Origin of the sequence: Candidatus Poriferisocius sp. (assembly GCF_965208475.1) — a bacterium.
Taxonomy (GTDB): Bacteria; Actinomycetota; Acidimicrobiia; order Acidimicrobiales; family Bin134; genus Poriferisocius.
The window spans coordinates 458,600-573,942 of the sequence record NZ_OZ242338.1 but is presented as its reverse complement, the minus strand read 5'-3'; the positions used below and the strand labels follow the sequence as shown (position 1 = coordinate 573,942).

Below are 115,343 nucleotides of genomic sequence, written 5' to 3'. Positions count from 1 at the left end.
TCGCCTCCCACAACTGGCGGGCCGCGGCCGCCGGGAACCTGGGCGGCTGGCAGACGGCCCGGTGCCTGTTCTTCCTCAACGTGCTCACCGGCTCGGTGGGCACCGTGGGGGGCACCACCGGCAACGGCTGGAACAAGTACAAGGCGCCCCATCCGCCGGGCGCCCCGCCCTTCGAGCAGTGGAACGAGCTGAGCTGGCCGCGGGAGTACCCGCTGGCCCACCACGAGATGTCGATCCTCTTGCCCCATTTCCTGGCCGAGGGCCGGGGCCGACTCGAGGTGTACTTCAGCCGGGTGTACAACCCGGTGTGGACCAACCCCGACGGCTTCAGCTGGCTGGAGGCCCTGAAGGACCCAGACAAGGTGGGCTGCCATGTGGCCCTCACCCCCACCTGGTCGGAGACGGCCGTCTTCGCCGACTACGTGCTGCCCATGGGGGTGGGGGCCGAGCGCCACGATGTGGCCAGCTTCGAGACCCACGCCGGGCGCTGGATCGGTTTCCGCCAGCCGGTGCTGCGCCGCTACGCCGAGATCCGGGGCGACGCGGTGACCAGCGAGTCGCGCACCCACGAGTTCAACCCGGGCGAGGTGTGGGAGGAGAACGAGTTCTTGATCGAGTTGTCGTGGCACATCGACCCCGACGGCGCCATGGGCATCCGCCGCTGGTTCGAGAGCGCCCAGCGCCCCGGCGCGCCGATGAGCGTGGACGAGTACTACGGGGCCATGTTCGCGGCGGTGCCCGGCCTGGCCGAAGACGCCGAAGCAGCCGGCCAAACCCCGTTGGAGTTCATGCGCGACCGGGGCGCCTATGCGCTGGACGGCGACATGTACCTGCCATATGAGCGCGAGGTCGACCCCGCCGAGCTTCAGGACTGCCGCCTCGACGAATCCGGTATCTTCCGCCGCCCAGGCACCCCGGGCTCGTGGTCGGGCTCTGCGGATGACCTGGCCGGCCTGGCCCTGGCCGGCCTCGGGGACGGCTCACCGGCGGTGCAGGTGGATGGCACGCCCAAGGAGGGCTTCCCCACCCCGTCGCGCAAGCTGGAGCTTTATTCTGAGACGCTGGCCGACTGGGGCTGGCCCGAGTACGCCACGCCCACCTGGATTCCGTCCCACGTACACTGGGAGAACCTAGACCTCTCGGGCAACGAGCGCATCTTGTTGCCGACGTTTCGCATCCCGACGCTGATCCACACCCGCTCGGCCAACAGCAAATGGCTGTCCGAGCTCAGCCATCGCCACCCCCTGTGGATCCACCCCTCCGACGCCGAGGCTCTGGGCATCGAGGTGGACGGCCTGGTGCGCATCACCACCCGGATCGGCCACTTCGTGATCGGCGCTTGGCGTACCGAGGGCATCCGCCCCGGGGTGGTGGCGGCCTCGCATCACATGGGCCGCTGGCGGCTTGATTCGCACAGCGGCGGTTCGTGGGCGGGCGGAGATGCCGACATAACCAACGAGGGCACGTTGTGGCGGCTCAGCCGCCGAGGCCGTCCGCACCGCCATGCCAGCGCCGACGACGACACCGAGCGCATCTGGTGGGGCGACACCGGCGTCCACCAGAACCTGGCCTTCTGCGTGCAGCCCGACCCGGTGTCGGGAATGCAGTGCTGGCACCAGCAGGTGCAGGTGGCGCCCGCCCGGCCCGGCGACTCCTACGGCGATGTGGTGGTGGACACCGCCGAGGCCCGCACGGCCTACCAGGAGTGGCTGACCATGACCCGCCCGGCCCCCGGCCCCGGCGGCCTGCGCCGCCCCCTGTGGTACTCCCGCCCGCTCAAGCCCCGCCCGGGCGCTTATGCGCTCTGATGATTTATTTTCGCTGATTCTCATTCATTGGAGGATTGAGGCATGACCCGCATGACCCCCAGCGAAGCCTTCTTGGACAGGAACTGGTAGATCGAAAAATGTATAGGTAGCTAGCACTTTTCGTCTATTTTTGTAGGGATGGTGTACACAAGGTTATTGCCAGTTCCCGAGCGGAGCTTCTTTCTGTTCGGAGTGCGAGGGGTTGGCAAGAGCACCTGGGTGCGTATGATGCTTCCCGACGCAAAGCGCTTCGACCTGCTTGACGAGGCGCTGTTCACCGATCTATTGGGCAATCCAGCGTTGTTCGGGAACCTCTTGTCGGGCGTTGAGCCTGGAGAGTGGATCGTGGTGGACGAAATGCAGCGCATTCCTGCGCTCCTCAATGAGGTCCACCGCCAGATCGAAGAGCGGGGAGTGCGGTTCGCCCTTCTGGGTTCCAGTGCTCGCAAGCTCAAGACTGCCGGCACGAACCTGCTCGCCGGACGGGCAGTTCACAAGGCCATGTACCCGCTTACCCCGACCGAGTTGGGCCGCGATTTCGATTTAGACGCCGCACTCCGCTTCGGCACGATTCCGCTGGTGTGGGCGGCCGGTGATCGCCGGGAAGTCCTGGAGAGCTATACCCAGCTCTATCTTCGCGAGGAGATCAGAGCTGAGGCCGCGGTGCGGAACCTGCCCGGCTTTATTCGGTTCTTACCGGTGGCTGCGATGATGCATGCCCAGGCGGTCAACGTGTCCAGCCTGGCCCGAGACACGGGAGTCGCCCGTCCCACCGTGGCCGGATATCTGGAGGTGTTGGAGGACACTCTGCTCGTAACCCGCTTGGAGGCATTCGAGGCCAAACTCCGGGTGCGAGAACGGAAGCGCCCCAAGCTCTACTGGGTCGACCCGGGGTTGGTGCGGGCGGCTAAGCGTCAGCTCGGCCCGGTCGCCGCCGAAGAGCGAGGCGCTCTGTTGGAGGGATGGGTCTATGGGCTGCTGAGGGCCCACAACGAGAATCAGGAGGTCTTCGATGCAGTCGCCTACTGGTCGCCCACCGAGTCCAACGCCGAAGTCGATTTCGTACTTACCCGCGACGGCGAGCACCTGGCCATCGAAATCAAAGCCGCAGCCCGCTACAACGCCGCGATGCTCAAGGGCCTGCGAGCCATAGCCGCCCTCCCCGGCTTGGCCCGCCGCATCCTCATCTACAACGGCCCCCACGAATTCCAAACCGAAGACGGCATCCATGTCTGGCCCCTCGACCACTTCCACGATGCCCTGGCCTCGGACCGGCTTTGGCCTTAAACTGCCGGTAGCCGTTCAACACGCAACGTTCTACCATTATGGTAGACTTTCTGCCATGGATCTGAATATCAAAGACCTTGACGACAAAGTCGGTCAGAGGTTGCGAGAGCAAGCGGAAGCCGCTGGCCTCTCGGTTCAACAGTATCTGCGGAATGAGCTGACTCGGATTGCAGCACGGCTTTCGCCCGCGGAGTTCACCCGCGGTCGCAAGCCGATGAGCCGGTCGGAGTTCGAGGCGATTCGCGAGCAACTTCGCAGCATCGATGCCTCATAGCATCGTCTGCGACGCTGGAGGAGTGCTGGCCGCGTCTGGAGCGCTTGGAGGAACTGTGCCAGCGAATGCGGAGTTTCTTGCCTTGGATTGGTCAGCAGTAACCGTTGGCCGTTTCCTGTCCACCCGCTTCGAGGGCAATCCCGAGAGAATCCAAGTGGAGATCGGACTCGCTCTATCTGCTGTTCAAGAATGGTTCCCCGTTCGTTCTCTCGTAGCTGAAACCATCTCTCGTGCCGGCCTGGATGCAGTTGATGCCCTGGATTCTTGGTCAGCGCTCATCCTGGCTGAAAACCTTGGTCTCCCTCTGCTCACCGCCTCTGATGAGATGGCCAGCAACCGGATCGAGGTACATCGACCCTGGTAGAAGACGCATGTTGTTGGCTTATACCCGGACATCCAGACCGTAGGCATCACGTCCACCGAGATACTCGCGGTATCGCTCGCCATGGGTTGAAATGAGGTCGTCAAGTTCCGCAAGAGTGGAGTCAGGCACAAGCATCGAACCGGTTCTGAGGGCGTGACGGGCTTCCAGCAGGCCAGCGAGCCCGTAGCTGGTATCCGGCATGAATGTTGCGGACCCAGTGAACCGGCCCACTTGCCGGGTTGTTGAGAGCACGATTTCAGCAATTTCAGCGCTGATCGGCTTGTACCCCTGTTCGTTTGCATCCCGGTACGCTGTGGCTAGCAGCGCAAGGCTCATCTTCTCCAGGGTGTCAGGAGTGAACCAGATTATCGCAGTGCACTTGGCACCCTCGGTCGTGTCCATTGTCGACTGTCCTGCGACTTGGACTCCCTTGAATTCGCCTGACCGTGAGAAGAGAGCTGTTGCGTCTTTCTCGGTGGGGTACCAGTTGCCGGGTTCCACCGACTCAAGCCGGAGCCTGGCTGCTAGCTGGGCGAGCTCCTCGACATTGTCGGGATCGGCGTAGTCTAAGGCTCGCTGAAATGTGTACTCGGGTAGGTTTTCGATCACCGTCATCCAGAAAAAGAAGTGCTCCGACTCGTACATGCGCTCCCCTGAGACACGCCCGACGGGCACGCGGGTGATCCCGGACTCCATCACCGTCACTGCGGGGAGCCGGACTGCTACTTCGGGCATTACCAGGGCTCGTGAGTAGCGGGTCGCCAGTGAAGACGTGGTAGTCGCTGGTGTGAAGGCAGGAGCGGGCATCGGCTGATCCTACGGTTCTCTAGGGGTAACGCGCCGGCTGAGCAGGGGTTTTCCTTGCAATCTGTTCTGCACGTCCAAGCTGGTGACTGGGTGGTTGGAGAGAGGCTCAGATCCAGACAATTGGCTCAAAGGTCAAACAGCACCGTCTGGAACTCAGACTGCGTCAGCCACTCTGCGGTTTTGTCAGATCAAATGGCTGATTTCCATGGACGCAACTTGACGATGCCATGCCCCAGTGATCCCCCGTCAGTTGGGCGGGCGGATAGGGGCAACAAGTTGTGGGCGACGCGTTTCACCGTTGAAGCCAGGATCGGTAGCCCGTCACGTCGTAGCGAGCCTTGGCTAGCAACTCTTGTGTCTCTCCTATTAGTTCATCATGCAATTTCCGGTCGTCATACAGGACCTCGTCGACGTTTATTCGGTTCGTTGAGCGCCTGAGAATGGATTTGGCAATTTCACATTCGTCTAATGGATCCGGCGGGGCTGGCGACAGTGGATCCGGTGATGCTTTGATGACTGGCTGGAAACGTAGAGCAAGCGAGACCAGATCCTCGCATGGGGAATCGGGATTGACCTGGTACCCGTGCACGCTTGCGAGCTCTAGGCGGCTCGTACCCTGAACTTGCATCATCGCCGATAACCACTTCCCGATGGCAACGGTCATGAGATGGAGGAGGTCAGTCGGGCTGCACGTCGCGGGATCAATGGAACTTGCATCCGATTGCAGGATTCGATTGCACGCATCAGCGAATCCTTCGCATTCGGATACGTTCTTGCGGAACCTCCTGATGAGCGTCTCTTCGGCATCGGCATCGAACTCTCCTCGTCCTATTCGCGTTGCAATGAACAGGAGCCACGGAGTGTGGTTTCGAGCTTGAAGGGCCATCACGCGTGACAGCGCATGGTATATCGATGCGTCGTTTTGCGGCGGGTCGGACGCGAGGCCATCGCAGAGGTCGATGTTGATCACGTCGAACGGGCCGAGTTTCTGCACTCGTGACCATGCAATGGATTCCTCGTTACCGATCTGGCGAAAGTCAGTGTGAATCACTTCTGACAAAGGATCGACATCTGGTAGCCGACGTACTTCGTCAAGCGAGACACTCAGTTCGATGTGAGCTGGGTTTCCTGGCTGGGCTTCAGTGTTGAATCCAAGAAAGCGCAGGGGTCGATTGTCAGCACGGCATAGCTCTTCGTGCAAGTATCGCAGGTCGATCAGATCTGTTCCTGGCAGGCCCAGGTAACGAAGCGGAGCCGACGGTTCTCGTTGGCGGTAGATGCGTCGAAGCAACTTTGACAATTGTTTGCGGCGGACAAACTGCTTTCGCGGCTTGTGCCAGGGCTTGAACTCCTTGAGTTCCGGCTGTGTGGGTGAGTATTCGACATCAGAAAATATCTCTGAGGCAAGGTCTTCCTGACCTCCCGACGGGTCGCTCATTGTGCGGAGGCCTCGAGGATTTCTAGTATACCGGCAAGGAGTCGTTCTTGCTGCTGGTCGGTCAATCTTTCCAGGATTCCATATGCGGCCAGAAGCTGGACAATTGCCCGTATTTTCTGCTCGGTTGAATTATCCTGGCGGGTTTTCCGCCTTTCGCTTTCACCGAAGACGGGTTTACGCCTAAATCGGTACGCCCCTGGTTGAGCAGGGATCAGTTTGTCTTCCATGTCGTCGAATTCGACCGGCGGCGGTTCCGCACCCAGGTCGTCAGACTCTTCTCGCCACGCGCGAACGGCCACATCTCTTAGGGCATCCTCCTGCCCGGCTGCGGCGGTCTCCCGGACAGCTTGCCGGATATCAGCCGCTATTCGCTTCTGAATCGTGGCGACACGCCGAAGCGCTGTGTGAAGCCACTTCGTGATGTAGATCACATGTGGATGCGCGTAGTTGAACGACTCACGATCGATGTTCAGAGCAGCTTCAAAGCCTTCTGAGACAAAAATCTCACATGTGATCTGTCTCAGCCGTGTCTGCTCAGATATCTGGTATCGCATAAACGTTGGGTCGAACAGCGTCCCACTCGATCCGTGAACCCGGACTAGAACGCCTTGGTGTTCTGTGGGCGCGATCTTCGGTGCCCACATGAGGTAGACCTCGAACTCAAGCGGGCCGCCGCTGAACTCCTCTAGTACCCCATCGAACTCCTCTCGCACCTGCCCAATAGCGAGAATTGGTTTCTTGACAGCGTGGCTCGTTTCTGGCAGGTCGGTGAAGATCAGAGGACGGGCGAGCTGGAGATCGTCAACAAGAACGTGGAAGTCGCCACCGATTTCGACTGAAGAGCCAATTGACTTTGCCGAAGCCACAGTCTCTTTGTCAGCGAGCGTGAACTCGACCGGAGCCTCTTTGACGGCCTTCGGCAATTCGAAAAGTGAAAGCTGGTCCTGTAAGGGAAGTTCAAAGGGGTTGCCGAAGACGTACGGCGCAGGTATAGCGAGACTGAGTTGCCACACCATGCGCAGGTAATAGTCAAAGATGCGTTCAAGCTGGGGATTAGGGATTCCTTGGTCAACCTGTTGCCACACCGCTTTGACTAGTTTCCCGAAGGCGTCGTCCGGCCCATCATCGCGAGACCACGGAAGACAATCGTAGGCACCACCCTCGCCTTGGAGGGCATCGGCGTCGTCCGGTCGCACCCGTCCAATATGGAATGCCGGTGGCTCGAGATCCCGAGACTCTTCAGGAGCCAGGGCACGGTCAGAATCGATAGCCGCCCAAATGTCGCGGCTCTGGAGTGTGCCGCGGGTCTGATGCCGAATATCAGTCAAGATGATCGTTGTGCCGTGTGATTCGACATCCGCAGCTGGCTCTCGCCAGATGGTCACCCTTCCTGCCTCGTACTCTCCATGTTCGTCTGTTTGCGGTGCGCCCTCATCGGAATATCGTCGCAGCACGACCGATGCGACTGTTCGCCAAGGGTCGCTGGCAGTCTTTGTGATGATCTGGAAGCGGTAGGTTAACTGGGCGACAGAAAATAGGCCGATACCGATCTTGCCGATCAGTCGGCGTCCAGACGGGCTGCATGCGAGGTCGGCGTGATCTGTGACCCCGAGTTCAGCCCCCTCGTGCGTCCGCTTTGCACTGCCACCAATATGATGGAGTAGATGTGCCAGGGCAGCAGGTGTCATGCCTATGCCGTCGTCTTCTACGGTGATTGTCTGAAACCTAGGACGATCAGTTTTGATGACCACTTGTCGCGCGTCGGCGTCGTAGGCGTTGGACACGAGTTCTCGTATCGCTGATCCCGGCTGCCTGTAGATGCCATCGGTCACGCGTGCGAGGACCCGCTCGTCGGTGCGGAGGACGGTGCTTACCGGGGATTCATCAGTACTGCCCTCGATCTCGGCAGCTAGATCGGCGTCGGTCGCCCGCTCTGGGTTCAGTGCCGGACTCACTGCTCTCTCCAGCAGTTGCCATATCCAGCAGCTTCAAGTGATGCCCTCATCTCTTTGGCCATCGCAAGCGCGAGTGGGGGCGGGACGGCGTTAGCCACTTGAAGCGGCTGGCTGGCGCGTGGCCCGCAGAAGAAGTATGAGTCGGGAAATCCTTGTATCCGCGCCGCCTCTCGCACGGTGATCGCCCTGTCCTCTGTGGGATGCACCGGGAGGGCGCGGTGGCCTGCTACGAGCGTCCGTGCAACATCGCTGTCAAGCCGACGGTACGAGATCGGGCCACCCCCTTGAGGAATTGCTTTGATCTTCGCTACGACTTTCGGCGAGTGCTTCATCGCAGTTGAATTCAGTACAACACATCCGTCGGGCAGTTGGAGTCGTTCCGACCCTTCGCCAGAACCAAGACTGGGGAGATCTTTCAACCGTTCGGCCAACGACACCGTCTGCGGCAGACAGTGACCGGAAGCGGCATCACCGGGTGGTGCATGCGTTGGTGGGGGTACCGCCGGCAGAGCGACACCAGGACCCACACCAACGAAGAAGAGACGTCGGCGATTCTGAGGCACCCCGAAATCAGACGCACGCAGGGTGGCCGGCTGCTTCCAGGTGGAATACCCCGCTTTGCGAAGCGACGCCGTAACCCGCTCCGTGTAGGTGACCCCGTTCACGCGGCGGACGCCGGGGACATTCTCGATGAGGACGGACCGCGCTCCAAATTCCCGCGCCAGCCTGCTTACATGCCTGAATAGGAGATTGCGTCGGTCTCCTACAGTTCGTGCACCAGCGGCAGAGTATCCCTGGCAGGGAGGACCGGCAATGACAGCCAGGGGGGTATCCAAGCCTGGCAGCCATTCACGCAGGACCTCCGCGCTGACGTCCTCAACAGCGGCCTCAAGTACGGGAACACCAGGATGGTTCAGCCGGTACGTCTGTGCAGGATGCCGCTCGATCTCGACTGCGACTGCGATGCGAAAACCGGCCTCCTCGAACCCCAACCCCATCGCACCTGCACCTCCGAAGAGATCCAAAACCGCTGTACCTCCAGCCGTCGCGGCAACGGTGGAACGCCCTGTCTCGCAGAATGATATGAGAGGGCAATTCCCGCATTGCGGTGCCGACTCTCGGCACACTGCATGTCCGTGACACACCAGGTTCGCATGCAACCGGTTACTGATTGTCATGGGAGTGGCGGGACCTAGCTCTCGGTGGCCATACCTCTCCAAGGTGTCCTCGGCGACGCCGAGCCGCATAAGCACCCGGAGTGCATCCCTGTCCGCTGCCAAGGGATATGCAGCCGTCAGGCCATCAAGGCAGATGTGCTCATAAAGTACCTCCAGAATCTCATCCACCCGGTCGATGACCGCCTTGGGCGTGGCTGCTCGCTCTATTAGGTCCGACTGTCGATTATCCCGGTGGGCAGGGGTGGCGCATATTTCGAAAGAGAATGTGCCATCCATGCTACGGATGGCAGCGAATCGGGTAGTGCCCATCGCCTCGAATTCTGTCATGCCATGCACATATAATGCACTCATATGAGATTTTACTCCTTTCTACCCATTCCATACCCAGACAAGGGATTCCGATAAGCGACAGAGACGCTGGAGGCACCTAGACGTTCCGACGCGGAGAATGCACCCAAGGCCATGGTATATCAGGCTTCAGTGACAGATTGCCCGCTTCACCAATGGCTATTCGTCGATTTTCCTCTGCACTCGGTACTGGGCTTACAGCATCGTGTGATCACAGAACAACGGCCGGCTACGTTGGCAGCGTGCGATCGCTGAGCGACTACCTCGACCTCACCGTCGAGCAAGCTCGCTCGCAGTGGGGCCAGATTCTGCGCCGCCAGCCAAGACCTCGTCAGGAACTGTTCACGCCGGTTGAGGCGATCTTGTGCTACGGGCTCTTCTTCGTAATGGACCCGCACCGGTATGGGGGTGGTTCCATGCACCGGGCGCCGAAGATCCTGCATGATCTGGCTGGGTTATTTGTCCGACCTCCGGGGTCGATCAACAACAAGATGATGAACCTAGACGGGTCTCGCAAGAACGCTGGTGCGCATGAGTGGAGGTTCTTCATCGAGATGGCCGCCGACCCCGATCAGTTTCCCCACCTTTACAACCGAGTGTTGCGCTCTGCCCGAGACATGGGAGTGGACGAAGACCGTCTACCTGATTTTCTTGCGTTGGAAAACGTTACGAGCTTTGACCTGCTGGGTCAGGAGGAGCTTGCTCGCCAGGAATCGTTGGATGCCGTCTTGGAGGTGAAGGCTGCTAAGAGAAGGCTGCGGTTGCTTGCAGACGAAGAAGAGACAACCCGGATAGCAGAACACGAGATCCGCATTGGCCAACACAGATTCGCTGGTCAGGTTCTAGAGAACTTTGCCCACAGTTGTGGTTTCTGCGGATTCGCCCCACGGTCACTTCCCGGCAACAAGCTTTTGGTGGCCTCACACATCAAGCCCTGGGCAGCATGCGACGACAAAGAGCGGTTGGACTTTCGTAACGGCGTAGCAGCGTGCCCGACGCATGATGCCGCTTTTGACACGGGGCTGATTACCGTGAACGGGGGCCTCAGAGTCCACCGAGCCCTCAAGCTGGAGGCAAGCAGTCGTGACGATCCCGGAGTCGACCAGTACTTCGGCCAGGTCCTCAAGCCCAAGCTGGTTGTTCCCAAGCAAGGGGAGCGTCCTGGGAACTCGTACTTGGAATGGCATCAAGAACATGTCTTCCAGGGGGTCGTCAGAGTCTGACGCCGAGCCGTTAGTGCTCAACTACGTTTCGAGGAGCGCGTCGTAGCCGGTGAGGGTGGGGTTGGTGGGGGCTAGGCGGCGGGTCATGGTTTGGATGGCTTCGGGGTTGTTGTCGATGAGGAGGTAGTCGCGGCCGTGTTTGGCGGCGGCTTCGCCGAGGGTGCCGCTGCCGGCGAAGAAGTCGAGCAGGAGGTCGCCTGGGCGGGAGTGGACTTTGACTAGGCGCTCGAGCACGCCGAGGGGTTTTTGGGTGGCGTAGCCGGTTTTCTCTTTGCCGTTGGGGCTCACGATGGTGTGCCACCACACGTCGGTGGGCGTTTTGCCTCGGGCTGCTTTCTCCTTGCCCACTAGGCCGGGGGCCATATAAGGGATCCGGTCCATCTCCTCGAAGCAGAACGTGTAGTCGGCAGGGTCTTTGGCGTACCACAGGATGCTGTCGTGCTTGGCCGACCACTTCTTCTTGGATCGGGCACCGTAGTCGTAGGCCCAGATGATCTCGTTCATGAACGAGTCCCGGCCGAAGATCTGGTCGAGAAGCACCTTGCAGTAGTGGACTTCCCGGTAGTCGATGTGGAGGAAGAAGCTGCCGGTGTCGGCCAGCACTCGGTGGGCCTCCTCGAACCGGGGGGCGAGAAAGGCCATGTAGTCGTCGAAGGCGTCGTCGTAGCCGGATTTGCCGAGGCGGATGGTCTGGTAGCGGCGCCCGGCGAAGCCGGTCCTGTCGCCGTTGGCCTCGTCGTGCACCGTCTTGATCCGCTCACGCTCCTGGCGCTTGCCGGTATTGAACGGCGGGTCGATGTAGACGAGGTCAACGCTGGCGTCGGGCAAGCCCTGCAACACCGGCAGGTTGTCGTCAAAGATGATCTTCCCCATCAGGACCAAGCTTAGGCAGCGGCCAGTTGAGCCTTGCGCTCTTCAGCCTGCGGGGGATGGCGAGCAACCCGAAAACCCTTTCGAATGACACTGGTCACTTGATACACTAAAAAATATTGAAAATAGCTCTATCCACAGATATTTCCACATATCCACAGGAGCAGGCATGAACAACGACAACAAGCCGGTAGCAAGGGGTATCGGAAACGCGAGAATGGTCTCGGCAAGCGAGTATTTGCGCCGCTGACGCCATGCCCATCCCGTCGTCCCATTTTCCTGCGCTGAAGGCGCGTTCGGTGCTGAGAATGCTCTGGAGCATCGGATATCGGATTGAGCGGCAAAGGGGATCGCATCGCAAACTGGTTGCGGAGGGGCGCTTGCCGATTGGGTTCGCGTTCCATGACCGGTCTGAAGTTCCCCCTTGGGCGCTTCGGCATATGCTGGTGGAGCGGGCTGGATTGACCGACGACGAGATACGGCAGTTGCTGTAGACGGTAAGGAGTGCTCGAAGGAATGAAGCACCAAGTGCGAATACACCTCAACCAAGATGATGGCGTCCGTTGGTGGGCTGAGGACGACATTGGATTCACTGGTGGCTCAGACGACCTGGAAGAGCTCTTGGCCGTGATCACGGAGTGGGCGGAATGCGAAGGCGTGCTTGCCGACCTGTCAGTGTCATTCTCTCAAGATGCACTGGTGGCCAGCTTGACCAAGCCAGCAGAATCTCTAGGTGTTCCAGAGCGGCTTTGAGACTGATGAGCAGTAGATGCACAAGTTCCTTGTCCACGTCGAAACTGACGGGGAAGGATCGAGTTGGTGGTGTGAGGACGGACTTGGCTTTGTGGCGGTGGCAAGTACTCTGCCGCGGGACACGCTAGCTGGCTGCTGCGATGCCGGCGGCGCGGGCGGCCACTAGCAGGGGGCCGATGGTGCCGCCGGCGCCGGGGTATGCGGCGCCCAGCGGGCTGGCGGCGGCGTTGCCCGCGGCGTAGAGGCCCTTGATTGGGCCGCCGTCTTGATGGCGGACCTGGCCGTTGACGTGGGTGTGGGGGCCGCCTTTGGTGCCCAGGCAGCCGGGGTGGAGGCGGACGGCGTAGAACGGGGGCTCGTCTACCGGTCCGAGCGTGGGGTGGGGGGCGGCGGAGTCGCCGACGAAGCGGTCGTAGATGGAGCGACCCCGGCCGAAGTCGGGGTCGTCGCCTGCGGCGGCCAGTTGGTTGAACCGGGCCACCGTGGCGGCTAGCTCTTCGCTGTCCACGTCGATGGCGGTGGCCAGCTCTGCCAAGCTGTCAGCCCGGTGCAGCCACTCTGGATCTGACCCTCCCCGACGTAACGGCCCCAGGTGGTACCGGCGGCGATAGCCGGCGTCGAACACCAGCCAAGAAGTAGAGGCTGGGTGTTGGAAGCCAGTGGGGTCGAAGGCGTGCATGGCCCGGCCCACGTCGTTGTAGTTGCGGGCCTCGTTGGTAAATCTCCGCCCTCGGGAGTCCACCATCAGCGATCGGGGCCGGGCCCGCTCGGTGAGCACCAGCCGGTGGAACGGCTGGCCGTCGATTTCTTCGCCGGGCACGGTCATGGCGGGACACCACCAGGCCTCGGCCATATTGCCCAGTTCGGCGCCCATGGCCAGCGCCAGCCGCAGCGCGGTGCCGTCCATGCCGGGGGCGCCCACCGGGCCGGTCATCGGTCCCCGCAGGAATGCCTGCACTAGGGCGAGATCACGCTCGAATCCGCCGGAAGCCAGGATCACCCGTCCAGGCAATACCTCATCGCCGATTCTCACTCCATTGACGGTGCCGCCGGACTGGGCCAGGCCATCTACTCCTGTTCCAACATGGATCATCGCGCCGGCAGCTTCGGCCGCCTCTACCAGAGAGGCGATCATCGACCGGCCCATGGTGATCATTCCCTGGCGGGATCGCGCTGTTATCTCATTGCGATCGAATTCACCAGTGGCCAGCTCCCGATAGGTAATGGGCGCAGACACATTCGGGGCGGTGCGAATCCGTTGATCCAGTTCAGGGGAGACTTCTCGGGGCTGGGGCTCCAGGGGGCGATGTCCGGGCTTTCCTCCGGGCAATTCGGGGTGGTAGTCGGGGTAGGGGACCGTCTGCCATCTGAGCTTGGTGGCCGATTCCATCCAGTCGGCGACTGCCGGTGCCTGCTCAGCGAAGTAGTCCACGAGTTCGTCGTCAACGTCGCCCAGCCGCAGGGCCCGCAAGTATTTCCCGGCCTCGGCGGGGGAGTCGTCCACTCCCTCGGCGGCCATCAGCCGGTTGGCCGGCATCCAGGCCAGCCCGCCCGACAGCGCTGTGGTCCCGCCCAGCACCGGCGCTCGCTCCACAACCGTCACCTCGACCCCTGCCTGCGCCGCTGCCACCGCCGCGGTCATCCCGGCAGCCCCCGACCCGACAACGACTACCGAGGTCATATGTTGGGATGGCTCCCGTGAGGGCTGTGGGTGGCGTCGGGGCTAGGCCTCGGCGCCACCGCGCGCCGAGCCGCCCCGGCGACAGGACCCGCAGCCCGGACAAATGCCGCGGACCAGATTAAGGCGGTCACGCCTGCAACACGGCAGCCAGCGCGGCAGTGTCGAACCACTGGGAGAGGCGGCGGATGCGGCCGTCTTCGACGTCGAAGATGTCCACCGCGTCGAAAGACAGTTCCCGTCCGTCAGCGGTGGCACCGTTGAAGGTGATCTCCACCACCACGGTGCTGTCATCGCAGATGAACCGATTGGGGTTGTCTTGGTGGACTGGGAAGCGCTCGAAGATCTTCTGGAACATGGCGATGGCCTTGTCCGATCCGGTGCGGGGGCGCGATCCGCTCGGCACCAGGTCGATCGCGGGATCAAGGACCGACGCCATCAGCTCCCAGTCCTCGGTGTTGAGCGCGGTGAAGTAGCTCTGGACTATTTCCAGCGGGCTTCTTGCTTGTTCATGATGGCTCATCCCTGGCTCCTCAATATGTCTTTGACCTCCCGCATGGCCCTAAACGACCACCCGGCCAACTCGGGGTCGCCGAAGGCGGTCACGTTCCACATGATCAGATGGCGCAGCCCGGCGTCGTAGTAGGTGCGGACTTCCTCGGCGATCTGCTCTGGAGTGCCGCAGAAGCAGTAGTAGTCCACCACCTTGGGGGGGATGCCGGCGATGATGGCCTCGGCCTGCTGGCGGGGCACCGAAGCGGGGATCAGGTCGTGGAAGCCCTCGGGCGGTTCCACCCCGAGTTGGCGGAAGATCTGCGGGGGCAGCATCACCATGATGGCCCGCAGCAGGGGCGCTTCCTGCATACGGCGCAGCGTGGCCTCATCGGGTGCGGCCAGCACGTAGGCCAACAGGCCGGGGGTGACCGCGTCGGCACTCCGTCCCACATCCACCGACGCCTGGCGGATGGTGGCCAGCGAATCGGCGTAGACCTCGGGGGCCAGCTTGGTGGGCAGCCAGCCGTCGGCCAACCGCCCGGTGATGTTCAGCATCCTGGGGCCGTGGGCCGCGGTCCAGATTGGCGGGGGAGTGTCCCCATATGGGGACAGGCCCAGCACGGCGTCGGTTAGCTGATGGAACTTTCCCTTGTAGTTGATGGGGCCGTCGGCCGCCCACAGCGCTCGGATGATCTCGATGCCCTCTTCGAGGCGGCCGACCGGGCGGTCGAAGCCCAGGCCGTAAGGGGTCACGTTCATCCGCTCGCCCGAGCCCAGTCCCAAAATCGACCGGCCTTGGGTGAGGTGGTCGACGGTGAGGGCCATGTTGGCCACCATGGCCGGGTGGCGGCGGATCAGGTCGGTCACCACCGATCCCACCTTGATGGTCTCGGTTTGCGCTCCCACCGCGCCCATCATCACCAGCGGGTCGAAGTACACGTGGCCGCTGGGCTGCGCCGCGGCCAGCGGGCTCATGTCCGGGGTCCAGACCGAGTCGGGGTGCCAGCCCATCAGGTGGCACGGCCACCACAGGGCGTCGAAGCCGTCGGCCTCGGCCCGCTGGCCCAGGGTGACCGCCCGGTGGGCCGGGGGCATGATCTGGCCGGGAACGCCGATCTCCAGGTCTTTCATCGGCTGGACCTGACGGGAGGAAGGGCCGTGTCGCGGCACGCAGTTCGGTTGCTCATCCGCCGAACTCCCGGCGGCGCATGTTGTCGGGGTCGATCACCTCGCGGATCAATCGCACTTGCTCGCCGGTGGGCACCGCGGTGGTGGGCAACTGCCCCTCTGGGGCGGGCAGCTCGAAGCCGGTGGCCTCCTGCACCTGCTCGAAGGTGACCCCGGGATGCAGCGATGCCACCTGCATGTGGCGGGTTTCGGGGTGGAAGTCCATAACGCACAGGTTGGTGATCACCAACTCGGGTCCGCCGTCGAGACCGGCGTCGGCCCGCTCCGACCCGCCGCCCAGATAGCCGGCGCAGGAGATGAAGTCCACCTTCTCCACCAGGGAGCGGGGGTTGTGGTTGGGGTTCCAGTAGTACAGCGCTTTGCCTATGGAACCCATGTCGCCCAGCCCCGCGGTGCCCGGTAGCCGCACTCTGGGAGTGTGATAGTCGGCGCCGATAACCGAGTTGTTGCCGTTGCCGAAGCGGTCGAGTTGGGCGGCGCCCACACAGAACTTGGTGAGCCACCGGCCGTTGAGGGCGAAGTTCCAGAAGTCGCCGTACTGTTCCACATACATTATGGAGTCCCGCCACAGCGGGGCTTCCAGGGTGGAGGCGGGCACCCGGTCGGGGCGGGGCTCGAGCCCCACCGCTCCGGCCAGCCACACCAGGTCGGGGGCGTGGGTGAGCCGGGCCAGCCAAAAGGCGCTGACCGGCACGAACGAGGCCATGCCGTTGCAGGCCTGGTCGCCGTCGGCGAAGCACGCGGCCAGCCGGGCGATCATCAGCTCGTCGATGGTCCAGTCGTCCGCCGGGGGGCTGTTCTGCCAGTCGCTCATGGCTGTCCTCCCGATGAGTTCTCTCCGGACCTGCTCCCGCCAACGAACGCCATCACGTCTGCTCCCAGGCTTCCAGGGCGGCCTGCCGCTCGGCGCCGCCCACCGCCTCCAAGTAGGCCGTGTGATCGGACGGGCCGATCACGTACTTCTCCATGAACGCAGCCACCGCCTCGTCGTCACGGGCTGCGCCGATCCACTCCAAGTGGATGGCTGTGTCGTAGCCGTAGCGGGGGAAGAACGAGGTGGGATGGGCGCCGAAGGGAGCCTCCACCACCGCGTCCACCATGAAGCCGGGCAGCACGGTGCGGTCGGGGTTGGCCCGCAGCACCTCGGAGTCGACGATCTCCTCGGCGCTGACGATCACCGTGGTGGCCGCCTTGGGCATGATGCCGAGGTCGGGCCACAGGGCGGTGGGCTCATAGCCGATGTTGCCGAAACGGTCGGCCTTGTGGGCGTGTACCAGGGCCACATCGGGCACCAGCGCCTTGCAGGCCACCACCGACGGACCGCCGAAGGGGTCGTCGAGCATCACCAGGCTGTCGTTCACATCGATCAGGTCGGTGCCGATCAGCCCTCGGGTGGGCAAGAACGGCAGATTGCGGGCACCGGCGCCCAAGCGGGCATTCAGCGCGGTCTCCGACAGCTCCTCCACCCGGATTGCGCCGGCTTCCACTGCTTTGCGGTAGCGCTGGCACAGGCCGAACTGCTCCATCGACACCGCCGCGCCGATCAGGCGGTTCATGGCCCCGGATGCGGCCAGCCAGTCCACCGGGATGCCGCCCACCAAACACACCACTCCGAGCTCTTGTCGGCCCTGGCGGATGAGTTCCCGCACCAGCGCCATGGGCGCGGCTTGGGTGGCCATGTTCTGGATGGCCACGGTGTCGCCGTTGCGCACGAGTGCGGCGGCCTCAGTCAGCGTGGTCAGTTTTTCTGTGCTCATAAGAGCTCGCCGACGTTGGGGTCAGTCCGCTGCGTTTTCATAAGAGCTCAACCATCTCTCGGCCTCCGTGGAGTTCGATCACTTGCCCGGTTGCATAGTCGGAGTCAGGCGACGCCAGCCAAGCAACGGCCCCGGCCACGTCCTCGGGGGTGCCAGCCCGCCCGATGGGGATCTGGGCCTCGATGCGCTCAATGATCTCTTGGGGGATGCCTAGCCCGGTGTCATCGTCGCGTGCGCCGGTCAGGCGGGTGCCGGCGATGTAGCCCGGCGCCGCCGCGTTGACGTTGATCCGGTGGCGGGCCCACTCCCGGGCCAGCGACTTGGTGAGGGCGATCACCCCGCCCTTGGCCGCCGAGTAGTTGACATTGCCGGCGATCCCGTAGATCCCGTTGATCGAGGCCATGTTGACCACCTTGCGATGGTGGGCCGGTGGATTGTCCCGGCTGCCCCGCAACATCGGAAAAGCAGCCCGGCACAGGTTGAACGTGCCCTTCAGCGCCACGTCGCACACTAGGTCCCACTGCTCATCGGTCATGTTGTGGGCCATGGCGTCGGCGGTGATCCCCGCGTTGTTCACCAGGATGTCCAGGCCGCCGAATGACTCGACTGCCCCGCCCAGCATGGCGGCCACGTCATCAAGGTTTACCACCGATCCCGGAGCGGCTACGGCCCGTCCGCCAGCGGCGGCAATTGTCTCCACTGCCTCGCTGGCCACGTCGGCGTCGACGTCGTTCACCACCACCGCGGCCCCGTCTCGGGCCAGTCGGGCGGCCACCGCCAACCCGATGCCCCGACCGGCCCCGGTGACCAGCGCGACGCGCCCCTCTAAAGCGTTGCCCACTAGAAGCTTCGGGGCAGTCCGAAGGTCTCGGCGATGCTGTTCCGTGCCATCTCGTTGGTGATGGGGCCGATGCGGTACAGACGGCTGTCTCTCCAGTAGCGCTGGGGATGGGTTTCGAGCGCATAGCCCATTCCACCCAGCACCTGGATGGCGATGTCGGAGCACTTGCCGGCGTACTCGGAGGCCACCACCTTGGCCATGTTGGCCTCGCGGCCGCAGTCCTCGCCCGACTCCGACTTCCACGCCGCGTAGTAGGTCATCAGCTCGGCCTGCTTCTGCATCATGGCCATGTCGGCCAGATTCTGGTGCCACACCTGGAACGAGCCGATCTTCTTGCCGAAGGCCTCCCGCTCCATCAGGTAGCTGAGGGCCTCCTCGATGCAGCCGTCGATGATGCCGGTACACAGCGCTGCCACCATGATGCGCTCGTTGTTGAGGGTGGACAGCATTTGGTAGAAGCCCTGGCCGGGCTGGCCCACCACGTACTCGTCGGGCACGAACACGTCGTCGAGGAACACCTCGCACGACCCCACCGACTTCATGCCCACCTTGGGGATCTGGCGGCATTCCAGGCCCTCGGCGGGGTTCTTCACCAAGAACAGGGTGACCCCCCGGGCCGGCTTGTCCACGATGTCCTCGGTGCGGGCCATCAAGAACAGGTAGTCGGACACATGGGCCGCGGTCGACCAGATCTTCTGGCCGGTGATGCTCCAGCCTCCGTCCACCTTGGCGGCCCGAGTCTTCATGGCACCCATCAGATCGGTGCCCCCTGACGGCTCGGTGACCGCGATGGCCACCCGGAGCTTGCCCTCAGCGAGCTGGGGGATCAGCTCCTCGCGGGCCACGTCGGAGGCGAACTTGTTGATCGACTTGGCGCAGAACGAGGAGATGCCGAATATCCAGGTGAGCCCGGCGAGAGAGCGGGCCAGCTCCCGTGTGAGGATCATCTGGGTGACCACGTCGCCGCCCTGTCCACCCAGCTCGGGGGGCAGGCCGATGGCGTGGAAACCGGCCTCGGACATCTTGTCCCACAGCTCGAAGGGATACTCGAACTCCTGGGCTTCGTAGTCGCGGGCCGCGTCCTTGGGACATTCCTTCTCGACCCAGTTGCGGACCATCTCTTGGAACATCTCTTGTTCTTCGGTGAGGGTGAACTCCATGTGCTTGGTTGCTCCTTGTGTCAGAAGATCTCTCGGGGTCGGTCAGTAGCGCCAGCCGTCGCCGAAGGTGGGGATTCGGCGGGCCAAAATGTCCTCCACGCAGGTGAGGGCGGCCCGGGCGGCCCGGTCGGTGCCGATGCCGCGGCTGCGGAACGTTTCGCTGGCGAAGTACAGGCCGTCCACGGTGGGCGCTCGCCAGTGGGGCCGGAACTTGCCCACCAGCATGGGCTTTTGCGCGACACCGAATGCCGGGTCGAATGCCAGCAGCCGCCTCTTCCACACATGCTTGGCCAAGCCGGGATACATCACGTAGAGACCCTGTTCGAGGCGGTCGTACATGTCCTCGATGAATCGCCGGTCGCGCCCACGCGAGCCGGGGACTATGCCGCCGGTGCAGTACAGGTGGAGTCCGTCGGGAACTCCTGTGGGGTCCATGGCCGTCTGGTCGTACATGTAGCCCGGCGTGGGGCTGTGGGGGGTGGCCAGCCAGGTGGCCAGCTCCCGGGGGTCGAACATGGTCACCGGCTCTTCGGTGGCAAAGTAGAGGTTGAGCATGGTCACCCGGTACTGGTCCTGAGCCAGGTAGCGGACCTGTTGGGTGTACCAGTCGGGCAGCTCCCACTCGGGCACCACGTTGAACACGTTCCACACCGGCAGGGTGGAGATGACCGCGTCGCACTCGATCACCTCGCCGATGTCCCAGTCGTTGGGCACGTTGGGGGTGTGGGGGATGGACACGCCGACCACGGCCCCGTTCTCGATCAGCACCCGGCCGGCCGGGGTCTGCATGCGGAGCTCGCCGCCGTGCTCGGTGAAGCCGTCGGCCAGGTCTTGCCACATGCCGTCCCAACCCTGGCCGGGCCAGCAGGAGTAGGCGGCCATGTGCCGCTCCTCGTAGTGCATCTTGCGCACCCACAAGTTGTCGCTGGCCGAGTGGTCGTACCATTCGTCGGTCATGCACTCCAGCACGGCGATGAACTCGTAGAGATCATAAACACCCTGGTCAGTGGTGTGCTGGGCCAGCCACTCCCGCATCGGGCGGTCATCCCACTCCTCCAGTTCGTCCCAGGAGGTCTCGGTGAGAGCCTTGATGACCTTCTTCACCTCGGTCTTGTCGGGGTAGCGGTCTCGGATCGACCCCCACTTGCCGGCGTCGTTGTCCCAGATGGGCATGTCGTGGGACACCTCGCCATGGATCAGCTCTTTGCCGACGTGCTCGAACACCTTGGTCAGCCCCGAGCCCGGGTCTTCGATGAGGTGCCCGCCGAGGTTCACCTTGAACCCCTCGTCGTCCACCGCCAGCGCCCGGCCCCCCAGGAATGGGGACCGCTCGAGAATGGTCACCGAGCGGCCTTCGGCGGCTAGCAGGGCTCCAGCGCTCAGCCCCGCCGCCCCGGCACCGATGACGACAACGTCGCGTTTGGTCATGGGGGGATACTAAGAGCGCGAGCCTATGGGCGGCACTTTATGAAGGCAGCCCCACAAAGTCGACTGGGCTCAGGGCGCGGCAATCCGACTCAGGGCATCCACGGTGGCTTGTGGGCCGATGTCGTCTCCGACGTGGGCACCGGTCAAGAGCACGATGGGCAGGTCAGCGCCCGCGGCCCGATAGGTAGCAATGCGGTCGGCCAGCATGTCGGGCCCAAGGGCGCATTGGGCCAAAACGGCCTCATCGGGCACCAGCGACAGTGCCTTGGCTCGATCGCCGTCCTGCCAAGCTGCGGCCACCTCAGGCAGATTGTCGAAGGTGTCGACGAACGCGGGCTGATGGGTGGGGACCATGGCGTAGGCCAGCACTTGACGGCGCATCCGCTCCAGCGCCTGTTCGGGATCGGGGCCAGCGTAGGCCCAGAACGACAGAACGGTGGAGACATCGGCGGGGTCGCGCCCTGAATTGGCGGCGGCCGCTTCGACGATCTCTCGCTTGGGTGCGACTTCAGCCGGCGGACACCAAGTCAGGAACACGGCGTCGGCGATCTCGCCGGCCAGGCCCAGCATCCGGGGATTGATAGCCCCCAGCCAGATGGGGACATCGGTGGCAGGCAAGTCAAGCCGGAAACCGTGGGACCGGAACCGTGGTCCGTCGTGGTTCAGCTTCTCGCCGGCCAGCGCAGCCCGTAGTAGGGCGATGAACTCTCGCACCGTGGCCAAAGGCTGCTCGAAGTCGCCGCCGTGCCAGCGGTCCACCACGATGGGGCTGCTGGCGCCGATGCCGGCCACCACTCGGCCAGGCGCCAGCGAGGCCAGGGTGGCGAACCCCATGGCGGTAAGCGCGGGGGAGCGGGTGTAGGCGGCCACGATGCCCGACCCCAGCCGGATGCGCTCGGTTCGGGCGGCCATGACCCCCAATGTTGCGAACACCTCGGGGCCGGCCACCTCGCCCACCAGCGCGGTGTCGATCCCGGCCTGCTCGGCGTGTACAACGAGGTCGGACAGCCAGCCGATGGAGAGCCCGTCCTCCACCGGCATGGTGATAGCCACCGGGGGACTGGTCATGTGCTTGGTCGACTAGCGGGTTGGGTGAGTCGCGGCCGGCATTAGCCGACGAAGCGATCGCGGAGCTCTTCGGCCAGGGGCTGGTTCTCGGCGTTGTCGGGGTGGGGCAGCCACTCCTCGCCCACCGACAGATAGCGGGTGGCCAGCTCGATCAGTGGTCCGTGGGCCTTGTCGGGGGGGATGAAGTTCCACTTCAGCCACGGCTGGGTGTCGGGGTTGCTGGGCTCGTTCAGCACCAACGGGATGTCGGCATCGCGCACGCCGTCGATCATGGTGTCGAAGTCGTCGGAGCAAAAGGCTATGTGGTGTACGTACTCGCCCTTTTTGGCCAGCACCTTGTCGGGCCAGTGCCCCGGCTCAGATGGCGACCACAGCTGAATGGAAACACCGGTGGGATCGGGGTTCTGGAATGTGACCCAGCTCATGGGGGTGCCGTCCATGTCGTCGGCGCCCGAGCCCCGGGTGACCTTCATGGTGTGGCCGGGGGCCAGCACTTCGAGGATCTGCTGCCAGTCGGCCTCAGCCTGGTCCAGATCCTTCACCAGCAGTGAGATGTGGTCGATGTGGATGCCCATTGTCTTCGGTGTCTCCTCGGGTGTCTTTGTGGCTACGCAGCCAGGTTCTCGATGATGGTGGCGTTGGCCAGCCCGCCGCCCTCGCACATGGTCTGGAGCCCGTAGCGGCCGCCGGAGCGCTCCAGTTCGTTGAGCAGGGTGGTCATGATCCGGGCGCCGCTGGCCCCCAGGGGGTGGCCCAGGGCGATGGCCCCGCCGTTCACATTCACCTTGTCCATGTCTGCGCCGGTTTCTTTGGCCCAGGCCAGCACCACCGAGGCGAAGGCCTCGTTGCACTCGAACAGGTCGATGTCGTCCAGTTCCATGCCGGCACGGTCCAGCACCTTGGCGGTGGCCGGGATGGGGCCGGTGAGGATTAGCACCGGATCGCTTCCCACCACGGCCATGGTGTGGATCCGGGCCCGGGGCTCGAGGCCGTGGTCGGCCACCGCCCTCTCGGAGGCGATTAGCAGGGCGGCTGATCCGTCGGTGATCTGGCTGGAGTTGGCCGCGGTCAAAGGCCCGTGCTCGGAAAAGGGCCGCAATCTGGCCATCTTCTCCATGGATGTGTCGGGCCGGATGCCCTCGTCGCGGGCACAGTCGCCTACCGCCTGCACTTCCCGCTCGAAGCGGCCTTCCTCCCAGGCCCGGGCCGCGTTCTGGTGGCTGCGCAGCGCCAGGCCGTTCATGTCCTCCAGGGTCACGTCCCACCGCTCGGCGATCAGGTTGCCGCCCCGGAACTGGTGGACCTCCTCGTCGCCGAAGCGGTCGGCCCAGCCCTCGCCGTCAAACGGGTAGCGCATGCCCAGATCGGGTCCCACGTCGCCCTGGCTGTTGAGGGTGATGAGGCTCATCACCTCCACCCCGCCGGCCACTACCAGGTCTTGGGTGCCCGACATGATGCCTTGAGCGGCGAAGTGCACCGCCTGCTGCGACGAGCCGCACTGGCGGTCGATGGTCACCGCCGGCACATGCTCGGGCAACCCGGCCGACAGCCAGGCGTTGCGGGCCACGTTGAACGCCTGGGCGCCGATCTGGCCGACGCAGCCCATGATGCAGTCGTCCACCGCGGCGGGGTCCACGCCGGTGCGCTCGATGAGGCCACCCAAGATGTTGGCGCCGAGGTCGGCGGGGTGCAGGTGGCTCAGCCCTCCGCCGTAGCGGCCCATGGGGGAGCGGACTGCGTCGATGATGTAGGCGTCGGCCATGTCGGTGCTTTCTGGTTGGTGTTGCTGTTCTGATCGTCCGGTTGCGCCATGGCGGACCGAGGCCTCTCAGCCCACCGCCCGCTCAGCAGCGGCCACTGTGTTTGCCATCAGCATGGTACGGGTCATCGGCCCCACCCCGCCGATTCGGGGCGAGAGCCAGCCCGCCACCTCGGCCACATCGTCGTCCACGTCCGACACCAGCTTGCCGTCGGCAAAGCTCACACCGGCAGCCACCACCGCCGCGCCAGGCTTCACCATGTCGGCCTTCACCATCCGGGGTGCCCCGGCGGCGGCGATCAAGATGTCGGCGTTCTTGGTGTAGCGGGAGATGTCGCCCGCCCCGGTGTGGACCACGGTGACGGCGGCGTTGGCGTTAGGCCGCTTGAGCGATAAGAGGTTGGCCAACGGGCGGCCAATGGTGAGCCCTCGGCCGATGATCACCACATGCTGGCCAGCAATGGGAATCTCGTAGCGCTCCAGCATCAGCTGGATGCCCCGGGGGGTACAGGCCAGCGGAGCATCCACCCCCTGCACCAGCCGCCCCAGGTTCACTGGGTGGAGGCCATCGGCGTCTTTGTCGGGCAACACCCGCAGCAGCGCGGTCTCGTAGTCGAGGTCGCCAGGGAACGGGTACTGCATGATGTAGGCGTCCACCGCCGGGTCGGCGTTGAAATCATCCACCACAGCGTCGACCTCTTCTTGGGTGGCATCGGCGGGCAGGTGGACCTCCCGAGAGCCCATCCCCAGTTCCTCGCTGTCGCGGTGCTTCATGGCCACGTAATTGGATGAAGGCCCGTCGTCGCCCACCAACAGCGTGCCCAACCCCGGGGTCTTGCCCTTGGCGGCCAGAGCGGTGATCCGCTCCCGCAGTCCTTCTTTGATCTCGGCTGACAGCATTTCGCCGTCCAGTTTGGTTGCAGTCATCGCCCCGCATTCTTGCCGGTAGACCGAGTGAGCACAACGGCCAGCCCGCAAGAGGCATGAAATCCCCGAAACGGCGTGTGACGTCGATGAGACACCAGTCTGGGCAGCGAGGTCTCAGCGACGAGAAAATCTGGAAAACCCTCCACGCTCTGACGAAAAAATCTGGAAAACTCTCCACACTCTGGAGAAATAACCAAGAAAATTCTCCATCTCTGGGGAAATGCACCATACACAGCCCCAGCGCAGAGATGGGTCGGGATGGCGACTGAGCCTTGAGCACACCCGTCCAGCCCTCCCCTAAGGAAGTGCGGGGGTCCATTGCCGTTCGGCCTGACCAGCCCGCTCCGTACTCGACCTCGAAGACCTCGACCTCCCAGCCGTCCCTGCCGCATTTCTTGCGTGGCTAATCGACACCTGAGGAACAGTCCACCCATGATGGGTAAGCCACTTGGGGGCGTACCGAGAAGAGCCGAAGTTCCTATCAACCGAGCATGATCAATGTAGATCCACCCCTCCTTGTCCGCTTCCAGCATGGTTGGCCAGGTATCGCCTACAAAGTCGAATCTTGCCGCCAACCTCGTCCGCTAGGCGAGCCCGCCTATGGCATCAGGCGAAGATGGTTCTGACAGAGCAGGTGAAGCCGGGGAGGACGTCGTGGCCATTGAGGGAGTCGTTTTCGCCCAAGGTCATGGCGTCTTTGCCGGGGCGGTACACGTCGATGGTGCGGGTGTCGGGGTGGACTATCCAGACCAGTGGGGCACCGTGGTCGAGCCACATCTGTGCTCGGTCGCGGGCCCAGCGGCGGCTGTCGTTAGGCGAGACGATCTCCGCCACTAAATCGGGGACGACTTCGGCGTAGCCATCGATCTCCGCGTCCAGTGGGATCTTCGCTGCTGAGGTGAATGCCACGTCGGGCTCACGCACGGTGTCGGGGTCGCGCTCCAGCCAGACGCCCGAATCGGAGGCCACAACCGTGCCGATTCTCTTGGCCTTCGCAAAGATGTTCAATTCGGTGGCGAGATTGACTGCGATCTTGCCGTGCCGGTGTCCTGATGCCATCGTCTCGCGGAGCACTCCTCGCACCAGTTCGCCGCGCACGCCTTGGTCGCTCAAGCGCAGCAGGTCGGCTGCGGTCAGCAGCTTCGTGTCGGCTAATCCGATGTCAGTAGTAGTCATATACTTTAGATAACTTTCAGTCTAGTCTCATCATGTCCAAATTGGCAAGGGCGTCCTGTTGTAGGACGAGCAGCTGGACCATGGCTAAATCCTACGCTGTCCTACACGTAGTTCCAGCCGAAGCGGCCTTTGATGCAGAGGTTGCCCTGGGTTACGTCGTGGTCGTCGGGGGAGGTGCATTTGACGATTTGGTTGTCTTGCACGTGGAGTTCGAGGTTGCAGCCGACGCCGCAGTAGGAGCACACGGTTTGGGTGACGGTTTGGTCTTCGGAGCGCCAGTCGTCGGCTTGGCGGAGGTCGAACTCGGTCTTGAATTGGAGGGCGTTGGTGGGGCACACGGCCACGCAGTTGCCGCAGTACACGCAGGCCGATTCGGGCAGGGTCACGTCGAACTCGGTGGAGATGCGGGCCCCGAAGCCCCGGCCGGCCACCGAGATGGCGTAGGTGTGCTGGGCGTCGTCGCCACAGGCCTCCACGCAGCGGTAGCACAGCACGCACTTGTCGTAGTCGCGGATGTAGAGGTTGTCCTGCACCCGCACCGGCTCGTCCATGGTCTCGCCGCCGGGGACGTAGCGGTCGGGGTCGGCGCCGTAGTGCTCGGCCCACCGGCCCATCTCGTCGGCCTGGGTCAGGTCTACCCCGGTGGCCAGAAACTCCAGCACCATCTTGCGGCTGTGGCGGACCCGCTCGCTGTCGGTGTGTACCACCATGCCCTCCTCGGCGGGGCGGGAGCAGGAGGGAACCAGGGCCCGGCTGCCGTCTAGTTCCACCACGCACACCCGGCACACGTTCACCGGGGTGAGGGTGGGGCCATAGCAGATGGTGGGAGTGTCCACCCCGGCGGCGTTGCAGGCATCGAGGATGGTGGCCCCCTCGGGCACAGCGACCTCTTGGTCGTCGACCCGGATGGTGACCGCGGTTTCGGTGGCCACGCCGCTCACGAGCTACTTCCTATCAGGCCCAGCGCCAGAGCGGAGCGCACCGCGGAGGCCGCGGTGTGGCCCAGGCCGCAGATGGAGGCGTCGACCATGGCCAGAGCCATGTCGTCGATCAGCTCGGCCCGCTGAGGGGCCAGAGGCTGGCCGGAGCTTTGCAACTCCACCAGCACCTCGTGTTGGCGCTGGGTGCCCACTCGGCAGGGCACGCACTGACCGCACGACTCATCTCGGAAGAACTCGGCGATGCGGACCACCACGGCCTGCATGTCAACAGTGTCATCGAACACGGTCACGACCCCCGAACCCAAGGTCGCACCAGCCTCCCGTGTGTCCTCCAGAGTGAGGGGCATGTCTAATGCGTCGGGGCCGACAAACACCCCGGCGGCCCCGCCCAACAGCACCGCGGCCAGCGACCCGACGGGCCCTCCGGCCAACTCGATCAGCTCGCCCAAGGAGGTGCCGAACGGCACTTCGTACAGGCCAGGAACCGCCACCCGGCCCGACAGGCAGAACAGCCGGGTGCCGGGGGAGCGCGCCGTGCCAACCGCGCGGTAGGCCTCAGGGCCGTCGGTCACAATATCGAGCACGTTGATGAGCGTCTCGGGGTTGTTGATGGCGGTGGGCTGGGAGAAGAGGCCGTGGGTGGTGGGGAAGGGGGGCTTGTTGCGGGGCTCGCCCCGGAAGCCCTCGATGGAGTTGAACAGAGCCGTCTCTTCGCCGCATATGTAGGCCCCCGCCCCCCGGCGCAGCTCGATGTCGAAGCGCTGCCCGGCGCCGGCAGCGTTTTCGCCCAACAGCCCGGCGTCTCGGGCCTGGGAGATGGCGCCCTCTAGGCGCGCGGTGGCCCGGGGATACTCGCCCCGGATGTAGATCCAGCCGTGGGGCGAACCGGTGGCCAAACCAGCGATGGTCATCGACTCGATGACCGAGAACGGATCGTGCTCGCAGACCATGCGGTCTTTGAACGTGCCGGGTTCGGACTCGTCGCAGTTGGCCACCACGTGTTTGTCCGGTCCGGGCTCGTCGGCCACGGCCCGCCATTTGACGCCGGTGGGGAAGGCGGCACCGCCCCGGCCCGACAGTCCCGAGTCCGACACGGCAGCGATGACCGCGTCCGGCCCCAAGTCGATGGCTTGGGTCAGTGCCCGGTAGCCGCCGTGTTCCCGGTAGGAGTCCAGGGAAGTGGGATCGACTTCGCCAACCCGGCGCAGCACCCGCAGACCGGGATCGCCGGCCTGCGGCAAGCGGAATTGCTCTTCGTCGTCGGCCGGCACCCGGTCGGGTCGGCCAACTCCCTGTATGAACAGAGCCGGTGCCCGTTCGCACTGCCCCAGACATGGACTGGCGTGGACTCTGGCCCCGCCGGCCTCCAACGACGCCCGAAGCTCGCCGTTTCCGGCCAGGGCGCAGGCGGGGTCGACGCACACATGGACCACGTCTTGTTTGTGACCGGGATCAGTGGTGCGGAGCAGCTCGTAGAAGGTGGCCACACCATAAGCCTCAGCGGGGGGAACCCCCAGCCGCTCAGCGGCACAGTTCAACCCGCCTGGACTGATCCAGCCGATCTCGTGTTGAAGCGAGTGCAGCACCGGCAGCAGCAGGTGGCGGAGTCCCTGTCGCCGGGAGCGGCCCCCGCGCACCAACCGCTCGGTCTCGGTCACGGTAGCGGCATTGCTGTCGGGCACTACAGCATCGACAGCGGCCCGTTCGGCGTCGGTGGGCTGGTCGTCGCCAAAGTGCAGATCAGCCAACGGACGCCCCCGCAGTCTCGGGGGCTTCGACCGGCTCAACCCTCACGGCCGCCGCTTTGAACTCGGCGGTGCCGGATTTGGGATCCCAGTCTGGGTTGGTGAGCACGTTCACGTCGATCAACTCGGGATGATGCAGGGTGGTGAAGGCCAGGCCGGCGGGCAGGCTCGACACAAGACGGGCGTTCATCTCCACCGAACCGCGGGGTGAGCAGACCCGCACGAGGTCGCCGCCGGCGATGCCCAGCGCAGCCGCATCGGACGGATTCAGGTCGAGGCCGGCGAACCGCAGCGGCGAGTCATAGTTACCGCTCTGAACACCGGTGTTGTATGAGTCCAGCGCCCGACCGGTGGTGAGCCGCAGGGGGAACTCCTCGCTCAACGCCTCGGTCGGTCCCTCGTGTTCCAGCACCGAGAACGGGGCCGGGTCGTGGCCCTCCAAATCGTCGGCCCACAGCCAGCCGTGGAGGAAGGCGCTGCCGGGATGGTCTTCGTCGGGGCACGGCCACTGCAACCCGCCGGCGGCTTCCAGGCGCTCCCAGGTCATCCCCCCATGCATGGCCGACAACCCGCGCACCTCGTCCCAGGCGGCATGCGGGTCGCGGGGGCCGAGTGCCGCGCCCATGGCTTCAGCCATGTCGCACAAGATGTCGATGTCGTGGCGGGCCTGTCCGGGCGGCGTGACAGCGGGGCGCACCCGCTGCACCCGGCGCTCGCTGGAGGTGACGGTGCCGTTGCTCTCGGCCCAGGCCACCGAGGCGGGCAGCACCACGTCGGCCATCTCCGCGGTGCGGGTCATCAAGATGTCCTGCACCACCAGGATGTCGAGGCTCTCGAGCTGGGCCCGGGCGTGGAGCACGTCGGCCTCGGAGTCGGCCGGGTTCTCGCCGATCACATAGAGCGCTCGCAGATCGCCCCGCTCCATGGCCTCGAACATCAGCGTCAGGTGCCACCCGGGATCCGGGTTGAGCGGGCGGCCGTAGGCGGTCTCGAACCGGGCCCGATGATCGGGGTCGTCCACGCTGGCAAAGCCGAGGAACTTGTTGGGGATGGCCCCCATGTCGCCGCCGCCCTGCACGTTGTTCTGCCCCCGCAGCGGCACCAGGCCCGAGCCCCACCGCCCAACATGGCCGGTGAGCAGGGCCAGGTTGCACAGCGACAGCACGTTGTCGACCGCGTTGTGGTGCTCGGTGATGCCCAGGGTCCACAGGATCTGGGCCTTTCCCGCGGTGGCGTAGGCATGGGCCATCTCCACCACAGCCTCGGCGGGTATGCCGCAGATGGCGGCCACCGCGTCGGGGGTGAACGGCTCCACCGAGGCGGCGTAGGCCTCGAAGCCCACTGTGGCATGGGCGATGAACTCCTGGTTGGCCAGCCCGGCCCGGATTATCTCCCGGCCGATGCCGCTGGCCAGGGCTATGTCGGTGCCCACGTCTATGCCCACCCATACGTCGGCGAAGCGGGCCGATGAGGTGTAGCGGGGGTCCACGCAGTACATGCGGGCGCCGTTGTCGATGCCCTTGAGCAGGTGGTGGAAGTAAATGGGATGGGCCTCGCGGGCGTTGGAGCCCCACAGGAAGACCAAGTCGGTCTCCTCGATCTCCTGGTAGGAGCAAGTGCCCCCTCCCGCTCCGAACACTGTCGCCAGACCGACGACCGAAGGAGCGTGTCAAGTTCGATTGCAGGAGTCGATGTTGTTGGAGCCCACCACGGTGCGGATGAACTTCTGGGCGATGTAGTTCATCTCGTTGGTGGCCTTGGAGCAGCTGAACATCCCGAATGCCTGCGGGCCATGGGTGTCGAGCACCCGATTGAACCCATTCGCGGCTCGCGACAGGGCCTCGTCCCACGTCGCTTCCCGCAGTTGCCCGCCGTCGCGCACCATCGGCGCCGTTAGCCGGTCCCGCCTTGCCATGTACACCCCCTTCCCCCAGAGGCACCCTGAGGCTGGTAAAGACTATCTGCCAAGCAACCGGGTGGCCGTTGCTGGGAATCGTGAACGCAGAGCACCGGCAAGAGTCCCAAGCTCAGCTCAGCCCGACGATCTCGCCGCTCTCGTCGAGGTCTATGCCCATGGCGGCTGGTTGGCGGCCGAGGCCCGGCATGGTGCGCATGTCGCCGCAGATGGGGTAGACGAAGCCGGCACCCACTGAGGCCCGCACCTCTCGCACCGGCAGGGTCCAGCCGGTGGGCGCCCCCTTGAGGGAGGGGTCCGACGAGATTGACAGGTGGGTTTTGGCGATGCACACCGGGAGGTGGCTGAACCCGGCGGCCTCGTAGGTGTCGAGCTGGCGGTTGGCCGCAGCCGAGTATTCCACGCCGTCGGCGCCGTACACGGTGGTGGCCACCGCGGCGATCTTGTCCTTGAGCGACAAGTCGTCCTCGTACAGCACCTTGAACGAGCTGGGCTCCTCGCAGGCCTCGGCCACCGCCTCGGCGAGGGTGGCCGCCCCCGCGCCGCCGTCGGAGAAGTGGGTGGTCACCGCGCAGCGGGCGCCGTACTCGTCGGCGATCTCGGCGATGGCGGCCAGATCGGCATCGTGGTCGCCGGGGAAGGCGTTGATGGCCACCACCGGAGTCACCCCGTGGGCCTTCATGTTGGACAACTGCTTGCGGAGGTTGTCGCCCCCGGCGTGGACCTCGTCGGGGTTCTCGGCCAGCAGCGCCTCGGGCAGGGGTCGCCCGGCCACGATCCGGTGGTTGCCGGAGTGGGCCTTGAGCCCACGCACGGTGGCCACCATCACCGCGGCGTCGGGATCGATGCCCGAGTAGCGGCACTTGATGTTGAAGAACCGCTCGGCGCCCATGTCGGCGCCGAACCCGGCCTCGGTGACCAAAAAATCGCCGGTGCGGATGGCGATGCGGTCGGCCACGATGGAGGAGTTGCCGGTGGCGATGTTGCCGAACGGCCCGGTGTGTACCAGGGCGGGGCCGCCCTCCAGGGTCTGCATCAGGTTGGGCTTGAGGGCGTCCTTCAACAGCACGGCCATTGCCCCGGCAGCCTTCAGATCCTCGGCGGTGACCGGCGTCCCGGCCTTGGTGTAGCCCACCACGATCCGGCCCAGGCGGGCCCGCAGGTCTGACAGCGACGTGGCCAAGGCCAGGGTGGCCATCACCTCAGAGGCGGCGGTGATGTCGAACCCGCTCTCCCGAGGGATGCCGTCGAGCCGTCCGCCCAGGCCCACCACGATGTTGCGCAAGGCCCGGTCGTTGATGTCCACCACCCGGCGCCAGGTGATGTTGTGCAGATCCAACTCCAGTTCGTTGCCGTGGAACAAGTGGGCGTCGAGCATGGCCGAGCACATGTTGTGGGCCGCGGTCACCGCGTGCATGTCGCCGGTGAGGTGGAGGTTGAACAGCTCCATGGGCACCACCTGGCTGTAGCCCCCGCCAGCCGCGCCGCCCTTGATCCCGAAAGTCGGCCCCAGCGAGGGCTGGCGGATGGCGATGGTGGCTCGCTTGTTGATGTGGCCGAAGCCCTGCCCCAGCCCCACGGTGGTGGTGGTCTTGCCCTCGCCCAGCGGAGTGGGGGTGATGGCGGTCACCACCACATATCGGGCCCTGGGCCGGTCGGCCAGCGCCTCGATGGCGTCCAGGCTGATCTTGGCCGCGCCGGCCCCGTAGGGCTCCAGCATCTCGGTCGGGATGCCGGCATCTTGGGCTATTTCGGTGAGCGGGCGCAGATTCGCCCCGCGGGCGATCTCAAGATCGGATGGAAAAGACATAGACCCGCCTCTCATGCTTGTCGCTTGTTTTCAACCCCGCCAGCGTAGGCGCAACCAAGCGGCTTCGTGCGGCGAACCTTAGTATCAGGCGGCATCTTCCTCATCTTCCTCGTTGCGACGGAGGCCCATGATGACTCAATTCTTCGACACCGTTCCCGAGCCGGTGGCCTTTGCCGGGCGCAGCGCCGGCCTCGGGCAGTTGGCCTATCGGGTGTACAACCCCGACCGACAGGTGCTGGGACGGCGCATGGAGGACCACCTCCGAATTGCGGTGTGCTATTGGCACAGCTTCAACTGGCCGGGCAGCGACATCTTCGGCCACGGCACGTTCGACCGCCCCTGGCTGGCGCCCGATCAAGATCCGATGGACGCCGCTCGGGCCAAACAAGACGCCGCCTTCGAGTTCTTCGAGAAGCTGGGCACCCCGTTCTTTTGCTTCCACGACGTGGACATGGCCCCCGAGGGCGGCAGTCTGGCCGAGAGCCGGGCCAACCTCGACGCCATGGTGGATCGGGCTGCCGCCAAGATGGAGGCCACCGGGGTGCGGCTGCTGTGGGGCACCGCCAATCTGTTCAGCCATCCCCGCTACGCCGCAGGGGCGGCCACCAACCCCGATCCCGAGGTTTTCGCCCACGCCGCAGCCCAAGTGCGCCACATGCTCGAGGCCACCCACCGCCTCGACGGTGCCAACTACGTGCTGTGGGGCGGGAGAGAGGGCTACGAGACGCTGCTCAACACCCGACTGCGCCAGGAGGCCGACCAGTTGGCCCGATTCCTGACCCTGGTGGCCGAGCACAAGCACAAGATCGGTTTCACCGGCACGCTGCTGCTCGAGCCCAAGCCCCAGGAGCCCACCAAACACCAGTACGACTACGACTGCGCCGCAGTCCACGGCTTCTTGGAGCGCTACGGCCTTGTCGATGAGTTCAAGGTGAACATCGAGGTGAACCACGCCACCTTGTCGGGCCACTCCTTTCACCACGAGGTGGCCTACGCGGTGGACAACGGCATCTTCGGCAGCGTGGACGCCAACCGGGGCGACCCCCAGAACGGGTGGGACACCGACCAGTTTCCCAACTCGGTGGACGAGCTGTCGCCGGCCCTGTACGAGATAGTGCGGGGCGGGGGGTTCTCCACCGGCGGGTTCAACTTCGACACCAAGCTCCGGCGCCAGAGCATGGCCCGAGACGACCTGTTCTGGGGTCACATCGGGGGCATCGACACACTGGCCCGCTCCTTGCTGGTGGCCGAGGCCATGGTGGCCGACGGCACCGTTGAGCACGCCCGGGAGCAGCGCTACGCCCAATGGGGGTCGGATCTGGGGGTCGACATCATGAAGGGCGGCGTGGATCTGGCCTCGTTGGCCGACAAGGCAGTGGCCGACAGGCTCAGCCCCCTGCCGGTGTCGGGTCGCCAAGAGCGCCTCGAGAACGAGGTGAACCGCATCATCTGGACCACCCCGAGCTGATGTGCGGTCGGGACTTCCAGACCGCGGTGAAGTGTTGATGGCGAACCGGGCACTGGTGGCCGGGGTCGACTCGTCCACCCAGTCGTCCAAAGTAGAGCTGAGAGAGCGCGATTCAGGCTCGCTGGTGGACCGGGCCAGTGCGCCCCACGCCCACACCCGCTGGGACCCACCGGTGAGCGAGCAGGATCCTGAGACCTGGTGGGAGGCGCTGGCGGCCTGCTTCGCCCAGTTCTCCGAGGCCGACCGGGCCCGGGTGGCGGCCATCAGCGTGGCGGGCCAGCAGCACGGCCTGGTGCTGCTGGGCGAAGCCGGTGAGGTGCTGCGCCCGGCCAAGCTGTGGAACGACACCACTTCGGCGGCCCAAGCCCACGACTTGGTGGCCCGCCTGAGCCCCCGGGAATGGGCCGGGCGCTGCGGGTCGGTGCCGCTGGCGTCGTTCACCATCGCCAAACTGGCCTGGGTGCTGGACAACGAGCCGCATCTGGCCGACCAGATAGCCCAGGTGATGCTTCCCCACGACTGGCTCACATGGCGGCTGTCCGGCGAACACGTTACCGACCGGGGCGACGCTTCGGGCACCGGCTGGTTCGACCCCGTCCGCAACGAGTTGGCCCCCGACTTGCTGGGTTTGGCCGTGGGCGATCCGGCTAGCTGGTTGTGGCGATTGCCCCGCGTGTTGGGGCCCGCAGAGGCTGCCGGGCCAATTGCAGGAGAGGCTGCGGCGGCGCTGGGCCTGCCGGACACGCTGCTGGTCGGCCCCGGCACCGGCGACAACATGGGCGCGGCGCTGGGCCTGGGGCTGAAACCGGGCGACACGGTGATCTCGCTGGGCACCTCAGGCACGGCCTACTCGGTGTCTCGCACCCCGGCCAACGACGCTTCAGGGGCGGTGGCCGGATTCGCCGACGCCACCGGCGTCTACCTTCCCCTGGTCTGCACCCTCAACGCCACCCGGGTCACCGACTCCATGGCCCGCTGGCTGGACGTGGACCCCGCGGGCCTGGCCGAATTGGCGCTGGCCGCCGCCGACGGCCCCGTCGCGCCGGTGGTGGTGCCCTACTTCGACGGCGAGCGCACCCCCGACCTGCCCGATGCCACCGGAACCATCTCGGGGCTGCGGACCGACACCTCCCGAGAGCAGTTGGCCTTGGCCGCCCACGACGGCGTGCTCTGCGGCCTGCTCGACGGCCTTGACGCCCTCCGCTCGGCTGGCGTGGACACCGGTGGCCGACTGCACCTGATCGGCGGCGGTGCCCGCTCGCCGGCCTATCGGATTCGGGCTGCGGGCCTCAGCGGCGTCCCGGTAGTCGTTCCCCACGACGACGAGACCGTCGCTCTCGGTGCGGCCGTCCAAGCTGCCGCCATCGCCACCAGCACTACGCCGGCCGAGGTCGCGGCTGCCTGGCCCCTGGGCGAAGGCCAGACGGCAAACCCGCCTCCCGGCGTTGACGGCGCCCGAATCCGCTCCCGATACGCCGAGGCCGCGGCTATCGCACTCGGGCCGTGAACCATCGCTCTGATGCGGCCGCGACGCGGTGCCATACCGGGGTGCTGATCGGTTGGGGGGTGGTGATGTGAACCATTGCTCTGATGCGGCCGCGACGCGGTGGGCGAAGGCGCAGTGCTGTGGCAGAGTAGGCCTATGAGCAGCGATCAGGCGATGCGCGACATCATGGCCAATCTTCCCGTTCCGGAGTTTGAGACCACACCATGGGCCGCTCCCCCGCCGCTGGCCGAGGCGACGGTGGCCGTCGTGACCAGCGCTGCGCTGCACCGGTCCGACCAGGAGCTGTTCTCACCCTCCGATGCCGGCTACCGGATGCTCGATCGAGGCGACCGGGAGTTGATCTTGGGCCATTGGAGCTCCAACTTCGACCGATCGGCGTTCTTGGTAGACCACAACGTGGTGTATCCCATCGACCGGCTGGAGGAGCTGGCGGCCAACGGGGCAATCGGGGCCGTGGCGCCCCGGCATGTGGCGTTTGCCGGGAACCAGCCCGATACGGTAGCGGAGATTCGGCTCGACACCGGCCCGGCCGCAGCCGCCGAGCTGCAAGCCGATGGGGTGGACGTGGCCATCTTGACGCCGGTTTGACCGCTGTGCACGCGCACCGTGTGTGTGCTGGCCCACGTTCTGGAAGATGCCGGGATCGCCACAGTGGTGCTGGCCTCGATGCGACCGGTAGCCGAGCGGATGAACGTGCCCCGGGTGCTGTATTGCGAGTTCCCCCTGGGCCGCCCGCTGGGCATGCCCGACAACGCCGAGTTCCAACACAGCGTGCTGAGAACGGCGTTCGAGCTGCTCAACGCCCCCTCAGGCCCGGCGCTGGTCGACTATCCCACGGTGGTGGAGGCCGACGAGACTCCGCTTGCTTGTGCTCTGCCGCCCCGCTACGACCCTGAAATCGCTCCGTCGGTTGACGAGGCTCAGGGATTGCGCGCCGCCTACGGCCGGGCGGTGGCCCGCCGGGGTGCCACCGAGGTGGGGCGGTCCATCGGCGCCGACGCCGTGCCCGGAGCGCTGGCCGACCTCGAGCGGGTGGTCGCCGGAGAGCACTGGAAAGAGGTGTACGGCCCCAGGCTCGACACCATCGCCATCGCCCACGACATCAGGGCCTACTACCAGGAGGCCGCATTGGAGCTGGTCGAGGGCCCAGCCCCCGGTGCCCGCCAGGCCGAGGCCTGGTTCTACGAGCAGACCGAGGCAGGCAAGACGCTGGCCGCAGCCCGCGACGCCCTCACCGAGCAAGAGGCGCCCAGCGGCATCACGTTCTACATGCAGCCCGTGGGGCGCTGAACTCGGAGAGCGGTTAGGCCACCGCAGGCAGGGGATCGCCGATGCGGGCGAAACAGTCCGCAGCAGTCGCTCCCATGAATGCGATCCTCACTTCGTCGTCGACCTCGTCAAGAGCCGGGCGGTACAGCTCGATGGGGTCGGCGTTGCCCTCCTGGTGGGGGTAGTCGGAGGAGAACACCACCATGTCGGGCAGCGCAGCCAACACGTCGAGGGCGTCGGTGTCGCCGAATCCGGGCAGGGGGGTGAGCCGCAGGTTGCGGTGCAGCATTTCCTCACCGCTCACCGGCCAAGGCCAGTCGCCCAGCGACGGCGACGGGAGGCACTGGCGGGCCAGGGTGGCCACATACCAGGGCAGCCATCCGGCCCTCATCTCCTCGATCAGCACGGTGAGGTCGGGGAAGCGGTGGAATACCCCGCCGAACAGCACGCTGGCCACCAGGTTCTGGGCCGCGTGCAGCCGCTGCGTGTTGGCCAGCCGTATCAGCCCGCCGACGCCGGCCCCGCCGGGCAGGTCCCAGCCGATGTCGGCCCACTTCGAGAAGTCGGCCTCGGTGTTGCCCACATGGATCACCGCCACCATGCCCAGCGAGGTGGCCGCGGCCCACACCTTGTCCCAGTCGGGATGGCCAGGCGGGCCGCCAGCGGGCGCCCCGCGCAAGGTGTAGAGAAAGAAGGCCCGGGCGCCCCTCTCCCGACAGCGCTCCAGTTCGGCCACCGCATCGCCGAGATCGGAGAAGTCGACGGTGGCCACCGAATGCAGCCGGTGCTGTTGGTCCCAAAGCTGTTCGGTGAGAAAGTCGTTGCACCGTTGAGCAGCGGTGGGGCGATCCTCGGGCCGCAGATAGTCGAGCTTCTGCCAGTAACCGCCAGGGTTCACCAGGCAGTGGTCGATGCCCACCGTGTCCATCCAGGCCACCCGCTCGGCGGCGGTGGAGTCGTGGCGGGGATGAAGGACCACCGGTCCTCCCGACTCCTCGGCCCGCTCGAACAGCTTGGGCAATAGCTCCGCCGGGCTGGGCCGCCGCTCCTCAGGCAGCACTTGGAGCAGGTCGCCGGCGATGGCGTTGGCCAGATGCGTCCGGTTGTCGGGAATCTGATCAGCCCACGGCTTCAGGGGATCTGTGCCCGCTGAGTCCCCCGTGATCTCCCAGTGGGTGTCCACATCGATGATCATGGGCCGAGTCTAAGTGGCTGCTGGCACCCTCGCTGTCAGTCGACCCTGGCAATGAACCAGCGGATGGGAGAGGGGGAGATGGGGTCGGTGAGGTAGGCAGAGGTTGAATCGGATGGGCCGACGCCGACGCCGACTTCGATGTCCTCGTACAAGTTGGTTTGGGGAAACTCGAAGGTCTGAACCTGGGCGAGCACGAAATCAGGCCCCACGGCCACCTGGACTTCGGTGAATGAGCCGCCCTCTGCGCTGCGCTCGGGAAGCCCGAAAGCCTCCTGAAGGGTCTGCCACTGCCAGTTGGTGCCATCTGGCGACGAGCCGATCAAGAATTCGATGGGGTCGTAGGCGCTTTGTTCGGCCGATTCCGCTTCCAAGGCTCCTACCCCGGCCACACCCGCAGGTCCGACGGCCAGGTCGACCATCCGGCTCACCACTTCGGGCAATGTCAAGATCTGGTCTGACCCGTAGACACCCTCGAATCGCTCGACTCTGAACTTTCCGTCGGTCTCATCAGCGGTCCACAGTTTGTTCTGGACGCCGTCGGCGTTCTCGACGTGAATGGTGGTGCTAGTCCAAAGACGGCCATCGGGCGACTCCAACATTGAGAGCCCATCCGGGCCAGACATGATCAGGTGGAAACCGTCGAACGCTCCATAGCCGCCCGAAAAAACCCAACCCGGGAATTCGGCCACCAACTCGGCCGGTCCGCCATCGCTTGAGAAAATACGGAGACTGCTCACGCTGGGCCCATAGTCCATGTCCGCATCAGCACCCTCTTCGAGCACTGGTGGCCCTGAGTCATATAGAGCGGCGACCACGATGCGCTCCCCGGCAATAATGGCGTCGGCTAACCAAGCGGTGCCATCGAATAAGCCCAGGTCAACCACGAGCTCAGCCCAGCTCACTCCTTGGTCGTCGGAGAACAGAATCTGAGTGCCCGGAGATTCGACGGTTGAGTCCCATCCCTGAATCAACCAGCGGTCGCCGATGATGTCGACCTCCCAAGGCAGGAAACCAGCGGGAACTGGGATTGGTGTCCATTCCGTGCTGTCGTCAGTGACCAATATCTTGTCTATGCCTCGGTCGACGAAGCTCAGGGCCAGCACTCGCCCGTCGCCTACCGACTCGAGGCGGATGGTCGAGTGCTCATCTGCGCCTAGAGCGTCGGCGAGATCCACTTCGGTCCAAACCAGCTCAGTGGCATCGGGAGCCTCGGTGGGATTGACGGTTGGCTCGCTGGCGGGCTCTGGCGTTGGAGAAGCCCCTCCTGGAGTGGCGACCAGTGGAGTCGGTGTCTGCGCTGGTTCGGCAAGCTCGCTGGACGCGGTCACCTCGGTGCCGCCTGACGAGGAGCAGGCCGCGGCCGTGCCTATTGCCAAGGCAATCGCGGCAGCCAACAGAGCCGCTGGCCGTTTCAACAGCATGTCGGTCAGCCCACTTTGGCGATGAACCAGCGTGGGGGTTGGGGAGAAAAGCCCATGCTGGTCGACTGGCCGTCTTCACCGGGCGGTGCGTCGGAGTATTCGGCAGGGTAGGTTCGGACGTCACCGGTTCCAACTGTCTCGACCCGAGCGATAACGAAGTCGCCGCCGACGGCCAGATTGACCCTGGTAAGGGCGCTCTCCATCTCGGTCAGGCCGGTGAGGCCGAAGGCATCGGGAATGGTCTGCCATTCCCAGTCGCTGCCGGCGGCCGACCAGCCAACCTCAGGTCCCGGCCGCTCAAATCGGTTGACCATGTTGGTAGCGGGGCTGGCGAAAGCATTCGTTATCTGCAAGAACAGCTCCTCGCGGCTGAATGCCACGAGATCGTGACCGGTGTCGGGGTCTTCAAATACCAGCAGGTCGAGGCCGTCGGGGCCGTTGTCGCCGACTTCGACCTCCCGGACGCCTTCGGGCGCTGGCATCCCCTCATCGAAATCACCGAGGTCGAATATGTAGACCGCGGCGTCTTGCGACAAGTCCCACAGAGTGATACCCCCCTCAGGCTCGTTGTACCGCAGCTCGTAGCCGTCTTTTTCGATCCGCGATTCGGTGAGGAACTGGGACCCGAAGGGCGTTCCCGGCTGGGCTATGACGGCTATGCCTGCGGAGCCGACGGATAGGTCGATAATCCAGCTGATGCCGTCGGGGAGCACGGCCACTGGGGCCAGGCCGTAGACGCCGGGGAAGCGCTCGATCCGGGACTCGCCGCCGATCGGGCCGGTAGTCCAGATCGTGGCCATGGTACCCGTGCTGAATGCGGGGCCCTCGATGTCCTCATAGCCAGTGGAGACCTCACCCCACTGGCGGCCGTCGGGCGAGAACAGTCGAATGTTCTCTTCCTCGCTGAAAAGGGTTAAGTGAAAGCCATCGGCGGTGGCATAACCGGTCGCATTCCAGCTCGGATACTCAACCACCAGATCAGCAGGGCCACCGTCGCTGAAGAAGATTCCGAGGCGGAGAAAGACCACGTTGTCAGGACGCGAGGGTTGGTCTTGCGCCTCGGCGGCGGCGGTCGCCGAGGGATACCACGCGGCCACCACCATGCGCTCTCCGGCTGCCATGGCGGCGACCACCCCTGAAATGCCGTCGGGGGCATCATCGGAGCTGAAGGCCAACTCGGTCCAAGTGGCCCCTTGGTTGTCGGAGAAGAAGACTTGGTCGGAGGGGATGCCGAAAGGCTCAGCGTCGTTCGGGTTCAGGATAGGTCCCGTGATCACCCAACGGTTGCCGGCTAGGTCGAGGTGCTGGGGAATGATGTTGTCAGCCGGCAGGGGCAGCTCCACCCAGTCCCTGCCGTTCTCGGTAACCATGACCCGGTTGTCGCTGGGGCCGGCAGTCAAAAAGAGCACCCGGCCGTCGCCAACCGACTCGATCCCGTTGAATTCATTCAAGATAGGGCCGAAAGCCTCGTCAGGGTCGAATTCAGTCCACTCGAGCACCGACCCGGTGGATTTTTCCTCCGGGGTGAAAGCGGCAGCGTCGCTGGGTTCATCCGGTTCGGGTGACGGGGTGGGCTCAGTTGGCGTCCCTGCGTCGATCGTGGCAGCAGGGGAGGGTGCCGGGCCGCTGGAAACGACAACCTCGGCGGGTCCCGACGAACCGCACGCCGTGATTCCGAAACCCGTTATGGCAGCCAGAGCAGCAATGGCAGCAACTGTTGGCCGGCAACTGCGGGGCGACATCACGACTACTGGGCACTGGCCACAGACATGTCTATCACAAAGCGCTCAAACAGCACTGCGGGTGGTTGGTGTGGAGGGGGTCTCACCAACCACCCGCATGAGTCCCGCCTTCTAGCCATAACCGTTGGCTATATCACCACCGCTCAGCTCATTCTACGGTGGCGATGAACCAGCGAAGGGGTTGGGGAGCGAGTTCGACGGCGCCATCGCCCTCCCCATCGCCGGCTACTTCGTAGGATTCGACTTCGTAGGTTCGAACCCGGGCGATTGCGAAGTCCTCGCCAACGGCCAGAGAGACCTCGGTGAACTCTTTCTGCTCTTCGGTGAGGTCGGAGAGGCCGAAGGCAGCAGAGAGGGATTGCCAACCCCACTTGCCGCCGCCGGCCGACCAGCCCACCCACTGCTCGGTCGGGCTGTACGCAAAGGTGCTGTTTGGCACCGCGGGGTAGGCGCCCGCGACCAAGGATTCCAGCTCGTCAACGGTGAAGATCACCAATTCGGCCCCGGTGTCGGGGTCGTCGAATGCGAGCGGCTCGGGGCCATCGTTGTCGCCCCCGACCCTTCGGACTCCTGCGGGCAGGGCGTCGCCCCCGAGATCATCAAAGTCAAACACGTAGACGGCGGCGTCTGCCGTCAAATCCCACAGGGTTAGGCCGCCCGCAGGCTCGTTGTACCGCAGTTCGTAGCCGTCTTTGGCCAACCGCAATTCAGGGATATCACCGAACCCGGGGAGGCTCCCCGCCTCGGCTGTGACGGCGATGCCCGCAGGTCCCACCGCCAGCAGATCGACCCGGCGAATGCCTGCGGGTAACTCGGCGACCAGCGGAGGGGCGTAGACTCCGTCGGAGCGCTCAACCCGGTAGTCGCTGCCCGTCTGGCCGGCAGTCCATACTGTTTCCTGGTGCATTCCGGTGTATGTGTAAGTGCGCCCAACAGGAACGCCATTCCCATCGACCAGAGGTGACCGGAGCCATTGGCGGCCGTCGGGCGAGGTGAGCAGCCATTCTCCCTCGGAGTCGTTAAGCCAGAGTCGGAAGCCGTCGTCGGCGCCATAGCCCGCGGTATCCCAGCACGGGTATTCGGCCACCAACTCGGCGGGGCCGCCATCGCTGAAATACAGGCGGACATGTCTCTGGATCCCCCCGAAGAGAAACTCCTCTTCTTCGGAGGTCAACTCGAATGACTCGGGGGACGACGACTCGTCCCGGGTGAAGCTCACCGTGTCGCCCTCAACGCTGGTCCATCCCCTTATGGACTCCTTGTCGGGTGCTAGGCCGCGGGCCACGATCACCGAGGCGACATCGGGGCGGGTGCGGCTGACGACCGCCACCACCATGTTCTCGCCGGACACCAGCGCCGCGGCCACCGATGCCGTCTCGGTCTCGTCGGCGAGATCATGCGGGATGGCCAGATCGGTCCAGGTGGCGCCGCGGTCGTCGGAGAACATTGCTTGGCTCATGGATCTGGACAGCCTGGCTGTGGGCCATCCGGTGACCAGCCAGCGGTCGCCGGCGATGTCGACGCTCTCGACGTCGAAGTCCGGCGGCATGGGGACCACGGTCCAATCCGCGCCGTTGGCAGAAATCATCACTTGGTGGACATCGGAGTTGCCGGCCTGCACCATCACCCGGCCGTCGCCCACCGACTCGAGGCTGCCGATGTAGGACAGCTCAGCGCCGAACACGGTGGCCGGGTCGAACTCAGTCCATTCGAGCACCGGCCCGGTGGACAGGCTCTCCGGTGTGGCCGGGTCGGCGCCGGCCGCGGGCGGGGCCTGGGGTGTGTCGGGCGAATCGTCACCGGGTGCCGCAGTGGGCCCGGGCTCGACGGTGGACCCGGGCTGATCGACCACGACGACCTCGGTGACCGTGCTGTCATCGTAGGCATTCCAAACAGCGACGCCGCCTGCCACCAGGGCGACCGACGCCGCAATGCCTGCCACCGCCCGTCGGGTGTTGCGGGCCTTGGCCCGGGCGGCGGCCCTTTCGGCGATGTGCGCCACCGGCGGCCGCGCTGCGGGAGCGCCGACGCTCTCGCCGATGGCGGCGCCCAGGGCCGCGCCCAGGGCCTGATCGTCAGGTCTGGTCAGATCTTCAGGGGTTCGTCGCTCGTCGCTCATCGCTCTATCACCTTTCTCAGTTCGGCCAAGCCTCGGGAGGTGGCGCTTTTCACCGTGCCGGGGCGCACCCCCATGGCCCGGGCGATCTCCTTTTCGGTCATTCCCTCGTAGAACCGCAGCACCAGGGCGGTCTTTTGCCGGGGCGAGAGTCGGTTGAGCGCGTCGAGCAGGTAGTCGCGCTCTCCAGGGCTCGGCTGATACATCGGGCGCAGGCCGACGCGCCGCCGCACCTCCCGCTTTCGCAGCTCGCTGCGGGCGCCGTTCACCACTGCGGTGCGCAAGTAGCCGCCGGGTTGGTCAAGGCGGCTCCAGCGCTCGTACACCTTGGCGAAGGCGTCCTGCACTACCTCCTCGGCTATCTCCAAACCGTCTACCAGTCCTCGGGCCAGCCGGACCATCGGCTCGTACTCGTCCCGGTACAGGCCGTCGAACCCGGCCAGCACGATGGCTTCGTCCGCCAACTCGGCCTCCGAAGGAGCCGACAGCTCGCCTTCAGGGATTTCTGCCACCATCCAAGAGATAGTCTCCATCACCCCGCAACGACGCCCGGTGATGCTGATCGGTTCCCTTCGCCCCGCCAAAGGGCTCGGGCGGCTCGGGATGGCTCAGGGGGAAGCTCGAATTGTGGCCCGCCTGGTCAGGCCGCGACGGCGTTCTTGAGCAGGGCCTCGTTGGGCTCGGCGGGAAGCTCGTCGAGGGGAACGGCGATCTCGTCGTGGGTCGGGCCGTGCTGGGCGGCCAGCGGGGCCAGCGCGTCGAGGTCGAAGCCGTAGAGCTCGGCGGCGTTGCCGGCCAGGATCTGCTGGAGCTCAACGGGGTCGGTGCGGCAGAACACCTGGCGCAGGTGCTCGCGGGTGTAGGGGCCGGTGCCCTCGTTGTGGGGGTAGTCGGATCCCCACATCACCTTGTCCACCCCCAGCACCTCGCGGGCGGCGGCGTCGTCATGGCCGGGCTGGCTGATGCCCACCCAGCAGTTCTGCTGGAAGTACTCGGTGGCGCTGCGGGGCAGGATGTGGCTCTCGTCATAGCGCATCTCGCCCATGCGGCCGGTGTCGCGGATCTTGGCCAGGGTCTCATCCATCTGGGACAAGGCGCCCACCAGCCAGGCGCAGCCCTGCTCGGTCATCACGAACTTGAGCTTGGGGAACCTCTCGAACACCCCCGACAGCAAAAGCTGGTAGAAGGGCCGGTGGGAGTAGAAGCTCACCTCGGTGATGAACAGCAGGTCTGCCACCGAGTACTTGCCGTAGTTGGGGACGCCGGTGCCGCCGTGGCTGTTGACGATCACCCCGAGGTCCTGGCAGGCGGCCCAGAACGGGTCGTACGCCGGGTCGTACAGGGGGGCCAGATCCTTGCAGTCGGGCGGGATGGCCGAGATGAGCACGCCGCCCCGCAGGTTGTTGGCCGCGATGAACTCCACGTCCTTGATGGCCTCGTCCACGTCGTTCAAGAAGGTCTGGCCGATGCCGGCCCGCTGGTCGGGGTGCTGGGCGCACCAGTCGGCCAGCCAGCGGTTGTGGGCCCGGATCCCGGCCAGGCGGTGCTCGAGTTGGTCGGCACGGGGTGGGCGGGCGAACAGGATGAAGCTGGGGAAGAAGGGGGGCACGGTGTTGGGGAACACCACCTCGGCCACCTGGCCGTCGGCGTACAAGTCGCCGAGGCGGCGCTCGTTGTCCCAGTTGCGCACCCGGCCGCCGTCTTGGAGGTCGCGGAACGGGTTGCGGTACTTCTCCCGCCAGGCGTCGAAGTCATCGCGGTACTTGGATTCCAGGAACCCGCGGTAGGTCTCGTGGTTGGCCCCGGCGTGGCAGTCGGCCGAGATGATGGTGTATCGGTCGCTCATTCCACTAGTTTGCCAACTGTGAGCAACTCGCCGGGCATCGTGGAGGGGGAGTGGGACGACCAGCCCCACAATCAGCGCAAGACCTGGCGGGCCTACTTCAAGCGCTGGCGCCGCAGCAAGGAGCTGTTCCGCTTCGAGGCGGTCCGCACCGAGGCCATGTCGGCCGACGATTTCTTCGTGATCGGCCGGGCCACCGAGGGACGGGTCCAAGAGGGCGACGCCGTGATTGTCGATGTCGGCGAGCAGTCAATCTCCACCCGGGTCACCTCCATCGACCACGCCGTGCAGAACGACGAAGAGTTCCACATGCTCATGGCCCTCAAACTCGAAGGCATCGGCCCCGACTCCGGCATAGTCCCCGGCACAGTAATCCGCCAGCCTGGCTAAGAAGGGCTTTGCTGCCCTGAAGCTCCTTGGATTTCAGCGAGGGCGGTAGGCGCTGCGCCGGTGCTCGACCCGGTGAACTAGTACGGCGTTGCGGGTCTCGAGTATCTCGTAGATGACGCGGTAATCGCCCCGGCGGGCGACGTAGAGCCCTTGGAATTCTCCGTCTAGGCGCTTGCCGGCACGTTGCGGGTTTTCGTCAATCGGCCCGTAAATGGCCTCCAGAACTGCTTGGTGCACCTTCTTCGGCAGGCGATTGAAATGCCCGAGTCCCCCTCGGGTGATGTTGATCTCATACACCGTTTGGCTTACAAGTGGTCGCGCAACCGGACGTAGTGGCCCGCCTCAGCCTCAGCGCGGGAAGCGCGTAACGCCTCGACGAGATCAGGATCACTCATAATCTCGAGGGTCTCCTCCAGGGACTCTAGGTCGTCACAGTTGACCAGCATGAACGACGGCCGACCATTGCGGGTGACCATGATCCGGTCGCGCTCCTTCTCGACGCGGTCAGCAAGTTCCGATAGATGGCTCTTGACTTCAGAAAAAGGCAGTATCGACTCCATTGGTCATTATTCTGACCTATTCAATGCGAATTGACAAGCAACATGGTCATGGCGTGAGCAACTGGCCGAGGCGGCGGCTGGCGATGGCGGCTCCGGCGGCGGCTAGGGCTAGGAGGTAGGCGATGTGGACCACCAGGTCCACGCTGATATCGCCTGCAATGAAAGATCGCTCCATGGCCACACCGTGGTACAGGGGGGTGGCTTGCACCAGGAACTGCACGGCGCGGGGATAGGTGTCGAGCGGGAAGAAGGTGGCCGAGAATAAGAACTGCACGATGAGGGGCACGGTTACCAGGTCGAGGTCGTTCCAGCTTCGCATGTAGCTGGTGGCGGCCATGCCCAAAGCGGCGAAGGTGAAACCGATCAGCGTCGCTCCCGGCAGGGCGGCGATGGCCCAAAACGAGTCCACCAGGCCCAGTCCGGCCATGATGCCCAAGAAGCCTCCGGAGTACAGGGTGGCTCGCAGAACCGACCAGCCCATCTCGCCGAGGGCCAGGTCCACCACGCCCACCGGAGTGGCCAGAACGGCGTCGTAGATCTTGGCCCAGGTGAGCTTGTAGTACATGTTCATGGTGCTGTCGTAGAAGGTGCCGTTCATGGCCGAGGTGGCCAGAAGCCCCGGTGTCACAAACGTGCGATAGTCGACTGTGCGCCCCCCGAAGGTCACGTCTCCCACCAGCTCGCCGATGCCGATCCCGATGGACAGCAGGTAGAACACCGGCTCGAAGAACCCCGACAACAGGGTGACCCAGGTGCGCCGGTACACGGTGATGTTCCGCTCCACGACGCGGGTGAATCGCCGCGACGGCAAGAGGTGGGCAAGCGATGCAACCCCCGTCCGCATCGAGCGCCGGTTCTGCCCGACCAGGCTCATTCGTACAGCCTCTTGGTGAAAGTCCGGCTAGCGACCAGCGTGCCGGCAAGGATGAGCGCCACCAGATAGGCCAGGTGCCCGGCCAGTTCCCAGTTCACCCCGCTGCCGGTGCTCAGCGCCCGGCACAGCCTCACCCCGTGCCACACCGGGGTGAGCCAGGCGATCTGCTCGAGGACGATCGGGAGTTGCGATACCGGGTAGAAGATGCCCGAGAACAAGAACATGGGCATGATCACGAACCGCGTGTAGGTGCTGAAGTTGTCGGCATTGATCCGGGTGGCGACAAAGGCCGCGGTGGGGGTGGCGAAGGCCATGCCGCACAGGGCAGCGCATATCGGGGCCAGTACCGCCAGAGGCGACGACACCGACCCGAAGGCGACCATAACCCCCAAGAACACGAAGCTGGCCAGGCTCACCCGAAAGGCCATGTAGGTGAAATGGCCCAGCAGGATGTCGCGACCCCGCAGCGGGGAAGAAGCCATGGCCATATAGGTGCGATACCACTTGAAGCCGCCCAACACCGGGTAGGTGGATTCGTTGACGGCCAGCATCATGGCGTTGCCGGCAAGAAGGCCGGGGGCCAGGAAGTCCAAATAGTCGAGCCCGCCCAGATCCCGGCCGGAACCGACCTCGGCATCGACCAGCGAGCCCAGACCCAATCCCATGGCAGCTAGGAACAGGATCGGACTCAAGAAGCTGGTCAGCAGCGAGCCCTTCCAGTTCCTCCGATAGGTCAGCAGCCAGTATTCCACCGCTAATTTGGTGCTGGGGACCACTGCGACGCGGGCCATCAGTCCACCAGCGAGCGCCCGGTCAGGTGCAAGAACACGTCTTCGAGGGTGCTGCGGCGCACCAGCACGCTCTCTGGCTTGACCTCGCCGAGCTGGGCCACCACCCGCTCGCCGTGGTCGGTGTACAGCAACACCCGGTCGGGCAGCTCTTCAGCCCGCTCATACAGAGCCTCGCCTGAACAGCCGTCGCCCCGCTCTCCCAGGCTCCGCAAGGCGTCGGCGAGGACCGACACCTGGTCGTGGGTTCGGAGCTCTACCACCTCTCGGGTGGAGTAGCGCTCGATGAGCTGGCGGGGCGACCCCTCGGCCACGATCTTGCCCCGGTCCATGACCACGAGGCGGTCGCAGAGCTGCTCGGCCTCGTCCATGTAGTGGGTTGTCAGCACCTGGGTCACCCCTTGGCGCTTGAGCGTCCACAGGCGCTCCCACACCACATGGCGGGCCTGGGGGTCGAGGCCGGTGGTGGGCTCATCCAGCAGCAGCACCTCGGGTTCGCTGATCAGGGCTCGAGCGATGGTCAATCGGCGCTTCATCCCTCCCGAAAGCGGCTCCACGTGGTTGTTGGCCCGCTCGGTGAGCTGCACGAACTCCAGCAGCTCGGCGATGCGGGGGCGCAGCACCGACCGGGGCAGGTCGAAGTAGCGGCCATACACGTAAAGGTTCTCAGCCACCGAGAGCTCTTCGTCCAAGTTGTCCTGCTGGGGCACCACACCGAGTCGGGCCCGGATCTTGGTGCCCTCCCGGGAAGGGTCCATGCCCAAGATGCGCAGGGCACCCCCGGTGGGGTCGGAAACACAGCCGATCATCCGCATGGTGGACGACTTGCCCGCGCCGTTGGGTCCCAGAAAGCCGAACACCTCGCCCCGCTCGACCTCGAAGTCGATGCCGTCGACCGCGGTGAAGTCGCCGAACCGCTTGGTCAGGCCCCAGGCCGCGATCAAAGACACTCAGGCAGGTTACGGCTATGAGGATGTCGGGAAGCAGTCAGAAACCAACCAGCGACAGTCGCCAACCACCCTCGGGGCCGCTGCGTTCTACCCCGGTTGCTGTCGGTGGGCCATGATGGGGCCATGAGCTACGAGCATCTGCTTTCACCGGGGCGCATCGGCGCCATGGAGCTGCGCAACCGGCTGATCATGGCCCCGATGGGCGAGGAGCTGGGCGACGAGAACGGCGAGGTTTCCGACGATCAGGCCGCCTACCTAGAGGCCCGGGCCAAAGGCGGCATGGCGGTGGTCATGCTGGGGTCGGTGGGGGTGGCCCATCCGGTGGGCTGCTCCAACAAGCGCCAAACCGCCATCTCCGAAGACCGGTTCATCCCGTCGTGGCGCCGGGCCGCCGACCGAGTCCACGCCCAGGGCGCCAAGATCGCCATGCAGCTCACCCACGCCGGCAAGATGGGCCTCCAGGACACCATGGCCGGGCGCCCCATGTGGGTGCCGTCGGCGCCGGGGCCGACGACCATTGACCCGCTGTACGGGATGGTCACCGCCGAGGAGGGCGCCATGATGGCCGAGCCGTTCATGGCCCCCACATCCAACCCCCACTATCGGGTGATGGACCATGACGACATCGCCACGGTCATCGACCAGTTCGCGGCGGCCGCCGTGCGGGCCCGGGAGGCCGGGGTGGACGCGGTGGAGTTGCACAGCGGCCACGGCTACCTGATCGATGCCTTCTTGTCGCCCACCGTCAACAGCCGCTACGACGAGTACGGCGGATCGGTGGAGAACCGGGCCCGGTTCCTGGAGGAGATCCTCACCGAGATCCGCCGACGGGTGGGCAACGACTATCCGGTGTGGGTGCGGCTCAACAGCACCGAGGTGGGCATCGACGGCATCGTCCTCGACGACGCCCTCTACAACGCCCGTGTGGCAGCCGCCGCCGGAGCCGATGCCATCCACGTGTCGGCCTATCACGACCCGGGCATCGCCACCGGCCCTACCGACTCCTACGGACCCCATGTGCCCGAGCTGCTGGTGCCCAACGCGGCCGCGGTCAAAGCCGCGGTGGATGTGCCCGTCATCGCGGTGGGACGGATCAGCCCCGAAGCGGCCGACCGTCACATCGCCGAGGGCAGGTACGACTTCGTGGCCATGGGCCGCAAGATCCTGGCCGACCCCGACCTGCCCAACAAGCTGGCCGCGGGCCGAGCAGAGGACGTGCGGCCCTGCGTCTACCACTACCGCTGCATCGGCAACATCTTCCTGCGGGTGGGCACCCGGTGCGCGGGCAACGGCTTTTTGGGCCGGGAGGATGAGCTCACCGCCGAGGCCGCACCAGCGGCGAGAAAGGTGCTGGTGATCGGCGCCGGGCCGTCGGGCATGGAAACAGCCCGGGTGGCCGCTCTGCGGGGCCACGAGGTGATCTTGGCCGAGGCATCCGACCGGCTCGGAGGCCGGTGGGCGCTGGCCTCGGCCACAAGCGACGTGAACGCCGAGCTCATGGAGTGGTTCGAGCGCCAGCTCGACCAACTCGGGGTAGACGTGCGGCTCGACGCCCGCCTGGACGCCTCCGGGGTGAGCGCCCTGTCGCCCGATGCGGTGGTGGTCGCGGTGGGCGGGCGGTGGGGCCGTCCCCCCGTCGAAGGCATCGACGGGCCCAACGTGTGGGGAGTGGACGACCTGGCCCCGTGGCTGCTCGACGGGGACTCGCTGGACGCGGCTCGGGTAACGGTGCTGGGCGGCGACTTGCCCGGTCTCGGGGTGACCGAGACCGCCCACCATCAGGGCGCCGAGGTCACGGTGATCGAGTCCGGCCCCGCGTTCGGCTTCTCCCTCGGATTGCCGGGGCGCTGGCGGGTGGTCGACGACCTCGGCCAAGCGGGGGTGAACCTGGTTGCTGGCGCCGAAGTTGTGGCTGTCACCGACGACGGGGTGGTGTGGCGCGCCAACGGCGCCGACCAAACCACCCCGGCCGATCTGGTGGTGGTGACATCCGAGCTGGCTGCCGACACGTCGCTGGCCGACGAGCTCCGGTCGGGCGGCATCGAGGTCCACGCAGTGGGCGACTGCGCCCAGCCCGGCTTCTTGGAAGGGGCCATGCGCTCCGCGGTCGAGCTGGCTGCTGGGCTGTAGCCCACACTCAAATGAGGAGATCGCCATGAGCTTTCGACTGGCCAACCGCGCCGGGCAGGCGGTGTTGCTGGACGGGGAGAACTATTGGTCGTTGGGGATCTCCTCGATGGAGGCCCTATTCCGCCTAGATGAGCTGCATCACCGCTGGGCCAAAAGGGGCGCTCCCGACGGGCAGGCGAGCCCGGCCGAGTTGGGACCGCCAGTGCCCGATCCCAAGCAGGTGTTCGCCTATGGGCTCAACTACCGCGACCACATTGACGAGATGGACGAGGTGGATTATCTGGGCCGGACCGCCAATGAGGCGCCGGTGGTGTTCACCAAGTTCCCCGACTGCCTGGCCGGCCCCGCTTCCCCGGTCAAGCTGGTGGGCGGCCAATGCGACTACGAGTGCGAAATGGTGGCGGTGATTGGGGCGGTGTCCAGAGACGTCGTCCAGGCCCAAGCCTGGGACCGGGTGGCCGGGCTGATGATCGGTCAGGACATATCCGACCGGGCCCTCCAGGTAGCGGCCACCCCGCCCCAGTTCAACCTGGGCAAATCCCGGGAGTCCTTCGGCCCCACCGGGCCCGCTCTGGTGAGCCCCGACCTAGTGGACGACCCCGACGATCTGGCCATCTCCTGTCGCATCAACGGCGAACTCCGCCAAAACAGCCGCACCAGCTATCTGATGCGCCCTGTGGCCGAGATTGTCTCCTACCTGTCGTCGGTCCTCACCCTGCACCCCGGCGACCTCATCTTCACCGGCACCCCGGGCGGCGTCGGCCACGCCCAAGGTCTCTACCTGAAACCCGGCGATGTGATCCGCTCCGAGATAGAGGGCCTCGGCGCACTGGAGAACACCTGTGTGTAGGGAACTAGGGCAGCCCCAGCATTTCCGCAGCCTGCGTGCAGCTCGCTATGGGCCGGCCTGCCTCGTTGCACAGGGCCACGGCCTCGGCCAGCAGCTCTTGGTTGGTGGGGGAGCGGTCGGGGTCGTAGAACTCCTCGATACCCACGTGGAGGTGACCGCCCAGCTCTAGGGCCAGACGGGGCAGGGGGGTGGCCATTAGGTCGCCGCCCCACACCGACACCGACCAGGGGATGTCGGTGCCCTCGAGCATGTCCAGATAGGCCAGCAGGGCGTTCTTGGTGGGGGAGAGGCCGAAGGTCACGCCCTTGGAGCGGCGGGTGAGTCCCCATTCGGCCCCGAAATAGAGCTTGGCCATCGACCCCGCAGGTAGTTGCCCGGCCCGGTGGTAGGAGAGCACGCACTGCAAGAAGCCGGGCTCGTAGATGGCCAGCGCCGGGCCCCAGCCATTGTCCCGGCACAGATTGAAGCTGGCCCGGATGTCGGCGTAGTCGTTCTTGTAGGTGCCGCCCATCGGCAGGCCGTCGGGACCGGCCGCGCCGATGTTGGTGGAGCCGGGGTCGACCACCCCCATCCGCAGGGGCAGCTCGGCGGCGATCATGGCCATGTGGGCGTTCTTGGCCTGGTGGTCGGCGCCTGAGGTGAGGGTGGGGTACCACAGGGCGTCGGGTCGGGCGGCCAGCACCGGGGTCATGGCCTCGATGTAGGGGCCGGCGGCGGCCTCGCCGGTGAGGCTGATGTCGAAATTGTGGGTGTGGATGATGGCCGCTCCCTGGTTGAGGCAAGCCAGGGAGTCGTCCCGGATGGCCTCTGATGTGAGCGGCACATTGGGGTTGATGTCGGGGCTGGTGATGCCGTTGATGGCCACCTCGATGATGACCGGGATTTCTCCGCTAGAAACTGCTGCCATGGGCTGAGACTAATGCCGGTTCCGGTGGCCAACGGTTGGCGTGGTTTACTGCGGGGCGTGGTTGCACCGGCAGGGGACGGCCCCTGGTTCGAGGATTTCACCGTTGGCGAGCAGCTCGACCCTGCCCCGGCGATCACAATCGGACCGGGTGAGGTGGCCGCTTACCAGGCAATTTGCGGCGATCCCTTGGCCATCAGCCTGAGCCGACCGCTGGCCGAGGCCATCACCGGCCAGCCCGGCGCGGTGGTCAACCCTGCACTGGTATTGCAGGTGGCCATCGGGCAGTCCACCGTGGCCACCCGCAAGGTGGTGGCCAACTTGTTCTATCGCGGGGTGCGCCAGCTCCGCACCGTGCGGGTGGGTGACACGCTCACCACGGTGGTCACCGTGCGAGGCCTCAGGGAGTCCTCGGCCCGACCCGACCGCCCCCCTCGGGGCCTGGTGCTGCTCGGCATTGAGGCCCGAGATGATCGGGGCCGCCCCGTGCTCGACTTTGAGCGCTGCGCGCTGGTCCGCCGCCGCTTTGATAATCCCACCGGCCAACACGATGACCTAGGCGGCACCCCCGAAGAACTGGATATGGCCCCCTTTGCGGAGGCCGCTCCGACCGACTGGAATCTGGCCCCGCTCGGCCACCCCCAGGAGTGGCCGATCGGCGAGACCCGGAGCGATCCCCTGCGCGACACGGTCACCGACGCCCCCGCGTTGGTGCGGCTCACCCAGAACCTGGCCCCGCCCCACCGGGATGCGTCGCTGGGCCAGGGGGGCAAGCGGCTGGTGTACGGCGGCCACACCGTGGGGCTGGCCCAAGCCGGGCTGGTGCGCCTGCTGCCCACCGCGGCCACCGTGGTGGGCTGGCTCATGTGCGACCACACCGGCCCGGTCTTCGAGGACGACGTGATAGACGTGGCCGCCACCCTCGACGCCGTGCAACCGGTAGCCAATGGCCGTCTGCTGGCGTTCACCGTTGTTGTGCGGGCAGAGCGAAGCGGCGCCGATCCGGTGCCGGTGCTCGACTGGCAGCCGATCGTGCTGGCTCCGTGAGCAACCCTCCAGAGCCCACAGACCACGAGCTGGCCCATTGGTTGGCCCAGCAGGCCGGGGAGCAGCTCCAGGCCCTGTCAGATGAGATGGAGGAATCCCGGGCCGGTTACCTCCACCGAGAGCTGGCCGGCGATCAGCTCAGCCACCGCTATCTCACCGCGGCGCTGGCTCAACTGAGGCCCGACGACACCGTGCTTTCGGAGGAGGGGCGAGACGACGGCTCTCGCTTGGAATCCGAGCGGGTGTGGATTGTCGACCCGTTGGACGGCTCCTCGGACTACGCCGACCAGTGGAGCGACACCTGGGCGGTTCACGTCGGGCTATCGGTGAGCGGCGAGCCGGCGGCCGGGGCGGTTTCGGTGCCTCCCTGGGGCCGCACGTTCAGCACGATCAACCCCGATGGTCCGCCGGCCGACAATGGCCGAAAGCGGCCGCTGGTGGTGATGTCCCGCACCCGGGTGCGATGGGACGGCCACCGCCTGGCCCGCCATCTGGATGCCGACGTCTATGGCGTGGGCTCGGCCGGGGTCAAGGCCATGGCAGTGGTGACCGGAGAGGCCGATGCTTGGGTCCACGCCGGCGGGCTCTACGAGTGGGACACCTGCGCTCCCGCCGCCGTTGCCCTGGCCGCGGGCCTGCACGCCTCCCACCTCGACGGCTCTCCGCTCCGGTACAACCGCAAGGACCCGGCCCAGTGGGGCATCCTCATATGCCGCCCCGAAATGGCCCCAGACCTCCAAGCCGCATTCGCAGCCTGATCTCCCTAGTCTCATACCATGCGGATCGGGATGTTGGGGGCGGCGTGGATCGGGCCGATGGGGCTCATCGAGCCGGCCAAGGAGGTCGACGGGGTTGAGGTGGCCGCGGTGGCGGCCCGTGACCCGCGGCGGGCTCAGGCTTATGCCGCCGAGCACGGCATCCCCCAGGTGTTCGACAGCTACGACGCCCTGCTGGCTTCCGACGAAATCGACGCGGTGTACAACCCGCTGCCCAACTCCCACCATGCCCGCTGGACCGTCGCCGCGCTGGAGGCGGGCAAGCCGGTGCTATTAGAGAAGCCGTTCACCGCTAACGCCGATGAGGCCCGCCAGGTGGCCGCGGCTGCCGAGCGAACTGGTTTGGCGGTGATGGAGGCGTATCACTGGCGCTTCCACCCCCAGGCTGGTCGGGCCATCGAACTGGTGGCTGAGGGCGCGGTGGGGGAGGTGAGCCATGTAGAGGCGGTCATGGTGTTCCCCTCGATGCACGGACCCGACGACATCCGCTTTCGCTACGACCTAGCCGGCGGTGCGCTGATGGACACTGGCTCCTACGCGCTGAGCAACTTGCGGGCCTTCGGCGAGCTCGATGTGGTTTGGGCCGAGGCCGAGGAGATGGCCCCCGATGTGGATGTACGGACGACCGCCGAGCTGCGCTACCGCCACAGCGGGGCCACCGCGACCATCACCTCGGCGTTCACCGGAACCGGCCAGAAGGCCGAACTGGGCGACCCCGATGCCATCGACCCCGACACCTTCGAATTCGAGTTTCAGGCCGAAGTAGTGGTGACTGGTTCTGAAGGGCGGCTGCTCATCGACAACCCGCTGGCGCCCATGTGGGGCCGCGGGCTTACTGTCACCGACCGCGGTGGCCACACCGTCAACCATGAACCGGCTGAGCAGGTGGCCACCTACACCTGCCAGCTTCAGGCCTTTCGGGATTGCGTCGAAGAAGACGGCCCTAACCTGTATCCGCCGTCGGAGTCGATCAAGACCATGGAGCTGATCGACGCGGTATACCGAGCCGCGGGCCTGCCGGTTCGCGTCGGGGTCTAGCTAGCCGCGGGCCTGCCGGTTCGCGTCGGGGTCTAGCTAGCCGAGGGCCTCGTCGAGCACCCGGCGGGCGGCGTCGCCCAACAGACAGGCGAAGCCCACCGGACCCAGTGCCTCCAGGCGTCCCGAGTCGAACACCTCCAGGGTGATGGGCGCCTGACAGCCGGCCCCCCGAATGGTTCGCAGTGCTCCGGCCAAGTCCATCGCCCCCTCGCCGGGCACGCGGCGGAGATGCCGAGTAGCCCATGCCAAGTCATCAGGAGGTGCCGCGGGGGCGTCGTTGAGCTGGATCGCCCCGATCAGATAACCGGGGATCGAGGCGAAATCGGCGAAGTCGCCGGGGCCGTAGAAAACGTGCCAGAAGTCCACGGTGAGCCCGCAGTTGGCCCGACCGGTGGCTGTCACCACCTCAGCACTGGCCAGCGGGTCGGGGATGGGCCGGTTGCGGCTGAACTCCATGTACACGTCCACACCGACAGAAGCCCCCTGGTCGGCGAGGTTGGCCAAGGCCTCCACCGCCTGCTCCCTGTTCGCAGAACCGGGGCACACCAAGAGGGTGTTCACCCCGGTGGCCCCCAACGCGGCGGCCGCCTCGAACACCGCCTCCCGAGGGGCTTCCTCGTAATAGGGCCCACCGGGGTCGTCGGGGCCGACCCAAACGATGGCCGCGTCCATGTCCACCACGGCCAGCCCGGCGTCGCGGATCCGCTCGCCGACGAGCGGATCGGGCGGGTACACCGCCGGCCAAAGGGTCAAACCGGCGAAACCGCCGGCAACAGCAGCTTCAACCAATGTCTCAATCGACGGATTGTCCAGCGAACCCGAGCTGAGCACTAGATCGTCAGGTCCGAGAGTCATGGAGCGGCCAATCCCATCACCGCGGCTGCCCCCGACATCAGTGTCGCTGTCATCGGCATGTCCCATAGCATGGCACCCCATGTCCTTTGGCCACGCCACTCATCCCGACGACGAGTTCCATCCCCCGACCTCCGACGACCCCTATTGGACCGAGACCTGCTGGTTCACCTTTGCCGCCCCCGAGCACAAGCTGTCGGGCCAGCTCTACCCGTTCTTCCGGCCCAACCAGGGGGTCACCTCCGGTGGGGCGTTCTTCTGGGACACCGGGGGCGACCAGATATGGAACTGCCGCTACGCCAAGAACTTCTGGCACCTGCCGCTGCCCGATCAGCCGCTTAGCGACATCGAGCTGCCCAACGGCATTCGCTACCAGGTGATCGAGCCCCAAGAGCAGTACCGGGTCGGGTTCCTGTGCCAAGACGACGGGGAGGCCGAGGTCGACTTGACGTTCACGGCGGTGGGCCCGCCCAACTATCTGGGCGACGGCCATTTGGACCAGCCAGGCCGCTACCAGGGCACCATCCGGTTGGGCGACGACACCTACGAGGTGGACGCCTACGGGATGCGGGATCGGTCGTGGGGGCCGCGCAGCCAGTTCGGCGCCACCCTGCACGGGGCCGTGCGGGGCGGCTACAGCTACGCCACCGCGTCGGACGCCGACGGCTTCCACGCCCTGACCATGGCCTACGGCGAGGGCGACGATCCTGACTGCACGGTGATCCACGGCTACTACCGGCGCGACGGCGAATATTCCCGGTTGGTTCCCGGCCGGGGACGACGCGACGTGCTGGAGCGCGACCCAACCACCGGCGCCCCCACCGTGGTGCGCATCGAGGCGGTAGACGAGTCAGGCCGCGAGCTGGTGGCCACCAGTCGGGCGGTCAACCGGATCGGCGTACACCTCAACCCCAACCTGTGGACTTGGAACTGTCTCAGCGAGTGGACCTTCGGCGACGCGGTCGGCTGGGGCGAGGACCACGACAACTGGAGCGCAGCCGGCTATCGCCGCTTCGTGCGCGGTCACCTCGGCTTGGACTGATCCCGGCTGGTTCCCCTCAACCGCCCTCTCGGTAATCGGCCAGGTCGACACCCTCGATGAGGTCGGCGAATCCGGCGTCGACCCCCACGTCGGACCGACCGCTCAGATTCGCCAGGAAAAAGGATGAGGCCAGGTGCTTGAGCGCGGCCTGCACGGCCAGCGGATCGGCGTTTTCCGGGGTGCATCCGTCCTCGGCCCGGGCCACCTGCTCAGCGCCGAGGAGGGGTTCGAGCATGTCCAGCCCGCCGCCGGCAAGGATGACGGGGCAGCTATCGGTGAAGCTGTTGTGGCCCGCCTGGGCCAGGTTCACAAACGTGCGAGGACCGGGGGCCGAGTCATAGCTGGCCAGGCTGTTCTCGGTGGGCACGGTGAGATCCAATTCGGCCACGATCACCAAGATCGGCTTGTCGGCCGCCTCAGGTGGGGCGGAACCTCCGCCGGCCAGCGGTATGGCGGCCAAAACCGATTCGTTGGCCAGCGCATCGAGCGCCGTCCTGGCCCCGGCCGAGTGTCCGATCACCCCCACCCTGGCGGTGTCGGCTATGCCGCCGAGGGCGGCGTCGAGGGCGGCCAGGGTGTTGGCCACATCGGCCTGGTCCTTGTCGGGACTGGACTCTGCGGTTCCGAATGCCTGGGCGGGCAGATTCCTGTGGATGTGCTCGGGGGATGCCACCACGAAGCCGTGCGAAGCCAAATGGGTGGTCAAGAAGATGGCGACGTCCCGGTACCCGCCGAACCCGTGGCTGTAGATGACCACGGGATAGGCGTTCCCGTCGGCCAGAGGCGCATCGCGGTAGGAGTTGGTCTCAACCGCGCTCTGCATGCTCTCGGGGAGCAGGGATCGAAAAGCGGCCGGTATGACCTGGGAGGAGTCGAAGATCTCGGTTTCCATGCCGGAAACCGCATCGGCATCGGCGGGATACCAAACCGAGAGCGGCTGCTGGCCGGGTTCTGCTCCCAGCTCCAGGGTGGTGACCCCCACCGGGAATCGGCCGAATTCAGCGAGCACCAGCGGCGGCGCGGGAGTGGGCTCGGACGTCGGGTCTGGAGGGGGGGCAGGGGTTGGCGCGGGAGTGGGCTCAGGCGCCTCGGTTGCCGCCGGTGTGGGCTCGGGTGCCGGAGCCTCGGCAGGCGCAGGCGTCTCAGCAGCAGCGGGTGTGGGCTCGGACGTCAGGGCCTCGGCGGGGGCCGAGGCCGGAGCGCTGTCGTCGTCGGAGGAGGAGCAACCCGCTGCCACCAGCGCCAAGGCCAGCAGCACAGCGAGCACCGTACCGGCGATCCGATTCCCCCGGCGGGTCTGCTCCGCTTTTCTTGGCCCTGCGTTATCCGAATAAGCTCCGTCCATGGGCCGAAAGTACAAGGTAATCAGCGCTGACGGGCATGTGGAGACGCCACCCGATGTCTTCGTCAAGTACGTCCCCGAGAAATACAAGGATCGGGCGCCCCGCCTGATCCACCTCCCCGAAGGGGGAGAGGGGTGGCTGATCGAGGGCCAGCCCCTGCTCCGAAACGGCCAGAACATAGCCGGGCGGGACAAGGTCAAGTTCTCCGGCGGCACCTACTTCAACGCCGACGGAAGCCCAGCCGAGGGAGCCGGCCCCGCCGAGCAGCGCCTTCGGGAGCAAGACCTCGACGGAATCGATGCCGAGGTGCTGTTCCCACCGGTGTTCGCCAGCCGGTTCCTCGAGGGCATCAAAGACCCCGATGTGTATCGCTCCATGATCCGGGCCTACAACACGTTCTTGGCCCAGGACTACTGCTCGGTGGCCCCTGATCGGCTCATCGGCAACGCGGTGACCCCCATCACCAACATCGACCACGCGGTGGAGGAGCTGGAGTTCGTCGCCGAGGCGGGCTTGCCTTCGGTGGCCTTCTACAACTTCCCCAACGGCACGCCGTATGCCGATCCAGTAGACGACCGGTTCTGGGAGAAGAGCTTGGAGCTGGGCCTCAAGCTGGCCCCCCACTTCGGCTTCGGCGCTGGGCAGGCCCCGCTCCAATCAGCGGCCAAGGGCACGTCCGACAGCCCGTGGGCCAGCGCGCTGGTGCAGCGGGCCGGCAGCCACTCGCCGGTGTACTGCATGGCCCAGCTCATCGCGGCGGGTGTGCTGGAGCGGTTCCCGGATATCAAGTTCTACTTTGCCGAGACCAACGCCAGCTGGCTGCCGGGCACGCTCTACTTCATGGACGATAACTACGAGCTGTTCGGCGACTGGTTCGAGGTCAAGTATGAGCGCAAGCCCAGCGAGCAGATACTCGACCACTTCCACTTCAGCGTCATCCGCGACCCGGTGGTATTCGACATGGCCGACATCATCCCGTGGGACAACATCATGTGGGGCACCGACTTCCCCCACTCGGTGGGATCGTTCCCCGACTCCCAGGAGTTCATTGAAGAGAACTTCCCCAAGGTTGACGAGACGATTTCCCGCAAAGTGCTGCTCGAGAACCCGGCGAAGTACTTCGATCTGGATCTCGAAGCCGACATTACCGAGACGCCGGCGGCCTAAGCTAAGGCTCAGCCCATCGTCAGCACACCCCGGGCCAGCTTCCCGGCCTCTAAGTCCTCGAATGCCCTGTCGAGTTCGGCCAGGTCGTAGGTGGCGGAAACCAGCTCGTCCAGCAGCAGCCTGCCGTCGAGGTACAGATCCACCAGGGCGGGAATGTCGAATGCCGGCCGGGACGACCCGTAGCGGCAGCCCATGATCGACTTGTCCTGATAGAGCTGGAACGGGGCGATGGCCATCTCGGCCTCCATCCCGGCCACCCCCAAGATCACCATGTTTCCGCCGGGTCGCAGCATCTCCACCGCCTCCCGCATCAACGCGGTGTGGCCCACGCACTCCACCGAGCAGTCGACTCCGCCGGGCGATATCTCCTGCACCGAGGCCACTGCTGGATACTTGCCGGAGTCCACGAAGTGGGTGGCGCCGAACTGGCGGGCGAAGTTCTCCTTGGCCGGGTTGTTGTCCACCGCGATGATCTTGGTGGCGCCGGCGATGCGGGCGGCTTGGATGACGTTGAGGCCGATGCCCCCCACGCCGACCACCGCCACGCTCTCGCCCCGGTACACCTTGGCCCGGTTGAAGATCGCCCCGGTGCCGGTCAGCACCCCGCAGCCGATGAGGCAGGCGCTGGTGAAGGGCACCCGCTTGTCGATGGCCACCACCTGGCCCTGGCTCACCACCACCTCCTCGGCGAACACGCCGGTGTTGGCGAAGCCCAGTATGCGCTCGCCCCGGTAGGTGAAATAGGCGGGGAGGTCGCCGGGGCCGGGCTCTTCGCCTGTCTCGTTGCGCCGGGCGATGGCCGCCCCGAGCTTGGAGGTTTGGCACAGCGTGGGATGGCCGGTGGCGCAAACCGGGCAGCGCCCGCAGTTGTCGATGGTGGCGATCACCACATGGTCGCCCGGCGCCACGGTGGTCACGTCGGCGCCGACGGACAGCACCTGTCCGGCCCCCTCGTGGCCCATGACAAACGGCGGGGGGAACATGGCGCCGAATGTTCCGTTTATCACCGACACGTCGGAGTGGCACACCCCGGCGGCGCCGATCCGCACCCGCACTTGGGCAGGCTCCAGATCGGTGACACCGAGCCCTTCGGCCACCAACGCCGCCTCGCCGTCGAAAAGGATGCCTCGCATGGCTGTTGCTCCTATCCCGGCTAGGCCCGGTCGATGTAGGTGTCGTCTTCGTAGGCCGCGGGGCCGGTGAGGGTGCCGGGGGCCGGGGTCATCAACTCCTCCCGAAAGCGGGTGGTGTACTGCTGGGCTGTGGCCCGCCACGCCACCAACCGGTCGTCGCCTTCGGCGCCCTCGTCGAACCCGCTGGCGGCATCCGCGGCCTTGTTCAGCCGAATGTAGGCCTCGGGAGAAGCAGCCCACACCGTGCAAACCTCGTAGTTGTGGTGCAGCACTTCCCACAAGCCCATGCAGGTGTAGCCGTAGTCGGCCGCGGCGGGCAGATAATCGGCGGCCATGGCGGCCAGATAGTCTCGGGCCGACCCTGGGCGCACTTCGGTCAACTCGTGAATGTAGAGCGTGCCCCGCACTTCGCCGGCGAACACCGATGCCACCGAGGGCGACTCGGGCACCGATCCCAGCACCCGGTCGTAGCCGCCGGTGCGGAGCTTGTAGGCCTCCTCCCACCAGTCGTCGAGCAGGTTGTTGGACTTCCGCTTGAGGTTGAGGCGGTCCACCCGCTCCAGCCAGCCGTCCCAGCCCCCGGAGTCCCACAGATTCACCACCTGAGGCCAGCGGGCGGTGATCCCCATGGTGTACCAGGTGCCGAGCAACTCGAAGCCCACTCGGGCATCCCGGTTCTGGATCTTGATGTGCTCCATATAGGGCCACGCCGCCTGGCCCGTGATGTCTACGTATTCGTGCAGGATGATCTCTCGCTTGGCCACGGGCAGGACACTATGGCAAGAGATATCGGCAGAGATATTCAGAGGGCCATGAAGACGGCTAGATCGCCACAGCCACGACGACCACCAGCACGATTACCGCGGCCAGGGCCACCGAGGCCAACAGCATTGCGCCGGGCAGGTGCTTTCCGAACAGGCGGATCGACCGCCGACCGGGGATGGGAGAGGCGGGCTCGTTGAGGGGGATCCCCTGAGGGGCCACCGCGATGCCCGGCGGGTCTATCCCGGTCAGATCTCCGTCGCGGACTTTCTCCGTCCATTTTGTGCCGTTCCACCAACGGGCCTCATGCCGCCCGAATGGGTCGGTGTGCCATGAGGCCTCGGGCTCGGGGTTCGGGTTCGCAGCCAACTCGCCATGGATTCTAATCAGACGGAGAACTAGGTCGCGGGGCACAATGGCAGGCGTGGACAAGCAGGCCCAAATCGCCGAGCTCTTGGCCAAACAGGAGATCACCGAGTTGCTCTACCGGTACTGCCGGGGGGTGGACCGCCTCGACAGGGATCTGGTTCGATCCTGCTACCACCCCGACGCCACCGATTCCCACGGCACCTTCGAGGGCACAGTGGAGGAATACCTGGTGTGGAGCGAGCGACTGCTGCGCCGCTATACCGGCTCGACCCACACGGTATTGAACGTCCTAATCGAGATCGATCAGGAGCCGGTGGTGAAAGCAAGCGGGGAGGCGGTGCAATGGGCCCGGTCTGAAGCCCACGGCATCGCCCGACATTGGACCGAGGGAGGGCCGCAGGAGTTGAACATGTCAGTGGGGTTCCGCTTCATCGACGACGTGTCTCGGCGCAACGGGGGTCCGTGGCTCATCTCGCGTCGAGTGGCTACCACCGAATGGGTGCGAGAGGAGCAGTTCCGGCCGTTCGATGAGCGATTCCTGCGGGGCAGCCGGGACAGGTCTGATCCGCTGTACGCTCCCCGTCCCGGCCAATAGGCCACCAGTCGAACCGAGAACTACCATCGGCAGCCATGCAAACCGAGAACGTGGAACTCACTACCGGCGACGGCCCGATGAGGCTGTACGTGGCCCGACCCGATGGCCAACCGCAGGCTGCGGTGATCGTCATCATGGAGGCCTTCGGGCTGAACGGCCATATCGAAGACGTAACCCGGCGGGTGGCCGCCGAGGGATATCTGGCGGTGGCCCCCGACCTGTATCACCGCTACGAGACCAACGTGGCCGGCTACGACGAGATGGACAAGATCTTCGAGATGATGGGCAACCTCCTCGACCAGCACTCCCTAATGGACGTCGACGCCACCCTCGACTATCTGGCCGGCCAGGGGATTCCCTCTGGCAAGGTGGGGATCACCGGTTTCTGCATGGGTGGCCGGGTGACCTTTCTGACCGCCATCAGCCGCCCGGTGGGTGCGGCGGTCACCTACTACGGCGGGGCCATCGTCACCGACGGGTTCACCCCCGGCCAGCCCAAGCTGGCCGACCGCCACGGGGATCTCCATTGCCCGTGGCTGGGCCTGTTCGGCGATCTCGACGGCATGATCCCAGTCGAGGGGGTAGAGCAGCTTCGGGCCGACCTGGAGGGCAACGCCCAGCCCACCGATATTGTGCGCTATGGCGAGGCCGATCACGGGTTCTTGTGCGACGAGCGCCCGTCGTACAACGCCGAGGCCGCGGCCGACGGCTGGTCTCGCATGGCGGCGTGGTTCAGCACCCACCTGACATGACCGGCGGTTCAGAGAAGATCGGGGTTTTCGGCTCGGGGGTGATGGGCTCGGGCATCGCCCAGGTGATGGCCATCGCCGGGCACCCGGTGGTGGCCTACGACCTCGACCCCGAGGTAGTGGCGGCGGCACCCGAGTTGGTGTCCGGGGGCCGGTTCGGCATCGGGGGGGCGGTGGCCCGGGGCAAACTGAGCGAAGCCGAAGGCGAGGCCGCGCTGGCCCGCATCGATTTCACCGCCGACCGGGATGCCGCGGCGGCGGTCGATGTGATCATCGAGGCGGTTCCCGAGCGCTTGGATCTCAAGATCCGGCTATTCCGGGACCTCGACCAGCAGTGCCCCGAGCACACGATATTGGCGTCTAACTCCAGCGGGTATCCGGTGCAGGCCCTGGCAGTGGCCACCGACCGGCCCGACCGGGTGATCGGCTGGCACTGGGCATCGCCGCCGCCGGTGATGAAGCTGGCCGAGATCGTGCGGGCCCCGCAGACCTCTGATGAGACCACCGAAACCATCTGCCGGCTGGCCGCCGCCGCGGGCAAGAACCCTGTGGTCATCAAAGACTCCGCCATGAGCTGGGGCTACGTCACCAACCGGGTGTACGGCGCCATGATCCGCGAGGCCAACGCGGTGGTGGCCGAGGGGGTGGCCAGCCAGGCTGAGGTCGATCAGCTCATGGTGGACTGCTTCCGATGGCCGTCTGGCCCCTACGGGATGGTGTCGGGTGCCACCACCGGCTGGAAAGCCGACAAGAGGTAAATCCAAAGGAGAGGTTTCCATGAGAGCAGCACTGCTGGCATCGCCGGCCTCGCCATTGGTGATGGCCGACGTCCAATGCGTTGATCCCGGACCGGGGCAGGTGCGGGTGCGGGTCACCCACTGCGGTCTGTGCCACTCCGACCTCACCATGATCGACGCCCCCGAGAGCCTCACCCCGATCATCTTGGGCCACGAGGCCGCCGGGATCGTCGATGCAGTGGGCCCAGGCGTGGGCACCCTGGCCGAGGGCGACCACGTGATGCTGTCGCCGTTCGGCCCGTGCGGGGTGTGCTACTGGTGCGTGCGGGGTGAGACAACCCTCTGCGCGTCGGCGGCGACGATGTTCATGGGCACCATGCCCGACGGCTCGGTGCCGTTCTCGGTGGACGGCCAGCCCGTGTACCGAGGGCTGGGGGTGGCCGGTTTCGGCGAGCTGACCATGGTGGCTGCCTCCGCCGCGGTGAAGATCGACCCGGATGTGCCCCTGGAGGTGGCCGCGGTAATCGGCTGCGCAATTCAAACCGGGGTGGGCGCGGTGCTCAATACCGCCAAAGTGGAGGAAGGCGCCACCGTGTTGGTGATGGGCCTGGGGGGTGTGGGCATGTCGGTGGTGCAAGGCGCCCGGCTGGCCGGCGCGTCCCGCATCTTCGCATCCGACCCGGTGGCCGACCGCCGCAATGCCTCAGCGGCGTTCGGGGCCACCGATCTGGTTGATCCGGCCGACACCGACGTGGTGGCCCATGTGCAGGAGGCCACCAACGGCATCGGAGTGGACTACGCCTTCGACGCCGCCGGGGCCGGCCCACTGGTGGAGGCCGGCCTGGCCGCCACCCGCAATGGCGGCACCACGGTGATGGTGGGCGCTCCCGCCCTGGAGCACTCCGTGACCATCAACCCGGCAGTCGTGCATCTGATAACCGAGAAGAAGCTGCTCGGCTGCATGTTCGGCGGCTGCAACTCCCAACGCGAGGTTCCCCGCCTGCTGTCCCTGTGGCAGAACGGCCGCCTCGACCTCGAGCCCATGATCACCGCTCGCCGCCCCATCCACGAGATAAACGCCGGCCTAGACGACCTCCGCTCCAGCATCGGCATCAGGACTGTTTTCGATCTGAGCTGACAATCTCAAACCCCGGTCTCAGGCGTCTATGCCGAGTTCCTGGGAAATGGGAGCTGTGCCTCTTCTGGGATCGAGGCTTGATCCACAGTCAGGCTCGGATCGCTTTGAGCGTCAATGAGCAAGGTCTCGAGGTCGCTTAGCGAGTCGATGGGCCTCGCCCCCAATTGCTCTAGGCCTGCATTACCCGGCCCTTCACCTAGACCTCTCCAAACGGCGACCGGGCCAAAGCCATGCCTGAGCGCTTCGACCGCTCCAACCCAAGTGCCGCCTGACTTCTTGTCGCTAGCCACGACCAGCGTGACCAGGGATCCGGCGTAGATGAGTTTGTTCCTACCCATGGCCCGGCCCGCGGTGAAGTGGGCATCTGGTCCATAGGGGGTGCACAACAGGACATGCTCGCCGAGTATGGCGCGCCGGGTATCTGGGCGCTTGATCTGTCGTTCCATCGAATCGGCCAAAAAACCGACCACAGTGCCGTCTGTACCTGTCTCACCAAGGGCCGCGTTCATGGCAAGGCGATCAACCCCGCGGGCACCTCCTGACACCACGGGATATCCCAGCCGGGAGGCCAGTTGGGCAGCGCCTTTAGCCACTTCGGCACCTTCATCATTGACATCCCTGCTTCCCACCACACCCAGACCCGGGCGGTTCAGCAGTTCAAGCCGACCTACGGCGTGCATTACCACAGGTGCCTTATCTCTTAGCCGGTACCGAAATTGGCACGGGTACTCCTCATCATATGGAGTGAGGGTTTGGATGCCCGACTGCTTCAAGCGGTCGACCTCAAAGGCCAGCGCGATAGCTCGATCAAAGAGGGCAGTGATCCGGCAAGCCATTTCGTTGGCAATTCCGTGCTTCTTGCATAGTGTCTCTGGAGGTGCTTCTAGGAGAGCGCTCGGTGAGCCGGCCAGTACGGGGTGCTGCCAGTACTCGGCGGAGGTAAGCGGCTTGATGCCTTCTGAAGCCAGTCTGCTGGAGAGCAGCAGCGCAGCGAGGGAGTCCTGGCTTGCTGTGCTGCCGCACTCGATTCGTCCAAGCTCAGTCACGTGCAGACCTTCCTGACGTATCGGCCATGGCGAACGGAAACACCGGTCCGATTCCGGCGCTTCGCAGCAGAGATGTGATCACGGTGAAGGTCCATCGGGAATCCACAATGTCGTCCACAAGCAGCACGGGACCAAGAGGGGTCTCTGGGACGACCCTGAAAGCATCTTTGATGTTTACGTATTGCTGGGCGCTGTTCTGCATGTGCTTCTGCGGCTGAGTGTCGTGGATCTTGACAACCGCATCATGGCACGGAATGGCCAGCTTCTGGGCGATGCGTCGGGCGAAACCTCGGACAAGTTCGGGATGTCTGAGGGAGGGAACATAGGTCACCCAGGTGGGTGCGGGATCAGGTCTCCAGCGTTCGCTGATCAGGCCTGCTGAAGCCTCGACCAGTTCTTCGTCAAAGTGTCCTTCGGCTTTGCCGCTTTGAATGAGCTCTCCCCACCCACCATCACCCCAAAGGGCAAGCACGCGCCCAGGTTCGCAGAGGTGGTCTTTCGGAATCCTGCCATCGCCAGGGATCTGCTTTCGGGGCTCAAGCGTAAGTTCTGTCCCTCGAAGAAAGTCCACTGCGGCCTGAACTGCATGGGTGCTCACCGAGAGCTCTCTGTGGTCTGCAAGACAGTTGTCGCAGATTCCACAGGGATGAGCCTGTGAGTCGTCCAAATACGACCTAAGCAGCTCCATTCGGCACTGGTCAGCCCTCGCGTATTCCGCCATCTGTGCCTGTTCTTCCCGCCGCAGTGCAGTTACCGCCTCTACCCGCTCGCTGTCGTAGCTCCAAGGTTGAAGCGTCCGCTGCCAGCCAGAGTCGACACGCTCAATGGCACTGTCGACTTCAAGGATCTTCAGGAGCCGTTCAAGCCGCGAACGCCGAATGTTCACCTCCCGCTCGATATCAGAGAGCTTCATGGGCACTGCCGTTTGCTCGAGCAGGCCGACAATCTTGTGAGCCTGGTCAGCGGTAGGGAACGCCGTGTTAACAAAAAAGCTTTGAATATCAGCATCCTCGTAACCCTGGAGAAGGATGCCCCACGACTCGGCTAGCGCCCGCCCGGCCCGCCCTACCTGCTGGTAGTAGGCGATGGGGGAGCCCGGTGCCTGATAGTGGATGACGAATGATAGGTCGGGTTTGTCGAATCCCATCCCTAGCGCGGAAGTCGCCGCGACGACCTTCTTCTGGTTGCTCAGGAGCTGCTGTTCGGCTTCCAATCGGTGGTCATTGTCTGAACCTCCTGTGTAGGCGACCGCGTTAATCCCCTGGGAGATAAGCCAGGAAGCGACTCGCTCGGCATCTCGGACCGTGAGGCAATAGACGATGCCAGTTCCGGGGAGCCTGGGGATCGTCTCCGCCAGCCACGCCAGTCGCTTCTGCTGGGGGGCTGGTGCAAAGACACGCAGTTGCAACCCATCACGACCAAGGGGCCCTCGAATGGGCACCAATTCGGTTCCAAGCTGTTCGGCAACGTCGTCCACGACCCGGTTATTGGCCGTCGCGGTGCAGCCCAACACGGGAATTCCATGGGGGAGCAGGTCTAAGACTCCCTTGATCCGCCGGTAGTCGGGACGAAAGTCGTGTCCCCAGTCGGAAATGCAGTGGACTTCGTCGACCACCAGCAGGCCGCCACGCTGGGTTAGCGATGGTAGGTGGGCACTTCGGAATTCCCGGTTGGCCAGCCGTTCTGGCGAGATCAAAAGAACATCGATCTGGTCAGAAGCGATTTTGGCGTAGACCCCATCCCATTCCTCTTGGTTTGAACTATTGATGGTTGCCGCCCGCACTCCCATGCGCCGTGCGGCCTCGATCTGGTTCCGCATCAGCGCCAGCAGGGGAGATACCAACAGAGTGGGGCCAGCGCCGCGGTCTCGCAGGAGGCGAGTGGCAATGAAATAGACCGCGCTCTTTCCCCAACCAGTTCGCTGAACCAAGAGCACCCTTTTCCGCCGCAAGACCAGTTGTTCAATGGCTTCCAACTGTCCGGGGCGAAAGGCAGACGACTGATTGGCCGTCAGCGCTCGCAGGCAAAGTTGGGCTTCAGCGGCAAAATTCTCTGCTTGCTGGTTGGACATTTTCGGAGACTCCCTCTGTCAGTCGTCGTGGCGGAAGGTGAGGCTTAGGCGGGGAGCAGTGGGACGGGAGAGCATGGGGACGGCGTGCTCAAAGCGGTGCTGGCAGGTGCCACCCATCACCTGGAGGTCGCCGGAGCCGAGTACGAAGGCGATGCCATCGCAGGGCCGGGGTGACACGAGTGCATCCGACATGGGCCAATTACCCTATGAACGGTCAGTGACAGTTTGGCTGGAGTTGATTGGGCTCAGATCGACGTCTCGCGGACCAGGCGGACCAAGCTGGCGACGACTCGCCCAATGGGGGGTGCTTGCCCGCTGGCCAGCGGGTCGAGGGTGAACTCCACCTGGGTGTCGAATTGGCGCGAGCCGGGTACTGAGGTCGACTGCACGGTGGCGGCCAATTGGCACACCACTCCATTGTCAGCGGTGAACGTGACTTGGACCATGCCTGCGGCGGGGTCGATGTAGCTGACCTCGCCCAAGTCGTGGCCTGCTTCGACCAACCGGGCAAATACATCTCCGGCTGGCAAGTGAAGAACCAGGCTATCGTCGGTATTCGCTTCGGCAGGCGTATCCGGCTTGGGTGGCGACGACTTGGACGGGCCCGGCGGAGGTGTGCCAGCCCGCTGGAGCCAGTGGTAGGCCTCGGTGATGCGGGCGGCCGCCGTGGTGCTGCCCCCGGCATCGGGGTGGGCCTGGCGGATCAGCGCCCGGTAGGCCCGGTTGATGTCGTCGGGGTGAGCGCCCTTTTCCAGCCCCAGCGTCTTGAGCGCCCGATCCCGGTCCACGCCACCACGGTAGAGCGAAACGAAGCTCTCAGTCTTCGGTGAGGAAATCCAAGATGGCGGGGTAGGCGGTGGGGTCTTGCACCATGAAGATGTGGCCGCCGTCGAAAGCGGCGAGGCGGGCGTTGGGGATGCGGTCGCGCAGGAGCTCGCTGTTGCGCATAGGGGCGATGCCGTCGTGGATGCCGGCGCACACCAGCGTGGGCACGTCTATCTCGCCGAGGCGGTCGACCACGTCGTGGCCTCGGCGGGCCTCGAGCTGGCCGAGCGCGCCGGGGGTGTTGAGCGGCAGGGCGGGGCCGTCGGGGCGGGCGGTGGTCACGAACGCCTCCACGCCGGGGGGCAGCGGTCCGCCCCGCTCATAGCGGGTGTCCATGACCTCCAGCGCCACCTCGGCTCGCTCGTCGGGTTCGAGATCGGCCAGGGTGTGCAGCGGCCATGAGCTGTAGTCGGGGCCGCCCGGCGAGGTGCAGTTGAGCACCAGTTTGCTGATACGGCCCGGATGGAGCACGGCCATGTTCATGCCCACCATCCCGCCGAAGCTGGTGCCCACCACCGGCGCCGAGTCCCAGCCCAGAAAGTCCATAAAGCCAACCGCGTCGGCGGCGTAGTCGGCCATGGTCCACGGCAGCGGCGGCGTGGAGGTCTGGCCCAGGCCCCGCTGGTCGTAGTGGGCCACGGTGAAGGCCCCATTGAGAGGGTTCAGGTCGGGGGCGGTCATGCGCAGGTCGCCCCCGCTGCCGCTGATGTTGAGCAACGGCGACCCCGAACCGTGCAGTTCGAAGTACAGGTCGAGGTCGCGGACTTTGGCTATAGGCATCGTCTTATGTTGCCACGGCCCTCGGCCAGCAGGAGGATCAGACGAAAGCCGAGGCAAACACCATCTGCGACCTAGTGGTGGCAATGGCGAAGCGCCGCGGGGTCTAGACGAATGCCGAGGCGAACACCAGCGACACGATGGTCATGACTTTGATGAGGATGTTCATGGACGGCCCGGAGGTGTCCTTGAACGGGTCGCCCACGGTGTCGCCCACCACGGCAGCTTTGTGGGGCTCCGAGCCCTTGCCGCCGTGGGCGCCGGCCTCGATGTACTTCTTGGCGTTGTCCCACGCGCCGCCGGCGTTGGCCATGAAGATGGCCAGGGCGAAACCAGTCACCAGAGCACCGGCCAAAAAGCCGCCCAGCGTGTCCACGTCGATGAAACCGATAACGAGCGGCACAGCCACGGCCAAGGCGCCGGGCACCAACATCTCCCTCAGGGAGGCCTGGGTGGAGATGGCCACACAACGGGCCGAGTCGGGGTTGACCCCTTCAGCGCCCTCTCTCAGGCCGGGAATCTCCCGGAACTGGCGGCGTACCTCTTCGATCATCTTGTTGGCCGCCCGGCCCACCGCGTCGATGGTCAGGGCCGCGAACAAGAACGGAAGCATCGCCCCCAGGAACAGGCCGATGAATACGTCCACCTGACCCACATCCAGCGAAAGAACGAAATTGGGATCCTCTAGCCGAAGGGCCACTTCGAAGGTCTTGAACAGGGCCAGAGCGGTCAGGGCCGCAGAGCCCACCGCGAATCCCTTGGCGATGGCGGCGGTGGTGTTGCCCAGCGAGTCGAGGGCGTCGGTCACCTCCCGCACCTTGGGGTCGAGCTCGGCCATTTCGGCAATGCCGCCAGCATTGTCGGCTATGGGGCCGTAAGCGTCCACCGAAACGACCACGCCGGTGGTGGCCAGCATGCCGATGGCGGCCACCGCGATGCCGTAGATGCCCGCGGCAGAGGTGTCGCCCAGCGTCTGCTGGCCGCCCCAGTAGGCCACCAGCACCCCGGCGCCGATGAGGATCACCGAAGCGGCCACCGACACCATGCCCGCGCTGATGCCCGACAGCACCGTGGTGGCCGGGCCGGTCTCGGATTGCTGGGCGATCTTCTTGACCGGGGCGTAGTGATCGCTGGTCCAGATCTCGGCCACCTTGCCGATGGCCCAGCCCACCGCCAGTCCCCCGATTACGGAAATGGGCAGGCCCCACCAGCCGTCGAAATCATCTCCGGTGAAGAACCACAGCCCGATCAAGATGGTGCCGACGACGGTGAGGCCCATGGCCACGTTGGTGCCCATGTGGAGCTGGCGCGACAGGCTCTTCACGTCGGCGCGGGCGCTGCCCCGCACCGCGAAGGAGCCGATTATGGCGGCAAGCATCCCCACAAACGCCACCGCCAGCGGGAACATGAGCTGGGCCAGGCCGATATCGCTGCCGGTGGCCTCGCCCCCGGCCACCGCGAAAGAAAAGGCAGTAAGGGCGATGGGGGCGATGATCGAGCCGCTGTAGCTCTCGAACAGGTCGGCGCCCATCCCGGCCACGTCGCCCACGTTGTCGCCCACGTTGTCGGCGATGGTCGCCGGGTTGCGGGGGTCGTCCTCGGGGATGCCGGCCTCGACCTTGCCCACCAGGTCGGCGCCCACGTCGGCGGCCTTGGTGTAGATGCCGCCGCCCACTCGGGAGAACAGGGCAATGGAACTGGCCCCCAGTCCGAAGGCGGTGAATATCTCAAACGGGTCGTCCACGCTGAGCCACTCCACAAACAACAGGTAGGTGAAGGCCAGGCCCAGAAGGCTCAGCCCGGCCACGGAGAAGCCCATGACCGCGCCGCCCCGGAAGGCCAGCGGCAGGGCTTTGGCCGGCCCCTCGGTAGCGGCTTGGGTGGTGCGGGCGTTGGCCATGGTGGCCACCGTCATGCCCACGTACCCGGCGCCGGCCGAGAGCACCGCGCCCAGGATGTAGCTGATGAAGGTGAGCTCCACCCCGGTGAGCACGGGAATGAGGATTGCCATTATCACCACAAACCCGGCCACCCAGGTGTACTCCTGCTTGAGAAAGGCCCGGGCCCCGGCCTGGATCTCATTCATGAGATAGACCATCCGGTCGTTGCCCGGCGGGGCGGACTTCACGAGCCTGTAGAAGAGATAAGCGAGTGCGAGCGCCAAGATCGCGCTCAGTCCGGCAAGATACGGAACGGCGTCCACATTGACCCCCTGTGTGTCTGGTGAGGTGGAACCTTCACCGTGTTGAGACGGCGCGATCGGCGCCGCCCCGGTATGAGCTGACTAGGCGAAGTTAGCCATCGGCAATATGCCCTGCCAAGGTTGCCATTTGGGATGACAGATTTCGCGGCACTGGCGGTAATCTGGATCGGTGGTCAGCCTCAGCCGGTTGCGGACTGAAGCCCGGGAGGCCCGGCGCTCGTTTCCCGATCCCCAGGGTGCGGCGCGAGCGGTGTGCAACGCGGTGACGTCGCTTGGCTGGCTGGACGGTGTGCAGCGGGTGGCGGCCTCGGTGACCGACGACGGCGAACTCGACCCGGCGCCGCTGGTAACCGCCTGCCGCGTTCGGGGAATAGACGTGTACTTGCCGGTTCTGCGCGACCCCGCTCCCATGCAGTTCGCCCCCGCGGGCCCCGACACCCCCATGGTGCACAATCGCTATGGGATTCCCGAGCCCGCCCTCGGCGCCCATGAGCTGGTCTCGGCCCGGGAGTTGGATGTGGTGCTGGCCCCGCTTGTGGTGTTCGACGCCGCCGGCCGCCGGGCCGGCCGGGGCCAGGGGTATTACGACCGAGCGCTGGCCTTCTTGCTGAACGGCCCCCGTCCGGCGAAACCGCTGGTAGTGGGGCTGGCCTTCGAGTCTCAGATGGTGGATGCGGTGCCTTCCCATCCCGGCGACGTGACCATGGACGCGGTGGTCACCGAGCAACGGGTGAGGGTGTTCAGCTCTGCTCTGTCTCGCCGATCCCGGATTTGATGGTCGGCGAAGCACAAGTGGAGTCAGCAACACTGCTCCTGATGCCCCGCCAGTCCCGGATTTAATGGTCGGCGAAGCCCTCGACCGTCGGGATTGCTCGCACCCACCCGGATTTTCAGCAAGGATGAAGCAGTGCGCATAGTGGTAGTGGGTGCCGGCGAAGTGGGCTCCTACGTCGCTCAGATACTGAGCGAGGCGGGAAACACGGTGTCGGTGGTGGAGGTAAACGCCAAGAAACTGCACAACTTGGCTGAAGAACTGGACGTGTTGGCTGTCGAGGGGAGCGGCACCCACCCCCACATTCTCCGCGAGGCGGGCATCCGCAAGGCCGACCTGCTGGTGGCCGTCACCGCCCACGACGAGGTGAACCTGGTGGCCTGCTTGCTGGCCAAGCAGCACGGGGTGGAGCGCACCATCGCCCGCATCCAGGCCCGCAACCTGCGGGAGAAGGATGCCCAGGAGCTGCGGGAGGCAATGCAGGCCGACACCATCATCGACCCCGACGAGGAGACTGCCCACGAGATTTTGGACCTGTTGTCGTATCCGGGGGCTACCGACGTGACCGTGATGGCCGAGGGCGAGGTGGTGGTGGTGGGGGCCAAGCTCACCGCCGACGCGCCCTGGGCCAACCGCCGGCTGGCCGACATCGCCGAGGAATACGAGCCTGACTGGAATTTCCTGGTGGCGGTGCTCACCCGCAAGGGCGAGACCCAGATACCCCGGGCCGACACCACCTTGACGCCCGGCGACCTTCTGCGGGTGGTTTGCAAGCGGCGAGCCCGGCGCACACTGCTCCCGCTGCTGGGCCTGGCGCCGGGCACCCACCGCCGGGTGATGCTTCTGGGCGGGGGTCGGACGGCGGAGATCGTGGGCCGTCGCCTGGCGGAGCGCCACGCCGAGGTGGTTCTCATCGAGCGCAGTCTGGAGCGGGCCCAAGAGCTCAGCGAAGACTTGGACGGCGTCCTGGTTATCCACGGCGACATCACCGACGCCGAGCTCCTGGAGTCTGAGGGCGTCGGCAGCTTCGACGCGGTTATCGCCCTCACCGGCAAGGACGACGCCAATATCTTGGCCTGCCTGTACGCCAAGTCGATGGGGGCCAGCGAAACCATCGCCGTGCTCCACAACCTGGCACTGCGCACGCTGTTGCGGGATGTGGGGATCGACGTGGCCCTATCGCCCCGCACGGCCAGCGCCAACGGCGTGCTGCGCTATGTGCGGGGCGAGGTGGCCCAGGTGGCCACCTACCTGTCGGGCGACTTCGAGATCATCGAAGCAGAAGTGAAGCAGGGCTCCCCGGCCGACGGCGCGGAGGTCAAGGAAATGGGCTTGCCCAAAGACGTACTCATCGGCGCATACGTGCGCGACGGCAAGGCCCAGATCGGCCGAGGCCGCAGCGAGCTCCGAGGCCGCGACCACATAGTGGTTTTCGCCCGCCCGGACACCGTCGACGAAGTGAAGCGCTTCTTCGGGTGAGATCCATGACCCTTGCCCGTCCCGACACGGTGGACGAAGTGAAGCGCCTGTTCGGGTGAGCCCCCCATGAGCGACCCGTTGCGGGTTCGCTTCCCCTGGCATCGCTCCGCGGTCAGGGTCCTGACCACCGTGGTGGCCACTGCGGCCGCCTTGGTGGTGGTCTCAGCCATTGTCTATCTGGCCTCCGGAGAGGTGGGCCGCGCCGACGATGCCCTCTTCGAGTCTGTGGCCGGGTTCACCACCACATCGCTCACCGTGTTAGACCCCGAGGCGCTGCCTGCCTGGCTTTTGTCGTGGCGGGCCACCACCCAGTGGCTGGGGGGCGCAGGCGCTTTGGCGTTCGCGCTGGTGGTGGTGCCCACATTCGGAGGCCAGCGGCGGCTGAGCGAGGTGGCTGAGGGGCGGGGGAGACGGGCGGTGCTGTCGAGCACATGGTCGCACACCACCCGCCGGGTGGCGCTGGCCTATGTGGGGTTCACCGCGGCGGTGATCGCGGCCTACGCCGCAGCCGGCATGGGCCCGTTCGATGCCGCAACCTTCGGGCTGGCCACCGCCTCTACCGGCGGGTTCGCCAACTACCGGGACTCGTTCGCCCACTTCGACTCGGCGGCTGTCGAGTGGGTGGGAGCTTGGGCGATGGGGCTGGCCGGCATGTCGGTGGCCGCGCTGGTGTGGTTGGCGCGGGGACAGGTCAGGGCGCTGTGGCGATCGACGGAGTTGAAGGTCTATGCCGCATTGACGCTGGTGTCGACAACGCTTGTGGCCGCCTGGACCTGGCGAGACGCCGGCGGGGGCGCCGACACCATCCGACAGTCGTTCTTCACCGTCACGTCGGCCATGAGCACCACCGGTTTCCGGGTTACCGACTGGGGCGGCTGGGTGACGGCGCCCCAGACCCTGCTGCTTCTGCTCATCGGGGTGGGGTCGATGGCCGGCTCGGCCGGGGGCGGTTTCCGGCTGCTCCGAGTCATCCAGATCTTGGGCATCGTGCGGCGGGAGTTGGTGTTGCAACTGCATCCTCGGGCGGTGGTGCCGGTGAAGGTGTCGGGGGCGGTGGTGTCGGCAGGGTCGCTCACCCGGGTACACAACTTCCAGATTCTGTGGGTGCTGGCCGCGGCGGTGGGGGTTTTCGGCATCGCCTCGCTGGGAGGCGATCTGCCCACCGCGATGTCGGGTTCGATCTCCGCGCTGGCCACCGCAGGGCCCGGGCTGGGCGAACTGTCGGGGTTTGCCGACGCCACCGCGCTGGCCGCCCCGGCCCGGGCGGTGCTGATGGCGCTGATGTTCCTCGGACGGCTGTCGATCTACCCGGTAGTGGTGGTGGTCGGCTGGGGCGTGGGCGGGGTTCAGCGGATGAGGCTGAGACAATGAGTGCTCGGCTATGACCTCTGCGCTGGCCAGGACCCGGCGAGCGAGGATGACCGCCAAGCGGGCTGTACACCGGCTGCTAGCGGATCGGCCTTGGACCGTCACCAGTCGGGTGGGGTTCGTGGTGGGGCTAGGCCTGTTATTCCTGGTGCCGGGGATGCTCTTCTCCACCCTGGTGGAGTGGGGGTCGTCGACGTCGGACAACGAGGTGGCCCTGGGTTTGGGGGCGCTGGTGACGCTGGCCGCGGGAATGCTGTTGGTGGCCTTTACCCGTCTCGACCAGGACATGCCTCCGGCCTCGGTGTTCGCGGCGGTGGCATGGACGTGGATCGGCTCGTCGTTTTTCGCCGCTTTGCCGCTGTGGTTCTCCGGGGAGCTGGGCAGCTTCGACAACGCCCTTTTCGAAGCGGTGTCGGGCATCACTGCCACCGGCGCCACGGTACTGAGTCCCATTGAGGGGACGGGCCGGGGCGTGCTCATGTGGCGCCAGATCATGCAGTGGTACGGCGGCATGGGCATGGTAGTGCTGGCGGTGACCATTCTGCCGTTCTTGGGCGTCGGCGGGCTGAGCCTTATCACCGCGGAGGCTCCTGGGCCTACCTCGGACCGACTGGCGCCCCGCGTGAGCTCCACTGCCCGGCGGCTGTGGGCGCTCTACGGCGGCATCACCGTGGCGGTGGCGGCAGCCCTGATGATCGCCAGACTCAGCCTGTACGACGCGGTGGCCCACGCCTTCACCATCGCCGGCACCGGGGGCTTCTCGCCATACGACAGCTCCGTCGGCCACTTCGACAGCATGGCGGTGGAGGCCGTGATTATCGTCGGAATGCTGGTGTGCGGGGTGAGCTTCACCCTTCACTGGCGGGCCGTGTCGGGCAATCCCCGGGCTTATGGGAGGTCTTCGGAGTTCCGCACCTATCTCTTGGTAATCGCGGTGGCTACGGTCTCTACATCACTGCTCAATTGGGTGAACGACCTGACCGATTTGTCCAACAGCTTCCGCAACGGGATCTTCTCCGCGGTCGCTCTGAGCACCAGCAGCGGTTTCGGCAACGCCTCCGACGCCAATCCGGGGGGTGATTTCGCGGCTTGGACGCCGGGTGCTCAAGCCCTGTTGCTGCCGTTGATGGTGATGGGGGGCATGACGGGGAGCACCGCCGGAGGGCTGAAGGTGCTGCGAGCCCAGGTGATGGCAAAGTACATGCGGGTGGGGCTGTTGCGGGTGAAGCACCCTCAGGTAGTGGCCAGGGTCAAGCTGGGTCAAGCGGCAGTATCCGAGCCGGTGCTTCAGCGGGTGGCGGGTCTGGTGGCCCTCTACGCGTTGTCCGCGCTGGCGGCCACCATGGTGCTGGCCGCGCTGGGCCATGACCTGATCACCTCCTCGTCGGCGGCCATCAGCGCGTTGAGCAACATGGGACCGGCTCTGGGCGAAGCCGGGCCGACGTCTAATTTCCTGGTCTTCACCCGTCCGGCCCGAGGGGTTGTGATGGCGCTCATGCTCATCGGCCGCCTGGAGTTCTTTGCCGTCTTCTTAGTAGTGGTGTCGGCCTACGAGCGGGCCCGGCGGGTTTCTCGAGTGAAGCTACGACGCTGAGGAGAGGCCGACAGTTCCAGCACTGTGGTCTTGCCCGATTGCCCCGGGTGAGGCTGCGGCGCTGAGGGCCTGGCCGGGGCCAGTCGGGGGAAGATCAAGAAGCGCTGCGGAGAAAAGCGCCCAGGGCCAGCGCGAAGTCGACCGGGTCTTGAACGCCGCACATCTCGCGGGCCGAGTGCATGGAGAGCTGGGGGATGCCGGCGTCGATGGTGGTGACCCCGGTGGTGGCGGCGGCAAACGGCCCGATGGTGCTCCCGCAGGGCATGTCGCCGCGATGGATGTACACCTGTTGGGCAACCTCGGCCTGCTGGCAGGCGGCGGAGAACACGGCCTCGCCCACCGCATCGGTGGCGTAGCGCAGGTTGGCGTTGCGCTTGATCACCGGGCCGCCGCCGATGGTGACGGGATGGTCGGGCTCGTGGCGCTCGGCAAAGTTGGGGTGGGTGGCGTGGGCGCCGTTGGCCGACACGCACAGCGATTTGGCCAGAGCGGGGTGCAGGGCCTGGCGGCTGCCGGCTATCCGCTCCAGCACCCCGGGCAACAGGGTGGACATAGCCCCCTGGGGCGAGGTGCTGCCCACCTCCTCGTGGTCGAACAGGCACAGCACCGCGCTGGGGACGGCATCGGCCGGGGCGGCCAGCATTGCTTGGAGCCCCGCCCAGCACGACGCCTGGTTGTCGATGCGGGGGGCGAATAGGAACTCGCCGTTTATGCCGCCGATTGTGGGGGGAGCGAGATCGTGGAGCATGGCGTCCCAGGCCATAACCTCCATGGGGTCAAGCCCGGCGGCTTGGGCAACCACCTCGGCGAACTCGCCAACCGCGCGCGGGCCGAGTCCCCACAGCGGCACCAAATGGGTTTGGGGGTTGAGCAGCAGACCCTTCTGGTTCACCTCCCGGTCGAGGTGGATGGCGAGTTGGGGCACCCGGAGCACGGGCTGGTTGATGCAGAACAGCCGGGTGCCCTCTGTGGTGGCCACCCGGCCGGCCACCCCGAGGTCGCGGTCGAGCCAGCTGTTCAAAAGCGCACCGCCGTATACCTCTACCCCCAGTTGGCGGAATCCGGCCGTGCCGATGTCGGGCCGGGGAGTGACCCGCAGGTTGGGGCTGTCGGTGTGGGCGCCGATGATGCGGAAGCCCGCCTCGCAAGTGCGGTGGCGCCATGCCACCAGACTGCCGCCCCGGCACAGGTATCGGCACCCGGAGGCGTCGGACCAGTCGGCGGCCTCGTCCATCGGGGTGAATCCGGCCTCCGCCAGCAAGGCGGCAGCCCGCTCCACCACATGAAAGGGCGTCGGACAGGCGTCGATAAAGGAAATGAGCCCGGCTACGCCGACATTTTGGCTATCTCCAGCCACTCCAACCTCATCTTCAACAGGCGAATTCACCCTGCAATCATGCACCTCTACCCCCTGCGGCACGCAACAGACTTGGTAGGGCGGCAGGCTCCGGCAGTAAAATTATGGCCCTGCCGCTGGCCAATGTCGTCTAAGCGCGCACCCCAAACACGCTGGAAAGGACGCGATGAGGAACCGGCCGCAGATTCCCGATCTGCCACCCCTCCAGGGCCTCTACGACCCTCGAAACGAGCACGATGGATGCGGGGTCGGGTTTCTGGTGGATCTGAATGGCCGGGCGCGCCACGAGATCGTCTCCGGTGGCTTCGGCGCCCTGTGCAACCTCCAGCACCGGGGGGCGCTGGGCGCAGAGGTGAACACCGGCGACGGGGCGGGCCTGCTGATCCAGGTGCCCGACGACTTCTACCGCCAGATGTGCGACTTCGATCTGCCCCCGGCGGGCCACTACGCCACCGGCATCGGGTTTCTGCCCGATGCCCCCGATGCTGCGGCCGGGGCCCGGGTGGCCATGGACCAGATCGCGGTTGAGGAGGGGCTAACTCCTTTGGGGTGGCGGCAGGTGCCCACCTGTCCCGATGATCTGGGGGCCGGCGCGCTGGCCACCATGCCGTCGTTCTGGCAGCCGTTCTACACCGGCGACGGCCTCGACGCCGACGGGCTCATGCGGCGGGCCTACATCGTTCGCACCCGCATCCGCAACGAGGTGACCTACGAGACCGATGATCAGGCCGACACCGGCGCGCTGGGGTCCAAGGCCCGCAAGCTGACCTACGGCTACTTCGCCAGCCTCTCCAATCGGACCATCGTCTACAAGGGGATGCTCACCACCCCGCAGCTCGGCGAGTTCTACGCCGATTTGAGCGACACCCGGGTGACCAGCGCCCTGGCCATGATCCACTCCCGCTTCTCCACCAACACCTTCCCGTCGTGGTCGCTGGCCCATCCCTACCGCTTCATCTCCCACAACGGCGAGATAAACACCGTGCAGGGCAACCGCAACTGGATGCGGACCCGGGAGGCCCTGCTGGACTCGCCCCATCTGCCCGGCGACTTGGAGCGGCTGTTCCCGGTGTGCGCCGAGGGGGTGAGCGACACCGCGAGCTTCGACCAAGTGCTGGAGCTCCTGTACATGGGGGGCTACTCGCTGCCCCATGCGGTGCTCATGATGATCCCCGAGCCGTGGGAGAACCACGAGTCGATGCCACCGGAGCTGCGGGCCTTCTACCGCTACTACGCCTCGCTGATGGAGCCGTGGGACGGCCCGGCCGACATCGTGTTCAGCGACGGCACCCTGATCGGAGCGGTGCTCGACCGCAACGGCCTGCGCCCCTCCCGCTACTGGGTGACCGACGACGATCTGGTGATCATGGCCTCTGAGGTGGGGGTGATGGACGTCGACCCGGCCGCCATCGTGGAGAAGGGCCGCCTGCAACCGGGCCGGATGTTCTTGATCGACACCTCCGAGGGCCGGATCGTGCGCGATGCCGAGATCAAGGCAAAGCTGGCCTCAGCCCACCCCTACGGCCAGTGGCTGGCCGACAACCAGGTCGATCTGGACGATCTGGCCGAGCGTCCCCTGCCCGAGCCCGAGGACACTCCGCTGCTGGTGCGCCAGAAGATGTTCGGCTACACCCACGAGGAGCTGAAAATGCTTCTGGCCCCCATGGCCCGAGATGGAAAGGAAGCTCTGGGCTCGATGGGCACCGACACGCCGGTGGCCGTTCTGTCCAATAGGTCCCGCCTGCTGTATGACTACTTCCAGCAGCTTTTCGCCCAGGTGACCAACCCGCCGCTGGACGCCATCCGAGAGGAGATCATCACGGCCACCTGCGGCTGGCTGGGCCCCGAGGGCAACCTGCTGGATCCCCGGCCCGAATCGTGCCGCCAGATCTTTACCCCCCACCCGGTGATCACCGACCAGCACCTGGCCAACCTGGTGGAGGTGGACGGGCCCGGCGGCCACGACCACTGGCACGCCGAGGTGGTCCCGTGCCTGTACGCGGCGAACGACGGCGGGCCGGGGCTGCGTCTGGCCATCCAGCGCATCCGCGAGCAGGTGAGCCGGGCTATCGAGGCGGGCAAGAACATCATCGTGCTGTCGGATCGGGGCGCCGGCCCCGACTCGGCCCCGATCCCGTCGCTTCTGGCCACCGCCTCGGTACACCATCATCTGGTCCGAGAGAAGACCCGCACCCGGGTGGGGGTGGTGGTGGAGACCGGCGATGCCCGCGAGGTACACCACATCTGCCTGCTGCTGGCCTACGGGGCCACCGCCGTCAACCCGTATCTGGCGTTCGAGACCATCGACCAGATGATCGACGAGGGGCTCTGCGGCTTCTCGCCCAACGACGACAAGGCCCTGGCCCACCGCAACTACATCAAGGCCTGCGACAAGGGCGTGCTCAAAGTCATGTCCAAGATGGGCATCTCCACGGTGAAGTCGTACGTGGGAGCGCAGATCTTCGAGGCCATCGGCTTGGGGCACCCGATCATCGGTGAGTGCTTCACAGGCACGGTCAGCCGCCTCGGCGGCATCGGCTTTCCGCAGCTTGCCGAAGAGGTCAGGCTGCGGCACCGCATCGCCTTCCCCGAGAACCCCGACGAGCGGGCCCACCGCACCCTGGAAGGGGGAGGGGAGTACCAGTGGCGACGGGAGGGCGAGTACCACCTGTTCAACCCCGAGACGGTGTTCAAGCTCCAGCACGCCACTCACCAGCGCCGCTACGACATCTTCAAGCAGTACACCGAGAAGGTGGACGCCCAGTCGGAGCGCCTGGCCACCCTGCGGGGGCTGTTCCGGTTCCGCACCGGGGAGCGGGCGCCGATCCCCATCGAGGAGGTGGAGCCGGTGTCGGCCATCGTCACCCGGTTCTCCACGGGGGCCATGTCGTACGGATCGATCTCGGCCGAGGCCCACGAGACCCTGGCCATCGCCATGAACCGCATCGGCGGCAAGTCGAACACCGGCGAGGGGGGCGAGGATCCTCGCCGCTATGCGCCCGACGCCAACGGCGACCTGCGCCGGTCGGCCATCAAGCAGGCCGCCTCGGGACGGTTCGGGGTGACCAGCGAATACCTGGTGAACAGCGACGACATCCAGATCAAGATGGCCCAGGGGGCCAAGCCGGGAGAGGGCGGACAGCTTCCCGGCCACAAGGTGTGGCCGTGGATCGCCGAGGTCCGCTATTCCACCCCCGGCGTGGGACTCATCTCCCCGCCGCCCCACCACGACATCTACTCCATCGAGGATCTGGCCCAGCTCATCCACGACCTGAAGAACGCCAATCCCACCGCCCGCATCCACGTGAAGCTGGTGTCGGAGTTGGGAGTGGGCACGGTGGCCGCCGGGGTTTCCAAGGCCCATGCCGATGTGGTGCTCATCTCAGGCCACGACGGCGGCACCGGGGCCTCGCCGCTCACCTCCATCAAGCACGCCGGCACCCCCTGGGAGCTGGGCTTGGCCGAGACCCAGCAGACGCTGCTGTTGAACCGGCTCCGAGACCGGATCGTGGTGCAGACCGACGGCCAGCTGAAGACCGGCCGCGACGTGATGATCGCCGCGCTGTTGGGCGCCGAGGAGTTCGGATTCGCCACCGCCCCGCTGGTGGTGATGGGGTGCGTGATGATGCGGGTCTGCCACCTGGACACCTGCCCGGTGGGGGTGGCCACCCAGGATCCCGAGCTTCGCAAGAAGTTCACCGGCCAGCCCGAGTTCGTCATCAACTTCATGGAGTACATCGCCGAAGAGGTGCGGGAGATCCTGGCCATGCTCGGCTTCCGAACCCTGGCCGAGGCCATAGGGCAGGTGGAGTGCCTCGACATGAGCGACGCGGTGGACCACTGGAAGGCGTCGGGGCTCGACCTGTCGCCCATCTTGTACGCCCCCGATATCGACCCCGATGCCAGCCGGCACTGCACCCAGCCCCAGGATCACGGCCTCGACCGGGCGCTCGACCAGCAGCTCATCGCCATGGCCGAAGCCGCCTTGGAGGACGGGCACCCGGTGGAGATCGACCTGCCCATCGGCAACGTGAACCGCACGGTGGGCACCATGCTGGGCTTCAACGTGACCGCCAAGTGGGGGGCCGGCGGCCTGCCCGACGACACCATCCGCATCAACTTCACCGGGTCGGCCGGCAACAGCTTCGGGGCGTTTCTGCCCCGGGGCATCACCATGAAGCTCACCGGAGACGCCAACGACTACGTGGGCAAGGGCCTGTCGGGCGGGCGCATCGTCGTTACCACCTTCCCCCAGGCCCGGTTCGCGCCCGAGGAGAACGTGATCGCCGGCAACGTGATCGGCTACGGCGCCACTAGCGGCGAACTGTTCTTGCGGGGGCTGGTGGGGGAGCGGTTCTGCGTCCGCAACTCCGGGGCCGTCGCGGTTGTGGAGGGTGTGGGCGATCACGGCTGCGAGTACATGACCGGGGGGCGGGCGGTGGTGCTCGGCCCCACCGGGCGCAATTTCGGCGCGGGCATGTCGGGGGGCGTCGCTTTTGTGTACGACCCCGACGGTGTGTTCCCCCCCAAGGTGAACGGGGAGATGGTGGACCTAGAGACCCTGGACGACAGCGACCGGGAGTGGCTGAGAGACCGCATCAGCCTGCACATGGTGAACACCAACTCGACGGTGGCCGAGCGCATCCTGGCCAACTGGGCCACCGAAGCCGACCAGTTCGTGAAGGTGATGCCCAAGGACTACAAGCGGGTGCTGAGTGCGGTGGCCGAGGCCGAGCGAACCGGGACCGACGCCGGAGCAGCCATCATGGCGGCCGCCCATGGGTAGGCAGCATTCGAAGACCGATGCCGGCCCGGTGCCCGATCCAGGCTCAAGGATGGCCGCCCATGGGTGATATCCGGGGGTTCATCAAGCACGGTCGGACGCTTCCGGCGCGGCGCGCCGTGCCGGTGAGGATCAAGGACTGGCATGAGGTCTACAAGGAATTCGACGCCGAGTCGGTGCGCACCCAGGCGTCGCGCTGTATGGACTGCGGCATTCCGTTCTGCAACAACGGCTGCCCGCTGGGGAACCTGATCCCCGACTGGAACGACCTGGTGTACCGGGACCATTGGCGGGAGGCCATTGAGCGGCTCCACGCCACCAACAACTTCCCCGAGTTCACCGGGCGGTTGTGCCCCGCGCCGTGCGAGGCGGCCTGCGTGCTGGGCATAAACGAGGATCCGGTGACCATCAAGCAGGTCGAGGTGGAGATCGTGGACCGGGCCTGGGAGGAGGGGTGGATCACCCCGGTGGTGTGCGACGACCGCACCGGCCGATCGGTGGCGGTGGTGGGGTCGGGGCCGGCCGGGCTGGCCGCCGCCCAGCAGCTCACCCGGGCGGGCCACGACGTGGTGGTGTTCGAGCGGGCCGACCGCGTCGGGGGGCTGCTGCGCTACGGCATCCCCGAGTTCAAGATGGAAAAGCGCCATCTGGACCGCAGGCTGGCCCAGATGGAGGCCGAGGGCACGGTGTTCAAGACGGGAGTACATGTGGGCGTCGACATGGGCGCCGCGGAGCTGACCGATCAGCACGACGCGGTGGTGCTGGCCGGCGGGGCCACCCAGTGGCGGGACTTGCCCATTACGGGCCGGGAGCTGAAGGGCATCTACCAGGCCATGGAGTACCTGCCCCCGGCCAACCGGGTGCAGGAGGGCGACTTGTCAGAGCACCCGTTCTCGGCCGCGGGCAAGCATGTGATCATCATCGGCGGGGGAGACACCGGCGCCGATTGCCTGGGCACCGCCCACCGCCACGGAGCAGCGTCGATCCACCAGTTCGAGATCATGCCCCGACCACCCGACGAGCGGGCCGGCGCCACCCCTTGGCCTACATGGCCGCTCATGTACCGATCGTCGTCGGCCCATGAGGAGGGCGGCACTCAGATCTTCGCCATCAACACCGTGAAGTTCACCGGCTCGGGCGGCAAGGTGGAGGCGCTGCACACCGTGGACGTGCAGCAGTCATTCGAGGGCGGCCGCATGAGCTTCAACCCGATCGAGGGCACCGAGAGGGAGTTTCAAGCCGACTTGGTGCTCTTGGCCCTCGGATTCACCGGACCCGAAACCGGAGGCTTGCTCGACGGCCTGGGGGTGGAGATCACCGACCGGGGCAACGTGGCCCGCGACGGCAATTGGATGACCACCGTGCCCGGCGTCTTCGCCGCCGGTGACATGGGCCGGGGCCAGAGCCTCATCGTGTGGGCCATCGCCGAGGGCCGGGCCTGCGCCGCCGCCGTGGACCAGTACCTGACCGGCGACACCCTCTTGCCCGCACCTCTGGTGCCCACCGCCCAACAGTTGCGCTGATCCTAGAAGGGCTGGGCATCGAGAAAATCGAGGGCGGCGTCGATGAAATCGAATGATTTGGGGGTGGCGAAGTGGTCGACGCCTCGGAGGACGACGAGGCGGGCGTCGGGGAGGGCCTCTGCCAGTTGGTCGGCGGGGTGGGCGAAGTCCTTGTCGCCCACCACCACCAGGGTGGGCACGGCCACATCGGCCAGGCAGTTGGTGTCGAAGGCGGTGCGGCTGGCCATCAGGGCGGCCAGGGCCTCCCGGTCGGCCTCGGGATCATCGGCCAGGGTGGAGAAGTGGAGGGCTTCGGGGTTCTCGGGGTCGGGCTCGCCGGTGACCGCCTCCAGGATCATGCGACTGTGGTTCTCGTCGCGCTCGAACAGGTTCTTGCCCACCCCGGCCACCACCAGCCTGTGAAACCGCTCCGGGATCTTGGAGGCGATGGACAACAGGGTGTAGGCCCCCAGCGAGAACCCGATGGCGTCTATGGCTTCTTCGGGGAAGTGGTCGATCACGTGCTGCTCGAAATCGGCGTAGCCCTCGGGATGGTGGGGCTTGGGCGCGGCGCCGTGGCCCATCAGGTCGACCCCGACCACCTCTCGGCCGGCGTCGGCCAGAAGGTCGAACCAGGCGTTGTCCCCCCAAGTTCGCCGGGCCGAACCGGCCAGTCCGTGCAAGAGGGCGACAGTAGGTGAGCTCACGGCGCCACCCTAGTGAGGCCGAAAGGAAGAACCGCTAAGGGCTGTAGAAGAGGCCGCAGAAAAGGAGGAGGCCCCGAGTAGCCTCCCGGCCTAAACCGGTCGACTTCTCGGGGCCGTCCCGTTCGGTTCCAGGTCTCCGGCTGGCTTGCGCCCCCCGGCTCCCCGGTCCCTGCCCCCAGATCCTCGCGGCACCTGGCCGCTCTCCCGGGCTTCGGCTTTCGGTGGTGCCACCGACTTCCTCGGCCCGTTCCAGCGACCCTGCGGAACTCTGTCGAACCCTCGCCCTTTCAGGCGCCTGCTCAGTCAGCTAACTCCGCTTGTCTCTGGTAGGTGGGCATACCATAGCGCGGAGAAATCCCAGGTCAAGGGGAAAATCAAAATCCACAGGGTTTTCCACCGCTTTGAGCAGAAATCCCCAGAAAACCAAAAATTAACCACAGAAAACGGATCGATTTCGGGCCTCAAATGACGCCTCAAGACCACTGGCTGCGCGCCACGAGCACATCGCGCAGCACGGTGGGGCGGTCGGTCATGATGCCGTCCACCCCCAGATCCAGCAGGCGGTGCATCTCGCCGGCGTCGTCGATGGTCCACACATGCACCGCCAAGCCCTGGGCGTGGGCGGCATCCACAAACCGCTTGTACACCAGTGGCACGCCTTTGACCGTGGGAGGCACTTGGGCGCACGCCCCGGCTTTGACGCTCACGGGCAGGCCAGCCGCCGCGGCCTGGAGCTGGCCGACTTCTTTGGGGCTGAGGCCGGTACACAACCGGGATCCCCCCAGGCGCCGCGCGGTGGCGAGGCGGCGCCCAGAGAATGACCCGACGCAGACCCGGTCGATGGCGCCGGCCCGGAGCACGGCGTTTATCAGGGGCTCAGTGGCCTGGTCGTGCTTGGGGTCGACCGCGATTTTCACATCGGGCCAGGCCGCCAGCAGCTCGTCGAAGCGGGGGATGGCCTGCCCGCCGTCCATCCGAACCGTCGCCAAGTCTCGCCAAGCCAAATCGGCGATGGCCTCCGGCCGCCCGCTCAGCCGCGCCAAGCCCTCGTCGTGGAATGCCACCAGCACCCCGTCGCGGGTGGCGTGTACATCGGTTTCCAGGTAGCGATAGCCAAGGTCGATGGCGGCTGAGAATGCGGCCATGGTGTTCTCCGGCCCCTCTGCGGCCCCTCCCCGGTGGGCGATGGGTATCGGGCCCTCGTGGTCTAAGAACGGCCAGGCAGACACCGCGGCAATGCTAATTGGCGGGATAGATTTGGATCGTGGATGGGGCGCCGGCCGAGAGATTCAGGCAGATGCTTGAGCACGGGGAATTCGCCCTCCATGAGGGGGCCCTGTGCATTGCCGCCCACGGCTGCCCGGATATGGACTTAGACGCTGAGCTCGACCGACTGGACTCCCTCGCCAACCGCTGCGACCGCTCCAGTCGGAGCCGAGTGCTGCACTCGCTGTTCAGCGAGCTGGGGTTCCACGGCAACCGCGCCGACTACTACGACCCCCGCAACTCGTTTCTGAACGAGGTCATGAGCAGGCGCACTGGGATTCCCATCAGCCTCGCCGTGCTTACCATCGCAGTAGGGTCCCGCCTCGGCTTTGAGTTCGAGGGCATCGGACTGCCCGGCCACTTCTTGATCCGAGACCGCAACGAGCCCGACACCTACATCGACGTGTTCGCCGGCGGCGCGTTGTTCGATGCCCAGGGCTGCGAAGATCTCTACCACCAGATCACCGGAGGGCAGAAGGGCTTCCACCCCGCATTCCTGGCCCCGGTGGACGATGCGTCGATAATGGAGCGGATGCTGGGGAATCTTCGGGCCATCTACGCCCAGCGTCGGGACTACGCCAATCTGGAGTGGGTGCTGGAGCTGCGGTCGATGTGCCCCTCGGCGCCAGCCGGCGAGGCCAAGCAGCTCGGTCTGATCTACATGGAGCGGGGGCGGTTCGAGAAAGCGGCCCGCCGGTTCGAGGAACTGGCCCAGGCGGCGGAAAGCGATGATGAGGAGCAACTTCGGCAGTTGGCCACCCTGGCCAGAGCTCGGATGAACTAGCCGCCTATTGCGGGTCGCCTGCCTCTTATAGACCGCAACATTAGACCGCGGCATTAGACCGCGGCATCTGCCCTGCTGGGCGATAGCGTTGAACCTCGTGCCCCGCCGTACCAAGATCATCGCCACAATAGGCCCGGCATCGGAATCCCCGGAGGCGCTGCGAGCCTTGGTGGACGCCGGCATGGACGTGGCTCGTATCGGACTGGCCCACGGGACGCTGGAAGAAGCTCTGGGGCGGATGCACCGGGTGCGCCAAGTGTCTCAAGAGGCCGGACGGCGGGTAGGCGTGCTGGTAGACCTGCCCGGCCCGAAAGTGCGCACGGCCAGCTTCGGCTCTGAAGGGGTGGAGCTGCTGGCCGACACCGAGGTGGAGATCAGGATTGGAGACGCAAAGAGCACCGCCGATGTGGTGGAGGTGGACTACGACAGCCTCTTCCACGACATCGCCGCGGGCGACCAGGTTGCGCTGGGAGACGGGCAGGTGCTCTTGCAGATCGTCGATGTCGGCGCCGACAGGGCCACCGGCCTGGTCCTCCACGGCGATGTGATCCATGGGCGGCCCGGTTTCCGCATCCCCTCAGACCGCCTCAGCTTGTCCACGCCGACCCCGGAAGATCTGCGCAACCTGGACGCGTTCGTGGGCGAGTCGGTGGACATGGTGGCGGTCTCCTTCGTGCGGTCGGGCGACGACATCCGGCGGGTAAATGTGGCGCCCCATCCCGAAGGCCCGCTGGTGATTGCCAAGATCGAGACCCAAGCGGCCGTTCAAAACCTAGAGGACATCATCGAAGCCTCGGCGGGCATAATGGTGGCCCGCGGCGATCTGGGCACCGAGTGCCTCATGGAGGAAACACCTCACCTTCAAAAGCGGATCATCCGGGACTGCATCGCCGGTGGCTTGCCGGTGATCACCGCCACCCAGATGCTGGACTCCATGGTCCAGGCATCGACGCCGACCAGAGCCGAGGTGTCGGATGTGGCCAATGCGGTGTTCGATGGCACCAGCGCGGTAATGCTCTCGGCCGAGACCGCCATCGGCGCCCACCCCGCGGCCACGGTGGCCACCATGGCCCGAATCGCCGAGCGGGCCGACGAGGAGTTCGACTACGTGCGCTGGGGGGAGAACATCCGCCGCCTGCGCATGACCGACGTCGACGCGCCCACCTCGGTTACCGACGCCATGACCGGCGCGGCGGCCACTGCGGCCAACGAGTTGAAATTGGCCGCCATTGTGTGCATCTCGGCATCGGGTTTCACCGTGCGGTCAATGGCAAGGTTCCGCCCCCAGGCGGCCATCTTGGGGTTCAGCACTTCAGCGCGCACCATCCAGCAACTGACGCTGAGCTGGGGGGTCACCCCCATGTTGGCCCACGAGACAGGGGGCTACGAAGCTCGGGTGGCCGAGGCCCTTGATCTGGCCAAGGAAACCGGCCACATCTTGCCCGGCGATGTGGTGGCGGTGGTGGCCGGCATGACCGAGGCCACCGACGTGCTGCGCTTGGTGCGCATCCGCTGACCGTAGAAGGATTGCGGGCATGAGCGATGCACCGGTGAATCTCACCCGGTCTGGCCCGCCCGAGACGATCTTGGACCCGGAGCCGCCGCAGGCGGTGGCCGCGTTGGCCCAGGCGATGAATCAGCCCGAGGAGCGAAGAAGGGATGCGGTGGCCGAGGTGGTGGCCCAGTTTCCCCGTTTCTTGGACGGCTGGGCCCGGTTGGGGCTGTTGGCCCACGACCGTGCGGAGGCGTATGCCGCTTTCCGAGTGGGCTATCACCGGGGGTTGGACCGGCTGCGCCAGAACGGCTGGAGGGGATCGGGCTATGTGCGCTGGACCCATGAGGTTAACCGGGGCTTCTTGCGGGCACTGGCCGGGCTTCAGGCCACTGCGGCCGCGATCGGCGAGAGGGACGAAGAGGAGCGATGCCTGCTCTTTTTGCACCAACTCGACCCGTCATGGCCTCCAACGGACTGGAGGACATGACTTGCACCACCCGGTAGCCGGACCGACCACTGTTTCCCCCCGAGAGCATCGGAGGCCATGACATGGCCGCACCAGGGGGCACCGGGCCCGTCGGTCCATTCCCAGAGCATGTGGGGAACGATCCCGAGGCCCAGGACTCCTATGACCGGCTTCGCCGCAGGGTGCTGTGGAGCCTGCCCTACGGCCTGTACGTGGTGGGGTCGCGGGCGGGGGAGCGTCGCAACGGCATGACCCTCAACTGGGCTGCGCAGCTGGCCTTCGAGCCCAAGCTGGTGGGGATCGGGGTGGAGCATCCGGCTTACACCCACGAGCTCATCTCTGCGGGCGGAGTGTTCAGCCTGTGTACCGTTGCCCGAGAGGACCGGGCCATCGTGCGAAAGTTCACCAAGCCGGTCGAGGTGGATCTTGCGGCCATGACGCTCAACGGCTTCGCGTTCCACGACGGGGTTACCGGCGCACCCATCTTGGACTGCGCTCCCGCCTATCTCGACTGCGAGGTGCGCAACGCGGTGGTCACCGGGGCTCACACCCTGTTCATCGGCGAGGTGGTGGATTGCGGCTTCCAGGCCGACGAGGACACCCCCGTGCTCCGCATGGAGGACACCCGCATGAACTACGGGGGATAGAGATCTCCAGGGAATTCACCGGCGCGGTGCTGGCCGGGGGGCAGAGCCGGCGAATGGGCACCGACAAGGCCTTCATCGAGGTGGGGGGCCAGTGGCTGATTGCCCGAGCTCTGGCCGCACTGGCTGAAGCCGCCCAGCGACTTGTGGTTGGCGGGACTGATCCCCGGCTGAAAGAGGCCGCCGCCGCCGCCGATGCCTGGCACATAGCCGACCGCTGGCCTGGTGAGGGCCCGCTGGGGGCAGTGGTCACCGCGCTCGGCCGGGCCCGTCATCCGGTGACGGTGATCTTGCCCTGCGACCTTCCCGCCGTCAGCCCCGCGGATGTGGCTGCGCTTGTGCAGGCTGTTCCCCATGGGCCGGCGGGGGCTGGGCCCTCAGCTGCGATTTTCACCGACCAGCGCCGCCGCCACTATCTGCCCTTGGCCATCGACTCTGGAGCAGCCTCACTGGCCAGGGGCCTGTTCGAATCCGGCCGGCGCTCCGTTGCCTCGCTGCTCGATGCAGTGACTGTTATCGACGTAGCAGCTTCACCAACGGCCGTGGCAGACCTCGACAGTCCCGAAGACCTCTGGTTGGGCCACTAACCTCAGCGAGGTGGAAATCCCTGAGATCGGGGTGGCAGAACTGGCCGCACTGCTGACAGACGACATCGCGCTCATCGACGTGCGGGAGCCCGACGAGTACGCCGAAGCCCGGGTGCCCGGTGCGGTTCTCATACCCCTGGCCACCGTCCCCGAACGGACCCGGGAACTGCCCGACCAGCACCTGTACATGATTTGCGCCATGGGTGGGCGAAGCCTGAAGGCCGCCGAGTATCTGGCGGCCCATGGCTGGGCGTGTACCAACGTGGCCGGCGGTACCAACGGGTGGGTAGAAGCCGGCTACCCCTTCGACTCCGGGCCGACAAGCGATTGAGACGCGGTTCCGACCCCCCTGAGCCGATCACCTCGCGGCGAGAACTAGCGGCAGTGGTGGCCGATGCCGCAGCCGCCGACGCCTATGCCCTCGACACCGAGTTCCACCGCGAGCGCACCTACTACCCCATGGTGGCGCTGGTTCAGATTGCCTGGCACGATCATCTGGCCATCATCGACCCGCTGGAAGTGCCCATCGAGCCGCTGGCCGACTTGCTGGAAGGCGATGGCCTGGCTGTGCTCCATGCCGCGGAACAGGATTTGGAATTGCTCCAACATGAGTGCGGCACGCAGCCCCGCCGCATCTTCGACACCCAGATCGGGGCAGGATTCATCGGATACCGCACACCATCGCTGGCCGCGCTCCACGAGCACCTGCTGGGCGTGGACCTGCCCAAGGAGGCCCGCATGTCCGACTGGTTCCAAAGACCGCTGCCCGAGCCCATGCTGGCCTACGCCGCGGCCGACGTGGAGCGCTTGTTGGAGATCAGCGAAATCTTGCACTCAGAACTGCGGGCCCGGGGGCGCCTGGAATGGGCCGAGGAGGAATGCGCTTTCCTGCTGGAGCGGGCCAACACCGGCCGGACTTCCGGCAATGCGTGGCGCCGGGTCAAAGAAGTCCGCCGCATGACGGGCCGACCCCAGGCCCTGGCCAAGGCGGTGGCCAAGTGGCGGGAGGAATACGCCGCCCTCGTGAACCGGCCCGTGCGCCACATACTGTCGGACTTGGGAGTGGCGGCAGTTGCCCAGCGCCTCCCGAGAACCCTCAGCCAACTGCGGGACATCCGCGGCGTGGAACCGCGCAACCTCCGCAAGGGGGCAGACAGAGAGCTGTTGGATTTCCTAGATCAGATCAGAGGCGAAGACCTAGAAATAGAGCCCCGCAAGCAGACGCCCAAACTGGACCAATCCCTCAAGCCCGCGGTCAACCTCATCACCTCGTGGGCAGCCCAGCACGCCGCGGAGGCCGAGCTCGACCCCGCATTGGTGGCCACTCGCAGCGACATCGAGGCACTGCTTGAGGGCGACCCGGACTGCCGGGCGCTCAGGGGATGGCGAGCCGACATCGTCGCAGGACCCGTTCAACAGCTTTTGGACGGAACTGCGGCAGTAGCCTTTGACCGCCTGGGCAAACTCGTCTTGGAAGAGCGCTCCGGGCGCCCGATATAGGAAGGCTGATGAGCAAGATGGCAGATCGCGAATGGCTGGACTGGGCCTCATATGGCACTGCGGTGCGGGAGTTGGCCGCGCTGGTGGCCGACGACGGCTACCGGCCCGAGATGATCTTGGCCATTGCCCGTGGCGGCCTGTTCTGCGCCGGTTCGCTGGGCTACGCCCTGTCGGTCAAGAACATCTATGTGATGAACTGCGAGTACTACACCGGGGTGGACGAGCGGCTTCCCGTTCCGGTGATGCTCCCGCCCGCCGTCGACCTGGTAGACCACCGCAACTCCAAGATCCTCATCGCCGACGATGTGGCCGACACCGGTCACACCCTCAAGATGGTCTACGACTTCTGCGTGGAGCGCGTCGGCGACGTGCGCTCTGCGGTGCTGTACGAGAAGTCCCATTCCCTGGTGAAATGCGACTACGTGGGCAAGCGCACCGACCAGTGGATCAACTTTCCGTGGTCCACCGATCGGCCGCTGGTCAGCGCCGAGGAAGCTCGCCACAGAGTGCTCGACGCCTGAGGTGATTGCCATAGTTGCTCCGGCCATCGGCCTCACGGCCCGCCTGTTCCTGCTGGCGGTGTGCAACGGCTTGGACCAGAGTGGTTAGACTGGCCCGCATGAAAGTTTAGGGGGGCGAATTACCCTCTACTGCCGGTGCCAAAATTGCCGCCGGCTCGATATTGCGGAGCCGCCCATGAAAAAGGGACGCCACCGTCGTTACGAAGAAGCTCGCGCCTTGAAGCACACAAGCGACGACTTCGACGTTATGTTCAAGGAGAACGAAGATCCGTGCGTGGAGTGCGGAGCAATTCCCGGGGAGGAGTGCCGCTTGGTGAAGGTTGGGGCCAAGCCATGGTGCGAGTACCGGGACTCCCCTTCTGCCGATAGCGTCGACGAGCTTTTTCCTAGCTGACAGCCCCAGAAGCCCCGGTCATACGCCTTCGGTCTCATCTAGTATCTCATCCAATCGAAGGATGTCGTCGGCACGCACCACTCCGATGAAGGTGCCGTCGTCGTCGGTCACCGGAAGTAGATCAGTGTCGTTGCCGTCCATTTGGGCCACCGCGTCGCGCAGCGTCCACGAGGGTCGGGCCGTGGGCAGATCGCGTTGGGCGATGTCGGCGACCAGCGTGTCGTTCCACGCGCCGCGCTCCAAGTCGCTCATCTGCTCCAAGCCGCACATCCCGAGGTAGGTACCGCCGTCCACCATCGGCACCTCTCGCTCGCGCCGTCCCAGGAGGTGGATGTACACCAGCTCGCTCACTGTGGCGTCGGGGGGCACGGTGAGGGTGTCGGTGGTGAGCGCGGAGGTGAGCGGCAGGGCCAGCCGGCGCTCGATCAGCCCTTCCCGCTTGTCCAGCTGATAGGAGGCCACCGAACTGGATCCGGCCACAAGCTGCGAAACCGCCGCGGCAATGAGCGCGGGGACAACGAATGCCGACGTGCCGGTGCTCTCGGCCACGAACATCACCGCGGTGATGGGCGCTCGGTACCCGGCGCCCAAAAAGGCGGCCAGGCCGAGCGTGCGGTACAGCCCGATGTCGGCCACCCCCATGGCCTGGCCCACGAAGCTGCCCACGATCACCCCTTGAACAGCCAGGGGGATGAACAAACCGCCGGTGCCCCCGGCGCCCACGGTGGTGAGGGTGGCAACCACCCGGAAGGCCAGCAGGCAGCCGATGAGCAGCAGCGTGTGCTCGCCGTCTCGCAGCCATTCGGTGGCCTCCACCCCGGGGCCCAGGCTCAGAGGCTGGTCGAACACAGCCTCGGTGGCCACCACCAGACCGGCCAGCACCGCCCCGCCGACCAGGATTCTGACACCGATGGGAAAACGCTGCTCCAGTCCCTTGGCCTGTCGCACCAACCAGGCGAATCCCCGGCCGCCCAGCCCGGCCACCAAGCCCAACAGCGCGCCCCCGCCCAGGTGGATGATGCTGAGATCGCTGTCTTGGCCGCCCAGATCGATCACCGGGTCGGTGCCCAGCACGGCCACGTACACCAGGTAACCCGATGCCGAGGCCAACAGGGCGGGCAGCAGCGCCCGGCGGGCAACGTCGTCGCGATAGGGGGCCTCCAGTGCGAAGATCACCCCGGTGGCCGGAGTCTTGAACACCGCGGCGATGCCGGCGGCCGCCCCCGCGGTGAGCAGCAACTTGGTCTCCTCTCGGCGCAGCCACCGGGCGAACAATCCCTGGGTGCTGTGCCCAACTGTGGCGCCGGCGTACACCGAGGGGCCCTCCAGGCCCACCGACCCCCCCAAGCCGATGGTGGCCACACCGGCCAGCAGCTTGGCCGGGAGCTGGGACAGGGGCAGTCGGGGGTGGCGCTCGTGGAACGCCCGCACATATTCGTCGGAAGTCGACGGGGTGGCGCCGCGCCCTAGGTAGCGCAGGATGGCCACCGCGGCGATCAGGCCCACGGCTGGGGCCGCCGCCTGCCACCACAGGGGACCGTCGAGCAGCCTTTCCAGGAGCACCTCGACGGTGATCTGCTCGAACCCGGCCACCAGCAGCCCCACCAGGGCACCGGTGACGATGGACAGCACCATCATGGCCGGGAACGCCCGCCTTGGCCTGAAAGAGGCGAGCAGCTCCACGCCCGACCGAGCGAACCTTCCGCCTAAGAGAGCTTGGAGCGCCTGCATCCTGGGTGTCTCACTGACGGTATCCTACTGGCCGATGAGGTTTCGCCGGACCACTGGGTCAGACCCTTTAGTGCAGGATCTTCAGCGGGTGATGCCTGCCGACCGGGTTAGGGCCGCCTCCCTTGAGCGCTCAATCATGGGCCGGGACGCCTCGATCTTCGAGGGGGGACAGGCCGGGCCGCTTTGCTTTCCGGTCAGCACCGAGGAGGTGCAGGGCTGCGTAGACGCCGCCCGGCGTCACGGCCGGGCGGTGGTTCCCCGGGGAGCGGGCACGGGGTTGGCCGGTGGAGCGGTGCCCTTGGATGAGCCGGTGGTGGTGGTCACCACCAAGATGAACCGCCTGCTCTCGGTGGACGTCGACCGTCGGGTGGCCTGGGTGCAACCGGGAATGATCAATCTGGACCTCAGCCGGGCTATTGCGCCGCTCGGCCTCCACTTCGCCCCTGATCCCTCCAGCCAGCAGGTGTGCTCGCTGGGGGGCAACGTGGGCACCAACGCCGGGGGGCCCCACTGCTTGGCCCTCGGGGTGACCAGTGCTCATGTGCTGGCGGCGGAGGTGGTTCTCATGTCGGGCGAGGCCGTGGTGCTGGGCGACGCCGACGGCTGGACCCCTGGCCTGGACCTGCGGGGGGCTTATGTGGGCTCGGAGGGGATGATGGGCATCACCACCGCCATCGCGGTGAAGCTCACCCCCAACCCCCCGGCGGTGCAGACTTTGCTGCTGGCCTTCGACACGGTGGACGCCGCCGCCCAGACGGTGAGCGCGGTGATCGCCGACGGCATCGTGCCCGCGGCCATAGAGATGATGGACAAGAACATCATCTGGGCCGTGGAGAACTTCGTGGGGGCCGGGTTCCCCACCGATGCCGCCGCGGTGGTGATCGTGGAGGTGGACGGCCTGGCTGGCGGGGTGGCGGCCGAGGCCGACCGGGTGGCCGAGCTGGCCGTCGAACGGGGCGGCCGGGTTCGCCGGGCGGCCGACGACGGGGAGCGGGCCCTGATATGGAAGGGGCGCAAGAGCGCCTTCGGCGCCATCGCCCAGATAAAGCCCAACTACTACCTGCACGACACGGTGGTACCCCGCACCCGCCTGGCCGAGGTGATGAACCGTGTGTATGAGATCGTCGATGAGCACGACTTGCAGGTGATGAACGTGTTCCACGCCGGCGACGGCAATCTCCACCCGCTCTTGCTGTACGACCGCCGCGAGCCGGGGATCATGGAGCGGGTGCATGCCGCCGGGTCGGCCATCATCGAGGCCTCGCTGGCCGCGGGCGGGGTGCTGTCGGGCGAGCACGGCATCGGCATCGAAAAGCGCGACTACATGCCGCTCATGTTCAGCGAGGCTGATCTGGACGCCCAGGCCCGGTTGCGGCGGGCCTTCGATCCCGACGAGATGGCCAACCCCGGCAAGGTGCTTCCCACCGGAGCGAGCTGCGCCGACGTGAACGCGCTCGCCAGAGTCCCCGAAGGAGTGTGGGGATAAGTGCAGTTTGAACTGGCGAGATTGATCTTTTGGGTGGCCCCGAGGCTGCTCCGGCTGCTTGGCCGGTTGGTGATCCCGAAGGATGTCCGCGCCATGCTCCCGAATGCGGTCTCGCGCTGGACCCGACGGGTCAGGCAGGTATCGCGGAAGTTTTGGAAGTGACCATCGCAAGGGCCAAAGGGGCGCTGGACTCGTTCGCCGCCGAGGTGGGGGCAGACGGCCCGGTGGCCGTGGTGGGGGGGCGTACTCAATGGGAGGTTTGCGGGCTGTGCCCCGAGGAGACCCGCCTGGTGCGAGCCCCAGTCGGAGTGCGGGTATTTGACCCTGCGGACATGACCATACGAGTGGGGGCTGGGACCCCGGTGGAAGAACTCGATGCCGCGCTGGCTGAGGCTGGCCAGCGGGCCAACCTGCCGATGGCGCCTGGTGCCACGGTGGGCGGCGTGCTGGCCGTGGGGCGCGATGGCGTGCATGCCCTGGGCCGGGGCAGGCTCCGAGACGCCCTCTTGGAGGCGGTCTATGTGGCCGACGACGGCCGCCTGGTCACTGCGGGCGGCCCGACGGTGAAGAACGTATCGGGCTTCGATCTGTGCCGCCTGCTGGTGGGATCGCTGGGCACGCTAGGGCTGCTGGGGGAAGTGATTCTGCGCACCTGGCCCCGGCCAGCGACCCAGCGATGGCTGGCGGGGCCGTGCGATCCGACGGAGTTGCGACGCTGTCTCTTCTCGCCGTCGTCCATCCTGTGGGACGGCCATACGGTTTGGGTCCATCTGGAGGGACACGAGTCGGACGTGGAGGCCGAGGCCGAGCTGGCTCGGTCGCTGGGGTGTGAGCCAACCGATGGCCCGCCGCCTTTGCCTGCTAATCGGGTACCAACCGGCGCGCTGAGGGCCGAGGGATTCCCCGGCAGCTTTGTGGTGCAGGTCGGCACCGGGTCGGCATACGTGTCGGAGCCGGTTTCGCTTGCCGAGCCCGACCCCGCGGTGATTTCGCTGCATCAGCGATTGAAGGCCGAGTTCGACCCCCGAGGTCGTCTCAACCCCGGGCGCGACCCGCTGGCGGCGGCATGACGGATCGGACCTCGCTGGGAATCGATCCCGAGGAACTGGCCTCGTGCGTGGCGTGTGGGCTGTGTTTGCCTCACTGCCCGACGTTTCGGGTAACCGGCGAAGAGTGGACCTCGCCCCGAGGCAGAATCAGCGCCATGCGCCAGGTGCAAGACCACGGTGCCGCCATCGACCAGGCCTTCTTGTCTTCGATGGACACGTGTGTGCAATGCCGGGGGTGCGAGCCCGCCTGCCCGTCGGGGGTGCCATTCGGCTCGATGATGGAAGCCACTCAGGCTGAGCTGGCCCGTCGGCGGCGGGTGGACTGGCGTCGGTGGGGGTTTCGGCTTCTTGGCCACAACAGGCTGCTGAACTTGCTGTCCCGGATGCTGGCCGTGGCCCAGCGACTGCGGCTGGTGCCATCCAAGCGGCTGGGGTTGCCCAAGATTCCCCTGCGGCAAGATCGGCTTCAAGTTTCAGGCGACGACGTGTGGCTGTTCACCGGTTGCGTTATGGACGCCTGGCAGCGGTCGACCCATGCTGCGGTGAAACGAGTAGTGGAAGCAGCCGGGGCCGGTGTGGCGCTGCCCGGCGCTGGTGCCGCGTGCTGCGGAGCGCTTTCGCTCCACGCCGGCCTGGAGGACCATGCCCGCTCGTTGGCGGTGCGAACTATGAGGGCACTGGAGGCCTCAGCCCCGATCCTGGTGGACTCGGCGGGCTGCGGGGCCGTCCTCAAGGAGTACGGCAAGCATCTGGGTACGCCTGAGGCAATCGCCTTCAGCGAGCGGGTGCTGGACGTCCACGAGTGGCTGGCGGCCCATGCCGACCGGCTGCCATTGGTGGGGGAGCAGGCTGAGGAACTGACCGTGGCGGTTCACGACCCCTGCCATCTGCGCCATGTGCAGCGGGCGCATGAGCCCGTGGCCGAGGTACTGGCCCGCTACGCCAATGTGGTGGCCCTAGACGACGACGGCCTGTGCTGCGGGGCCGGTGGTGCCTATGCGGCCATGCAACCGGATCTGGCGGCGTCTATTCGAGAGCGCAAGCTGGAGGCCATAGAGCGCTCCAACGCCGATATCGTGGCCAGCGCCAACCCCGGGTGCACCATCCACTTGGCCAACGCCGGCGTAGCCGTGCGCCACCCCCTGGAAATCGTGGACGAGGTTCTGGGCAGTGACCGCTGAGCACATCCGCGAGCAGCTTGAGCAGATCGCCGAGCAACTCGACGACTTGGCCATGTCAGTGCTGCGCGACGCCGTGGACGAAGGGGCCACAACTCGCCCCGAGGAAGAGAAAAAACTAACCCGAGCCCGCCGCTCAGTAGAAAAAGCAATCTCGATCTTGAAGAACGAGGGGGCCTAGCCCCTCGCTCCAATCCATTTCCCACCAATAGGCCCAGCGCGGCGTAGCGGTGCTTTGAGCACCACAAGTTCGGCCGAATGCCCGTCGACGTCGCCAAAACAGCCGACCGCCAAAACTTCCTCGCCTGCCTCAGCTGGGACTACTGACCGGACCCCGTTTCTTGGCCCGCTTGATGTGTCCACCTGTTTTCGGTCTCGTCTTGCGAGAGTGGTGGTGTTGCTAGCTGGAAGGTGCAGGGATGCCGATTGCGTATTCGTCGGAGTTTCGGGAGATGGTGCTGGACCAGATCCGGGGTGGCCGGTCGGTGGCCGTGCTGGCCCTGGCGGCGCAGCTCCGCGGCCACCCTCGGCGACCCATAGGCTCCGCCGGAGTCCGCGGGGATTCTGCGTATCACCGAGACCAGCTCGGCGTCGGCTGACTCTTGTGGGCTGGGCCCCGCATTGTGGCGGTCACACCATTCGTAGAACGCCTGGCGGCTCAGGCTGGCCGCCCGGCACGCGGCTGTGGTCGGGAACCCCTCGGCCCTCCAGGCAGCAACCTGCCTATAGCGGATCGGTGGCCCGACTCCTTCACCCAGAAGGCCGTCGCCCGCATGGCAGCTCGCGCTCCATCCGGAGCTTTGTCACCTCCCGGCGCAACTGAACCAACTCTGAGCGCTCAGCCGTGGCCGACCCCAGCCTGTCGCCTCGGTCGATGCGGGCCTGGGCGGACCCAGTTCCCCAAACTCGTCGCCCCGATGCCCAGATCACGGGCCACATGGGCGACCGGTCGGTCCCCGTCCAACACCAACGCCACCGCCCCAGCCTTGAACTCCTTGCTGAAACGCCACCTAGCCCTGCCCGGCGGCCTCTCTTTCTCCATCAATGACATGATTACCTCCTAATCGAGGTGACCGGCCAAAGGGGGATGCTCAGTAGATGGTGGTGAGAGCTTGGCGCTCTTCTGGAGTTGTTCCGCATGTGGGGACTGGATCTTTGTTCTCAATTGTGCTGTGCCAAGTCCTCAGGCTAGGCGGCAGACATAAGTTGTTGCCCGACGTGTAGAAGTACACAAGTTCGGTGAGGTTACCCAGTTGCTCGGGGATAGCGCCGGTGAGGCTGTTGTCCTGGAGATAGAGGGTGGTGAGGCCGGTCAGGTTGCCAAGCTGTTCGGGGATCGGGCCGGTAAGGTTGTTGCCGGAGAGGGAGAGGCCGGTGAGCCTCCCATTGGCCTCGGTCTGGATACCGTGCCAGGTGTGGAAGGGATTATTGGTGTTCCAGTTGGCATTGTTGGACCAATGGCGACCGCCGGTAGCGGTGTAGAAGGCAGATAACACCGCGCGGTAAGTAAACGCCTCGAGTGGTGTCAAGGCTGAGTTCGGTTTGAATGCCTTGGTTCTAGACTGCACAGGCATTTCTACCAAGAAAGTTCGATAATGATAACTCCGATAAGACATGCAGTCATACTCAGAAGAAGAACAAGATTCTATTCCAAGAGTCCTGACGGCTATAAGATCTTCACCGGGAATGATCTGCATCGGCAAAGAAGAGAAAGGATCGATTGCAACAAAAGACCATGTGCAACAAGTGTTGTAAATGGGATCAGAAGATTTGGGCAAATCTGCTATACGAACGATTTCTCTTCTATCAGAACCGTCAGAACCTACAACAAAAATGGTATCGCCATTATCTTGGAGGAAACCGTCATCTAGGGAATATTTGCCTCCAGCCAAATAAACAATATGTCTTTCATCGGGAGACCAGTGTGGGCTAGTACCCTTACCTATAGATATAGTTAATGAGCCATCGCTAACAAACATCTCATTGTCCTTGAAGCCACGCTGTACGATGACCCTGAGGTCGCCGCTAGGTGATATCCCTGGCATACTCCAGTCAGGCGATGGTTCTGGGGCACTGCCATCAGAATTCCATCTAAGGTGCTCTATGCCTAGAGTAAAGAAGTCTGATATTTTATAAAGTTTAGATCCATCCGCAGTCACAGCATACGTCCCCTGGGTCTGACTACAGCTTCGGGTTGCTCGGACCATAAAGGCAATTCGTGTGGCATCTGGAGACCAGACCGGCCGATTGCCACAAGGAGACAGCCAAGCAACATCGCTACTGCCGTCAGCATTGACTACTCTGATTCCGCCCCGGTAGCCATGACCATGGACATGACTGAACGCTAACTGTACACCATCTGGAGACCACGTCAGTTTTTGAACAAGGTTCGGATAAATGAAACCGGTGGCGATCCGTTTTGAATTATTCCCTAACCTGTCAGCAACATATATAGATTCTACTGACGTAGAATTTGTATAGGTAGTTTCGACGTAGGCTGTTCGAGTACCATCTGGTGACCATAAAAGGTTGGGCCTAACTTCCATTATGGTTGGGGCACCCCTACATTCGCGGGAGCCAGGGTTGGTCACACAGGGGTGGTGGGTCAGGAGAGTTTGTTGGGCGGTGTCGTCGAGGATGAGGTAGCAGAGGTCGTAGTCGGGGCTGTAGCCCCATTTGACTGATGCGAGGACGGTTTGGCCGTCGGTGGACTTGACCACGGGGACGGGTTCGGCGGCGAAACCACGGTTGGGGTTGTAGGCGTTGTGGCATTGGGCAGCAGCGGTCTTGTCGGCATCGGTGGTGAGTTGCGAGGTTGTAGTAGGGGGGTTGGCTTGAAGCGTGCTGACGGCGGTGTCGTCGAGGACCAGGTAACACAGGTCGTGTTTAGCGCTGTAGCCCCACTCGACCGATGCGAGCACCGTCTCGCCGTCAGCGGATTTGGCTACCGGCACCGTCTCTCCGGCGAAACCGAACAGCACCGCGCATACCAACTCGTTGCTGACTATCCCGGACTGCGCCCCGGCGGCTGGGCGATCCGAAAAGCCAGCGAGCCCCGAGGCCACAGCGACGGCAGCCACGATAGCTAGCAGCTTTTGACACACCGTCGCTGTTTCACGGGTCCACATAGCCGGGGATTCTAGTGCGAGCCTCGACCCATCTTGCTGCTGCCTCCGCCACCTGCCGATCCCAAGACTGCCAATGAGTGCTGGGAGATGAAAGTGCCTTTATAACGACCGTCGTGTCCGCTGGCCAGTCGAAAAAGCGATCTCGATCTTGGAGGGTTAACCGGCTCTGCTGGCTCACTTGACATAGGCAAAGTCGATCCCCCCATCCATCGCCCGCAGCAAAGTGGATTTACGAGCACATGAGGGCGTCGTCGGTTCTGGGTCAGCACATAATCCCGGGACGGGAAGAGACCTCGACAGATTGGCCGCTGAGGGTCTCCGCTTGCAGTTTCCGTTGGTGGCTTCGTTGGCTATCGATTTTGCTTCTGGGAGAAATGTGAGCCATGTTGCTCATGTTCTAGTCAAATCCAATGAATAACAGGAGTTATTAGCTTATGCACGTTTATTCAGATGGTTGTTGTCACGGGGGTCAGTATACTTGCATGTATGGAGTTTAGGCCCCTGGAACAAGGGAAACAGACTGGTCGAGAGCCTTCCGGGCCGGTTTGGCCGGAGGCGGTTGATGTGACCGGGCTGTCGCTGTGCGAGCTGCGGACGCGGCTGGGGCTGATCAAAAAGGCCGAGGCCCGGCTGGCCGCGATGAAAACGGAGACGCTGGCCGCCTATGCCAGCCGGGGAGGCGAGGGATTGGCCCGCCGGGTGGCCCTCGAAGAGCTACAGGCCTCCAAGCAGCAGGCCCGCCGAGAGGTGGAGACCGCCTCCCAGCTCTCGCAGGTTCCCGAGACTCTCGACGCTCTGGGCGCCGGCGAGATTCCCGAGGCCCACGCCAAACAGATCGCCAAGGCCGCCTCCCAGGGGCCGGTCGACGAAACCGTGCTGGTGGAGGCGGCCCGGCGCGAGGACTTCGGAACGTTCTCAAAGACGCTGCGCGATCACCAGCATGAGCGGTCGGGCGACGACGGCAAGTCGTTGATGGCCAAGCAGCGGGAACGCCGCTCCTTGAGTTTCTTCAAGTCGCCCGACGACGGCATGTTCATCTTGAACGGCCGGTTCGACCCCGTAGCGGGGAACCGGATCGAGGCCGCGCTGGCCGACGAGGTGCGCCGCCAGCGAAACGACAGCAAGGCCGGCGACCAGACCGCGTTCGACCAACAGATGGCCGACGCGCTCGAACACTTGGTTTGCGCCGACACCAAAGACCGCAAACCCCACGGCACCACGCTGATATTGACGGCCGAGTGGGACGCGCTGAACCACAAGCTTGCTGATGCCCGCCTGCTTGACGGCACGCCCCTGCCGGTTGACGAGGTCCTGAGGCTGGCGTGCAACGCCGACATCGTGCCCACCGTGTTCAACACCCAAGGACAGGAACTGTGGGTGGGGCGCAAACACCGCTTAGCCACCGAAGCCCAAAGAGCCGCCCTCATCATCCGCGACAAACACTGCATCGGATGCGGACGATCAGCCGTTTGGTGCGAGGCCCACCACATCCAAGAATGGCTCAAAGGCGGGCGCTCCGACATCGACAACCTAGTGCTGGTCTGCAAGAGCTGCCACCACAACATCCACGACGACGGCTGGGTCGTGAGCAGAGACCGGAACGGTGCCTACGAACTACGACCACCACCTAAGCCCTACGCCGAATTCCCCTCTGGGCAGGCACGCTCAGGGCCATCCCTCGCCCGATCTCAATCCAACCCCAAAGCTTTTCCCGACGCCTTCCCCGAAAAGGGAATCACCACCTGGCAGCCCGAAGGCTCCAAACAACTGCTATTGAGCTGACACAGCGCTGGGGTGCTGCAAATGCCCGGAGTGGATCGAAGGCAGATGGGTGGGCCCCTAGAGGGCAAGTCCTTAGGCGGTCGCGACCGCGTCGTACAGCGTGGTGCGCTGGCGGAGGGGGCGGCCTAAGGGGGCGCACAGGGCTTGGAGGTCGTCCTCGGTGGCCTCTTGGCCGTGGGAGGCGCCCGCGGCCCTCGAGATGTTCTCGTTGATGAGGGTGCCGCCTAGGTCGTTGACGCCGGCTTGGAGCATCTGGGCCGCGCCGGCCATGCCCAGCTTCACCCACGATGCCTGGATGTTGTGGATCCAGCCGTGGTAGGCGATACGGCCCACGGCGTGCATCAGCAGCGCCTCCCGGAAGGTGGGACCCCGCCGGGAACGCCGCTGCAAATAGATGGGAGCGGCCATGTGTACAAACGGCAGGGGCACGAACTCGGTGAACCCGCCGGTCGCCTTCTGGAGCTCGCGGGTGCGGATCAGATGGCGGGCCCAGTGGACCGGCTGCTCGACCGTGCCGAACATGATGGTCACGTTGGACGCCAACCCGAGGCCGTGGGCGGTGCGATGAGCCTCCAGCCACTCGTCGGTGTCGATCTTGTCGGGGCAGATAACCGCCCTGATCTCGTCGTCGAGTATCTCGGCCGCGGTGCCCGGCAGCGAGCGCAGCCCGGCGTCCATCAGTCGGCGCAGATAGTCGTCCAGCGGCTCCTCCAGCCTCCGAGCACCCTCGGTAACCTCTAGGGCGGTGAATCCGTGGACGTGGATGTCGGGCACGGCGTCCTTCACCGCCCGAGTCACGTCGATGTAGTAGTCGCCGTCGAAGCTGGGGTGGATGCCGCCCTGGAGGCAAACCTCGGTGGCCCCGGCCTGGGCCGCTTCCACGGTGCGCTCGGCGATGTCGTCCAACGTCAACAGGTAGGGGTCGCCCCGCAAGTTGAGCGATAGCGGCCCCTTGGAGAAGCCGCAGAACCGGCACTTGAAGGTGCAGACGTTGGTGTAGTTGATGTTGCGGTTGGACACCCAGGTGACCACGTCGCCCACCGCCGCCTGGCGCAACTCGTCGGCCAGCGCAGCCACCGCTTGCACCTCGGGGCCCCGGGCGCCGAACAGGGTGACGATCTCGTCGACCCCGGCCTCCTGACCGGCTCGCACTCCGGCCAGCACCTCGCCCACAGCCCCACTGGGGGCAGGGCGGCGGGAAGAAGCCCCGTTGGCAGACTCAGGGGACAGCAGCACCGGCGGCGGTTCGTCGGCGCCGGAGTACCAGCCGCCGTCGTCGGCGCGTCCCAGTCCCTCGGCGTCGCTGCGGTCGAGCACCGGGAACCGCGTGTCCTCGTCGAGCCAGCGGTCGGGGTCGAGGGCGTACTCGGGATACACCGTGAGCCTGGGGGCCAGGGCGAATCCCCTGGCCTCGGTGACTGACCGCAAGCGGTCGAGAGCGGGCCAGGGCCGCTCGGGATTCACATGGTCGGCGGTTATAGGGGAGACCCCGCCCCAGTCGTCGATGCCGGCGTCGAGCAGATGGCCGAAGTCGTCGGACAGATTGGGCGGGGCCTGAAGGTGGATCTCCTCGGGCAGGATGAGGCGGGCCAGGGCAATGGCCTCGAGGTACTCGTCACCGTCGCAGGGCAGGGCGGTGTGCATGGCGGTGCCCGGCTTGGGCAGGAAGTTCTGGACGATGACCTCCTGGACATGGCCCCAGCGACGATGGGATTCGGCGATGGCCTCCAGGGCGTCAACCCGGTCGGCCCGAGCCTCGCCGATGCCCACCAAGATCCCGGTGGTGAACGGGATGGACAGCCGGCCGGCGGAATCCAAGGTGGCCAACCGCCGCTCGGGGGTCTTGTCGGGCGATCCCCGGTGGCAGTCCAGCTCGGCCAGGGTCTCCAGCATCATCCCTTGCGACGGCGCGGCCTTGCGGAGCAGGGCCAACTCCTCGGGATAGAGCGCGCCGGCATTGGCGTGGGGCAGCAACCCGGTCTGTTCCGTCACAAGGCGGGCGGCATGGGCCAGATAGTCCACCGTGGAGGCGAAGCCGTGGGCCTCCAGCCACTGCGCGGCGTCGGGATAGCGCAGCTCGGGCCGCTCGCCCAGGGTGAAGAGGGCCTCATGGCAGCCCGCAGCCGCTCCCGATTCGGCGATGGCCAGCACCTCGTGCTCGCCGAGGTACGGCGACTCCAGGCGGGCGGGCGGGCGGGCGAAGGTGCAGTAGCCGCACTTGTCCCGGCACAGCATGGTGAGGGGGATGAACACCTTGGGGGAGTAGGTGATCCGAGTGCCGTGTACCCGATTCCGCACCGCCCGGGCCTGGGCCATCAGATCGGCCAGATCCAGCTCCAGCAGGTCTCGGCCGGCTCTGGTGGCGGCAACGGTCACCGAGCGCCTTGCATTTGATCCGAACCACCGGGTTCAGCGCCGGCGCCTTGCGTCAATCGGTCGGCGGTGGTGGTCAGGCTCTCCAAGAGATCGTCGAATGATTTCACGAAGGCCGACACCCCCTCGTCTTCCAGCCGGTCGGCCACCGCTTCCAGATCCACGCCGGCGTCGGTGACTCCATCCAGAACGGCCCGGGCGGCGTCGGGGTGGGCGTCTATGGTGCGGGCCAGCGTGCCGTGGTCGGTGAACGCCTCCAGAGTTGCGTCGGGCAGCGTGTTCACGGTGTCCGGTCCGATGAGCTGGTCGACATAGAGGGTGTCAGGATAAGCCGGGTTCTTGGTGGAGGTGGAAGCCCACAGCGGCCTTTGCACCCGCGCCCCCCGGACGGCCAGGGCCTCCCAGCGGGGTCCGGAGAACTTCCGTTTGAAGATCTGGTAGGCCACTTGTCCTTGGGCCACTGCGGCCTGGCCCCGCAATGCCAGGGCTTCGGGGGTGCCAATGGCCTCGAGCCGGCGATCCACCTCGGTGTCGGTGCGGCTGATGAAGAACGAGGCCACCCCAGACACCGACGACAGATCGCCCTCGCAAGCCTCCAGACCACAGAGGTAGGCCTCGACGACATCGGCGTAGCGGGTCAGGGAGAACAGAAGGGTCACATTTACGCTCCGGCCCTCGGCAGTCATGGCTTCAATGGCGGCCAGACCCTCAGCAGTGCCGGGAATCTTCACGTACAGGTTGGGGCGATCGATGCGCTGGCTGAGCGCCCGGGCGGCGGCCAGGGTGCCATCGGTGTTGTGGGCCAGCTTTGGATCTACCTCCACCGAGACGAAGCCGTCGACGCCGTCGCTGGCCTCATGAACCGGGGTGAGGGCGTCGAGGGCGCCGCCTATGTCGGTGAGCACGAGCTCCCAGTAGGCATCGACCACGCTCAGCCCGTCGGACAGCAGCCCGGCGAACTGCTCGTCGTAGTCGTGGCCTGCGGTCATGGCCTTTTGGAAGATGCTGGGATTGGAGGTGAGCCCCCTCACCCCGCGCTCAACCCAGCGGGCCAGCTCCCCGTTTCGGATCCACTCCCGGCGCAGGTTGTCCAGCCACGGACTCTGCCCGTGGTCGCTATACAGGTTGTGGAGAATGCTCATCGCCGTTGCTCCCAACTTCCGATCAGCGCCGCGGCTTGGGCGGCGACATTTGCGGCATTGATTCCCAGCTTGTCCAGCACCACCGAGCCCGGCGCCGAGGCCCCGAACCGGTCGATGCCCACCGGGAGGTCCACCCACCGCTCCCAGCCCAGGGTCACCCCCGCCTCCACCGAGAGCTTGGGCACGCCGGGCAGGAGCACCTCGGCTCGGTAGTCGGGATCCTGGGCCGCGAACAGCTCCCAGCAGGGCATGGAGACCACTCGGGCGGCCACGCCTTGGGCCTCCAAGGCCGCGGCGGCGGCCACGCACACCGACACCTCGCTCCCGGTGCCCACCAGAATCAGGCCGGGATCGGGGCTTCCCACCAACGTGTAGGCGCCTCGGGCCACCCCGTCGGCGGCAGCGGTGCCCTCCAGGGTGGGCACGTTCTGGCGGGTGAGGATCATGGCGCTGGGGCCGTCCATGTCCACGGCCAGGCGCCATGCCTGGGCCACCTCGTTGCCGTCGGCCGGTCGGAACACCCGCAGACCGGGAATAGCCCGCAGCGACATAACGTGCTCGATCGGCTGGTGAGTGGGGCCGTCCTCGCCGACACCCACCGAGTCGTGGCTCCAAACGAAGATGCTGTGGGCGTCCGACAGCGCGGCCAAGCGGACCGCGGGCCGCATGTAGTCGCTGAACACCAGGAAGGTTCCGCCCACCGGCACCAGCCCTCCGTGCAAGGCGGCGCCGTTCAGCACCGCGCCCATGGCGTGCTCCCGGATGCCGAAGTAGATCTGGCGACCGGAAGGATGGATTGGGCTGAGCGGATCGGCGCCGGCCAGGTTGGTGCCGGTATTGCCGGTGAGGTCGGCCCCGCCCGCAACCAGGCCCGGGACCACGTCGGCCATGGCGTTGAGGCAGGCGGAGCTGGCTTTGCGGGTGGCCACCGACTCACCCGCCGACCACGACGGCAGCTTCTGCTCCCAGCCGGCCAAGCCCCGGCCCCCCAGACAGGCCTCATACTCCGAGCGCTGGGCGCCGAGGGATTCCACTCTCCGCTGCCAGGCAGCCCGCTCGTCGGCACCCCGGCGGCCGGCGGCCCGGTAGGCCTCGACCACATCGGCGGGCACATGGAACGACTCGTCGGCCGGCAGCCCCATCACCGCCTTGGTAGCGGCAATCTCGTCGTCGAACAGCGAGTAGCCGTGAGCCTCGTGGTTGTCGGTCTGGCCGGGGGAGGGAAAGGCGACGTGGCTGCGCACGATGATCATCGACGGGGCGTCGTCCACCGCCATGGCCTCCCGGATGCCCGCTTCCAGGGCGTCGAGGTCGTCGGCCGCCTCGCCCAAGTCCGATACGTGCCAGCCATAGGCGGCAAATCGCTGGGCGGCGTCGTCGGACAGGGCCAGATCAGTGGCCCCATCGATGGTGATCCGGTTGTCGTCGTAGAGGCAGACCAGCCGATCGAGGCGCTGATGGCCGGCCAGCGATGCGGCCTCGTGGCTGATTCCCTCGGAGAGGTCGCCGTCGCTGCACAGGGCGAATATCCGGTGGTCGCAGACATCGGCGCCGAATCGGTGGCGCACCCAGCGCTCGGCCATCGCCATCCCCACCGCGTTGGCGACCCCTTGGCCCAGAGGCCCGGTCGTGACCTCTACACCCGGGGTGTGGCCGACTTCGGGATGTCCTGGGGTGCGGCTTCCCCACTGCCGGAAGTCCCGCAGGTCGTCGAGGGTGAGTCCCTGACCGGTCAAATGGAGCATCGAGTAGAGCAGGATGGAGGCATGGCCGGAGCTGAGGACGAACCGGTCGCGGTCGGGCCATGCCGGGTCGTCGGCGTCGTAGCGCATGACGCGGGTCCACAGCACATGGGCCAGCGGGGCCATGGCCATGGCCGTTCCCTGGTGCCCAGAGCGGGCTTGGTGAGGGGCATCCATAGCGAGGCCGCGGATCACGCTGATGCCCTGGGCTTCGAGAGCGGCGGGATACGCGGCCATAGAAGCTCTGATCCTTTCAGATGGCCAAGGGCCCAGCACCACCGAAGCGGTGAGCCCGGGGAGGAAGTTGCAGCCGCGCCATCATGGGAACAGCACCACTGAAGCGGTGAACCCGTGGAGAAAATTTTGCCCGCCGATTGGCCCGAACTCGCCGGCGCAGAACATTCCGGCCACCGGCACCCTTTCTAGGGCCTCGTGGACCACGGCAGCGTCGTGGTCGGGGCCGTCGAACAAATGGGTGCCCCGGCCGTTGCAGGTGAACACCAAGGCCGAACCGGCCGAGGCATCGGCCATCAACTCTCGCAGGTCTTCGTCGGCGGTAGCGGCGTCTCGCACTTGGAACTGAACCGTGGTGCCCACCTCGACCGCATCGCCCACCGCCAGCGCGCCGGTCTGCTCATCGGCGCCGATAAGCCCGCGTATGAGAAAGTCGCCCCGGTCGAACACTGATTTGTGCTCATCGATCACCACGCCCACATGCAGGCCGTTGGCCACCAGCGACCGGTCGCCTTCTTCCAGTCCCAACAAGGTCTCCCGCAGCCGGTCGACCGCGGTGCGCCCGCCCATCTCGGCCACGATATTGCCCTCGGATCTGGTCACCGTGAACGGCTGGCCGATGGGACGGCATCCCTGGGAGACCACGGAGCGAACCTCGACGCCGGGGTCTAGGAGCACGCCCACCGCACCGTCGTCGTAAACCTCACGATCGAGGACCAGCCGGTTGCCCCCCGGCCGACTGGCGGCCGAGGCCAGCCCGCCCACCAGTGTCACCCCGGACCCCGCCGTCAACAGGGCCTCGTTGGGGAAGGTGAACGGGTCGGGAACGGCCAACAGGGTGCCTCGGGCGTCGTCCGGCATCCCGCCCACGACCCATCCCTCATGGTTTCGGACCGCTTCGAGCCGCACCGCTCGGGCTGGACAGCGGGCCGCGGCCCAAAGCGAGACCGCCGGGCGCTCCTCCACTTCCAAGGGGCCGCCGATCACCGACACCGCGGTGGCGCCGACGAGGGCCGACGGGGCCAGGACTCGGTGAATGGCACCGGCCATCTCCCCGATGGAGTCGCGGTGGGCCGCCGAGGCGAACAGCACGGCCAAGTCCGGCGCGGGGCCCACCGCCTCAAGAATCTCGCCGATCACCTCGCCGACGGCGCTGGCCGAGTCGGGATGCTCGGACAAAGCGGCCCCATACCTGCTCACTCTCCGCACGCTACCCCGGCGGAGCGCCCAGCCAGCGGAAAAAACATTCTGCTACGAAGAACTGGAGGGGACTGGTGGCTCAAACCTGAGCTGAAGTCGTTGTGCGAGCGGCCAGAGCATCCACATCGGCGTGGCGAATCCGGGCCAAACCCAGGCGGCTGGCCACGCTGATGAACCACCATCCCAAGTCGAAATGGTGCCAGCGGCGGGCGAAGCGGGCTGACGTCGGGGCGGCGTGGTGGTTGTTGTGATAGCCCTCGCCGCAGGTCAGCCAGGCCAGCCAGGTGACGTTGGTGGCGCTGTTGTCGAACGGGCGGCGCCCGAAAGTGTGGGCCACCCCGTTCACCGAGCCTCCCAAGCCGATGTACCCCACGGTGTGGACTGCTGCGGCCACCGCGCCGGGAACCCAGCCCAACAGCCACATCAAAATGGCCACCCCCAAGACCAATCCGATGATCCCACGGCCGAGCAGCAACCGGTCGGGCACTGTGACCGGTATGTCCTTGGCGTAGCGCTCGGTGGTGTGGGGATCGCGGGCCGAGCGCCGGTATAGGGCGGCGTTGGTGAGCTGCACTCGCAGCCAGCCCAGCCGGGCTGGGGAGTGCGGATCTTCGGGGGTATCGGTGAACGCATGGTGCTTGCGGTGGACCGCGGCCCACTGGCGGGCGGAGATACCGGTCGCCGCCCACAAGAACACCTTGAAGAAGCTGCGGAGCGCGGGATGCAGTTGCACTGCCTTGTGGGCCAAGTCGCGGTGCAGATACACAGTGGTGGCCAGATTGGCCAGTTGGGTGAGGGCGAGTCCCACGACGACCGCGATCACTATCTGCACAGCTTGAACTCCAAAAGTCGAAGGCGGCTGCTGACTGGCGCAGCCACGGGTGTGACCATAGAGGACGGACAGGGGTTACATAACGTTCTATCACCCCAGCGGTTCATTCCTCCCAACAGCCGTCAGGGTGAGTGGGGGCAGGGTGGGCGGGTAGCTTGTTCGGAGATGGGGGCGTTGTCGGAGTTCGAGTCGAAGCGGCTCCTGGCTGACCACGGCGTTGTGGTGAGCCGGGACAGGCTGGCTGGATCGGCGGACGAAGCGGTGGCCGCGGCGTCGGACATCGGCGGCCCAGTGGCCCTGAAGCTGTGCGGCCCGTCGCTGGCCCACAAGAGCGAGCGGGGGCTGGTGCGGCTTGGGCTGGACGGGCCCGATGCGGTGCGGCTCGCCGCCCACGACCTTTTGGCCGCGTCCACCGAAGACGACGGCGAGGTGGCCTTGCTGGTGTCGGAGATGGTGGCCGGGCATCGGGAGCTCATCGCCGGCATCGTGGTCACCGAGCAGTTCGGCCCCGCGCTCATGCTCGGCTTGGGCGGAGTTCTGGCCGAGGCAATCGGCCAAGCGGTGTTCCGACTGCTTCCCGCCAGTGAGGCCGACTGTGAGGACATGATCGACGACTTGGCGATCCCCGCTTTGCTGGGGCCGCTGCGGGGCGAGCCGGCGGTGGATCGGGACGCGCTGACCGCCGCCTTATCGGGACTGGCCGTCGCGGGAGGCGGAGACGGCATCAAAGCCATCGATGTCAACCCCCTGGTCATTCGCGACGGCCGGCCGGTGGCAGTGGACGCCCTGGTTGTGGTGGGCGGCTCATGAGCCCGGCCCCGCTCGATCTCCTGTTCAATCCCCGGGGCATTGTGGTGGCCGGCGCCTCCACCCATCCGGGGAAGTTCGGCTTCGTTGCCCTCCACAACGTGTTGGCGGGAGGATTCGACGGGCCAGTGTTCGCCACCAATCCCGAGCAGCCGACCATCCTGGGGCTCGACACGCTGGCATCGGTCGAACAGGTGCCCGCAGGGGCAGCCGACCTGGTTCTGATCTGCACGCCCCCTCAGAGCTGCGCCGACATCTTGCGGTCGGCGGCCAGCCGGGGCATCGGCGCGGCCTTTGTCACCTCAGGCGGTTTCCGGGAGGCCGGTTCCGAAGGCGCCCGGGCCGAGAAGGATCTGATCGGTCTAGCCGGCTCGCTGGGCATGACAGTGGCCGGGCCCAACGGGCAGGGGCTGATCTCCACCCCGGCCAAGCTGGCCGCTCAGATCGTGGCGCCGGTTCCACCCCCTGGTCCCATCGCGGTGGCCAGCCAGTCGGGCAACCTGGTGTCAGCGTTCATGAACTACGCCGCCCACTGCGGAGTGGGCATCAGCCGGGCGGTGAGCGCGGGCAACGCGGCCATGGTGGGAGTGGTCGACTATCTGGGCTGGTTCGCCGGCGATCCCCATACTCGGGCCATGGCTGCCTATGTCGAGGGGGTGGGCGACGGCCGGCAATTCGCCACGGCCATCCGGGAGGCGTCTGAGGCGAAGCCGGTGGTGCTGGTCAAGGGAGGGACCACGCCTCGGGGTATGCAGGCCGCGGCCAGCCACACCGGCGCTCTGGCCACTGACGACCGGATATTCGAGGGCATGGTGCGCCAGAGCGGCGCCGTGCGGGCCGCCACCGTCGAAGAGGCGTTCGACGCCGTCGCCGCCTTCGCCACCCAGCCCCTGCCCGCCGGTCCCCGCACGCTTGTGCTGTCCAGCGCCGGGGGGTGGGGCGTCATCGCCGCCGACGCGGTGTCGAAGTCCGGCCTGGAGCTGATCCCCCTTCCCGCCGATCTGGAAACGGCCATCGACCGGTTGGTGCCGCCCCGCTGGAGCCGCCACAACCCCATTGACCTGGCCGGGGGAGAGAGCCGCGACACCATCTGCGAGGTGATCCACCTGGCGGCCGAGCATCCTGAAGTCGACGCGGTGGTCTATCTGGGAATGGGCATACAGGCCAACACCGCCTCCCATCTGCGGTCAGGCCCGTACTTCCGCTCAGCCGAGCTGGCCCGCATCTGCGAGTACCACGAGCGCCAGGACAGCCGCTTTGCCGAGGCCGCCATCGAGGCTTCGGCGCAAACCGGCAAGCCCATCCTGGCCGCCACCGAGCTGGCCGCCACCCAGCCGGGCAACTCCGGACCGGCTGCACTGGCCGGCGGACACCGCTACTGCTTCCCCTCCGCCGACCGAGCAGTGCGGGCCCTGCACCACCTGTGGTGGTACGCCCGATGGCGCAAGCGCCACCTATGAGCCGGGGCGCAATCCGCACCCGCCAATTCCCAGACGGACCACTAGGATTACCGCGGTGCGCCGAATCGTGATGCCTCTTTTGCTGTTGGCGGTCGCCCTCGGGTCACTTGTCGGCTCCAACTATCTGAGCGACCGGCTGCACGAGAACCTCGGCGAAGTGGTGGCCGACGACACGGCCCCTCCCGGAGTGGGCACACCCCTCATCTCCACCCTCCGGTTGCGGGAGCTGCTGACCCCGTCGCTGACCGAGCCTGACTTCTTCACCACTCTGGACAACCTGATGGCCACCGCCCCTGCGGCTGCCTGTCTCTCCGTCAACTTGGACGACCGCGTCCCCCCGTTTTACGAGAGCGGCGCCAACACCCAGGTAATGCCCTCTGAAGGCCTGGTCTTGCTCACCTTGGCCACAGCGAATGAGGTGCTCGGCCCTGATCACAGGTTCACCACTTCGGTCCAATCCACCGTTCCGATGGACGGGGGGGTGGTGAACGGAGACATCTACTTGGTGGGCGGGGGCGATCCGCTGCTGTTCACCGAGGAATTCCTGGCAACGCCGGCGCAAGGCCAAGACCGGCTTCATACTCCGGTCGAAGACCTGGCCCAGGTGCTGGTGGATGACGGTTTGAGCCTGGTCACCGGTGCGGTGGTCGGAGACGCCACCCGCTATGACGACCTCCGCTATGTCCCGTCCTGGCCGGAGAACATCATCGACTCCGAGAAGATCGGCACTCAGCTAGCACTGCAATTCGACGACGGCTGGGTGCAGTTCCCGGTCTCGGAACCGCAGCCGGCAGCCGATGAGGCTGACGGGACCGGGGAGCAAGACGGGGCTAACGCCTATCTGTCGGCAGAGGATCCGCCGTTCTACGCGGCCGCGCTGTTCGACGACATGCTCGAAGCCCGCGACGTGGTCATCCGCCGAAGCCCCCGCTCCGAAGCGGTGCCCGAAGACGAGGAGGCCTACCTGTTGGCGTCGATCGAGTCGGCGCCGCTCTCAGACCACTACCGCCAGATCCTCGCCAACCGAGACATCGAGACCACCGAGCTTCTGCTCAAGGAGATCGGTCTGGCTGCGTCGGGAACCGGCAGCACCATCGCCGGATTCCAAGCGGTAGAGAACACGCTCAACGATGCGGGGATCGAAGTCGACCAGCTCCAGCTTCTCCAGTTCGACGGCTCGGGAATCGATCCGGCCAACGTGGCGACCTGCCCGGTGTTCACCTCGCTGTTGGACAGCGCGGAGTTCAGCCCGCTGTTCCACGAACTCCTCCCCACCGCGGCTGAAGCCGGCCCGCTTCGGGATCGGTTTGGCGGAGTCACCGATCCAGGACGGATCACTGCCTTCTCGGGCGGAGCGTCGAACGTCACGGCGATGATGGGCTACATCGACATCGGCAGGGGCCAAGAAATGACGTTTGCCTTCATTGCCAACCAGCCCGGCGCAGACGACAACCGGGCCATCGGTGGCCTGGAAGAGCAGATCGTGCGCCATCTGGCCACGCTGGCCGCCAAACCCAGCCTCGACGACATCGGTCTCCAACCGATCCGAAGCGGCTGACCGGAACCGAAAAAGACCCCGTTTGAATGACTGCGACCGAGACGGCCGCCATGGCCATGTTTCCTCTGGGAATGGTGCTGATGCCCACGATGGTCGTGCCGATCCATGTGTTCGAACCCCGCTACCGACTGATGACCAGGGATTGCATGGAAAGGGGCAGTGAGTTCGGCGTAGTGCTCATCGCGCGGGGCAGCGAGGTGGGCGGTGGCGACGTCCGCACCGACGCGGGAACCGCAGCCAAGATCATCGACGCCCGGGAGTTTCCCGACGGGCGGTGGGGTCTGGTTGCCGCCGGGGCGCGCCGAATTCGGGTTTCCCGTTGGCTGGAAGACGATCCCTACCCCCGGGCCGAGGTCCAAGACTGGCCCGATGCCGCCGAAGAAGGCGGCGACGGGGCGGAGATTGCCGCCAACCTGCCTCCGGTAACCGCTATGTCGCGCCGAGTGCTGGCCTTGCAGTCGGAATTGGGAGCGACAGGTCCACCGGCCACCTTCGAGGTGTCCGAAGACCCCGCGACCGCCATATGGCAGCTAGCTGCCCTGTCTCCCAGCG

General features: G+C 65.9%; 103 protein-coding genes (2 of these 103 running past the window's edge). 46 read left to right on the top strand and 57 right to left on the bottom strand.

What is annotated here, in order from left to right; all coding sequences use genetic code 11:
• From ACOGXA_RS02705 to ACOGXA_RS02690, 4 genes are all read left to right on the top strand, one after another.
• Positions 1-1,808 carry the 3' portion of a molybdopterin dinucleotide binding domain-containing protein gene (locus ACOGXA_RS02705; protein ID WP_419925749.1) on the top strand. The gene continues 1,006 nt to the left of window position 1, outside the view, so the window shows 1,808 of its 2,814 coding nt (coding positions 1,007-2,814); its start codon lies off the left edge, out of view; the stop codon is at positions 1,806-1,808.
• 138 nt (positions 1,809-1,946) lie between these two features.
• Positions 1,947-3,095: an ATP-binding protein gene (locus ACOGXA_RS02700; RefSeq protein WP_419925748.1), complete on the top strand. Its 1,149-nt coding sequence runs from the start codon at positions 1,947-1,949 to the stop codon at positions 3,093-3,095.
• 55 nt (positions 3,096-3,150) lie between these two features.
• Positions 3,151-3,369 (top strand): FitA-like ribbon-helix-helix domain-containing protein, encoded by a 219-nt coding sequence (locus ACOGXA_RS02695; protein ID WP_419925747.1) that lies wholly within the window; start codon positions 3,151-3,153, stop codon positions 3,367-3,369.
• 22 nt (positions 3,370-3,391) lie between these two features.
• Positions 3,392-3,733: a hypothetical protein gene (locus tag ACOGXA_RS02690; RefSeq protein ID WP_419925746.1), complete on the top strand. Its 342-nt coding sequence runs from the start codon at positions 3,392-3,394 to the stop codon at positions 3,731-3,733.
• An 18-nt stretch (positions 3,734-3,751) separates the two neighbouring features.
• On the opposite strand, the gene ACOGXA_RS02685 is transcribed toward ACOGXA_RS02690, so the two are convergent.
• The 4 genes from ACOGXA_RS02685 to dcm form a co-directional block, all read right to left on the bottom strand.
• Positions 3,752-4,540 (bottom strand): hypothetical protein, encoded by a 789-nt coding sequence (locus ACOGXA_RS02685; RefSeq protein ID WP_419925745.1) that lies wholly within the window; start codon positions 4,538-4,540, stop codon positions 3,752-3,754.
• Positions 4,541-4,832: 292 nt separating this feature from the next.
• Complete coding sequence (locus ACOGXA_RS02680) at positions 4,833-5,978, bottom strand: PP_RS20740 family protein (RefSeq protein ID WP_419925744.1); 1,146 nt, start codon at positions 5,976-5,978, stop codon at positions 4,833-4,835.
• Positions 5,975-7,933, bottom strand: a complete 1,959-nt coding sequence (locus ACOGXA_RS02675) for an ATP-binding protein (RefSeq protein ID WP_419925743.1) — start codon at positions 7,931-7,933, stop codon at positions 5,975-5,977. Before ACOGXA_RS02675 ends, ACOGXA_RS02680 begins: the two co-directional genes overlap by 4 nt.
• Complete coding sequence (dcm, locus tag ACOGXA_RS02670; protein WP_419925742.1) at positions 7,930-9,438, bottom strand: DNA (cytosine-5-)-methyltransferase; 1,509 nt, start codon at positions 9,436-9,438, stop codon at positions 7,930-7,932. Before dcm ends, ACOGXA_RS02675 begins: the two co-directional genes overlap by 4 nt.
• Before the next feature lie 176 nt (positions 9,439-9,614).
• Between dcm and ACOGXA_RS02665 the strand changes: the two genes are divergently transcribed.
• The gene (locus ACOGXA_RS02665) at positions 9,615-10,682 is read left to right on the top strand and encodes an HNH endonuclease (protein WP_419925741.1); all 1,068 of its coding nucleotides are present in this window, start codon (positions 9,615-9,617) and stop codon (positions 10,680-10,682) included.
• Between the two features lie 21 nt (positions 10,683-10,703).
• Here the strand turns inward: ACOGXA_RS02665 and ACOGXA_RS02660 are convergent, their stop codons facing one another.
• Positions 10,704-11,555, bottom strand: a complete 852-nt coding sequence (locus tag ACOGXA_RS02660; RefSeq protein ID WP_419925740.1) for a DNA-methyltransferase — start codon at positions 11,553-11,555, stop codon at positions 10,704-10,706.
• Positions 11,556-11,806: 251 nt separating this feature from the next.
• On the opposite strand from ACOGXA_RS02660, the gene ACOGXA_RS02655 reads away from it, so the two are divergent.
• Both ACOGXA_RS02655 and ACOGXA_RS02650 read left to right on the top strand, forming a co-directional pair.
• Positions 11,807-12,046, top strand: a complete 240-nt coding sequence (locus tag ACOGXA_RS02655; RefSeq protein ID WP_419925739.1) for a type II toxin-antitoxin system HicA family toxin — start codon at positions 11,807-11,809, stop codon at positions 12,044-12,046.
• Between the two features lie 10 nt (positions 12,047-12,056).
• The gene (locus tag ACOGXA_RS02650; RefSeq protein WP_419925738.1) at positions 12,057-12,305 is read left to right on the top strand and encodes a hypothetical protein; all 249 of its coding nucleotides are present in this window, start codon (positions 12,057-12,059) and stop codon (positions 12,303-12,305) included.
• A 124-nt stretch (positions 12,306-12,429) separates the two neighbouring features.
• On the opposite strand, the gene ACOGXA_RS02645 is transcribed toward ACOGXA_RS02650, so the two are convergent.
• From ACOGXA_RS02645 to ACOGXA_RS02565, 17 genes are all read right to left on the bottom strand, one after another.
• Positions 12,430-13,986: an FAD-dependent oxidoreductase gene (locus ACOGXA_RS02645; protein WP_419925737.1), complete on the bottom strand. Its 1,557-nt coding sequence runs from the start codon at positions 13,984-13,986 to the stop codon at positions 12,430-12,432.
• A gap of 127 nt (positions 13,987-14,113) precedes the next feature.
• Positions 14,114-14,506, bottom strand: coding sequence for a nuclear transport factor 2 family protein (locus ACOGXA_RS02640; protein ID WP_419925736.1), 393 nt, complete (start codon positions 14,504-14,506; stop codon positions 14,114-14,116).
• Positions 14,503-15,609, bottom strand: a complete 1,107-nt coding sequence (locus ACOGXA_RS02635; protein ID WP_419925735.1) for an LLM class flavin-dependent oxidoreductase — start codon at positions 15,607-15,609, stop codon at positions 14,503-14,505. The genes ACOGXA_RS02640 and ACOGXA_RS02635 overlap by 4 nt, the downstream gene beginning before the upstream one ends.
• Before the next feature lie 52 nt (positions 15,610-15,661).
• Positions 15,662-16,480: a CoA-transferase subunit beta gene (locus tag ACOGXA_RS02630; RefSeq protein ID WP_419925734.1), complete on the bottom strand. Its 819-nt coding sequence runs from the start codon at positions 16,478-16,480 to the stop codon at positions 15,662-15,664.
• A 52-nt stretch (positions 16,481-16,532) separates the two neighbouring features.
• Entirely contained in the window at positions 16,533-17,423 is an 891-nt protein-coding gene (locus tag ACOGXA_RS02625) for a CoA transferase subunit A (RefSeq protein WP_419925733.1), read from the bottom strand.
• A 37-nt stretch (positions 17,424-17,460) separates the two neighbouring features.
• The gene (locus ACOGXA_RS02620; protein WP_419925732.1) at positions 17,461-18,264 is read right to left on the bottom strand and encodes an SDR family oxidoreductase; all 804 of its coding nucleotides are present in this window, start codon (positions 18,262-18,264) and stop codon (positions 17,461-17,463) included.
• A complete protein-coding gene (locus ACOGXA_RS02615; RefSeq protein ID WP_419925731.1) occupies positions 18,264-19,424 on the bottom strand; it encodes an acyl-CoA dehydrogenase family protein in 1,161 nt (386 codons plus the stop codon). The genes ACOGXA_RS02620 and ACOGXA_RS02615 overlap by 1 nt, the downstream gene beginning before the upstream one ends.
• Positions 19,425-19,466: 42 nt before the next feature.
• A complete protein-coding gene (locus tag ACOGXA_RS02610) occupies positions 19,467-20,852 on the bottom strand; it encodes a phytoene desaturase family protein (RefSeq protein WP_419925730.1) in 1,386 nt (461 codons plus the stop codon).
• Between the two features lie 69 nt (positions 20,853-20,921).
• The gene (locus ACOGXA_RS02605; protein ID WP_419925729.1) at positions 20,922-21,920 is read right to left on the bottom strand and encodes an LLM class flavin-dependent oxidoreductase; all 999 of its coding nucleotides are present in this window, start codon (positions 21,918-21,920) and stop codon (positions 20,922-20,924) included.
• A gap of 41 nt (positions 21,921-21,961) precedes the next feature.
• Entirely contained in the window at positions 21,962-22,495 is a 534-nt protein-coding gene (locus ACOGXA_RS02600; RefSeq protein WP_419925728.1) for a VOC family protein, read from the bottom strand.
• Positions 22,496-22,527: 32 nt separating this feature from the next.
• Entirely contained in the window at positions 22,528-23,682 is a 1,155-nt protein-coding gene (locus tag ACOGXA_RS02595) for an acetyl-CoA C-acetyltransferase (RefSeq protein WP_419925727.1), read from the bottom strand.
• 66 nt (positions 23,683-23,748) lie between these two features.
• Positions 23,749-24,606: a bifunctional 5,10-methylenetetrahydrofolate dehydrogenase/5,10-methenyltetrahydrofolate cyclohydrolase gene (locus tag ACOGXA_RS02590; protein ID WP_419925726.1), complete on the bottom strand. Its 858-nt coding sequence runs from the start codon at positions 24,604-24,606 to the stop codon at positions 23,749-23,751.
• 606 nt (positions 24,607-25,212) lie between these two features.
• Entirely contained in the window at positions 25,213-25,782 is a 570-nt protein-coding gene (locus tag ACOGXA_RS02585) for a Uma2 family endonuclease (RefSeq protein WP_419925725.1), read from the bottom strand.
• A 101-nt stretch (positions 25,783-25,883) separates the two neighbouring features.
• A complete protein-coding gene (locus ACOGXA_RS02580; RefSeq protein ID WP_419925724.1) occupies positions 25,884-26,723 on the bottom strand; it encodes a 2Fe-2S iron-sulfur cluster-binding protein in 840 nt (279 codons plus the stop codon).
• Positions 26,720-28,471 (bottom strand): NADH-ubiquinone oxidoreductase-F iron-sulfur binding region domain-containing protein, encoded by a 1,752-nt coding sequence (locus ACOGXA_RS02575; RefSeq protein ID WP_419925723.1) that lies wholly within the window; start codon positions 28,469-28,471, stop codon positions 26,720-26,722. The genes ACOGXA_RS02580 and ACOGXA_RS02575 overlap by 4 nt, the downstream gene beginning before the upstream one ends.
• Entirely contained in the window at positions 28,464-30,383 is a 1,920-nt protein-coding gene (locus ACOGXA_RS02570; protein ID WP_419925722.1) for a molybdopterin oxidoreductase family protein, read from the bottom strand. The genes ACOGXA_RS02575 and ACOGXA_RS02570 overlap by 8 nt, the downstream gene beginning before the upstream one ends.
• 112 nt (positions 30,384-30,495) lie before the next feature.
• Positions 30,496-32,193, bottom strand: coding sequence for a formate--tetrahydrofolate ligase (locus ACOGXA_RS02565; RefSeq protein WP_419925721.1), 1,698 nt, complete (start codon positions 32,191-32,193; stop codon positions 30,496-30,498).
• 127 nt (positions 32,194-32,320) lie between these two features.
• On the opposite strand from ACOGXA_RS02565, the gene xylA reads away from it, so the two are divergent.
• The 4 genes from xylA to ACOGXA_RS02545 all read left to right on the top strand — a co-directional run bounded on the left by xylA (position 32,321) and on the right by ACOGXA_RS02545 (position 36,458).
• Positions 32,321-33,661 (top strand): xylose isomerase, encoded by a 1,341-nt coding sequence (gene xylA / locus ACOGXA_RS02560; RefSeq protein ID WP_419925720.1) that lies wholly within the window; start codon positions 32,321-32,323, stop codon positions 33,659-33,661.
• A gap of 37 nt (positions 33,662-33,698) precedes the next feature.
• The gene (xylB, locus tag ACOGXA_RS02555) at positions 33,699-35,168 is read left to right on the top strand and encodes a xylulokinase (RefSeq protein WP_419925719.1); all 1,470 of its coding nucleotides are present in this window, start codon (positions 33,699-33,701) and stop codon (positions 35,166-35,168) included.
• Positions 35,169-35,303: 135 nt separating this feature from the next.
• Positions 35,304-35,756, top strand: coding sequence for a glycine/sarcosine/betaine reductase selenoprotein B family protein (locus ACOGXA_RS02550; RefSeq protein ID WP_419925718.1), 453 nt, complete (start codon positions 35,304-35,306; stop codon positions 35,754-35,756).
• A gap of 24 nt (positions 35,757-35,780) precedes the next feature.
• Positions 35,781-36,458: a hypothetical protein gene (locus tag ACOGXA_RS02545; RefSeq protein ID WP_419925717.1), complete on the top strand. Its 678-nt coding sequence runs from the start codon at positions 35,781-35,783 to the stop codon at positions 36,456-36,458.
• A gap of 13 nt (positions 36,459-36,471) precedes the next feature.
• Here ACOGXA_RS02545 and ACOGXA_RS02540 read toward each other — a convergent pair whose 3' ends face one another.
• The 6 genes from ACOGXA_RS02540 to ACOGXA_RS02515 all read right to left on the bottom strand — a co-directional run bounded on the left by ACOGXA_RS02540 (position 36,472) and on the right by ACOGXA_RS02515 (position 44,757).
• The gene (locus ACOGXA_RS02540; RefSeq protein ID WP_419925716.1) at positions 36,472-37,632 is read right to left on the bottom strand and encodes an amidohydrolase family protein; all 1,161 of its coding nucleotides are present in this window, start codon (positions 37,630-37,632) and stop codon (positions 36,472-36,474) included.
• A gap of 35 nt (positions 37,633-37,667) precedes the next feature.
• Complete coding sequence (locus ACOGXA_RS02535) at positions 37,668-39,053, bottom strand: hypothetical protein (protein WP_419925715.1); 1,386 nt, start codon at positions 39,051-39,053, stop codon at positions 37,668-37,670.
• Between the two features lie 5 nt (positions 39,054-39,058).
• A complete protein-coding gene (locus ACOGXA_RS02530; RefSeq protein ID WP_419925714.1) occupies positions 39,059-40,552 on the bottom strand; it encodes a hypothetical protein in 1,494 nt (497 codons plus the stop codon).
• Between the two features lie 391 nt (positions 40,553-40,943).
• Positions 40,944-42,914, bottom strand: a complete 1,971-nt coding sequence (locus ACOGXA_RS02525) for a hypothetical protein (RefSeq protein ID WP_419925713.1) — start codon at positions 42,912-42,914, stop codon at positions 40,944-40,946.
• Positions 42,911-43,426 carry a SigE family RNA polymerase sigma factor gene (locus ACOGXA_RS02520; protein WP_419925712.1) on the bottom strand — a complete coding sequence of 172 codons (516 nt, stop codon included), beginning with the start codon at positions 43,424-43,426 and terminating at the stop codon, positions 42,911-42,913. The genes ACOGXA_RS02525 and ACOGXA_RS02520 overlap by 4 nt, the downstream gene beginning before the upstream one ends.
• 125 nt (positions 43,427-43,551) lie before the next feature.
• Positions 43,552-44,757, bottom strand: a complete 1,206-nt coding sequence (locus ACOGXA_RS02515; protein WP_419925711.1) for an amidohydrolase family protein — start codon at positions 44,755-44,757, stop codon at positions 43,552-43,554.
• An 18-nt stretch (positions 44,758-44,775) separates the two neighbouring features.
• Here ACOGXA_RS02515 and ACOGXA_RS02510 point away from each other — a divergent pair, with 18 nt between their 5' ends.
• Positions 44,776-45,144: a hypothetical protein gene (locus ACOGXA_RS02510; protein ID WP_419925710.1), complete on the top strand. Its 369-nt coding sequence runs from the start codon at positions 44,776-44,778 to the stop codon at positions 45,142-45,144.
• A gap of 33 nt (positions 45,145-45,177) precedes the next feature.
• Here ACOGXA_RS02510 and ACOGXA_RS02505 read toward each other — a convergent pair whose 3' ends face one another.
• The 5 genes from ACOGXA_RS02505 to ACOGXA_RS02485 all read right to left on the bottom strand — a co-directional run bounded on the left by ACOGXA_RS02505 (position 45,178) and on the right by ACOGXA_RS02485 (position 48,316).
• Complete coding sequence (locus ACOGXA_RS02505; RefSeq protein ID WP_419925709.1) at positions 45,178-45,381, bottom strand: type II toxin-antitoxin system RelE family toxin; 204 nt, start codon at positions 45,379-45,381, stop codon at positions 45,178-45,180.
• Between the two features lie 68 nt (positions 45,382-45,449).
• The gene (locus ACOGXA_RS02500) at positions 45,450-45,704 is read right to left on the bottom strand and encodes a type II toxin-antitoxin system Phd/YefM family antitoxin (RefSeq protein ID WP_419925708.1); all 255 of its coding nucleotides are present in this window, start codon (positions 45,702-45,704) and stop codon (positions 45,450-45,452) included.
• A gap of 46 nt (positions 45,705-45,750) precedes the next feature.
• Positions 45,751-46,578 carry an ABC transporter permease gene (locus ACOGXA_RS02495; protein WP_419925707.1) on the bottom strand — a complete coding sequence of 276 codons (828 nt, stop codon included), beginning with the start codon at positions 46,576-46,578 and terminating at the stop codon, positions 45,751-45,753.
• Positions 46,575-47,369: an ABC transporter permease gene (locus ACOGXA_RS02490; RefSeq protein ID WP_419925706.1), complete on the bottom strand. Its 795-nt coding sequence runs from the start codon at positions 47,367-47,369 to the stop codon at positions 46,575-46,577. Before ACOGXA_RS02490 ends, ACOGXA_RS02495 begins: the two co-directional genes overlap by 4 nt.
• A complete protein-coding gene (locus ACOGXA_RS02485; protein WP_419925705.1) occupies positions 47,369-48,316 on the bottom strand; it encodes an ABC transporter ATP-binding protein in 948 nt (315 codons plus the stop codon). Before ACOGXA_RS02485 ends, ACOGXA_RS02490 begins: the two co-directional genes overlap by 1 nt.
• Positions 48,317-48,439: 123 nt before the next feature.
• Here ACOGXA_RS02485 and ACOGXA_RS02480 point away from each other — a divergent pair, with 123 nt between their 5' ends.
• Positions 48,440-50,446 carry an FAD-dependent oxidoreductase gene (locus ACOGXA_RS02480; RefSeq protein ID WP_419925704.1) on the top strand — a complete coding sequence of 669 codons (2,007 nt, stop codon included), beginning with the start codon at positions 48,440-48,442 and terminating at the stop codon, positions 50,444-50,446.
• Positions 50,447-50,471: 25 nt separating this feature from the next.
• Positions 50,472-51,296 carry a fumarylacetoacetate hydrolase family protein gene (locus tag ACOGXA_RS02475; RefSeq protein WP_419925703.1) on the top strand — a complete coding sequence of 275 codons (825 nt, stop codon included), beginning with the start codon at positions 50,472-50,474 and terminating at the stop codon, positions 51,294-51,296.
• A 4-nt stretch (positions 51,297-51,300) separates the two neighbouring features.
• On the opposite strand, the gene ACOGXA_RS02470 is transcribed toward ACOGXA_RS02475, so the two are convergent.
• Positions 51,301-52,203, bottom strand: coding sequence for a 3-keto-5-aminohexanoate cleavage protein (locus ACOGXA_RS02470; RefSeq protein WP_419925702.1), 903 nt, complete (start codon positions 52,201-52,203; stop codon positions 51,301-51,303).
• A 57-nt stretch (positions 52,204-52,260) separates the two neighbouring features.
• On the opposite strand from ACOGXA_RS02470, the gene ACOGXA_RS02465 reads away from it, so the two are divergent.
• From ACOGXA_RS02465 to ACOGXA_RS02455, 3 genes are read left to right on the top strand one after another with little or no spacing between them, the layout of a single operon-like run.
• Positions 52,261-53,247 (top strand): MaoC family dehydratase, encoded by a 987-nt coding sequence (locus ACOGXA_RS02465; protein WP_419925701.1) that lies wholly within the window; start codon positions 52,261-52,263, stop codon positions 53,245-53,247.
• Complete coding sequence (locus ACOGXA_RS02460) at positions 53,244-54,005, top strand: inositol monophosphatase family protein (RefSeq protein WP_419925700.1); 762 nt, start codon at positions 53,244-53,246, stop codon at positions 54,003-54,005. The genes ACOGXA_RS02465 and ACOGXA_RS02460 overlap by 4 nt, the downstream gene beginning before the upstream one ends.
• A gap of 18 nt (positions 54,006-54,023) precedes the next feature.
• Positions 54,024-55,061 (top strand): Gfo/Idh/MocA family protein, encoded by a 1,038-nt coding sequence (locus ACOGXA_RS02455; RefSeq protein WP_419925699.1) that lies wholly within the window; start codon positions 54,024-54,026, stop codon positions 55,059-55,061.
• A gap of 36 nt (positions 55,062-55,097) precedes the next feature.
• Here the strand turns inward: ACOGXA_RS02455 and ACOGXA_RS02450 are convergent, their stop codons facing one another.
• Positions 55,098-55,916, bottom strand: a complete 819-nt coding sequence (locus ACOGXA_RS02450; protein WP_419925698.1) for a sugar phosphate isomerase/epimerase family protein — start codon at positions 55,914-55,916, stop codon at positions 55,098-55,100.
• A 79-nt stretch (positions 55,917-55,995) separates the two neighbouring features.
• Between ACOGXA_RS02450 and ACOGXA_RS02445 the strand changes: the two genes are divergently transcribed.
• Complete coding sequence (locus tag ACOGXA_RS02445) at positions 55,996-56,955, top strand: hypothetical protein (protein ID WP_419925697.1); 960 nt, start codon at positions 55,996-55,998, stop codon at positions 56,953-56,955.
• 16 nt (positions 56,956-56,971) lie between these two features.
• On the opposite strand, the gene ACOGXA_RS02440 is transcribed toward ACOGXA_RS02445, so the two are convergent.
• Positions 56,972-58,300: an alpha/beta hydrolase family protein gene (locus ACOGXA_RS02440; RefSeq protein ID WP_419925696.1), complete on the bottom strand. Its 1,329-nt coding sequence runs from the start codon at positions 58,298-58,300 to the stop codon at positions 56,972-56,974.
• On the opposite strand from ACOGXA_RS02440, the gene ACOGXA_RS02435 reads away from it, so the two are divergent.
• Positions 58,299-59,465, top strand: a complete 1,167-nt coding sequence (locus ACOGXA_RS02435; protein ID WP_419925695.1) for an amidohydrolase family protein — start codon at positions 58,299-58,301, stop codon at positions 59,463-59,465. The two genes, ACOGXA_RS02440 and ACOGXA_RS02435, sit on opposite strands and share 2 nt — an antisense overlap.
• An 8-nt stretch (positions 59,466-59,473) precedes the next feature.
• Here ACOGXA_RS02435 and ACOGXA_RS02430 read toward each other — a convergent pair whose 3' ends face one another.
• The 3 genes from ACOGXA_RS02430 to ACOGXA_RS02420 are packed head-to-tail and all read right to left on the bottom strand — an operon-like array spanning position 59,474 to position 61,729.
• Entirely contained in the window at positions 59,474-60,598 is a 1,125-nt protein-coding gene (locus ACOGXA_RS02430; RefSeq protein WP_419925694.1) for a zinc-binding dehydrogenase, read from the bottom strand.
• A gap of 20 nt (positions 60,599-60,618) precedes the next feature.
• The gene (locus tag ACOGXA_RS02425) at positions 60,619-61,362 is read right to left on the bottom strand and encodes a hypothetical protein (protein ID WP_419925693.1); all 744 of its coding nucleotides are present in this window, start codon (positions 61,360-61,362) and stop codon (positions 60,619-60,621) included.
• A gap of 58 nt (positions 61,363-61,420) precedes the next feature.
• A complete protein-coding gene (locus tag ACOGXA_RS02420; protein WP_419925692.1) occupies positions 61,421-61,729 on the bottom strand; it encodes a DUF2510 domain-containing protein in 309 nt (102 codons plus the stop codon).
• A gap of 55 nt (positions 61,730-61,784) precedes the next feature.
• Between ACOGXA_RS02420 and ACOGXA_RS02415 the strand changes: the two genes are divergently transcribed.
• The 4 genes from ACOGXA_RS02415 to ACOGXA_RS02400 are packed head-to-tail and all read left to right on the top strand — an operon-like array spanning position 61,785 to position 64,948.
• Positions 61,785-62,324, top strand: a complete 540-nt coding sequence (locus tag ACOGXA_RS02415) for a nuclear transport factor 2 family protein (protein WP_419925691.1) — start codon at positions 61,785-61,787, stop codon at positions 62,322-62,324.
• A 35-nt stretch (positions 62,325-62,359) separates the two neighbouring features.
• Complete coding sequence (locus tag ACOGXA_RS02410; protein ID WP_419925690.1) at positions 62,360-63,076, top strand: dienelactone hydrolase family protein; 717 nt, start codon at positions 62,360-62,362, stop codon at positions 63,074-63,076.
• The gene (locus ACOGXA_RS02405; protein WP_419925689.1) at positions 63,073-63,831 is read left to right on the top strand and encodes a 3-hydroxyacyl-CoA dehydrogenase family protein; all 759 of its coding nucleotides are present in this window, start codon (positions 63,073-63,075) and stop codon (positions 63,829-63,831) included. The genes ACOGXA_RS02410 and ACOGXA_RS02405 overlap by 4 nt, the downstream gene beginning before the upstream one ends.
• 19 nt (positions 63,832-63,850) lie before the next feature.
• Positions 63,851-64,948: a Zn-dependent alcohol dehydrogenase gene (locus tag ACOGXA_RS02400; RefSeq protein WP_419925688.1), complete on the top strand. Its 1,098-nt coding sequence runs from the start codon at positions 63,851-63,853 to the stop codon at positions 64,946-64,948.
• 26 nt (positions 64,949-64,974) lie between these two features.
• Here the strand turns inward: ACOGXA_RS02400 and ACOGXA_RS02395 are convergent, their stop codons facing one another.
• The 6 genes from ACOGXA_RS02395 to ACOGXA_RS02370 form a co-directional block, all read right to left on the bottom strand.
• Positions 64,975-65,994: a DNA-processing protein DprA gene (locus tag ACOGXA_RS02395; protein WP_419925687.1), complete on the bottom strand. Its 1,020-nt coding sequence runs from the start codon at positions 65,992-65,994 to the stop codon at positions 64,975-64,977.
• Positions 65,987-68,065: a RecQ family ATP-dependent DNA helicase gene (locus tag ACOGXA_RS02390; protein ID WP_419925686.1), complete on the bottom strand. Its 2,079-nt coding sequence runs from the start codon at positions 68,063-68,065 to the stop codon at positions 65,987-65,989. The genes ACOGXA_RS02395 and ACOGXA_RS02390 overlap by 8 nt, the downstream gene beginning before the upstream one ends.
• 18 nt (positions 68,066-68,083) lie before the next feature.
• On the bottom strand, positions 68,084-68,257 hold the full coding sequence (locus ACOGXA_RS02385; protein ID WP_419925685.1) for an alpha-ketoglutarate-dependent dioxygenase AlkB: 174 nt from the start codon (positions 68,255-68,257) through the stop codon (positions 68,084-68,086).
• Positions 68,258-68,310: 53 nt separating this feature from the next.
• Positions 68,311-68,853, bottom strand: a complete 543-nt coding sequence (locus ACOGXA_RS02380; protein WP_419925684.1) for a J domain-containing protein — start codon at positions 68,851-68,853, stop codon at positions 68,311-68,313.
• A gap of 28 nt (positions 68,854-68,881) precedes the next feature.
• Complete coding sequence (locus ACOGXA_RS02375; protein ID WP_419925683.1) at positions 68,882-69,670, bottom strand: alpha/beta fold hydrolase; 789 nt, start codon at positions 69,668-69,670, stop codon at positions 68,882-68,884.
• Between the two features lie 103 nt (positions 69,671-69,773).
• Complete coding sequence (locus ACOGXA_RS02370) at positions 69,774-71,870, bottom strand: sodium-translocating pyrophosphatase (RefSeq protein ID WP_419925682.1); 2,097 nt, start codon at positions 71,868-71,870, stop codon at positions 69,774-69,776.
• Between the two features lie 169 nt (positions 71,871-72,039).
• On the opposite strand from ACOGXA_RS02370, the gene ACOGXA_RS02365 reads away from it, so the two are divergent.
• From ACOGXA_RS02365 to ACOGXA_RS02350, 4 genes are all read left to right on the top strand, one after another.
• Positions 72,040-72,645, top strand: a complete 606-nt coding sequence (locus ACOGXA_RS02365) for a 5-formyltetrahydrofolate cyclo-ligase (protein ID WP_419925681.1) — start codon at positions 72,040-72,042, stop codon at positions 72,643-72,645.
• A 132-nt stretch (positions 72,646-72,777) separates the two neighbouring features.
• Positions 72,778-74,121, top strand: a complete 1,344-nt coding sequence (gene trkA, locus ACOGXA_RS02360; RefSeq protein WP_419925680.1) for a Trk system potassium transporter TrkA — start codon at positions 72,778-72,780, stop codon at positions 74,119-74,121.
• 66 nt (positions 74,122-74,187) lie between these two features.
• Positions 74,188-75,492 carry a TrkH family potassium uptake protein gene (locus tag ACOGXA_RS02355; RefSeq protein ID WP_419925679.1) on the top strand — a complete coding sequence of 435 codons (1,305 nt, stop codon included), beginning with the start codon at positions 74,188-74,190 and terminating at the stop codon, positions 75,490-75,492.
• 10 nt (positions 75,493-75,502) lie between these two features.
• Positions 75,503-77,083, top strand: a complete 1,581-nt coding sequence (locus ACOGXA_RS02350; RefSeq protein ID WP_419925678.1) for a TrkH family potassium uptake protein — start codon at positions 75,503-75,505, stop codon at positions 77,081-77,083.
• A gap of 94 nt (positions 77,084-77,177) precedes the next feature.
• On the opposite strand, the gene ACOGXA_RS02345 is transcribed toward ACOGXA_RS02350, so the two are convergent.
• The gene (locus ACOGXA_RS02345; protein WP_419925677.1) at positions 77,178-78,440 is read right to left on the bottom strand and encodes a M18 family aminopeptidase; all 1,263 of its coding nucleotides are present in this window, start codon (positions 78,438-78,440) and stop codon (positions 77,178-77,180) included.
• Positions 78,441-78,606: 166 nt separating this feature from the next.
• On the opposite strand from ACOGXA_RS02345, the gene gltB reads away from it, so the two are divergent.
• Positions 78,607-83,226, top strand: coding sequence for a glutamate synthase large subunit (gene gltB / locus ACOGXA_RS02340; RefSeq protein WP_419925676.1), 4,620 nt, complete (start codon positions 78,607-78,609; stop codon positions 83,224-83,226).
• Positions 83,227-83,285: 59 nt separating this feature from the next.
• Positions 83,286-84,746: a glutamate synthase subunit beta gene (locus ACOGXA_RS02335; RefSeq protein WP_419925675.1), complete on the top strand. Its 1,461-nt coding sequence runs from the start codon at positions 83,286-83,288 to the stop codon at positions 84,744-84,746.
• A gap of 2 nt (positions 84,747-84,748) precedes the next feature.
• Here the strand turns inward: ACOGXA_RS02335 and ACOGXA_RS02330 are convergent, their stop codons facing one another.
• On the bottom strand, positions 84,749-85,432 hold the full coding sequence (locus ACOGXA_RS02330; protein WP_419925674.1) for an alpha/beta fold hydrolase: 684 nt from the start codon (positions 85,430-85,432) through the stop codon (positions 84,749-84,751).
• 473 nt (positions 85,433-85,905) lie between these two features.
• Positions 85,906-86,661, bottom strand: coding sequence for a glycerophosphodiester phosphodiesterase (locus ACOGXA_RS02325; protein WP_419925673.1), 756 nt, complete (start codon positions 86,659-86,661; stop codon positions 85,906-85,908).
• Between the two features lie 68 nt (positions 86,662-86,729).
• Here ACOGXA_RS02325 and ACOGXA_RS02320 point away from each other — a divergent pair, with 68 nt between their 5' ends.
• From ACOGXA_RS02320 to ACOGXA_RS02285, 8 genes are all read left to right on the top strand, one after another.
• Positions 86,730-87,482, top strand: a complete 753-nt coding sequence (locus tag ACOGXA_RS02320; protein WP_419925672.1) for a SirB1 family protein — start codon at positions 86,730-86,732, stop codon at positions 87,480-87,482.
• Between the two features lie 97 nt (positions 87,483-87,579).
• A complete protein-coding gene (gene pyk / locus ACOGXA_RS02315; RefSeq protein ID WP_419925671.1) occupies positions 87,580-88,998 on the top strand; it encodes a pyruvate kinase in 1,419 nt (472 codons plus the stop codon).
• 19 nt (positions 88,999-89,017) lie between these two features.
• On the top strand, positions 89,018-89,464 hold the full coding sequence (locus ACOGXA_RS02310) for a DUF3151 family protein (protein WP_419925670.1): 447 nt from the start codon (positions 89,018-89,020) through the stop codon (positions 89,462-89,464).
• Between the two features lie 62 nt (positions 89,465-89,526).
• Positions 89,527-90,090, top strand: a complete 564-nt coding sequence (locus tag ACOGXA_RS02305) for a flavin reductase family protein (RefSeq protein WP_419925669.1) — start codon at positions 89,527-89,529, stop codon at positions 90,088-90,090.
• 26 nt (positions 90,091-90,116) lie between these two features.
• Positions 90,117-90,674 carry a molybdenum cofactor guanylyltransferase gene (gene mobA / locus ACOGXA_RS02300; RefSeq protein WP_419925668.1) on the top strand — a complete coding sequence of 186 codons (558 nt, stop codon included), beginning with the start codon at positions 90,117-90,119 and terminating at the stop codon, positions 90,672-90,674.
• Positions 90,675-90,684: 10 nt separating this feature from the next.
• Positions 90,685-91,005, top strand: a complete 321-nt coding sequence (locus ACOGXA_RS02295) for a rhodanese-like domain-containing protein (protein WP_419925667.1) — start codon at positions 90,685-90,687, stop codon at positions 91,003-91,005.
• Positions 90,927-92,174, top strand: coding sequence for a ribonuclease D (locus ACOGXA_RS02290; protein ID WP_419925666.1), 1,248 nt, complete (start codon positions 90,927-90,929; stop codon positions 92,172-92,174). The genes ACOGXA_RS02295 and ACOGXA_RS02290 overlap by 79 nt, the downstream gene beginning before the upstream one ends.
• A gap of 17 nt (positions 92,175-92,191) precedes the next feature.
• Positions 92,192-92,695 (top strand): phosphoribosyltransferase, encoded by a 504-nt coding sequence (locus tag ACOGXA_RS02285; protein WP_419927034.1) that lies wholly within the window; start codon positions 92,192-92,194, stop codon positions 92,693-92,695.
• A 412-nt stretch (positions 92,696-93,107) separates the two neighbouring features.
• Here ACOGXA_RS02285 and ACOGXA_RS02280 read toward each other — a convergent pair whose 3' ends face one another.
• Positions 93,108-94,772, bottom strand: a complete 1,665-nt coding sequence (locus tag ACOGXA_RS02280) for a chloride channel protein (RefSeq protein WP_419925665.1) — start codon at positions 94,770-94,772, stop codon at positions 93,108-93,110.
• Positions 94,773-94,854: 82 nt separating this feature from the next.
• On the opposite strand from ACOGXA_RS02280, the gene ACOGXA_RS02275 reads away from it, so the two are divergent.
• From ACOGXA_RS02275 to ACOGXA_RS02260, 4 genes are all read left to right on the top strand, one after another.
• Positions 94,855-96,306, top strand: a complete 1,452-nt coding sequence (locus ACOGXA_RS02275) for an FAD-binding oxidoreductase (RefSeq protein WP_419925664.1) — start codon at positions 94,855-94,857, stop codon at positions 96,304-96,306.
• 158 nt (positions 96,307-96,464) lie between these two features.
• Positions 96,465-97,376, top strand: coding sequence for an FAD-binding protein (locus ACOGXA_RS02270; protein WP_419925663.1), 912 nt, complete (start codon positions 96,465-96,467; stop codon positions 97,374-97,376).
• Complete coding sequence (locus ACOGXA_RS02265) at positions 97,373-98,536, top strand: (Fe-S)-binding protein (RefSeq protein ID WP_419925662.1); 1,164 nt, start codon at positions 97,373-97,375, stop codon at positions 98,534-98,536. The genes ACOGXA_RS02270 and ACOGXA_RS02265 overlap by 4 nt, the downstream gene beginning before the upstream one ends.
• Entirely contained in the window at positions 98,526-98,714 is a 189-nt protein-coding gene (locus tag ACOGXA_RS02260) for a hypothetical protein (protein ID WP_419925661.1), read from the top strand. The genes ACOGXA_RS02265 and ACOGXA_RS02260 overlap by 11 nt, the downstream gene beginning before the upstream one ends.
• 139 nt (positions 98,715-98,853) lie before the next feature.
• Here ACOGXA_RS02260 and ACOGXA_RS02255 read toward each other — a convergent pair whose 3' ends face one another.
• From ACOGXA_RS02255 to ACOGXA_RS02245, 3 genes are all read right to left on the bottom strand, one after another.
• Entirely contained in the window at positions 98,854-99,108 is a 255-nt protein-coding gene (locus ACOGXA_RS02255; protein ID WP_419925660.1) for a hypothetical protein, read from the bottom strand.
• Between the two features lie 263 nt (positions 99,109-99,371).
• Entirely contained in the window at positions 99,372-99,575 is a 204-nt protein-coding gene (locus ACOGXA_RS02250; RefSeq protein WP_419927033.1) for a transposase, read from the bottom strand.
• Between the two features lie 49 nt (positions 99,576-99,624).
• Entirely contained in the window at positions 99,625-101,661 is a 2,037-nt protein-coding gene (locus ACOGXA_RS02245) for a hypothetical protein (RefSeq protein WP_419925659.1), read from the bottom strand.
• 486 nt (positions 101,662-102,147) lie between these two features.
• On the opposite strand from ACOGXA_RS02245, the gene ACOGXA_RS02240 reads away from it, so the two are divergent.
• A complete protein-coding gene (locus tag ACOGXA_RS02240; protein ID WP_419925658.1) occupies positions 102,148-103,443 on the top strand; it encodes a DUF222 domain-containing protein in 1,296 nt (431 codons plus the stop codon).
• Between the two features lie 72 nt (positions 103,444-103,515).
• Here the strand turns inward: ACOGXA_RS02240 and cofH are convergent, their stop codons facing one another.
• The 5 genes from cofH to ACOGXA_RS02215 form a co-directional block, all read right to left on the bottom strand.
• Positions 103,516-105,759, bottom strand: coding sequence for a 5-amino-6-(D-ribitylamino)uracil--L-tyrosine 4-hydroxyphenyl transferase CofH (gene cofH / locus ACOGXA_RS02235; RefSeq protein ID WP_419927032.1), 2,244 nt, complete (start codon positions 105,757-105,759; stop codon positions 103,516-103,518).
• A gap of 56 nt (positions 105,760-105,815) precedes the next feature.
• Entirely contained in the window at positions 105,816-106,958 is a 1,143-nt protein-coding gene (tal, locus tag ACOGXA_RS02230; protein WP_419925657.1) for a transaldolase, read from the bottom strand.
• Positions 106,955-108,937, bottom strand: a complete 1,983-nt coding sequence (gene tkt, locus ACOGXA_RS02225; protein ID WP_419925656.1) for a transketolase — start codon at positions 108,935-108,937, stop codon at positions 106,955-106,957. The genes tal and tkt overlap by 4 nt, the downstream gene beginning before the upstream one ends.
• Positions 108,938-109,018: 81 nt before the next feature.
• Positions 109,019-110,134: an FIST signal transduction protein gene (locus ACOGXA_RS02220; RefSeq protein ID WP_419925655.1), complete on the bottom strand. Its 1,116-nt coding sequence runs from the start codon at positions 110,132-110,134 to the stop codon at positions 109,019-109,021.
• A gap of 79 nt (positions 110,135-110,213) precedes the next feature.
• On the bottom strand, positions 110,214-110,966 hold the full coding sequence (locus tag ACOGXA_RS02215; RefSeq protein WP_419925654.1) for a fatty acid desaturase: 753 nt from the start codon (positions 110,964-110,966) through the stop codon (positions 110,214-110,216).
• A 165-nt stretch (positions 110,967-111,131) separates the two neighbouring features.
• Here ACOGXA_RS02215 and ACOGXA_RS02210 point away from each other — a divergent pair, with 165 nt between their 5' ends.
• The 4 genes in view from ACOGXA_RS02210 to ACOGXA_RS02195 are tightly spaced (at most 55 nt apart) and all read left to right on the top strand, a layout consistent with a single transcriptional unit that may run on beyond the window.
• Positions 111,132-111,776, top strand: coding sequence for an acetate--CoA ligase family protein (locus ACOGXA_RS02210; RefSeq protein WP_419925653.1), 645 nt, complete (start codon positions 111,132-111,134; stop codon positions 111,774-111,776).
• Positions 111,773-113,233 carry an acetate--CoA ligase family protein gene (locus ACOGXA_RS02205; RefSeq protein ID WP_419925652.1) on the top strand — a complete coding sequence of 487 codons (1,461 nt, stop codon included), beginning with the start codon at positions 111,773-111,775 and terminating at the stop codon, positions 113,231-113,233. Before ACOGXA_RS02210 ends, ACOGXA_RS02205 begins: the two co-directional genes overlap by 4 nt.
• 55 nt (positions 113,234-113,288) lie before the next feature.
• Positions 113,289-114,791 carry a D-alanyl-D-alanine carboxypeptidase gene (locus ACOGXA_RS02200; protein WP_419925651.1) on the top strand — a complete coding sequence of 501 codons (1,503 nt, stop codon included), beginning with the start codon at positions 113,289-113,291 and terminating at the stop codon, positions 114,789-114,791.
• Positions 114,792-114,841: 50 nt separating this feature from the next.
• A protein-coding gene (locus tag ACOGXA_RS02195) for an LON peptidase substrate-binding domain-containing protein (protein WP_419925650.1) crosses the window boundary here: on the top strand, positions 114,842-115,343 show its 5' portion. 119 nt of this gene lie beyond the right edge of the window; the window shows 502 of its 621 coding nt (coding positions 1-502); its start codon is at positions 114,842-114,844; the stop codon falls past the right edge of the window.

Excerpts from the sequence above, each read along its gene's own strand:
- ACOGXA_RS02700 (WP_419925748.1), top strand. The coding sequence starts at position 1,947 with ATGGTGTACACAAGGTTATTGCCAGTTCCCGAGCGGAGCTTCTTTCTG.
- ACOGXA_RS02695 (WP_419925747.1), top strand. The coding sequence starts at position 3,151 with ATGGATCTGAATATCAAAGACCTTGACGACAAAGTCGGTCAGAGGTTG.
- ACOGXA_RS02685 (WP_419925745.1), bottom strand. The coding sequence starts at position 4,540 with ATGCCCGCTCCTGCCTTCACACCAGCGACTACCACGTCTTCACTGGCG.
- ACOGXA_RS02680 (WP_419925744.1), bottom strand. The coding sequence starts at position 5,978 with ATGAGCGACCCGTCGGGAGGTCAGGAAGACCTTGCCTCAGAGATATTT.
- dcm (WP_419925742.1), bottom strand. The coding sequence starts at position 9,438 with ATGACAGAATTCGAGGCGATGGGCACTACCCGATTCGCTGCCATCCGT.
- ACOGXA_RS02665 (WP_419925741.1), top strand. The coding sequence starts at position 9,615 with ATGGCTATTCGTCGATTTTCCTCTGCACTCGGTACTGGGCTTACAGCA.
- ACOGXA_RS02660 (WP_419925740.1), bottom strand. The coding sequence starts at position 11,555 with ATGGGGAAGATCATCTTTGACGACAACCTGCCGGTGTTGCAGGGCTTG.
- ACOGXA_RS02655 (WP_419925739.1), top strand. The coding sequence starts at position 11,807 with ATGCCCATCCCGTCGTCCCATTTTCCTGCGCTGAAGGCGCGTTCGGTG.
- ACOGXA_RS02645 (WP_419925737.1), bottom strand. The coding sequence starts at position 13,986 with ATGACCTCGGTAGTCGTTGTCGGGTCGGGGGCTGCCGGGATGACCGCG.
- ACOGXA_RS02640 (WP_419925736.1), bottom strand. The coding sequence starts at position 14,506 with ATGAGCCATCATGAACAAGCAAGAAGCCCGCTGGAAATAGTCCAGAGC.
- ACOGXA_RS02635 (WP_419925735.1), bottom strand. The coding sequence starts at position 15,609 with ATGAAAGACCTGGAGATCGGCGTTCCCGGCCAGATCATGCCCCCGGCC.
- ACOGXA_RS02630 (WP_419925734.1), bottom strand. The coding sequence starts at position 16,480 with ATGAGCGACTGGCAGAACAGCCCCCCGGCGGACGACTGGACCATCGAC.
- ACOGXA_RS02625 (WP_419925733.1), bottom strand. The coding sequence starts at position 17,423 with ATGAGCACAGAAAAACTGACCACGCTGACTGAGGCCGCCGCACTCGTG.
- ACOGXA_RS02615 (WP_419925731.1), bottom strand. The coding sequence starts at position 19,424 with ATGGAGTTCACCCTCACCGAAGAACAAGAGATGTTCCAAGAGATGGTC.
- ACOGXA_RS02610 (WP_419925730.1), bottom strand. The coding sequence starts at position 20,852 with ATGACCAAACGCGACGTTGTCGTCATCGGTGCCGGGGCGGCGGGGCTG.
- ACOGXA_RS02605 (WP_419925729.1), bottom strand. The coding sequence starts at position 21,920 with ATGACCAGTCCCCCGGTGGCTATCACCATGCCGGTGGAGGACGGGCTC.
- ACOGXA_RS02600 (WP_419925728.1), bottom strand. The coding sequence starts at position 22,495 with ATGGGCATCCACATCGACCACATCTCACTGCTGGTGAAGGATCTGGAC.
- ACOGXA_RS02595 (WP_419925727.1), bottom strand. The coding sequence starts at position 23,682 with ATGGCCGACGCCTACATCATCGACGCAGTCCGCTCCCCCATGGGCCGC.
- ACOGXA_RS02590 (WP_419925726.1), bottom strand. The coding sequence starts at position 24,606 with ATGACTGCAACCAAACTGGACGGCGAAATGCTGTCAGCCGAGATCAAA.
- ACOGXA_RS02585 (WP_419925725.1), bottom strand. The coding sequence starts at position 25,782 with ATGACTACTACTGACATCGGATTAGCCGACACGAAGCTGCTGACCGCA.
- ACOGXA_RS02565 (WP_419925721.1), bottom strand. The coding sequence starts at position 32,193 with ATGTCTTTTCCATCCGATCTTGAGATCGCCCGCGGGGCGAATCTGCGC.
- xylA (WP_419925720.1), top strand. The coding sequence starts at position 32,321 with ATGATGACTCAATTCTTCGACACCGTTCCCGAGCCGGTGGCCTTTGCC.
- xylB (WP_419925719.1), top strand. The coding sequence starts at position 33,699 with ATGGCGAACCGGGCACTGGTGGCCGGGGTCGACTCGTCCACCCAGTCG.
- ACOGXA_RS02550 (WP_419925718.1), top strand. The coding sequence starts at position 35,304 with ATGAGCAGCGATCAGGCGATGCGCGACATCATGGCCAATCTTCCCGTT.
- ACOGXA_RS02540 (WP_419925716.1), bottom strand. The coding sequence starts at position 37,632 with ATGATCATCGATGTGGACACCCACTGGGAGATCACGGGGGACTCAGCG.
- ACOGXA_RS02535 (WP_419925715.1), bottom strand. The coding sequence starts at position 39,053 with ATGCTGTTGAAACGGCCAGCGGCTCTGTTGGCTGCCGCGATTGCCTTG.
- ACOGXA_RS02525 (WP_419925713.1), bottom strand. The coding sequence starts at position 42,914 with ATGAGCGACGAGCGACGAACCCCTGAAGATCTGACCAGACCTGACGAT.
- ACOGXA_RS02520 (WP_419925712.1), bottom strand. The coding sequence starts at position 43,426 with ATGGTGGCAGAAATCCCTGAAGGCGAGCTGTCGGCTCCTTCGGAGGCC.
- ACOGXA_RS02515 (WP_419925711.1), bottom strand. The coding sequence starts at position 44,757 with ATGAGCGACCGATACACCATCATCTCGGCCGACTGCCACGCCGGGGCC.
- ACOGXA_RS02500 (WP_419925708.1), bottom strand. The coding sequence starts at position 45,704 with ATGGAGTCGATACTGCCTTTTTCTGAAGTCAAGAGCCATCTATCGGAA.
- ACOGXA_RS02495 (WP_419925707.1), bottom strand. The coding sequence starts at position 46,578 with ATGAGCCTGGTCGGGCAGAACCGGCGCTCGATGCGGACGGGGGTTGCA.
- ACOGXA_RS02490 (WP_419925706.1), bottom strand. The coding sequence starts at position 47,369 with ATGGCCCGCGTCGCAGTGGTCCCCAGCACCAAATTAGCGGTGGAATAC.
- ACOGXA_RS02480 (WP_419925704.1), top strand. The coding sequence starts at position 48,440 with ATGAGCTACGAGCATCTGCTTTCACCGGGGCGCATCGGCGCCATGGAG.
- ACOGXA_RS02475 (WP_419925703.1), top strand. The coding sequence starts at position 50,472 with ATGAGCTTTCGACTGGCCAACCGCGCCGGGCAGGCGGTGTTGCTGGAC.
- ACOGXA_RS02470 (WP_419925702.1), bottom strand. The coding sequence starts at position 52,203 with ATGGCAGCAGTTTCTAGCGGAGAAATCCCGGTCATCATCGAGGTGGCC.
- ACOGXA_RS02455 (WP_419925699.1), top strand. The coding sequence starts at position 54,024 with ATGCGGATCGGGATGTTGGGGGCGGCGTGGATCGGGCCGATGGGGCTC.
- ACOGXA_RS02450 (WP_419925698.1), bottom strand. The coding sequence starts at position 55,916 with ATGACTCTCGGACCTGACGATCTAGTGCTCAGCTCGGGTTCGCTGGAC.
- ACOGXA_RS02445 (WP_419925697.1), top strand. The coding sequence starts at position 55,996 with ATGTCCTTTGGCCACGCCACTCATCCCGACGACGAGTTCCATCCCCCG.
- ACOGXA_RS02435 (WP_419925695.1), top strand. The coding sequence starts at position 58,299 with ATGGGCCGAAAGTACAAGGTAATCAGCGCTGACGGGCATGTGGAGACG.
- ACOGXA_RS02440 (WP_419925696.1), bottom strand. The coding sequence starts at position 58,300 with ATGGACGGAGCTTATTCGGATAACGCAGGGCCAAGAAAAGCGGAGCAG.
- ACOGXA_RS02430 (WP_419925694.1), bottom strand. The coding sequence starts at position 60,598 with ATGCGAGGCATCCTTTTCGACGGCGAGGCGGCGTTGGTGGCCGAAGGG.
- ACOGXA_RS02410 (WP_419925690.1), top strand. The coding sequence starts at position 62,360 with ATGCAAACCGAGAACGTGGAACTCACTACCGGCGACGGCCCGATGAGG.
- ACOGXA_RS02405 (WP_419925689.1), top strand. The coding sequence starts at position 63,073 with ATGACCGGCGGTTCAGAGAAGATCGGGGTTTTCGGCTCGGGGGTGATG.
- ACOGXA_RS02400 (WP_419925688.1), top strand. The coding sequence starts at position 63,851 with ATGAGAGCAGCACTGCTGGCATCGCCGGCCTCGCCATTGGTGATGGCC.
- ACOGXA_RS02390 (WP_419925686.1), bottom strand. The coding sequence starts at position 68,065 with ATGTCCAACCAGCAAGCAGAGAATTTTGCCGCTGAAGCCCAACTTTGC.
- ACOGXA_RS02385 (WP_419925685.1), bottom strand. The coding sequence starts at position 68,257 with ATGTCGGATGCACTCGTGTCACCCCGGCCCTGCGATGGCATCGCCTTC.
- ACOGXA_RS02375 (WP_419925683.1), bottom strand. The coding sequence starts at position 69,670 with ATGCCTATAGCCAAAGTCCGCGACCTCGACCTGTACTTCGAACTGCAC.
- ACOGXA_RS02355 (WP_419925679.1), top strand. The coding sequence starts at position 74,188 with ATGAGCGACCCGTTGCGGGTTCGCTTCCCCTGGCATCGCTCCGCGGTC.
- ACOGXA_RS02350 (WP_419925678.1), top strand. The coding sequence starts at position 75,503 with ATGACCTCTGCGCTGGCCAGGACCCGGCGAGCGAGGATGACCGCCAAG.
- gltB (WP_419925676.1), top strand. The coding sequence starts at position 78,607 with ATGAGGAACCGGCCGCAGATTCCCGATCTGCCACCCCTCCAGGGCCTC.
- ACOGXA_RS02335 (WP_419925675.1), top strand. The coding sequence starts at position 83,286 with ATGGGTGATATCCGGGGGTTCATCAAGCACGGTCGGACGCTTCCGGCG.
- ACOGXA_RS02320 (WP_419925672.1), top strand. The coding sequence starts at position 86,730 with ATGCTTGAGCACGGGGAATTCGCCCTCCATGAGGGGGCCCTGTGCATT.
- ACOGXA_RS02310 (WP_419925670.1), top strand. The coding sequence starts at position 89,018 with ATGAGCGATGCACCGGTGAATCTCACCCGGTCTGGCCCGCCCGAGACG.
- ACOGXA_RS02305 (WP_419925669.1), top strand. The coding sequence starts at position 89,527 with ATGGCCGCACCAGGGGGCACCGGGCCCGTCGGTCCATTCCCAGAGCAT.
- ACOGXA_RS02285 (WP_419927034.1), top strand. The coding sequence starts at position 92,192 with ATGGCAGATCGCGAATGGCTGGACTGGGCCTCATATGGCACTGCGGTG.
- ACOGXA_RS02275 (WP_419925664.1), top strand. The coding sequence starts at position 94,855 with ATGAGGTTTCGCCGGACCACTGGGTCAGACCCTTTAGTGCAGGATCTT.
- ACOGXA_RS02265 (WP_419925662.1), top strand. The coding sequence starts at position 97,373 with ATGACGGATCGGACCTCGCTGGGAATCGATCCCGAGGAACTGGCCTCG.
- ACOGXA_RS02250 (WP_419927033.1), bottom strand. The coding sequence starts at position 99,575 with ATGGAGAAAGAGAGGCCGCCGGGCAGGGCTAGGTGGCGTTTCAGCAAG.
- ACOGXA_RS02245 (WP_419925659.1), bottom strand. The coding sequence starts at position 101,661 with ATGTGGACCCGTGAAACAGCGACGGTGTGTCAAAAGCTGCTAGCTATC.
- ACOGXA_RS02240 (WP_419925658.1), top strand. The coding sequence starts at position 102,148 with ATGGAGTTTAGGCCCCTGGAACAAGGGAAACAGACTGGTCGAGAGCCT.
- cofH (WP_419927032.1), bottom strand. The coding sequence starts at position 105,759 with ATGGCCCAGGCCCGGGCGGTGCGGAATCGGGTACACGGCACTCGGATC.
- tal (WP_419925657.1), bottom strand. The coding sequence starts at position 106,958 with ATGAGCATTCTCCACAACCTGTATAGCGACCACGGGCAGAGTCCGTGG.
- tkt (WP_419925656.1), bottom strand. The coding sequence starts at position 108,937 with ATGGCCGCGTATCCCGCCGCTCTCGAAGCCCAGGGCATCAGCGTGATC.
- ACOGXA_RS02210 (WP_419925653.1), top strand. The coding sequence starts at position 111,132 with ATGGGGGCGTTGTCGGAGTTCGAGTCGAAGCGGCTCCTGGCTGACCAC.
- ACOGXA_RS02205 (WP_419925652.1), top strand. The coding sequence starts at position 111,773 with ATGAGCCCGGCCCCGCTCGATCTCCTGTTCAATCCCCGGGGCATTGTG.